Source organism: Pragia fontium DSM 5563 = ATCC 49100 (assembly GCF_900112475.1).
Classification (GTDB): domain Bacteria; phylum Pseudomonadota; class Gammaproteobacteria; order Enterobacterales; family Enterobacteriaceae; genus Pragia; species Pragia fontium.
Map to the genome: position 1 here is coordinate 576,714 of NZ_FOLW01000001.1, position 115,343 is coordinate 692,056.

A 115,343-nucleotide genomic window follows, 5' to 3' on the forward strand; every position below is an offset into this window, starting at 1 on the left:
TCCAGCAGGGATTGAGGGATGGCTGCCCATCGCGGGCTTGATGAATCTGAAATATACGCTGGAAACCTGGCAGATTCCCCCGGTTCATGCCGCTTCCATGCTGTTACTGATTGCTTTTTTAGCCATGAGTTTCTTATTGAAGAAAGCCTTCTGTTCATGGTTATGTCCGATAGGAACGCTGTCTGAAGCGCTGGCTACACTGGGTAAAAAACTATTTGGCCGCCATTTTCTTCTGCCTCGCTGGTTAGATATTCCCTTGCGCGGATTGAAGTATTTGCTGCTGGCATTTTTTCTCTATCTGGTCATCCCGATGCCGGTACAGGCGCTACAGGCTTTTCTGATGTCGCCCTATGGATTGATTGCTGACGTCAAAATGCTGAACTTCTTTCGATTTATCGGAGAAACGACTCTAATTTCAATTATCGTGCTGACCATCGGTAGCCTGTTTATTCAAAACCTCTGGTGTCGTTATTTATGCCCTTATGGCGCTTTGATTGGTATTTTCTCACTATTTTCCCCCTTTAAGATTCGCCGTAATGCCGATAGCTGCATTGACTGCGGTAAGTGCGCCAAGGCTTGCCCATCGCGTATTCCGGTCGATCGCTTAATTCAGGTACGCACCGTTGAGTGTACTGCTTGTATGTCCTGTGTGGAGTCCTGCCCGGCAAAAGACACGCTGGTATTTTCCCTCACCAAACCAAAGGGAGAACCCGGAGCAACCCATAGTCTTGGGTTATCAGGTATGGCCGTAGCCTTAATGTTGACCCTGATTCTGGCTGGAACCATTGGCTATGCCAAATTTACCGGTCATTGGGACACTCAACTACCGGAACAGTTTTACTATCGCTTGATTCCGGCCAGTCAGCAGTTAGGTCATCCCTGATGTATCCTTCTGTCATTCTGGTGAAAACCGCAGGCGTAGCGAATAATCTAGGGTTTTAGCTTAATGACAACGTTTGGTTTAAGGGCGAGATCCCCGCTTTCGCGCTGAGGAATCCCCACAAATTTTTTCTTTAGGGATTCAAAGGATTAAAGTAGGTATTTTGTGAGCGATTTGTTCCATCTTATTAGTGACTCAGTCGGAATATGCTCGCATTCCCCCCTTCGTCATTCCGGTGAAAACCGGAATCTAATGTTTTAGCTTAACGACAACGCTTGGTTTAAGGGCGAGATCCCCGCTTTCGCGGGGATGACGACATAAGTTGGATGACGACATAAGCTAGATGACGACATAAGCTAAATGACGACATAAGCTAGATGACGACATAAGCTAGATGACGACATAAGCTGGATGACGACATAAGCTGGATGACGACATAAGCTGGATGACGACATAAGCTAGATGACGATATAAGCTAGATGACGACATAAGCTAAATGACGACATAAGCTGGATGACGACATAAGCTGGATGACGACATAAGCTAGATGACGACATAAGCAGGTTGAAACATCATCGTCATTCCGGTGCAAACCGGAATCTATTCAGGACGCGAACCCTACTTCTGAGAAAAATAACGCTCAGCGTTACCGTAGCAAATATCCTCAATCATCTGACCGACCAACTGGAAATCTGCTGGAATTTCGCCGTTATGCATCCATCCACCGACCATATCGCAGAGAATGCGGCGGAAATATTCATGTCGGGTATAGGACAGGAAGCTTCTGGAGTCCGTTAACATACCCACAAACTGACTCAACAAACCGAGCTGTGACAGTTGCATCATCTGACGCTGCATGCCGTCTTTCTGATCGTTAAACCACCAGCCGGATCCAAACTGCACTTTCCCAGCAATACCACCACCCTGGAAGTTGCCGCACATGGTCGCTAATACTTCATTATCGGACGGATTCAGACAGTAAAGAATGGTTTTCGGTAAACGATCATCGCAATCCAGTGCATTCAACAAACCGGATAACGCTTCCGCTACCGGACGATCGCCAATAGAGTCAAATCCGGCATCGGCACCAAGGCGAGTAAACATACGCTGATTATTGTTACGTAAAGCACCAATATGCAGTTGCATCACCCATCCGCGCTGATGGTATTGCTGCCCCAACCAAACCTGAACCGCCGTGCTGAACTGGGCAATTTCCAGATCGCTTAACGCCTGACCAGATAATCGCTTAGCCAATATGGCATCCAGCGTCGACTCAGTGGGAATTGGCGCGAAGCGCACAATCTCAACCCCGTGATCGGCGGCCACGCAGCCATGAGCAGCGAAATGATTCAACCGCTTTTCCAGAGCATTCAGCAGGTCACTGAAGCGCCCAATAACGATATCCGCTGCTTTTTCCAGTAGCGGAATATAATCGGTAAACCCGGGTAAATCGATTTTAAAGGCGCGATCCGGACGCCAGCTAGGGCGCACCTGAATATCAAAGCTATCATCGGCGGCAATGCCCTGATGGTAAACTAATGAATCAATCGGATCGTCAGTGGTACCCACCATTTTCACATTCATTTGCTGCATAATACCGCGAGCGGAAAACTGTGGCTGAGCCAATAATTCATTCGCTTGATGCCAGATTTGCTCCGCGGTGCCAGCGTTCAGGCAAACGTTACTGATGCCAAACGGCCGTTTCAGTTCCAAATGGGTCCAGTGATAAATCGGATTGCCCAAGGTTTTAGGCACCACCGATGCCCAAGCCAGATACTTCTCATAGTCGCTGGCATCACCGGTAATCAATCGTTCATCCACACCGGCAGTTCTTAATACCCGCCATTTGTAATGGTCGCCAGCCAACCAGATTTCAGCCAGATTGCCAAACTGCCGATCTTCCATCACGTCTTTCGGCGGTAAATGGCAGTGATAGTCAAAAATAGGCTGTGGCGCAGCATGTTCAAAATAAAGACGCTGTGCGGCATCAGTGGTTAATAAGAAATCGTCGCCTAAAAATGCTTTCATGATGGAATACTCCCATTCGCCATAAGTTGATGTACCGTATTTTTAGCCCCTTGCTTGACCAAGGCCAAATAGCTACGGGTAACGGCATCAACAAAACGGCTGTCTTGCGGTAATGCGGTGCCAAAAATTTCGTGAATAGCTAACAGCCCTTGCACTCGCTCAGCGCCGTCCTGAGTCGACTGACAAACCTGTTGCAAACGCTCAACCATCGGATCGCGAACATCAATGGAAGCACCGCGATCATCGATACCGCCGACATAGCGCATCCATCCAGCAATGCCCAGCGCCAGACAATCAAAACCGCTGCCGTTAGCCAGATGCCAACGCACTGAATCCAACATCCGCTGAGGTAACTTCTGGGTGCCGTCCATAGCAATTTGCCAGGTACGATGCTTAAGGGATGGGTTGCTATAACGTTCAATTAATCGATCGGCATATCCGGCTAAATCCGCCCCTTGCAAACTCAGCGTTGGTGCCTGCTCTTGTAGCATTAAGCGGTGAGCCGCTGTGCGATAAGCCTCATCGGTCATACAATCATTAATATGTTGATAGCCAGCCAGATAGCCTAAGTAAGCCAGAAATGAGTGACTGCCGTTAAGCATTCTCAGTTTCATTTCTTCATAAGGCACGACGTTACTTACCAATTCAGCACCGACCGCTTCCCACTGCGGACGACCGGCAGCGAAATTATCTTCCACCACCCATTGAATAAACGGTTCGCAAGCAATACCGCATGGGTCGCTTACTCCAAGCGCCTGTTCGATCTCTGCCAGCGTTTCATCGGTTATTGCCGGCACAATGCGGTCAACCATGGTACTTGGAAAAGGCACATGCTGTTTTATCCAGTTGGCCAACTGCGGATCGCTTTGCTGTGCCAATCCCAAAACGGCCTGCTTCACGATATGGCCGTTTTCCGGAATGTTATCGCAGGACAAGACGGTAAAAGGCGTCAATCCACGTTCACGGCGACGGCGTAATGCTTCAACAATTACTCCAATAGCCGACTTTGGCTGCTGTGGATGACTCAAATCCGCCTTTATCAAAGAATGATTAAGATCCAGACCACCGCCGCCCGGTAAGACACAATAGCCTTTTTCAGTAATAGTCATGGAAACAATGGCTACCTGTGGCTCGGCTATTTTCTCCAGAATACGTTCTATTCCGTCAAGCGCCGGATGCAAAGACTCCGCCACCGAACCAATAATCAGCGCCTGATTACTTTCCGCCCCTTTCTCCAATACGCTGTACAGATGGTCCTGCTCACGCAGTGAAGCTATCAATGATTCACCGCCAAATAGACTTATTTCGCAAATACCCCAGTCGCCACCAATCTGCTGCAATACCCGGTTGGTTAATAGCGCCTGATGAGCACGGTGAAATGCACCAAACCCCAGATGAACAATGCGGCTTTTTAACTCACTACGCTGATATTGAGGCTGCTCTACCGCCGATGGCAATACCGTGTTATTTATTCTACCCATCACAATCTTGCTAACCTCTTTTATTCATCTCATTGCCATTAAGTTCGGCCAGGCTTATTTCACCAACGGATTGGCCGTTAACAAACAGCGGACGGCTTTCAGTCGCTGGCAAAGATATTTTTATCCGCTGCCAGGCAGGTTGATAATCACCACGTGTACTTAGCGTTAGATCGATACGCTGATTGTCTGAGGTCATTATCCAATCCAGCCAGATTGCATTATTTTGTTGATAACCGAAGCTTTCCCCATCATCATCAAACAGGTAACCCTGCGCTTGACCTTTACCCTGTTGTGGATAAAAACAGAGCTCACGGCTCTCATCTTTAGCCGCATCAACGTAACCAATACGTTCTGACATGGGAATCATACTGCCGGCACGAACCAATAGCGGTAAACGCTCTAATGGTGCCGATACGGTAATCGTCTGCCCGCCGCTATACCACTGACCGCTGTAGAAGCAATACCAGCCATTTTGATTGTCCGGCAGATAAACTTCTCTTTCACGCTGTCCCTGCTCAACCACGCTGGCCACCAATAGATCTTTACCAATCAGGAAGTCATCTGATTCTGCAAAGGTTTTCTCATCATGCTCATGATCCAAGAACATTGGGCGCAGCATCGGCTCATCTTCTTGATGGGCCAACCACAATTGATGATAAAAATAAGGGAGTAAACGGTAACGCAGGCGCATTGATTCACGAATAATCGGCGTAATACTCGGGTACATCCAAGGCTCATTCACCGTCTGGTCGTCATTCCATGAGTGAATAGTGAAACGCGGGTGCATCACACCATTCTGAACCCAGCGAACGAACAGTTCTGCATCAGGCTTATCGCCGGAAAAACCACCCACATCGTGGCCGACGTTATACAGGCCAGACAAACTCATACCCAATCCCATCCGGGTGTTATAGCGCAGCGTTGTCCAATTGGTGCGGTTATCGCCACTCCAGGTTTGGACATAGCGCTGCATACCGGCACAGCCAGAACGAGAAATCAGATAAGGACGCGATTCAGGGGCAAACTTTTGCTGAGCTTCAAGGGAAGCACGCATCATTAACAGTGGCATCACGGGACGAATATGTTTAATCGCAATCTCTTTGCCAAAACCATGGCAGCGCGCTTCGCGATCCCAGATTTCATATTCGTTATTATCATTCCAGGTTGAACCGATGCCCATCTCTAACAATTGAGACGTTACATTATCCTGCCACCAACGAACCGTGGCCGGATTGGTAAAATCAAGATGCGACCCTTCGTCATCCCAGAAAACGGAACGTTCTGGCACATCTTGCTCTGAATCACGTACAAACAGGCCAGCCGCTGCCACTTCTTGATACTTTGGATGATCCTGTAATAAACACGGCTTTATGTTTGCTGCCAGTTTTAATCCTGCATCGTGGAAGGCTTTAGACATCACTTTGGGCTGAGGAACCTTGTCGTAGTTCCAGTTGAAGACGTAACGCTTATTACCAATTGAGGTGTAACCCGAAGAGAGCTGGAATGAGTCGCAGGGAATATCATGCTGTTGACACAGCTTAATAAACTCCAGTAACTGCTCCTGAGCATTAGGCGCATCGGTATAGTGCATGGTTGAGCCGCTATAGCCCAAGCTCCATTTAGGACCAAATAGAGTTTTCCCTGTCAAACGCACAAAGGATTTGGTGACATCCAATGTTTTCGGTCCAACAAAGAAATAGTAATCCAGATCGCCAGACTCAGCCTCATAGCGACGATAAGGTAAATGATAGTTATCGAGCTCATTACCCAAATCCAACCAACAGCAGCTTAAGTTATCGTAGAACAGGCCGAAGCTAGCGCCATTACGGCGCGTTATGGTAAATGGAATATGTTTATATAAAGGATCGGTGGAAGAGGCATCATAGCCCATGGCATCTAAATTACGCATTTCAAAGCGGCGGCCTGCGCGATTCAAATCACCCGCTTTTTCGCCTAAACCGTAATATTGTTCATCTTTGTAGCGGCGCTGATAATGAGCAATACCTTCGCCTTTCGTATCCAGTAAATAGGCACCGGTTGGGCGATCTTCTACTAATAGTGCCCACTCGCCATCACCATTTTTGTATTCCCATTTTAAAGTCAGCGGTTGGCTAATCGTGACCCGCAGCTTTTTGGTTGCAATAATTACTTGGTCATCGTCTGTTATCAGTTGGTAATCGGGTAAAGAGAAACCTTCAGTGCTTAAACGATCTCTGCCCTGCCAAGGCACATCACCTTCAGGAGCAATACACCAAGTGCGATCTAGCGCTAATGCATTATTGCGTTTAATCAGAACGCGAAACATATCCTGTTCTAATACATAGAGACAAAAGACATGTTGCTGGTTGACCGTCAGTTGAATGCAGTTATCCGCGTGTTCTTTAAGGACCCAGTTTTTTAACGTTTTCATTTCAATTATCTCTATTGATTATTTAATGCTGATGCTTTCTTTCTTCTTTCACCAACTAAAGTAATTAAGAAAATAGCGCCAATTAAGTCGAAAAAGCCCATGGCGACAAACAATGGATTAAAGCCAATTGTTTCAGAAAACGCACCGATAATCAGTGAGAACAAGAAGCTCGCGATCCAAGCTGATGAGCCACGCAAGCCGTTCATCGTCGCAACCTGACCTTTATCAAAACAGTCCACAACTAAGGCGCTTAACATGCAGGAAATAACCTGATGACCAAAACCGCCGATTGAAATTAACAGGATAACCACATACGGATCTTTGGTAACCGCAATCAAAGCTAGCGAGAGCATTAAAAATGCACCGGTAACGGAACTGGCAATAACCGAGTTAATACGCGTGAAGCCAAAGAATTTAATATACAGTTTGGTTAAATAGCCGCTGGCAATACTGCCTAAGTCCGCTGCCAAAAAGGGTAACCAGGCAAACAGAGCAATTTGCTTTAGCTCCATCCCCATTTCTCTGGCTAAATAAAGCGGCACCCAAAAGCTAAATACCGCCCATGCGGGTTCTGCAAGAAAGGCCGGAATACAGATACCGTAGAACTTCCGCTCTTTACTTAATATTTTAATCGATTTAAAAAACGAGAGTTTTTCCTGAACGGGTTCCTGGTCTTGCTCAATATACTGATGCTCTTCTACCGATAAGTTAGGATGCTTATCCGGGTTGTGATAGAACTTCCACCACAGCAAAACCCACACTAAGGCTAACGCACCTGAAACGATAAACGCGCCTTTCCAGCCCAGAGCAACGTGGAAGATAACAATAATCGGTGGGGCTAACATTGCACCAATGGAGAAGCCGACACCGGCCCAGCCAGCAGCAACCGGACGTTCCTTTTTAGGGAACCATTCAGCGATCACTTTCGCGTTTGCTGGCGTTGCTCCTGCTTCTGAGCCCCCCATAATAAAACGTAAAATCGCTAACTGAATCCAGTTTCCTGCCCCGGCATGGAGCATACAGGCAACCGACCAAATCACCGCGCAGATAGCAAAACCTATTTTCAGCCCAATAACATCGATAAACCAACCACATAACGGCTGAAATATGGTATAGGCCAATTGAAATGAGGCAACGACATACGAATATTGTTCTGTCGTCATTTTCAGATCGGAAATCAGCTCCGAAGCCAAAATACCGAGTGAATTGCGGGTAATATAGTTAACCGTAACGCCAATAAGAAATAGTATTAAAATGTACCAACGTAAATTTTTAAACTTCCTTGCTGATGATGACACCGCTTTTACTACATCATTGCTCATCGAAGAAGCTCCTTATTTTTGTAAGCGGTAATATTAACCACTTAAATAATTGGTCTACCAGTTAACTGCAAATTACCATTTTTAAACATTAAAAATTGAGATATCAATCACGGTAAAAGTAATTATTATGAAATAGGTCAAACAAAACCAGTCAATTAAATATAATCATTTGAAATAATTAGCTATTTTAATTAACTTAAATTAAATTTTGGTTAACCTGTTAATAAAACAATGAAAAAAATGCTGTAGCACTGATATTTTCCTGATATAAAAAATGATAATAAAAACATCAACGCCATGATATTAAAAGCAAAATATACTTATCATGAGTGAGTAAAAAAAACGCGAAACTGCCAACCTTAAATTGGTAAACCAATTATTGACGAGAAGTTTATTACTACATACAATAAAACTGTCGGATAAAGATCAGGCAGGAAATCAGGATTGGTTATGCTCAATCAGTATTGAGCAAGTCGTGGTTACACGACCAATACCCTTTTATGTGGCAGCATTGAAAACATGTAAAACAAACAGGATGACTCTGCCTGATATTGATCCCCCTAATTTTGATAGTGATGTATTAGATTTCATCCCTTGATTCCTTGCGGAATAAACGGTCGGAATCTGATTAACAGATAAAGCAGCTTGCGCCCGTATTTAAAGTCGTTCGTTATCAATAACGCATAAGTGAATACGCAGGGTTTTCTTAAATCGAAATAAAGTAGACAGCATAAGGATCAATATTATGGAACAAACATGGCGTTGGTATGGTCCGAATGACCCGGTATCTTTAGATGATATCCGTCAGGCTGGAGCCACTGGTGTCGTCACGGCATTGCATCATATTCCTAACGGTGAAGTTTGGTCAGTTGACGAGATTGAAAAACGCAAAAAGGTGATTGAGGCCAAAGGTCTGGTGTGGTCAGTGGTGGAAAGTATTCCCGTTCATGAAGAGATTAAAACGCAAACCGGGAATTATAAGCAGCATATTGCCAACTATCAGCAGTCTATTCGTAATCTGGCTACCTGCGGAATTGATACCGTATGCTATAACTTTATGCCGGTATTAGACTGGACCCGTACCGATCTGGAATATGAATTACCGGATGGCTCCAAAGCACTGCGCTTTGACCAAATCGCCTTCGCCGCATTTGAACTGCATATGCTAAAACGCCCAGGTGCCGAAGCAGACTACACATCGGAAGAAGTCACTCAGGCTAAAGCCTATTATGACGCCATGAGTCAGGCAGATATTGATAAGCTGGTTGGCAATATTATCGCTGGCCTGCCGGGTGCCGAAGAAGGCTATACCCTGGAGCAGTTCCGCAAACATCTGGCCACCTATGACGGCATTGATAAAGCCAAGCTGCGTGAGCATATGGCTTACTTCCTACAGCAGGTTGTTCCGGTAGCTGAAGCTTGCGGCCTGCGTCTGGCGGTTCACCCTGACGATCCACCGCGCCCAATTCTCGGCCTGCCGCGCATTGTCTCAACCATTGAAGATATGCAATGGTTAAAAGAGACCGTTGACAGTATTTATAACGGTTTCACTATGTGTACCGGTTCTTACGGAGTACGGGCAGATAATGATTTAGTGCGAATGATCGAAACCTTTGGCGATCGCATCCACTTCACTCACCTGCGCTCTACCTGCCGGGAAGACAATCCAAAAACCTTCCATGAGGGTGCCCACTTAGAGGGTGATGTGGATATGTATTCGGTGGTGAAAGCGATTCTGACCGAAGAGTCTCGCCGTCAAAAAGCCGGTGATATGCGTAAGATCCCAATGCGCCCTGACCACGGACATCAAATGCTGGATGACCTGAAGAAGAAAACCAATCCGGGTTACTCCGCCATTGGTCGCTTAAAAGGTCTGGCTGAGGTTCGCGGCGTAGAATTAGCCCTAAAACGCACCTTCTTCGCCGATATGAAATAAGTTGTTAATTTATTGGTAAAAAGGGCGGCTTAATAAGGGGGAATACTTATTAAGCCGCCCTTTTTATATCTCAACTAAATAATATGATAAATAACGCCGTTAGTTAGAGATATATCCCAAATTGACAATGAAAATGCATGATATCGCGCAATTCCCCCTATAGTTAATCTATACGTTGTCAATACAGTGACTATCAGGGGATGCCATGAACCTATCTTACTTTCGCGCCAATATTGCGGGATTAACCAACCTTTCCTTGCCTACTCTAACCGTACTGACCGATAAATCAGCTGCGATGCCGTCGTTAAAAGAAACCGCAGCGGACAAGGATAATCAAGCACTTAAACCTAAAGTGAACTAAATACTGTCCCAAAAAACGAGCGAGGAAAGTAGCGCCGGCAAGGGACTGATACACGCTTTAATATCAAGTAGTCGGTGTAACGACCAGCGTATAAGTACCGCTATAGCTTCCCAACGGATAGTTTACCGTTTGCTGGAATGACCTAAAGCGGATATAAGTTCCGCTGGTATCGGAAGGTATATCGGATAACGTCGGATATACCGTTGCATCACGGTCAAATCCCGTATCACCGCCCGACTGTGTTGGGCTTGTATACCAGAGTGTTCCGATTCCCATAACAAAATTATCAGGATCGCCAACTTTCGCTAATCCCCCACCAGTTGGGGCAACCAGTCTGAGCCGAACCTTACTGGCATTACCAATAAAATGGAAAGACTTCGTCATCCCCATCATATAACCGCCAGTATCCTCCAGCTTCACCTGAACGTTACCTTCAGTGACATCCAAATTACGATCGTAGATGACCTGAATACTACTGGCTATTTCTGCGGTGACTTCTATTGAAGTCCTTACGGGTACGGCTGCAGCATATGACTGTTGGGCAGCAAACAACGATAGCATCAGCCCGATCAATACCTTTTTATTGTTCATTATCTCTTCCTGTTACTGGCTTTCACTATTTGCTTAAAGTCCCGGTGTGACCACTGCGGTAAAGGTATCGGAGAAATGCGTTCCTCCTTTTAAACCCACCAGATCTTTTCCTTGAATAACAAAATTAATTTCAAACAGCTCTGATGCACCGTTGGTGCTGCCCAGTGAATAATTAAGCAGCTCGCCATAACCAATAGCGCGTTTATTAAATCTCACGGTATAAGGAATAAACTTGCCCGGTTCCTCGTGGGAGTACATACGGAACTCTGAGTTTGGCGCCCCTTTCTTCGATTCAAACGTTATGGTAAACGGCAGCAACGTAGCTGGCGCATCAGAGATGCGTCTGACGTTTAACATCGCTGTTTTAGTGGTATCTTCATTAATCGCCACTTCGCTGAATCTGGCGGCATCCAGCTTAATAAAAGACGCTTCAATCACCGCTGGGTCGCTACGCAATGTACGAGCAAAAGAGAGGTAAACATTGTTTGACTGAATCTCGCGGTTATCCCCGGTCAGGCGTACATTACCCAGTAAAATGCGCTGGCCCGCGTACTTACTCAGATCGATATTCTCCGCCAACTTAATCTGGGTCGAATCACCGTCAATGGTGGCACCAAGAACAAAACCGACCACATTATCACCGTTAGATGAGGCAAAATTAACCGGACTACCGCACAGATAATTTTTTTCATATCGATAGGGCCGCTGGCTAAACATCGCAATAGGGATGCTAATACCCTGTAGTTCGCCGGTTCCGGTCAAATAACGCCCAGAGCAAACGCCCTGTCCCGCCCCTTGAACTAACCCCACCAGTTTCTCTTTATCTGACAAATTGGTGGTCACATAGGATGCCCCTAAAGATCCCGCACCGCTATTGCGGGTAACGGTGGTGCTATAGCGACCCGGCACATTCTTTTCGATATTAATAATCACATCACCACTTCCCTGTACTGCGGAAGCTCGTAGTCCATAGGACGTCAGCCCCAAAACGCCACACAGCAACGCAAGTATCACATTATGCAGACGGTAACTTGCTTCATCATTCATTGGCTTACTCCTTTAAAGCGCAGGCAACATACCGATAAGGTTTATTTTCAACCTCGAATGTCAGCTCACGCTTGGCTTTAATCTTTCTCATCTGGTTTGGATAAACGTTGGTATCTTCAACTTTATTGCCGTCGGCCATCACTTTACGCATTTCAACCCGACTATTTCCCATCGCCTCCAGCTGATAGTTACCACCGCTACAGCTCACTTTTAGCTCTTGAGTCAAAGAACCATTGGGTAAATAGCGCACCAATACGTCATATCCAATAGCAAAGCGCACCTTGCCCGGATCGATAGCATCTTCAGGATAGGTAGGGCGAACGCGCAGACGATAAATCTGCTCTTTCTCTACCGGTTTCAGCGCCATAATGCGGATCTTTTTGCTGGCGCCGTAAGGAATCACAACTTTGGTCGGCGAAAACAGCAGCGTTGGGCTTGGCTTACTTAATTCTTTTTCGAAATTCTCTTTGGCTTCACCCGGATTCGTCACGTGAAACAAATCCAGAGAAACAAATTCATATTGTTCTTTACCTTCAGAAGCAGGGAATGAAGATTTAATGGTGATATAGTTATCTCTCGGCGTATCCATTTTTATCTGTTTAATAATGGGAATAACCTCTATCGCAGGCAGGGTAAAAGAAGTCATACCCACGATCCCCATACCGATAACCATAAAAAACTGCTTAAAATTAAATCTGCTCACACTCGACTCCATTAAGTTGAATTACACCCTGCAAATTTTTAGTTTTGCTCTGATCAATCTGACAAACGAACTGCTCTTCCCCTTTACGAATCTTCAACTGCTCTAACATGTCATTGGCATCCATAATAAAGTCACCAATAAAGAAGCCAGCTTCGTCAGAAATCCCGTTACTACCTACAATCCGTGCATTAATCAGTGGCTTACCCGCGTAATAAATCCGTCCGGTTACCGTTTGGTTTTTCATCGCATTCAAGGTCACTTTATAAGACTGCCCCGGCATAATATGCGTAGAGGTATTCTTTGCCGTGACGTTATAAAAGCTATTTTCATTACCGGTATAAACCTGCTCAGCTTTAGTATCGATCTGGGTATAAGGTTGGATGCTAATGGTTGTCACTTTACCGCCAGGAACAATTACGGAGCTGCTGTTGCTATTGCGTACTTCGAAATATTGGTCTTCCGGTAGCGTGGTGGCATCAACCACCAGCGCGCTTTGGTTGGTCACTGAACCATAAGCAATGCCGCCATCACCGATAGCAAAACCACTACGTTGAGAGACAAAGGATTGACGATAGCCACTGTCATTAAAAGATTTATTGGTTCCTACCGAGGTATAACCAAAACGGTTATTCACCGTCAGGTTACCGCCAGCATTTTTATTAACGCCGACTTCATCTGATGCGGTCAAATACATGTTATATCGACCACCGCGATCAAATTCCGGGTTATTTACTGTCAGGTTATAGTCGGCGCTATAAGTGCCATCATCACCGCTGCGGTCAGAATTCCGCGCTTTCAGATATAACGACTGATAATGGTTATAGCGACTGTCGGTAAAGCCTAAAGTAAACTGGGTATAGAGCTGATGATCGCGTTCACTGTCCTCATCGTTATAAGCATCTTTCCCGGTGTGATAACCGGCATCAACTCGTAAACTGATGTCATTAGACAGTTGAAAATCGCGGTTCAACAGTACATCAACGGTATTTTGCTTACCCTTGTTTTCACGCCCACCGTTGCTATAGCTAGTACTGCGACTATAATCGACACCAAAACCGAGCCGCCATGGTAAATAGGTACGCATACCCAATTGTAGATATTCATTGTCATAAGCTGGAATAATGCCAAACCGACCATATTCAGGAATATCACCATTAAATACGCTCTTACGATAGGTAACGTTAAAACTGGTGTTATCAAAACTTTTAGACCCAGCAACGCTATAAGCATAAGAGCCAGCATTACCGTAGATGCCATCACTATAAATACGCTCAATAAACATCGAGTTTATTGGCACATCCAGACTAGCGTTACCATAAGTCAGCTCATCATCACGGATAACACCACTACCCAGAGAAATCGCGTTGGCTGTGGTGTAAGAAACGGCAGCACTACCAAAATTATTATTTTTAACTTGGTTGTTGGTCTGCTCATTCAGACAGTCGCCACACTGATTAATAATGTCATTCATCAGTCCATCGTAACGACCTAACTGTAATAAATACTCCAGCCGACCTGACTTAAAGTTACCGTTGCGCTTATAGAAAGGCTGAGTCTTTCGTTCTTCACTGCCATTGGTCAGCTTTGACACAATAGTGATGTCATAACCGCCCGTCGGCCAACGATCGGTATTCAGGGTTTGTAATCCACCGGGCATCTGCTGCATATCAATCAGCTTACCCCGACGATAGATCTCTACAGTACCGCCAGTCGGCATATACAGCGTCACCGGTGAAGCGGCACCATCATTACGATCGCGATAATAATCCGATAAATAACCCAGTGAAACACCATCGAAGTTAACCGGATTCATAAAGCTGTATGACATGGAAGGCGTACTGCTAGTCAGGTTGTTAGTGATATTCTGACGACCAACTTTATAGCGGGTTAGCTCATCTTCCAGATAAAGCGCAGCCTCATCGAAAATAACGTTAGATCCTTGGGAAATACTCCAGGAACCATTAAGATAACTGTTACCGGTTAAACTCAACGTATCGGTCGACATCAGGTTAAAATTAGACCCGTAACTATCATCAAAATAGTTTAGGTTTTGGCTATGAACAAAACCTAAACCATGTTGATAATCGATAAACTGGTTTTCCTTATTACCACTGGCTTGTACTGAAAGATAATTATTAGGTAGCACCAGCACAACCCGCGCATCATTTTCATTGATATAAGCCGTCACCGACGCTTGTGGAAAGCCCAACTTACTGACTCGCGGAATCGGTTTGGATAGCGCATTGGTCAGTTGGTTAAGTGTGACGGATAAATTTGGCACGGCACCGGATAAGATACGACTCGCGGCGGTGGCAGGATCCTGAATACTAACGGTGCCCATATTGTAGCTAACCGCATAAGTACCCACGTTAATATCAGCAACGATAAGATCGAGAATACCGGTTAACTCAGAATTAAAAACTTCATCAAATCCTTCAGGCAATGAAATAGGTGCGGTACTTTCCGTTGCCCATGTTGCCATAGGGAATATAACGAAAATAGTATTAACTAACCGATTTAAATTAAACTTCCTATTCATTTATTATCCATGTCATTATATTTTATGGCTCGGACAAAGCCAGAACCCGGCATGTTTTTATACTTATAATATAGGGGTCAATATCAGCGTAAATTTACCGGAATAAACACCTGCACCATAATTACTCGCTAAATCTTTCGATTCAAAAGTGACTTTTAGCCCATTATTATTATTGCCATCATTCAATCGACGTAATACCGGTACAATACGTTCAGTTTCAGCATTGGTTTGTACAGAGTTCATCGTGAAATAACCATTTAGCGGCATAATCGCCCCACCCGCATTGGCTGAAACCAATTCAAATGGGCTATCTTCCATAATAATTTTTGCCTGAGTAACATTACCCACCAAATAAAAATTATCGGAGGTGTTGGCAAATTTTCGCGTGTCAGAATCAACGGATAGCGGAAAGTTCAACTCTCCTGATGTCACGTCAACCCCTTTGTAATAGATAACAATTTTTGCCAACATCTCGGCATCAACGGACATTTCAATACTGGTACCTCTACCGGCCAATACAGAAAAATGAATGCCCAATAACATAATTAGAGAGTATTTAATTATTTTCATGCCATTTATATCAGGTTGGCTTACGCCAACCTGTTCTCTAAATGATCATAATATAAAATATATTATATTATGGTGTTACGGTTACGTTAGCGTAAACAACACCGCTATAACCACCAGCAGGATATTCGGTATAAGCCTTAGTTGATTCGAAAACAAAAGCGATTTCTTTTTCAGCATGACCAGTATCCCCAGCACCAACGGTAGTCAGGGTATAGTCTTTATTATCACCGGAGTTAACAAAATCATATTTCGCTGCACCTGTTTCAAGCGCTGATACTTTGAAATTCATTTTGTTTAATTGACCACCGGCATTGCTGGTTAAAGCAAATGCAGAACCCGTTGCAACGTCATTATCGTCTAAAGTTAACTTAACTTTAGTATCGGTAATTTTGTTGCTCCATAAACGCAGGGATTGGATGCTCTGAGTATCAGCAGACATGCTCTGAGTGCTACCAGCATGACTTGAACCAGCCGGAGTTAAACGGATATCCAGTTCAGTAATTGGATTACCCTCAGGGTCAGTAATCAGAACACTATCCGGCACTTCTGCAGAAATATTGAAGCGCATATCATAGTTAGCTGGTTTTGTTGCCAACGCCGCGCTAGAAAAAGCCAGTCCTGCGACCACAAGTGCTAAATGTTTAATTTTCATATTAATTTATACCCATAATAAATAGATTGATACTAACGATTCCATTCAAACCAAAGATATTTCACTTTGCTTTAATGCCACACCCTGAAAATAGAGTGAGACATTAAAATTAAGGGATAGATATCTTATATTTAGAACGGACTATTTCGCCCCGTTATCAGGGAAAAATACCGAGCTACTGCAATAATGTAAAAGTTAAATAATCGAATAATGGTGAATTAAATACAGATTGATAGAATTGAATAAAATGGAGAGATTAAAATCCTTTTCAATACTATTCCTGCTTCACGAATATAATAGTAACTTTTACATATTCCCGGTAATCAATTTTCCTTAATTCATCTCAGTCTTTTATTTCAATAGATTCGATAATCAAGAAAAATGAACGTGGTCATCGTTGGCAGGAATAATAAACAATGATATCGCATAGATAGTGGGGATGAACCACACTGTCAGCGATAATATCAACCAGGATAATACAGCTAGCCACGTTAGCAGCCAGCTGTATTATTAGGTTTAATTTAGATTTACTAATAACGCTAAGGATTAAAATAAGATATTAAATATCTTATCCGTTATCAAAATCTCTTAAGAGTATTGTGCCCCACTTCCTCAAACACTGCACGGCGCAAGTCTTCCTCCAACTGAGCAATATTCTGAGAAACGTAGAAATTACTGACGCCTACGCACTTCGTCCAATCGGTGCTCGGTTTGTAACCCACGCCAACAAAAGCAATTTTACCAACGGAATATCGGGTAGCCATCACCTGTTTAATCTTTTCACACATCCCAGCATTGATCAGGTTTGTCGTTAACTTAACATTAGGATCATCTTCTCCATCGGAGACAATCACCAGCACACGCTTGGCTGCGGTACTTTTACTCAATACCTGAGCTGCTCGCAGAATACCGGAGCTAACAAAAGTCCCGCCACCGGCCGTCATTGAGTTAATCGCTGATAATTGCGACTTACTGGATGTTAACTCAACTTCATGAGATACGCTGGTCAACAAACACGCCCAATTAGAACGTGGATGAACGCTAGATAACGGAACATCAATACCATTGATTGGATCGTTAGGAATAGCGTTAACTGTCGCTGCATAATCAACGACTGCGCCCTCTCGACCATCCAAACGTCTTAGATCATACTCATCGATTTTGGTAAGGCGTGGATTCGTCGACAAGGCAATCTTACAACGTCCATCACGACTGGTACCCCAGTTAAAAGGCACGAATCCTACCCTGTTATTCACATTATAATTATACAGTTCATCAGATAACTTAAGCACAATGCGTTTTAACTCAGTAATTTTGCTGTTACCGCCACTACCGGGCATCTGATCGGTCATGGAGCCAGAAAAATCGGTGGCAAATACCACATCAATATTTGAACGATATTTACGCGAGGCACCGTTATCACCGACTTCAACCACTTTATTAAAGCTGGGAAAATAGGTCGATGAAAACCAGGAATCGTGCGTAGTTACTGCATCAACCCGATATTCCACATACTGCACATTACCGTTACTACCAGGCACATTAATGACGCCTGATACCGAAATATTCGGCGAAGATACGCTTTTTTCATTACGCATATAGCGTTTAAAATACTGAGTCGCTAAATATTGATTACGGCTTCGGGCCTCTGCGGTAAGATTACCGTTATCTTCGGCAGATAAAGCCAGCGCAGCCTGCTCCATCGCATCAGAAAGTCGAGCTCTTTCCATCACAAAGCGCGAACCTTCAAAACCAAATGCCACCATCCCTAATAAAAAACCGCCCAGCAGGACGAACATAACGGCAATTGCGCCTCTATGACTATCAGAAAAACGCCTTAGTTCACCGATCAGCGATTTGCGCGATGCAGAGCGTTCCTCATGTTTGTGACTTATCCTTTTGTTACACATTCTCTTATCTCGCTAGCTTGATATAACTCTTGTCTGAAAGTGGTTTTATCTCCACGCAGGCAGATCAAATAGGGCAATTTTCCCGGTCGGTATTTCGCCACCCACTCTCCGCTTTTGTCATAGCTGTAATCCAACGCGCCATTAAATACATGACCATCCGGATTAATATCAATCACCTGTACATGAAGCTGCGACTGTAACGTCGGACTGTAATAAAGCGCTTCATTAATCTCGGTAATTAATGTTTGCTGCTGTATCAGTGCTGAATCAACAAACAATACCGCATTCATGTCGGATGACGACTGGGCATAAGCCACCGGGCCAGCCATAGCAATCATACTGATAGCAATAATTTCACTCACCCAGCTGTCTATCAGATATTTCACGTTATCTCACAACGACAACGGCAAAAGATTTCTGCTGTGACTTGCCATCTCCATCGCCCGTCAGTTTACTGAACCAACTGTTCGAGGGCAGACACAGAGTGACCTGATACATCGGCACCCAGCGCCCATAGCTGCCTCTGGGGGAAAGCTCCTGCATGTTATTTAACGTGGTATAAGGCTGACAGACTTGTCCACCAACCTGATAGCTTTGATAGCGCGTGACTTCTTTTGCATTACCTCCCCCCACCAGCTTTGGTTCTTTAAAATGCAGCTCTTCTACCATCATGGATAATTGAGACAGATCAGCCCCACTATGCATATCTTTCAATACCTTACGGGAGAGTGCAGCAATTTGTTCCACCTGTCCCTGATTCAAATATTCATCAGATTTATACAGTTGGGTTCTTTCCCTTAACGTTCCCGCCATTGAATAGGTCACGCGATCCAACTTACCGACCAGTGCTTGCTGGAGCACTAAATCCACCAGAAAAACCACAAAGAAAATCAGCACCAGTGAAATCAGACCAAACTCAACGGCGACAGACCCGCGTTCATTAGTTAACAAAGGCTGAGCGTTCATATTCCTGAACAAAGATCACCTCCCTATTTAATAATGTATCAGCCCATACTCCCGGAAACGGGAAAAACATCGGATGGTAGTCATACTGAAGCTGGTAACGGGCTAACGGACTATTTTTTGCCGATGCGCTGTAGTTGTTGCTCAGTAAGTCGGAGATACTATTAGCAAAATTCACCTGAATCTTGATGGCGTCCTCCTTACTTAAGAAGCGCCATAAACGCCCCCCTTCGCTCACCAGTCTCGTTTGAAAACGCGCCTGATAAGCTGAAGAATCAGCCTGCTTGGCATTTTTAGCCTCTTTGGCCGCTTCGCTAACCGCCAGATCGACTACCGCTGACATATAAGACAGTCGGGCTATCTCAGCGACAAATAAAATCATGACGAAGAAGCCAAAAAATGCCATAGCAAACTCAATGCTTGCTACCCCCTCCCGGTGACGCCAGAACCGGGTTATTTGCGATAAAATCATCCTTTAACCTTTCCCTGTATTTGCCGTAACGTTATCTACCCGGTTTAACGCTTCAATAATATTGTCAGGATTATCAGAGAGTTTTTCTGCTTCAATGATGTCACGGGCATAACGAACATCCCCAACTTTCACCAATGAAAACACTAGGTTATGTAATAGCTGATCGCCTTTGCGACCGCGTAAATACTGTGGCAGTAGTAGCCGGACGGAATCGTCATAGCGGTTATCAATAATAGAAATCATCGCCAGATTGTTAATCGCCACATCATCGGCAATAAACAGTTCTCTTGAACGCTCAATCGCCGTTTTCGCATCGGTTAAACGTCCGCTTTCTGCATAAGCGACACCTTTCAAATTGTATGCATCGGCACTTTGCGGATTGCGTTGCAACAGCATATCCGTCACTCTGATGGCCTTGTCATACTCTTTTAAAGCAATCAGATTTTTGGTTTGTAGCAGATAAATCGCATCATCCGGCTTTTCCATTAGCGGCTGCAGGTAATACATTGATGATTTACTGTCGCCAACCAGATAATAATAATTAGCCAGCTTATAGCGAATTTTGGGATCATCTTTTTGTTTCAGCCAGCTGCGGTACAGATCGATTAATCCGTTATAGTTTTTGGCACTCAGTAAAATATCTTCTTTGTAGCCTAAAGATGTTTCATCTAAGCGCTGCATACTGCCACAGCCACCAAGCAGCAAAACTATTGCCAAAGTAAACGAAAGAGAAGTTAATTTAGACATTCGATAAAATCCTTAATAATCCTGGAGCAGCAATTAATACAACGATCGGAAACATCACCAACAGAATCAGTGGAACGCTCATCTTGGCTGACAAATTGCCGACTTTTTCTTCCGTGGAAAGCAGTTGCAGATCTCTGATATCTTTAGAGAGATCCATCAATTGTTCATATACCGAAGTACCAAAAAACACGCTCTGCTGTAATGCGGTACAAAACATCTTTATTTCTAGCGTCGGTAGCGTGTAATAGAGTTCTTTCAATGCACTCTCTAACCCTTTCACCTCAGCACGACGAACTACCCGATCCAGCGTTTTGGCCAAGTCTGGGTTAATATTGCCAAAGTGTTCGGCGACATATTTCAGCGCGCTTTCAACCGTCATTCCTGCCTGAACACAAACCGCGACCAGATCGATAAAATAAGGCATATCGTCCATCATAATTTTGGTCTTGGATTTGATCAGCAGCTTGCGGATCATGTCCGGTAAGACGATAACCGCCACCAATATCAGTGTGATAATCAACGCACCGGTATTTAAATCCAGCGATAGAATATTGAGTTCTGACAGCAAAAAGAGTAACAACGCGACACCAATAATAATGGTTAGCTTATAATTGACCTTTTTATCCAGTTCAGAAAAAAAGCCGATAATCTTGTTGTTACTCTCAATCAAACTTTCATATTCACGTGTCGGTGTACGTATCACCTGTAATTCAATATCCTCCCCATCAATTGTCTTTTTAATACGCTGCACATATTGGCGTTCGCGTATTAAGATAAACAGGAAAGCGCCGCCGAGTAACACGAGTACCAGATAAAAGATAATCGTCATGTCGCCCTCTTCACCAGAAACCAAATAACCGACAGTCCTATTCCTTCACTGGCCAGTACGTAGTAAAGAATCAGTTGCCCGGTACTATCATTAATAATGAAATCAAAGTTCTCTGGATTAAGAAATTTCATCCCGATAAAGAACAGCAGTGGAATAGCCGCCACAATTTTGGCTGACATCCGCGCTTCAGAGGTCATCGCCAACTTTTTACGCTCCATCGCCTTGGTACTCGCCACCACCCGCGATAAACGATTCATGAGCACCCGCAGTTGCCCACCCCGCTGAACGCTAACCAGCATGACAATAATGAAGAAGTAGAACTCTTTGTATTTAAAACGCTGGTAAGCATCATCGAACACGACTTCAGCATCCTCTCCCAGATTCAGTCGTCGACTGATCAGGTGAAATTCAGCACCCAGCGGGCCAGCTACATCCTGGCCACAGCGTTCCAGCGCATGATGAATACTGCTGCCAGAAGAAACCGCCGCATTCACTACCGAAAGCACTTCGGGAAAACTGTTATCAAAGAGTTTTTTATTAGTAGCACGCCCAAAATGCATCATTCCCCAGATAAGTATGAGAATGGTGAGTGCAATAATTAAGCCCCAGTTAAAATGAGTCCAGTAAATGTTAACAAACAACATCATGCCAAAAGTCACAAACATCACTGAAGCATTAAGCACCATCTTCTCGTTGTTATAACCCCGGAAATACTGCATCCACTCGCGCCAGAATGATGTCAGCTTCTGGCTGATAATATTTTGGGTTTCCCGAACGGATTTCACCGTATCAAACGTTTTGTTCTGCTTTTTCCACAGACGCACATTGACCACCAGTAAGACGACTCCGAGCAGAATAAAGAGTAGATTAGCGATCATGAGGTCATACCAAACATCTGCTTCAGCTCACTGCCGAGGTTGAACATATAGGCATTCGTCATGATGGCAGAGCGCATTAATAAACCATGATTTTTAAACTCTCCCTCAACAAATCCCTCTTCCGACCGGGTCTGCTTATTATGAAAAGTAAAAATATCCTGTAACACCACGTTATCCCCTTCAATCCCCATGATTTCAGTGATATTCATGATTTTTCGCGATCCATCATTTAAACGCGAGACCTGTACAATCAGGTTAACGGCGGAAGCAATATTGCGGCGAATTGCGGTTAACGGCATGCTCATACCCGACATCATCACCATACTTTCCAGACGGGCAACGGCATCACGCGGTGAGTTGGCATGCAGTGTCGACATCGAACCGTCGTGGCCGGTGTTCATCGCCTGCAACATTTCAAACGTCTCTTCACCCCGACACTCCCCAACAATAATGCGGTCAGGACGCATCCGCAGTGAGTTGATCACTAAGTCGCGCATGGTAATTTGACCGGTATTTTCTACCCCAGCCAATCGGGTTTCGAGCCTCACCACATGGGGCTGCATTAAGCGTAATTCCGCCGCATCCTCCAGCGTCAAAATTCGCTCATTTTCTGAAATATACTGCGACAAGGCGTTTAACAGCGTGGTCTTACCGGAACCGGTACCGCCAGAAATAATAATGTTGACCCGACAGCGTGCAGCGATAATCAAAAAGTTAGCCATCTCGTTACTCATCGCGCCGAATCCCACTAAATCAGCCAGGCTTTTATTATTTTTACTGAATTTACGAATCGAGATGGATGTCCCTTCTAACGCGATAGGTTGAATTACCACGTTAAGTCGGCTACCGTCTGGCAAGCGAGAATCCACCAGTGGACGTCCCTCATCGATACGTCGTCCAACCTGTAATACCAAGCGTTTAGCAATATCCGTCAGTTGAGTATTATCAATAAAACGGCGATTGGTTTTTTCCAACAGGCCACGACGCTCAATAAAGATGGCTTCAGGTCCGTTCACCAAAATATCGCTAACCGTATCATCTTCGATAAATTCACGAAGCGGGCCAAAACCGAGTATTTCATCGGCAATGTTTTCCACCATAATCCGTTGCTGATAAGCATTCACATACAGATTTTTATCGGCAATCACTTTCTCGACATTCTTATCCAGCTCACTGATTAACATGTCGCGTTCCAGCACCAAGTGCTCGATCTTATCCACCTCAATGCTTTTCATGGTCTCTTCGCGGATCAGAGCCTGGAGTGCAATATCAAGTTCCATTTATTTCCCTCCTATCTGGAAAAAAGATGACGTAGCTGGGTAAGCATTGGCGCATTTTGTTTATTGTTTTTCGCTTCTTCCACGCCCAATACATAACGCATTAGCTGATCTAACGGCTGCTTACGCCCAGTTTTCCATAAGCCAGGTGCCATCAATTTTTCACCGGCTTTCTTCACATATGGCAGACTGATAGTGATTGGGTGGCCCAATAGTGTTTGTAAATCCGTTAAAGAAAGGCGGGCATCCAGTGCCGGGCGACTTTCATTCAGACAGATAAACAAGCGACGGGAAGAACGTACATTACTGCGCTGTACTCGCTCATACTCATCAAGAAACTTACGTGCCACGCGTACCGATGACATGCTGTAATCAATCAGCAAAATGGCGCACTGGGTATTTTCTGCTAACTGATTTAACTGCTCTTTTTCACAGTTATGAATATTCTGGTCAAAAACAATAAAGTTGTAGTTGCCATAATCTTCCTGAGAAAAATCAGGGGAAAATACGGATGTTTCCCGCTTTAAATCCAGGTTATCGTTATAGGCGACCACGTCTTGATTCAGCTTTTTACCTAACAGTAGGTCAATGTCATGTGAACCGTTATCGCCCTGTAACAGCAGTAACGGTAAAGATTTAGCATGAGTAATCGAACGGGATAGCTGGTAGCTCAGTAATGTCGTGCCAATGCCACCTTTACAGCCTAATACACTGATATTAATCGCTTTACGACCACCGACTTTGGGTAGACCCGAGGCAATCTGCTCAACCATATCATTCAGCTGGAAGGTCGAATAAAAGTACGCAATGCCACTCTCGCTAAACTTTTGCGCTACCGCGATAGAGTCAATATCGCCAACCACCACACACCAGCAATCCCGAGGGATTTTGCTATAAATAATCGATACAGCTTTGGCCGTATCTTTGTAGTTTTCAATATCAATAATGACGCCGTTTAGAAACTCTGGCAGTTCAATCTTGTCACTGGTGAGAAAATTAGCGTTGATCTCCTCAACCTGAGAAACGCCCCCCATGCGAATTTTCTGGCAGATTTCCTGACGAAGTCCCAAGCGCGATGAAATAACCATCGTGCTTTTTTCACTCAGACTCTTACTCTTGCGGACATCATCTTTCTGTAAAAATAACAACATGACATACGTCCTTAAAACATAAAATCCATTGGGTTCACTAAACTTCTGCGCAGGGTGTTATTCAGCGCGCATCCTAGATCGTCATTCTTTCGGTAGTAATAGTTCTGACGATTGTAATTACAGTGTTGAGCTCTTAAACGGACCGATTCAATACGCACCGTTAAGTTGGCTTGCACCTGTGTATCAAATCCACCTAATGACTGGTGAATCTTGATGGTATAAGGCGCAATACCGTTATTGATAAGTGATTTACGGATCTGTTCTGCCACCGGTTTAAAATCGCTTTTGGACCAGTTAATACTGACCGTGCTATTACTATCTGAGCTGATTCGGTGCAACAGCTTGCCGAGCAAAATCTCTTTATCGACCTCAGACTTACCGTTCAATGCAAATGATTCGGTTTCGACTTCAGGCGAAGCGTAAAATCGGCTGTTATAAGTCTGATCTTTCGCCTGAACTTGAGCGACAGAGACAACGGTAAATAGAGACAAGGCCAACGTAGCTAATAGCTTCATTTAATAAATCCTCCCTTACTCAAAAACTCAACCGCTCTCTTTTTATTACGACTATCGCTAAAACCCGTGAAGTTAAAAAATCGCTCGGTGGTGCTGGTCTGAACAAAATTAGGAAATACAATATCCCTTGAAGACACTGGCTTAACCAGATTGACGGTAGCAACCACGACCAGCTCGGTGCGGTTACGCTCTGTTTTTGCATTACGGAAAAATGCCCCGAGAATAGGAACATCGCCAACGTAAGGTACGCGAGCTAACGCCTCTTTTTCCGAGGTATTGATCAATCCCCCCAGTAAGAAACTTTCACCATCGCCTAATTCAACGGTAGTTCTTGCTCTGCGCGTTTTTAAGGCTGGGAAGGAGTCGCCGGCTGCGGTGTTATAGAGATTGTCCAGGCTACTGACTTCTTCCCCTAACGTCAGACGAATACGCCGGGTATCGCCCACTTTGGCGCCAATATTCAGTTTGATACCGAACTCTTTGTATTGAACGTTAGTGCCGTTTTGTGAGGTCGTTACAATGGGTATTTCCCCGCCCACCAAAAAGTCGGCGGTTTCACCCGACATCACCGAGAGATTCGGTTCAGCCAATACTTTGGCAATAGAGTCGTTTTTGATGGCGTGAACCAGATTGCTTAGCGAATCAGCATCAAACTTAATGAAATTGAAGGTACCGGCATTTTGTCCGATGGTACTCCAGTCAATGCCAACGTTATCGGTAAAGTCTTTCGTCACTTCCACAATGGACAGCTTCACATTGACCTGATTGGTGATCGGCAATCTCAGTTTATTAATCACACCTTTATAGGTCACTTCACTGAGGAATGAAGGGGCTTGTTCATCAGAGCCGCCACCACCATCACTGGTTTCCTTAACTTTTTTCTTTACTTCAATCTTTTCCGCGCCCACCCCTTCACCCACAATTTGGTAAATTCTGTCGCGCGCTTCCTCATTCGGCACCGTGCCACTTAGCAGATAGCTGCTTCCTGATCGTTGAATAGAAACATTACTATCAGAAAATTCAGTCCGAATCATTTTATCGACGTTACCCAGCAGATTATTCACCACCAGAGCAATCTGTATGATCTGCCGACCGCTTTTATCAAATGCGGTGAAATCAGCCCGCCCTTCTTTACGACCATACAATACCAAGCTGTTATCGCTGACCAATTCATAGTCGGCAATATCAGCAGAAGAGATAAATACGGTATCGATATTTTCCTGAGTCTGTACCACCCGAGATTCACCGGGCTCTAAATACACCTCATAAGCCTGTACCCATGACGAAAATAGTGCGCTCATCATTAAGGTCGAAAATATCGTGAGCGCTTTAATTTTTTCCCTAAACACGAAGCTATCCTCTGATTTGTTTTATTGTGCGTAATTGAGGTAGTAATGAATCCAGTCTGATCTTGCCAGCCTCTGTGCCACCATGAACTGGCAACAAAAGTAATTCACCTGCTTTTTCTACCGTATGGATAAATTCCAAATCCCGAGTTCGAGCCCTTAGCTGGATAAAGCCAATAATTTCATCGCTACGTAAACTCGGGGATATTTCCACCTTCGGTGGTATGCTGAGCACCGTTAGTGGGGAAATGAGTCGACTTAAAACATACTGATCGCTTTGTCCTGCTCCACCACCCGAGCTAGACTCCAGCCCAACCTCCGACTTCATCCGGCTGTCTTTTGACACTTCCAGCATGCGCAGATAGAGCGCGACGTCATCACCGACCGCTAAAGAATCCAGTAAATAGCTATTATCAAGACGAACAGGGAAGTTATAGGTCATCTCGTTTTCCCCCAGGCTATCGAGGATATAACCTGGGCTATCAGGCCCCTCGAGCATTCCGGACTCAATATAGCTACCAGCCTTAATCGGGCTTTTGACTAAATATCCACGTAATGTGCCGGTATTAAGTGCAGAGATATCAAGACGAATAAGATCGCTGTTCCCTTCTACGGTAACCTCATTTAATTCATAATCGTTGGCCCCGAGAATGTAACCGCTGGACAACTCAATTTTTGCCTTAGCTAACATAATGGTACGTTGTGAAGATGGCTTTGCTTCCACCGTAGGTTCTTCACTAACCTGAGGTGAATCGCCCCCACTTTGAACAATCATTCCCATTACACCAACAGCAATAACGATTAATGAGATAAAAAACATCACTCTATGATTCACTGATGAATAACTCCTTTTATTTCTGAGGATTACTGATACTTACTATCACTGAATTAATAACCATTGAGACTTATTGATTCAGTTGGGTTAATAAAACGAAAAAAAACCCTCCGGCAATGGCGGGCCCATAAGGGACGCCAGATGAACGAACGGATTTACGAAAAAATAAAAGGCCTATACATGCCAAAAAGCCACCCAGCACCGCAGTTAGCCATAAAAATGGCCAAATTTGCTCGGCGGTTAAACAAAGTGAAAGCACAGAAATGAGTTTTACGTCGCCAGCTCCCATCACGTTAAGATGGAATAAAATAAATCCAATCAATAAAAAACTGAGGGCAGCAAGAAAATTAATACTTTGATGGGAAAAAATCCCCAATAGAAGAGATATAACAAAAATAGCAATAACGGCTTTATTACTAATAATCCTAGTGCGAATATCCGTATAAGATATCCAAATGAGTAATATAAAAATAATCGCAGTTAAGCCATTAACTATAAGTGTCATCACATCCCTTTTTATAATAGTTAAAGTGCTTAGAGAAATCTAAGCACTTTAATGAAATCCAATAACCTATATTCTTCATATAGGTTTTAATTAATAGCAATGGTATATAATAATTACCCCATTGCTATTAAAGTCGTATTATTTAGTGCTACCAACAGTGACAGCTTTAATAGACTGGCTAATTTTCAGGAATGTTTGCTTCAGTTCATACAGGAAACCGCTACCATCGCCAGTGCCTAAAACTACAGCTAACAGAGAAGCCATTGCCACACCGATCAATGCATACTCGATTGCAGTGATACCGCGCTGATTCTTAAGAAAGCTTTCAATACGCAGAGAAGCAGCAACATAACCTTTAGTCATCATATTAAACATATCTAATTCCTTTGTGAGAGAATCTCTTATTATTAAGAGTCAATTTAATTTACTTAGTGATATAAACCCGCCTTTACCAGGCGGTAATTATAGTTACCAACTTATCATCCCAGATTTGTATTAACATTTAATTGTCAGGATAGATTTATCTATTCGATTAAATGTCCCGGTAACCAGTGGATAACGGAGCTAAGTAGAACACATTCGCTTTTTATTATTCCACTCAATAAGCATTAATTAACTTGAGATATCCTTAATAGTTCATATTTGAAATTCGTCAGACCTTAACTAGTTAGTAATATGATTTAATAAGATATAGACGGTCAATACTGACAATATGCTTAACCAGCAAACGGCAACGACCGCCAGCAGCGAAGCGAACTTATTTAAACGAGATTCAGCAAGTATTCCTCTGGGTGCAACATTCACCGTTTCCGCTTTTTCTTTATCACACCAATTTTGGTCCACAACTCTGGGTTGAACTGAATCGACCGTCGTTTGTTGAGGGCTAGTCGTACTAACGGAGACTTCCTCAGTAACTGATGAAGGATTCTCCATCACTACCTTCGTTACCTTACCAACGTATTGAGCCCCTTTTCTGGGAATAGTACGTATTAGCGTCTCTTTTAATCCAACCTGAGAAAATGCCTTTCTTAGCGTATATAGCTGACCATAGTAGCTACTTTCACTAATAGCGCCACTTTGCTCTTTCCAAACCTGATGAATCAGCTTCTCTTTTTCAGTTACACCGTTTAATAACAAAATGAGGAATCTGAGGCTATTTTCAGTGAGTTCGAGAACTGTTCCATCTGGTCCAATTAAACATCGTTCGGAAGGGGAAAATTCGACTCCGTTCTCCAACTTAAATTTAGTGCTCATAGGTTGATATGTCCCTTTGTCTCAAAACCTAAACTATACATACTCATAACCACTACATCTAACAGGGGGTCACTTTATTACTTAATAAGCCTAGTGAACCAAATTATTTAATTCTCAATTTCTATCAATACCCTTGCCACCAATATATTTGATGGTTAATTAAGTGTAGTTTGATGCGTAAAAATCCTAACGATACTAATTATTCAGTATCATTTTTTAAATTTGATCTGCAAAAACCATCAATTAACCCTATCTCAATAGAATTAATTATATCTCAATATCATTATCTAATGATTTAGACCAATCGCCCCATCTCACCTTATAGCAATGGAGCTGTAAATCGTTTCAAACCACAGCTTCACCAGGCTTACAATCATAATACAGACTATAGGAAAATACTTATCTGGTGACGTATATAACCAGTTGCTTAATATTATGTCAAACGATTGATTATCCGAATATCATTAGTCTTAATTAATCTCAATTATTCTCATTAGGCATTGAAAAACACCCATTCCAGCCAGTTAAAAATAGAAAAAGACATTTTGAATAAGGAAATATAATATAATGAACATTCAATAAAACATCAGATTTAAAAAAAATCATTACTTATCATTAAGTTAAATAATAATCACTCAAAATCAAAAAATGTGACCTAGATCAACAAATGAATTGGAAAAGGTCATTATTTTTTTCTTAAAATAAAAAAAATGCTACGACCAGTTAAGAAAAAGTGCTTCCAATGCGTTGTAAAAAAAGAAATACTAACGGAAATTACAGCTAAAGCTTTACTTATTCATACCAGTCATTTCTTACTTAAACCCTCAAGAAAAAAGCGTATGATAATAATAAAGCCATATTAATAAATATTTTCTATAAATCAGCCCGCTAATCTTTTTGTTTAGTCCATATCGCTTGCTGATTGTTATAGACACTCAACAGTACATTTAACACAAATGATACAAAATAAAAATCTTTCCCCATACTCCGTCAATAAATATCATTTAATTAATGAATGAAAGGGAGGGGATAAAACTATTTTATCGTGATCTACGAAAAATGAGGAAGACAATAGTTCCCCCATTGATGAGAGAACTATTGTGTTAAAGAAAAGAATAAAAAAGAAATGAAAGCGTGTCCAGATTAAAGAATTGTCGTTTTTTTCTTCTTATTCAAGGCTCCTTCTTTTCGACGTTGGTTAGATGACGCCTGATTATCAGGCTTATTACCAACAGATTTAGAACGCTTTTCAGGATCACGTTGATGGGTAATGTTAGTATGCTTAGTCAACGCTGGTCGAGTATTGCGTAGATTGCGTTTTGCCAATCTCTGCTCTTCAATTGTCGGAGCAGGAACCAAACAATCGCGGCGACTACCAATAAGATGTTTTAAGCCCATCTCTTCCAAAGCAGTACGAATAAGAGGCCAGTTGGCAGGATCGTGATAACGCAATAATGCTTTTTGTAAGCGTCTCTGACGATCGCCTTTAGGTACCGCCACCTCTTCACTTTTATAATCTATCTTGGATAAAGGATTTTTACCGGTGTAATACATGGTTGTCGCATTAGCCAACGGCGACGGATAAAAATTCTGTACCTGATCTAAACGAAAACGATGCTTCTTCAACCACAACGCCAGATTCACCATATCCTCATCTTCCGTTCCTGGATGAGCTGAGATGAAATAAGGAATCAGATATTGTTCTTTGCCCGCCTGTTTTGAATAACTATCAAAAAGCTCTTTGAAACGGTCATAGCTCCCCATGCCAGGCTTCATCATTTTTGATAATGGGCCTTTTTCGGTATGCTCTGGAGCAATTTTCAGATAGCCACCAACATGGTGGGTCGCCAATTCCTTAATATAGCGGGGATCCTCAACCGCTAAATCATAGCGGACGCCTGAAGCAATTAAGATTTTCTTAATACCCTTTAAATCCCTTGCCCGACGATATAATTTTATCGTTGGTTCATGGTTGGTATCCATAAACTGACAAATTTCAGGATATACGCAGGAAGCGCGACGACAAGTTTGTTCTGCCTTAGGAGACTGGCAACGCAGCATATACATATTGGCAGTCGGGCCGCCAAGATCGGAAATGATACCAGTAAATCCCGGTACGCTATCGCGAATTTCTTCAATTTCACGAATGATTGAATCTTCCGAACGGCTCTGAATAATCCGTCCTTCATGCTCAGTGATGGAACAGAAAGAACATCCGCCATAGCAGCCGCGCATGATATTCACCGAGAAGCGGATCATCTCATAAGCCGGTAATTTCTTTCCTTTATAGATAGGATGAGAAACCCGCTGATAAGGTAGCGCAAATACGCTGTCCATCTCTTCAGTAGATAATGGGATAGCCGGCGGGTTAATCCAAATATAGCGATCGCCATGTTTTTGCAACAGTGCTCTGGCACAGCCGGGATTCGTCTCATGATGCAAAATGCGTGAAGCATGAGCATACATCACTTTATCCGCTTTCACTTTTTCATAAGAAGGTAGTAAAACGTAAGTTTTTTCCCATGGTTTCGGCTTGGCTGGCTGAACAATCACTTCTTTAGCCGCTGGTTTTTTTTCTATGGCAAATTTACTGTTTTCATCCACACAGGGTAAATCGTCCCCGTAAGGATGAGGAATGGGATCAATACGACCGGGCTTATCCAGTCGAGTTGAATCCACACCAGACCAACCGGGAAGCGGCCCTTTACACATTAAAGCGGTATTACGCACATCTTTAATATCGGCAATATTTTCGCCTGCCGCTAAACGATGAGCCACTTCTACCATTGGTCGCTCACCATTGCCATACACCAGCATATCGGCTTTCGAATCGACCAACACCGAACGACGTACGGTATCAGACCAGTAATCATAATGAGCAATTCGTCTCAGACTTGCCTCTATCCCGCCTAAAATAACCGCCACATCTTTATAAGCCTCTTTACAACGCTGGCTGTAAACCAATGTAGCCCGGTCAGGACGCAATCCACCGATGTTATCCGGTGAATAGGCATCATCATGACGCATTCGGCGATCGGCGGTATAGCGGTTAATCATGGAATCCATGTTGCCCGCCGTCACGCCGAAAAATAAGTTAGGCTTTCCAAGACGCATAAAATCATTTTTATTTGTCCAGTCAGGCTGAGCGATGATACCAACACGAAATCCCTGCGCTTCCAGCATCCGGCCAATAATTGCCATGCCAAAACTTGGATGGTCCACATAGGCATCACCGGTCACAATAATAATATCGCAGCTATCCCAGCCCAGAATATCCATCTCTTCACGAGACATGGGTAAAAATGGCGCAGTGCCAAAACATTCCGCCCAGTATGGCGTATAGGAAAACAGATCGCGTTCAGGCTGAATCAGACTAATGCTGGTACTCATAAAGGAAGCTCATTAATACGTTGTTTGGGGTCGGTTATCCGACAGGCCGAGAATTATACAGAATTATAAATATCTATCACCGATAAAATCGCGAAACACGACAGATGAATAACGTATTGGCTAAAATCGGTTGCATCATTCAGCGCTGATGGAAACACATTTTACTTAGCTATTTTAGCGCAAAGAATAAGCAACCTACCAAATCCTTGTTCTTCGTCAATTAAATCGCCTTTCATTTATGAAAGATACAATATATAGTTAATATATCCCTCTCAACATCTATATATAGTAATTATCCACATTTCATCCACAAGATCCCCGTCTAAAACACAGGGTGTTCTTGTGGATAACTACGAATAAAGAAGACTAAACAGTCAGCTAGTGAAGGAGCCAATGGTGAAACCAGTTGTCATTAAACGCGATGGTTGCAAAGTACCTTTCGATGAAGTGCGCATTAAAGAAGCGATTGTACGTGCTGCTACCGCCGCCGATATCTACGACGATGACTATTGTGCCAGCGTAGCAAGAACCGTCTCGCAACAGATGGAAGGTCGAACCGCAGTCGATATTAATGAAATTCAGCAGGCAGTAGAAAACCAGCTGATGAGCGGTAACTACAAAACGCTGGCCCGTACCTATATTGAATATCGCCACGATAGAGATATTTCCCGTGAAAAGCGCGGCCGCCTGAATCAGGAAATCAAGGGACTGGTTGAACAAAGTGATATTGCACTGCTTAACGAAAATGCCAATAAAGACAGTAAAGTCATCCCGACCCAACGGGATCTGCTGGCAGGTATCGTCGCTAAGCACTATGCCAAGCAGCATCTGCTACCGCGAGACATTGTTATGGCTCATGAACGTGGCGAAATTCACTATCATGATTTGGACTATGCGCCATTCTTCCCGATGTTTAACTGTATGCTCATCGATCTCAAAGGCATGTTAACCAACGGATTTAAAATGGGTAATGCGGAAATTGAACCGCCAAAATCCATTTCAACAGCAACTGCAGTTACCGCTCAGATTATTGCTCAAGTCGCCAGCCATATTTATGGTGGTACCACCATCAATCGCATTGATGAAGTTTTAGCGCCGTTTGTCAGCGAAAGTTATAACAAACATAAAAAAATCGCCATTGAATGGAACATTACTAATCCGGAAGAGTATGCCCAATCCAGAACGGAGAAAGAGTGCTACGACGCTTTCCAATCGTTAGAATACGAAGTCAATACACTGCATACCGCTAATGGTCAGACGCCATTTGTTACTTTCGGTTTTGGTCTGGGTACCGATTGGCAGGCTCGCCTGATTCAGCAATCTATTCTGAAAAATCGTATTGCCGGTTTAGGTAAAAATCACAAAACCGCCGTTTTTCCTAAATTAGTCTTTGCCATTCGCGATGGCGTAAACCATAAGTTTGGTGATGCTAACTACGATATTAAACAGTTAGCGCTAGAGTGTGCCTCCAAACGCATGTATCCAGACATTCTTAACTACGATCAAGTGGTTAAAGTAACTGGTTCATTTAAAACACCAATGGGCTGCCGTAGTTTTCTCGGCGTTTATGAAGAGAACGGCGAACAAATCCACGATGGCCGCAATAACCTTGGTGTGATTAGCCTCAATCTGCCACGTATCGCTCTGGAAGCCCGCGGTGATGAATCCCGTTTCTGGCAGATTCTGGAACAGCGCTTATCACTGTCCAAGCGCGCCCTGATGACCCGCATCGCACGCCTGGAAGGCATTAAAGCCCGCGTCGCACCTATCCTTTATATGGAAGGTGCCTGTGGAGTACGTTTAAAAGCTGATGATGATATCGCCGAGATTTTCAAAAATGGCCGGGCGTCTATTTCTTTAGGCTATATCGGTATTCATGAAACCGTTAATGCCCTGTTTGGCAATCAGGTTCACCCTTACGATAGCCAAATGTTGCGCGATAAAGCGGTTGAAATTGTCCAGCGCTTAAAGGTAGCGACGGAAGAGTGGAAGAATGAAACCGGTTATGGTTTCAGCCTGTACAGTACGCCAAGTGAAAACCTGTGTAACCGCTTCTGTCGCATTGATACTGCTGAGTTTGGTGTAATACCGGACGTGACTGATAAAGGTTACTACACCAATAGCTTCCATCTTGACGTAGAGAAGAAAGTAAATCCTTACGACAAACTGGATTTTGAAGCCCCTTATCCACCACTGGCTAACGGCGGTTTCATTTGTTATGGAGAATATCCTAACCTTCAGCACAATCTGAAAGCGTTAGAAGATGTATGGGACTACAGCTACAGCCGCGTCCCTTACTACGGCACCAATACTCCGATTGATGAGTGTTATGAATGCGGTTTTTCCGGTGAATTTGAATGTACCAGTAAAGGCTTTACCTGCCCGAAATGTGGTAACCATGACTCATCCAAAGTCTCGGTTACCCGCCGCGTCTGTGGCTACCTCGGCAGCCCTGACGCCCGTCCATTCAACGCCGGTAAACAGGAAGAAGTTAAACGACGGGTAAAACATCTGGCTAATGGTCAGTTAGGTTAGCAGTCGTTATTGTCTTGGCCTTCAATGAAGCACACCCATGTTGCTCAACAGAAGGTCAAGACATCCTCAAGACAGTTAACATGCCAGGCTTGTCAAAAACAGCACGCGCTAAACAGAAAATAATCCGATGAATATTCACCAATATTATCCCATTGACGTGGTAAACGGCCCCGGTACTCGCTGCACCCTGTTCGTCTCCGGCTGCGTTCACCAATGCGACGGTTGCTACAACAAAAGTACCTGGCGGCTGAACTCCGGCGTCTTATTTACCGAGGAAATGGAAGATCGGATTATTGCCGATTTAAATGACTGCCGTATTCCACGCCAGGGACTCAGTCTGTCCGGCGGCGATCCGCTACACCCACAAAACGTGCCTTCAATATTGAAACTGGTTAAGCGGGTACGGGACGAGTGTAAAGGGAAGGATATCTGGATTTGGACCGGTTATTTACTCTCAGAGCTAACAGCTCAACAAAGGGACGTTGTCGATTTGGTGAACGTATTAATTGACGGTAAGTTCATCAAAGAACTGGCCGATCCATCGTTGTTATGGCGCGGCAGCAGCAATCAAGTGGTGCATAAACTACGTTAAATCCCCCTATTTTTTGATAGCTAAGCTAAAGACATACACTAAATTTCGGCATACTCTGCAATATCTCTCCATTCTGAAGATAAACCTATTCATATATAAAGAATAAAGAGTAACCTTCCTAAAAATACCTTTCCCCATTGATTTGTGGCCACAACGTGAACACAATATGATCATCATTCATAGGGGGAGGTGTTATGAATAGTTCTATCGTTAAAGCGCGAGTTTCACCTGAAATTAAGGCAGCAGCCATGGAAAATGCAAAAGCACTGGGGTTAGATCTATCAACGGTGATTCGTATGGTGATTAAACAATTAGCAGCAACCGGCGAGATCCCGGAGGGGTTACTTAAGCCGAATAAAAAAACGCTGCAGGCGATTAAAGATTTTGAACGAGGTATTGGCGTACACCGCGCTAACTCAATAGACGACCTGAAGAAAGAACTTGAGTGGTAGCTAATGTTAGCGCTTGTTTACCAGAGCCGATTTAAAAAAGATGCCAAGCGCTATGCCAATAATAAAAAAGCACAACAGATTATTTTAGAAACTATCTCATTATTACAGACAGGAAAACCACTGCCGGTTCAGTACCGGGAACATAAATTAGCAGATCACTATATTCATTATCTGGAATGTCATTGTGCTCCCGATATACTGTTAATCTATCAACGAACAGACTCTGAATTAAGGCTCTATCGCGTAGGAAGCCACGCAGATCTATTTTAACCACGTTGCCAAAACAGTTTTTTACCAAATCCAAGTTTGTTATCCGTCATTTTGATTTCATCAAGACTCAGTAACCACAAAGGCGCGGTAGCCACTTTGGCCACCGGGAAACGCGCGACATAAAGTTGCCTCGCCTTGGTTTCTTCTTCACCCAAAAGTAAATTAAGCCGCCCTTTATATTGAATCCCCTGAATCAAGGCAATATTTTTAGTTTGCGCAGCAATCGTTCCGGCAACCTGAGGGTTAGCCAGTGCCATTTCGCTATGCCGAGTATGGGTTTCAGACATCATAATCAGCCCCATGCTCTGCCGATCGAACAGATAAAAACAGCTGGCACACCATAAATCGGTACCGCTTGTGGTACATAGCGTCACAACATGATTTTTAGCCAGATAGCGACTTATCGCCTTGATATCACTACTCATCATCACCACATTGATTTCCCGACTTATATAAGAATAACGTTAACACAAGCATCTCGCTAAAACAGCAGTCATGCCGATAACCATTTAAATTGCTAGAATAGTGCCATGCCGACTACCGATAACGGACCTTTACCGTGACAGACAGTACTCCTTCCCACACAGCCGAAGCCACAAATTGGTATCTCTATATGCTGCGTACCGCCGATAACCGCCTGTATACCGGAATTACTACCTGTGTCGAACGCCGACTCAAGCAACACCAGTCGGGAAAAGGCGCTAAGGCATTAAGAAATGCAGGCCAGCTTACACTGGTTTATCAGGTACTCATCGGGGGGCATTCAACAGCCTTAAAGCTGGAATACCGCATAAAACAGCTGACTAAACCACAAAAAGAAAAGCTGGTCTTTAACCAGCTTTCAATGAATTCGCTAACGGAATGGCTAAAAATTTAACACTGATCGAACAGTTCAGAATACTCCACCAACCCGGAGATGCCGTTCAGCGACTCCTCCGCTAACGGATATATCTGAAATGCTGACTCGGTATCAGGCCACTTACAGCGTAGTTTAAAATCAGCAGCGGTCTTAAAACCTAACGGACCGTAATAGGCGGGATCGCCCAGAACAGCAACCGCCGCATAACCAAATTCATTTAACGCATCCAGTCCCTCATAGACCAACGCCTTACCTAAACCGGCTCCACGATGCTTTTCTGCCACCGCCAGAGGAGCCAGACCAACCCACTGAAGCTCCTCTCCGTTAATCATCACTGGGCTGAAAGCAACATAACCAATTACACCGCCGTAGTCGTCCGTCGCCACGACACCTAAGGTAATTAGCCCATTTTCTCGCAGTTGATGCACCAATTGAGCCTCTGCTTCGCTGGGAAAAGACTTGCGCAGCAGTTTATCAATACCCGCGGCATCAACCGGTATTTCAACGCGAATTAACACGATGCTGGCGCGCGCGAATGTGCTTCGCCGCCCTCTTTTAAACCGGCCTCAACGAAATCTGCCAGTTGGAGTAAACCAATGCGTAATGGCGCCGGCATATTTTCCAGCTCAATGGCATCCATCAGATTTTTCACATACAGCCCAAGCTCGGTATCCCCTTCAATCACCAGACGGCGTTGGAAAAACAGGGTATCGGGATCCTGCTTACGGGCGGCAATTAAAATCAGGTCGTTGGCATCACCACAGAAGCTAACGTCTTCCTGCTGATTATCACTCACCAGCAGTACACCCTCACGCACGGTAACGAACCAGCATAGCGCCAGATCGCGGACTTCAACTTTTAACCAACGGCTTTCCAGAAAATCCAGTTCGCCCTCTGCCAGTGCCTGACGAAATTGCCAGCTCAACAGCTGTTGCAGAACCTGCTTTTGCAGAGCAAAAGGCGTAAATTTTATTGGTAAGCGTAACAGGGAAGGTCCCTGCCGAACCAAACGGGCTCTCAGTTGTTGTAACACGGGCTGACTCCTGCTGAAAAAGAATTACCGTTATTCTGCCACAATGATGTTCAAGATCATCGAGTCAGGTCAAAGAATTATCAATTTATCTGCCATCCTGCATTTCAGACACCATATTAAACGATGAATTCCCCTGCCTGTACTTTTGTACATCGCATTAACCCTACCATTCGATAATAAGCTGCCCCAAATCAAAAATCGTTATCAAAAGGTTAATTACAATCATCGGATGATACATGCAGCAACTTCAATAGGTTATTAATAGCGATGTTTTTAGAGACGACTGACAAAGCTTTTCAAATTGAATCCAATGGCTATTCCGGCTGTAAAAAACCCGCACCAATATCACCTAAGTACTCAGCCGGAAGACCATTAACACTCAGCGACAGAGTGCGTCGGGCCTAGTCGGGCAACGGGTACTTCGTTGGTTTACGCCAAGTCGCCCCCCACGCCCGTCTCTCCCTTCGATTAAGTATATTAGGATCTTGTCATTAATCTGTTTTATAACCTTTACTTTTCAGGAATACGAGATGGAACTGCTTTGCCCTGCTGGTAATTTACCAGCGCTGAAAGCGGCCGTAGATAACGGTGCTGATGCGGTTTATATCGGTTTTAAAGATGATACCAACGCCCGCCATTTTGCCGGACTTAACTTTACCGATAAAAAACTGGAGGAGGCGGTAAGTTATGTTCACCGCCATAAACGCAAATTACACATCGCTATCAATACATTCGCTCACCCTGATGGCTATGTTCGTTGGCAGCGCGCCGTGGATATGGCTGCGGATATTGGCGCCGATGCCTTAATACTGGCGGATATTGCCATGCTGGAATATGCAGCGGAAAGGCATCCACAGCTTGAGCGCCACGTTTCGGTACAGGCTTCGGCCACCAACGAGCAGGCTATTCATTTCTATCAGCGTAATTTTGATGTGGCTCGCGTGGTACTGCCCCGAGTGTTGTCGATGCATCAGGTAAAACAATTGGCCCGTACCAGCCCGGTTCCGCTTGAAGTGTTTGCTTTTGGTAGTCTGTGCATTATGGCGGAGGGTCGATGCTACCTTTCCTCTTATCTGACCGGTGAATCCCCCAATACGGTTGGCGCTTGCTCTCCCGCGCGTTTTGTTCGTTGGCAGCAAACGCCTCAGGGGCTGGAGTCCCGTTTAAATGATGTATTGATTGACCGTTATCAGGACGGAGAAAATGCCGGGTATCCAACATTGTGTAAAGGCCGCTACCGGGTTGATGGCGAGTTGTATCATGCACTGGAAGAACCCACCAGCCTGAATACGTTGGAATTACTGCCGGAATTATTGGGCGCTAATATCGCTTCAGTCAAAATTGAGGGGCGTCAACGCAGTCCCGCCTACGTTAGCCAGGTGGCAAAAGTCTGGCGTCAGGCCATCGATCGCTGTATGGCCGATCCGCAAAACTTTCGCGTTGAACAGTCCTGGATGGAAACGTTGGGTTCAATGTCTGAAGGTACCCAAACCACTCTGGGCGCCTATCACCGTAAATGGCAGTAGCAGGAAAAAATGATGAAATATTCCCTCGGGCCACTACTTTATTATTGGCCCAAAACCGAGACAGAAGCCTTTTATCACGCGGCAATGAAAAGTAGCGTTGATATTATCTATTTAGGTGAAGCCGTTTGCAGTAAGCGGCGCGAAATGAAAGTTAACGATTGGTTGGCACTGGCTAAAACGCTAGCCCAATCAGGCAAACAGGTGGTTATATCGACGCTGGCTCTGCTGGAAGCGCCGTCAGAACTAACAGAACTTAAACGCTATATTGAAAATGGCGAGTTCCTGATAGAAGCAAACGATTTAGGAGCAGTGAATATGGCTGCTGAGCGTGGCCTTCCCTATGTCGCTGGCCCGGCGCTCAACTGCTATAACGCTTATGCTCTGCGTTCTCTATATAAGCAAGGGATGATGCGTTGGTGTATGCCAGTGGAGCTCTCCCGCGATTGGTTGGTTAACCTGCTTAATCAGTGTGAAGAATTAGGTATCCGTCACCAATTTGAAGTAGAAGTGTTTAGCTATGGTCATCTACCACTGGCCTATTCAGCGCGCTGCTTTACGGCTCGTTCGGAAGATCGACCAAAAGATGATTGCCAGACCTGTTGCATTAACTACCCAACCGGCAGAAATGTCATTTCGCAGGAGAACCAGCAGGTTTTTGTGCTCAACGGTATCCAAACGCAAAGTGGCTATTGCTATAACCTCGTGAATAATCTGTCAGAGATGGAAGGATTAGTCGATATCGTGCGCCTGTCCCCTCAGGGCAGAGAAACGCTGGAGATAGTAGACCAGTTTCGCCATAACCAAGACGGTACATCACCTGTTTCTCTGGCAAACCATGTTGATTGCAACGGGTACTGGAAACGTATTGCCGGACTGGAGCTGGTTCAGGAATAGGCCATAGCATATATCATGGCCCCCACAGACATCGAGGTGTGCGGGGGCCGTTTATTTATTGCATCAACGTCAATGATAATTCAGCGCTTTCAGGTAAACGGTAAAGGGGTAATCGTTTAGGTTCTATCTCCACTTTGCCTTTTGCTGTCGTCCCCTTGGTTTTGGTTAGCGCAGCCTTAGCCGGTAAGGTGATTAGGCCATTAGCGATAAAACTGCCCTGAGTTTCCGGTTCTAATGCGGCAATCACCAGATTCGCCAGAGGCTGCTTTAACGGAATATAGTAATAGCCTTCATCCACCGGTAACTCTATATCTTCAACTCGTGTCGTTACCTGAGTCATAGTATTACCGGTTGTTCCAACACTGCCGGTAACGTCTTTTTTACGCGCATCTTTCTGTTCTGTGAGGCTATATTGTTGCGCCTTTATCTGTTGTGCCTGATTAACCCTATAAACTTCAACCCCCAAAGTCTGAAGCTGCTGAGCCGCCTTTTTCTCCGTTGACGCCAGCAAATAAGCATAAGGACGGGAACGGGTAATCACAGGAGTAATATTTAACGAGGAGTTCCAATCAGCCTCAACTTTTACCCCATCGGCGGTTTTCGCATCGATCATCAAGACAGTGTGTTTTTCCGGTGTTGCCTTTCCCTTAACCACAATGGCGCCCTGCCCGGCTTCATTCGATATATCCTTACGAATATCACGTCCCAGTTCAATCAGCTCTTTACTGTTTTTAGCCGCCGTTTTAACGATGGCTTGCATCGCCAGCAGTTGGGTGTACACCCGGCGGGCATAATGAGCTTTACCTAATCCTACCCCACGGTTTTCCAGTAGAAACGAAACCGAGTTACGCAACCCGGCAATATTACGCAGGGTATCGGCACCAATGCCGCCCATCGATAACGTTTTATCCTGCATATTGTTTTTGTCAGTAGTGTAGTACCAGGAGTGGCTTAATCCATTGGTTTCAAAAGTATTCACGATACTTTCCCGGAAAGGCTTCTCCATCGTTTTCGCCAATCGGGTCGGTAAATTGTTGGTGGTCGCCTGTTGTAACATCGCATCATAACGCTGTACCGCACCAAATTTCTCTACCCAACGCCCCGCCACGCTATATTCATGACCATCCAACACCACATCTGGCTGATACTGATTGAACACCTGAGCAATTGCCCGACTTTCCGGCGAACTTAGCAATAAATGATCGCGGTTAAGATTGATACCGTTGGCCAGATCGCGACTAAAGCTTTCAGCGCCATCAGGATTAGCCCGTGGAATAATCAACACGTTAACCCGGGAAAGGACATCCCCTTCTTTCCCTTCGGCTAAACTTTTAGCATAAGCTAAAGCGGCTTCTCCCGGTGCAGGTTCATTACCGTGTTGTAGCGCCAAAATTAGCACGGTTGGCTTGCCATTTTTTAATAGAATTTCCGGCGTTACGCTTTGTGAATCTGAAAACACCAGTAGCGGAATATTATTCCCCTTTTGAGATTGCCCAATGATGCGCACTTTTAATGAGTCAGACGTCTTCGTCAGCTGATTAATAAAATCTTCCATTTCCCGCTGAGAAGTAAAATCTGTTTTGTCCGCAACAAAAGCAGGCGTTCCCATATCAATCTTACTGGGCTCCGGGAACTGTTTCACGATAGCGGGAATTTCCCGATAATCTTTCGCAGGATCGTAATTTGCCAGCGTGTTTGCAGGGAAAATAACCATGCCAAGTACACAAGGAAACAGTGCAGATAGCACAGTACGGGAAAAACGCGTCATTGAATGTCTCCAGAAAAGAAAACGGTATCCATTGTCAGTTTCACTAACTGCCCGATGCTCATAGGGGGTTAATCATAAGTCTATTTATGACTTCCGGTAACCCCAAAAATTGCGCAATCAGTGTCGAAACACGCTGATTTACACAGACAAAATTAACTACTTCATACCTACTTCACATAGCCACCGCAATATTACGCCCAGAACTGTTTTACCCTTAGTTATTTATGCTTGTAGCGGGCATTTTCATCACAGGACGTTTCATTATGCCAACCGTTGTTACCCATGCTGCCGTTCCCCTTTGTCTGGGTTTAGGATTAGGAACAAAAAACATCCCCCCTTCACTGCTGCTGGCCGGCGTTGCCTGCTCTATGGTGCCCGATCTAGATGTTATCGCTTTTAAATTTGGTATTGCCTATGCCAATGCTTTTGGCCATCGGGGCTTTACTCATTCGCTGCTGTTTGCTTTTGCTCTGCCAACGCTGGCTTTACTATTAAAGCGTTGGTTTAAGGTCGGATATTGGCGAATCTGGTGGTTCCTCACCGTTTCTCTACTGTCGCATAGCGTACTGGATTCATTAACCACCGGTGGAATGGGCGTCGGCTGGTTATGGCCGTGGTCACAAGAACGATTTTTTGCACCGGTTCAGGTGATTAAAGTTGCCCCGTTCCAACTGGCTCAATACCTTAAACCGAACGGTATTGCCGTTATCCAATCAGAATTACTGTGGGTATGGCTGCCTGGTATTGTGATGATGATTGGGTTAATTATGTTAAGAAAACAACCGGTACATTCACCGCTCAATCATCAGCATAATCTATCTCAGCAATAGTCTTCCTTAGCCACACTAAAGATAGGGTGATTTCTGGTGAATAATATCGAACTTTTTGCCTCACCCTCTCTTTTAACCTACCACTCGCCAATTCAATTGCCTTTTAGTTTATAAAATAAAAATCAGCAATAAATACCATTAAACGATTTTTGATAGTAAACTAGGGGTTCACTCCCCTTAAAGCAGACATTTACTCCTGATTACCTAAAAAAATCAGAATCATTAGCTCAATTAAACAACAACATCCCCATATCATTTAATGACAATGATTTAATCATATTTACATATTTATAACTTTTCCATAAAATTGCCCCCACAAACTGGGCCCATTGTCTTTTGATGGGTTTTTAATACCACAAAGCGCTTATGTACTTTGTCATGAGGTCGTTCAATGAGACTCAAACAATGCAATAAGTTTTCTAAGGTGTTGTTGCTCGCGATTGCTGGCTTACTGCTCAGCGGCTGCGACATGGCACTGATGAATCCAAAAGGGCAGATCGGGATGGAACAACGATCCCTGATAATAACCGCCATCGTTCTGATGTTAATTGTTGTTATCCCTGCTATTTTTATGACTTTTCTTTTCGCATGGAAATATCGCGAATCCAACAAAAACGCTAAATATACGCCTAACTGGGCCCACTCAAATAAAATTGAGATGGTAGTTTGGGGAATTCCCTGCGTTATCATTCTGGTACTCGGGGCATTAACCTGGAAAAGTACTCAGGAACTCGATCCGCGTCAGCCAATACAAAGTGAAGCGAAAACCATTACCATTGAAGCCGTGTCGATGGATTGGAAGTGGTTATTCATCTATCCTGAACTTGGTATTGCTACCGTTAATGAGCTCTCTTTCCCTGATAACGTGCCGGTAAAATTCAAAATTACCTCAGACACCGTGATGAACTCTTTCTTTATTCCCCGTCTTGGTAGCCAAATCTACGCGATGGCCGGTATGCAAAACATTGTGCATTTAATTGCCAATGAGAAAGGCGTCTATCCGGGTATCTCGGCTAACTATAGCGGTAAAGGATTCTCCGGCATGAAGTTCAACGCCATTGTCACTTCTCAGGAAGATTTCGATAAGTGGGTTGAAAAAGTTAAACAGTCTCCTAATCAGCTACAATGGGTTGATTACAATCAACTTGCCAAGCCAAGCGAAAACAATGCCGTTGAATACTTCTCGACAGTTAAGCCTGGTCTATACCTTGATATTATTAATAAATATATGGGTATGGATATGAGCAAGCACTCACATCATTCAGGAGCCGAGGAATAAACGATGTTAGGAAAATTAACACTTGATGCGATTCCTTATCGTGAACCGATTATCATGGGTGCCGTTGGCTTCATTATCATCGGCGGAATTGCGCTTCTTGCACTGATTACCTATTTTGGTAAATGGAAGTGGCTTTGGAACGAATGGCTGACCAGCGTCGATCATAAAAAAATCGGCGTGATGTATATTCTGGTCGCGATGGTCATGTTACTGCGCGGCTTTGCCGATGCCATTATGATGCGTACTCAGCTGGCGGTGGCAGCAGCGACCAGTGGCGAAGGGTTCCTCCCGCCGCATCACTACGATCAGATCTTTACCGCCCACGGCGTTATTATGATCTTTTTCATGGCGATGCCGTTCGTTATTGGTTTAATGAACATCGTTGTACCGTTACAAATCGGTGCCCGTGACGTTGCCTTCCCATTCCTTAACTCCCTAAGCTTCTGGCTGTTCGTTGCCGGTGTGGTGTTAATTAACATCTCACTTGGGGTGGGTGAATTCGCCCAAACTGGTTGGTTGGCTTATCCGCCGCTTTCAGGCAAGGTTTATAATCCGGGGGTCGGGGTCGATTACTGGATATGGAGCTTACAAATATCCGGGGTTGGTACGCTACTCACCGGGGTAAACTTCTTTGCCACCATTCTGAAAATGCGTGCACCAGGCATGAAGATGATGCAGATGCCAGTCTTTACCTGGACTGCGCTGTGTGCCAACGTACTGATTATCGCCGCGTTCCCTATTCTGACCGCAACGATAGCCATGCTAACCCTCGATCGTTATCTGGACTTCCACTTCTTTACCAACGATCTTGGTGGTAACCAGATGATGTACGTTAACCTGATCTGGGCCTGGGGCCATCCGGAAGTTTACATCCTGATTCTCCCTTGTTTCGGTATTTTCTCCGAAGTTGTTGCCACGTTCAGTAAAAAACGCCTGTTTGGTTATACCTCGTTGGTGTGGGCTACTGTAGCCATTACCATCCTGTCCTTTATCGTTTGGCTGCACCACTTCTTTACTATGGGTGCCGGTGCCAACGTTAATGCCTTCTTTGGTATTGCCACCATGATTATTTCCATACCAACCGGTGTGAAAATATTTAACTGGCTGTTCACCATGTATCAGGGTCGTATTCAGTTCTCTACACCAATTCTGTGGACGCTGGGCTTCTTGGTGACCTTTACCGTGGGTGGTATGACCGGCGTACTGTTAGCAGTACCGGGTGCCAACTATGTCTTGCATAACAGCCTGTTCTTGATTGCTCACTTCCATAACGTCATTATTGGTGGTGTGGTGTTTGGCTGTCTGGCTGGATTCAACTACTGGTTCCCGAAAGCATTCGGCTTCAAGTTGAATGAAACGCTGGGTAAATATGCTTTCTGGTTCTGGATTATCGGTTTCTTCGTGGCCTTTATGCCGCTGTACATTCTGGGCTTTATGGGTATGACCCGTCGCCTGAACTACAGCCTACAACCTGAATGGACAACGCTATTGATGGTTGCTGCATTTGGTGCGGTATTAATTGCTATCGGTATTGCTTTCCAGATCCTGCAGTTACTGGTCAGTATCAGAGATCGTAACAAGAATCGCGACGTTACTGGCGACCCATGGGGCGGCCGTACGCTGGAGTGGGCAACCTCTTCACCAGCGCCATTCTATAACTTCGCTCATACTCCGGTAATCAAAGGTATCGATGCCTTCCAGGATATGAAAGATGACGGTACGGCTTATCAACGCCCTGCATCATATGAACCGATTCATATGCCAAGAAACACTGGCGCAGGCGTGATTATCTCCGCATTTAGCGTGGTATTCGGTTTTGCTATGATCTGGGAAATCTGGTGGATGGCTATCGTTGGTCTGATCGGTATGGCTGTGACTTATATCGTCCATACCTTTAATGATGACACCGATTACTATGTCCCTGTGGAAGAGATTGAGAAAATTGAAAATCAGCATTTTGAACAACTCAGTAAAGCAGGGGTGATAAACCATGGCAACTGATACCTTGATCAATCCAAACGCTCATGCCCAAGGGCATGAGCACCACGATCACGACCATGACAGTGGCGCCAAAACCGTTTTCGGTTTCTGGATCTACCTGATGAGCGACTGTATTCTGTTCGCTGCCGTTTTCGCCACTTACGCTGTATTGGCCACCGGCATTGCCGATGGCCCATCAGGCAAAGACATTTTTGAACTGCCTTATGTTGCGGGTGAAACAGCCTTACTGCTGTTAAGTAGCTTTACCTACGGTATGGCTATTATCTCGATGTATAAAGGTAACAAAAGTCAGGTGGTCGGTTGGTTAGCCATTACTTTCCTGTTTGGCCTCGGCTTTATTGGCATGGAACTTAATGAGTTTCATCTGCTGATCAGTGAAGGCTATGGCCCATCACGCAGTGCCTTTTTATCCGGCTTCTTTACTTTAGTGGGTACTCACGGACTGCACGTGACGCTTGGCCTGATCTGGATGGCCATCATGATGATTCAGGTATCAAAGAAAGGGTTAACGCCAAAGAACAACGCCCGCTTAATGTGCCTGAGTTTGTTCTGGCACTTCCTGGATGTTATCTGGATTTGTGTGTTTACCGTTGTTTATCTGATGGGGAATATCTAAATGAAAAATACCGCTGTAGATGCTTCCGGCGCCAGCCATGGTTCCGTTAAGTCCTATCTTGTCGGATTTGTTCTTTCGGTTATTCTGACGGCTGTGCCTTTCTGGATGGTGATGACCGGTGCTGCGGCACCGGCGACCTTAGTCGTCGCGATTTCGCTGTTTGCCGTAGTACAAATTGTGGTTCATTTGGTTTACTTCCTACATATGAACACAAAATCAGAGGGCGGCTGGAACTTTGTTGCCCTGATATTTACCGGATTGATTATTGCCATTGTCGTTGTAGGTTCTCTATGGATTATGCATAACCTTAACACCAACATGATGGTTCACTAAGAGCTACTCAGATGATCAAGAAATATCTGTTAGTCACAAAACCGGGAATCATCTTTGGCAATATGATTTCAGTTATTGGTGGATTTCTACTCGCCTCCCAAGGCAACGTAGATTTCTCCCTGCTGTTTGCTACTGTCATCGGCGTTTCTTTAGTCGTCGCTTCCGGCTGTGTGTTTAACAACTACATTGACCGAGATATCGATTGTCTGATGGAGAGAACTAAGAACCGAGTTTTGGTTCAAGGTCTGATTTCCCCTTCGGTGACTATCGTCTATGCCTGTTTATTAGGCATAGCCGGCTTTGCCTTACTTTATGTCTATACCAACTTGTTAGCCGTAGAGTTTGCACTGCTGGGATTCGTGGTTTATGTCGGTCTGTATAGCCTGTATCTGAAGCGCAAATCCGTATATGGAACCTTGGTCGGCAGTCTGTCTGGTGCCGCACCTCCGGTTATCGGTTATTGCGCGGTCAGTAATCAGTTTGATATGGGCGCACTATTGCTGCTGGTTATTTTCAGCCTGTGGCAAATGCCTCACTCTTATGCCATTGCCATTTTCCGCTACAAGGATTATCTGGCAGCGTCGATACCGGTTCTGCCGGTTAAACGCGGCATTTCAGTGACCAAAAATCATATTACGCTATATATCATCGGCTTTATCATCGCCACCCTGATGCTGAGCATCAGCGGTTACGCAGGCTACAGCTATCTGTTTGTCTCTGCGGTAGTCGGTATTGGCTGGCTGGTAATGGCACTGGCCGGATACACAACCTCGGATAACCGAATTTGGGCCCGAAAGCTGTTTATCTTCTCCATTATTGCTATCACCACATTAAGCATCATGATGTCCGTTGACTATTCTCAGGCCATGTCATCGGAATCGTTATTGACGCTTATTCGGCCGTAAAATATTGGGAATATCGTTCGTTGTTACTCAACAACTTTCGATATTCCCTATTTTTATACCAACCATTGCGATTTTTCTTAGAAAAACAAAGTATTTTGCCACGCCAGCAACTATTCTATCCACCGTCAAATCCCCATAATAATTAAAACCGCTGATGGGAAAAGTAGAATAATAGATGGCTCTCGTTGTTCAGATCGGGAGTCAAAATAGTGTTATTTGAGGTGATATGAACGATTATAAAATGGCCCCGGAAGAACTTAGAGCTACATGGGGGCTAGGTTTAGTTTTCTCATTGCGCATGCTGGGCATGTTTATGGTTCTGCCGGTATTAACCACCTACGGCATGGCGCTGGCCGGTGCCACCAAACCACTCATCGGCTTAGCTATCGGTATTTACGGCCTGACTCAGGCTATTTTCCAGATCCCCTTTGGTTTGCTCTCCGATCGCGTAGGTCGCAAACCATTAATTGTCGGCGGACTGCTTATTTTTGCTATTGGCAGCATCATTGCCGCACTCAGTGATTCCATTTGGGGCATTATTCTTGGTCGTGCCTTACAAGGTTCCGGTGCCATTGCTGCCGCTGTTATGGCCCTATTATCCGATCTCACTCGAGAACAAAACCGTACCAAAGCCATGGCATTTATTGGCGTTAGTTTCGGTATCACGTTTGCTATTGCCATGGTACTGGGCCCTATTATTACTCATGCTTTTGGTCTGAATGCCCTATTCTGGGGAATTGCCGTGCTGGCGCTAACCGGTATTGTCCTGACCCTCACCCTAATTCCTAATCCTTCCGGGCATGTATTAAACCGCGAATCAGGCATGGTGAAAGGCAGCTTCAGTAAAGTGCTACGCAATAGTCGATTGGTGAAGTTGAATATTGGTATTTTGTGTTTGCATACGCTATTGATGGCCACTTTTCTGGCCTTACCGGTCGCGATGGAAAATGCCGGCTATATGCCTGCCGATCACTGGAAAGTGTATCTGGTGACCATGCTGGTTTCTTTTATCGCCGTGGTGCCCTTCATCATCATTGCGGAAAAAAAACGTAAAATGAAGCAGGTATTTTTAACCTGCGTGGCTCTGCTTCTTATTGCAGAGTCTATACTTTTTGTCAGTGGACAGCACCTGTGGGTAATGTTTGCCGGGGTTCAGCTCTTCTTTGTTGCTTTCAATATCATGGAAGCCATTTTGCCCTCACTGATTAGTAAAGAAGCGCCAGCAGGCTATAAGGGCACCGCAATGGGCGTCTACTCAACCAGTCAGTTCATTGGCGTCGCTATTGGTGGAAGTCTGGGCGGATGGCTATTCGGCTTTAACGGTACCAATGCCGTCTTTTTGGGTAGCGTGGTACTTTGCGTCCTGTGGTTGATGCTTAGTACAACCATGAAGCAGCCGCCTTATGTCAGCAGCCTGCGTATTGAATTACCCCCATTAGCGCTAAAAAATGTCATGTTGGAAAGGGATCTCAAAGTCCTTGATGGCGTTAATGATGTGATCATCGTGCCAGAAGAACGATCAGCCTATATAAAAATAGATTCAGATAAAACCAGTCGTGCTAAGTTAGAACAGTTAATCAGTTCGTATGATACTCAACCGGCATAATCCGGCGGGATAAACTATTAACAACAATAGTGGAGATACCAGTATGTCTAACTCTTCCAGCGTACCACTTTCCGTTCTTGATCTATCGCCCATTATTCAGGGCGGCACTATTCCTCAGGCATTTAGCCGCTCGAAAGAGCTAGCGATTCAGGCTGAACGTCTTGGCTATCACCGCTACTGGATGGCTGAACACCATAATATGGAAGGCATTGCCAGTTCAGCCACCTCAGTGTTGGTTGGTTTTATTGCCGGTGCCACATCCAGCATTCGCGTTGGTGCCGGTGGGGTCATGCTGCCAAACCACTCGCCATTAGTTATCGCTGAACAATTCGGCACGTTGGCATCACTCTACCCCGATCGCATCGATTTGGGGCTGGGACGTGCGCCAGGTACCAATCAACAGACCTCACAGGCTTTGCGTCGGAACGACCACGATACGGTAGAAAACTTTCCCAGTAATGTTGTCGAGCTGCAAGGTTATTTTGCTGATGAGCAACCAAACCAACCGATTAAAGCCATTCCGGGTCAGGGCTTGCAGGTTCCGATTTGGTTATTGGGCTCCAGTCTGTATAGCGCACAGCTGGCGGCAAAAATGGGATTACGCTTTGCCTTTGCCTCCCACTTCGCCCCAGATATGATGTTGCAGGCGATAACGTTATATCGCAAAGAATTCCGCCCATCCGCCAATCTGGCGGCGCCTTATGCCATGGTCTGCGTCAATGCGATTGCCGCAGATACCACGGAACAGGCAGCATTGCTGTTTACCTCTTTACAACAGCACTTCATCAATATGCTGCGCGGTACCCCAGGTCCGTTACCGCCTCCAGTAGCAGATATCAACGACATCGCCGCCAAGCATGAGCTGTACAGCGCCAATCATACGTTAAGCCTATCGATTGTTGGCGATTCAGACAGCGTACGTACCGGTTTACAAAATCTGATTAATGATACCGGTGCCGATGAAATTATGATTAACGGTCAGATTTTTGATCATCAGGCGCGTATCCGCTCTTTTGAGCTTATTGCCCAAATTCGTGCTAACTTAGTTCGAGAATAAATTGATTAATAACAATAACAATTAGCTTTACCTTGAAGTGACTTATTAAACCAATATGGAGAATCTGGTGAACCATGAAAATTATTATATTAGATGGTCATACGCTAAATCCCGGTGACATCTCCTGGCATGACATTGAACAGTTAGGTCAGGTCACCGTTTATGAACGTACCCCAGAGGAATTAATTGTTGAACGTATTGGTGATGCAGAAATCGTACTCACCAATAAAACACCGCTAAATGCACAAACGCTGGCACATTGCCCGAACCTCAAGTTTATTGGTGTTCTGGCAACCGGTTACAATGTGGTTGATATCCAGGCCGCACGCCAGAGAAACATCATTGTCAGTAATGTCCCCAGCTATAGCACCATGTCAGTGGCGCAGCTGAGTACCGCTCTCCTGCTGGAACTGTGTCATCACGTTGGTGAACACAGCAGTGATGTCCGTTCCGGCGGCTGGACCAAGAGTATCGATTTCAGCTATTGGCACTCTCCACTGATTGAATTAATGGGGAAAAAACTGGGGTTAATTGGTTATGGTCGTATTGGTTCAGCCTTTGCTAAGGTTGCGCTGGCGTTAGGCATGGAGATTCTGGTTTATACCCCAAGCCAAAACAAAAGCATTGAACAACCCAATATACGCGTGGTGAGTCTTGACCAGCTATTGGCGGAATCTGACGTTATCAGCCTGCATTGCCCACTGACCGATCAGAATACCGGTATCATCAACCAAAACAGTATCACTAAAATGAAAACCGGCGTGATGTTAATTAATACTTCACGCGGTGGTCTGATTGTCGAACAGGATCTGGCCGATGCTTTGAACAGCGGCAAAGTTGCCGGTGCCGGACTGGATGTTTTGTCCATTGAACCGCCATCCAAAGACAATCCGTTACTCAACGCTCGTCATTGCATTATCACGCCACATATCGCCTGGGCACCGAAGGAGGCTCGTCTGCGTATGATGGATATTACGGTGAATAATCTGAAGTGTTATATCGCTGGTAAGCCACAAAATGTGGTGAATTAAAACCTAATGGTTCAGACCGGGTCGTGATATTCCCAAACGACCCGGTGCTGTTTGACTATTTTCTGATTAAATAGCGAATGGTTGGCCCATCCTGCTGAATATCCAGGACTTCATAGCCGTGATTTTTGGCATCCAAAGGAATGTTGTTAATAGACTGCGGGCAGTCACTAATCACTTCCAACACCTCACCTGATTTTAACTGCGGCATCGCCTCTAGCGTCGCCACTGCCGGATAGGGGCAAGGCTCACCAACCATATCCAAACGATAATCAGGCACGATATTTTTTACGTTAATACTCATAAAGACTCCTTACTGGTCTCAAGGGATAACTGCTGTGCCGTATTTTTTCTGGCGAAGAAGCGCTTTTCCCACCACAGCATGACAGCAAAGGCGAGTCCCAGCAGGAGATAAGTCACCAGTAGGCCGCCATAGGGGCCGAAGGTATCCAACAGGTTAACTTTGTCGTAATTAGTCGCCAACGCCGGAGAAAAATCATCCCAGAAATAGGCCAGAATGGTGGCACCAATAATGTTACCGACACCAACCCACCAGTAGTGAATCTGCCCTTCTACTGCGCGATACATCCAACCGGTTTCACAACCGCCGGCCAGCACAATACCAAAGCCAAACAGTAATCCACCCAGCACGGCGTTAGGGCCAGCCCACATAATTTTAGGTTGAGCGCCCATTTGTACATAGCTAAAGATACCAACTGCACTCACTGCCATACCGATAATTATCGCTTTTGCCATATGGGTACGTCCGGTAATCCACAGATCGCGGAATGCTGAGGTAAAACAGATTTGAGCCCGTTCAATCAGCAAGCCAAAACCCAGCCCAAACAGCATAGCGATACCCAGTTTTGGACTTTGGGTTATTTCGACCATTCCCCAAATAACAATCAGCAGAAATATCACCATTCCCAGACGAAAACGTCGACGCGCCTGCGTCGGATTTTGGGTTAGCGGTGAAGCTGCACTGACTTTCTGCAATTTGACCGGAATGCGAAACATCGGCAGCAGCGTAAAACGAGCGCCAAAATAGGAACCTACCGCGGTTGCCAGAGCAAAAAACCAAGCGTGCAGGGAAAACTGAGGAATACCGGTAAAGAAAGCGGCCAGGTTACATCCCATCGCCAGACGGGCACCAAACCCGGCAATAATTCCCCCCAATACCGCCTGAAAAATACGGATACGGTGTTGAGGTAAACGCAGCTTAATATTATTAGCCCACAAAGCGGCCGCAATACAGCCACCAAACATGCCGATAATCATCATACCGTCGATACGATCCAGTGGCGTCCCTTCAAAGCCAATTACTTTGAAATAGCCCCACTCATGAGGATTCGCGCCAAACAACTGCGCCAAATGCCCCCCCCAGCGAGTCAATTCACCGGTAACTGCCCAGAATGTGCCGGTCAGGCCGAAGTAGTAAGTCGAGAGAATACCTGCCGCAATAACCGCAGGAAGGGGTGCCCAGAACCTTATCAGGTATTGGGTTTTAAAATCTTGCCAACGCATAGATCTCTTATCCTTGAAAAAATTATTTTTGATAAATAATGTTCTCAATAATGATAAGCCAATCTTAATCAGGAACAGTATCAGCACTTGCCAGCCTAAACGGCGACAAACAAGATAAGAATTGACGTATTGCAGTATTAAGTAACGAAATACGCTTTGTTGAACAAAGCCGCGACATTTTACTCAATCAGCAATAAAAATGCTGTTATTTTTAACGGGTATTCCCGCTACCAATAGCTAAATATAAATAAAAAAGCCCCGGTAATAACATTAACCGGGGCCATAACCTGCTTTCAGCAGGATAATTTTTATCGATTACTTAAGCAGTTCAACCACTTTATCGCTGAAGTAGTCTACGTTAAGTACGTAATCCTGCCCCATAATCTGACCGCGACCATACCAGTTAATACCACCTAACTGTAGGCTCAAACCTTGAACATCATAATGGAACAGATATCCGGTTGAGCTGTTAAAGGTAAACTGGTTATTCTGCATTTGTAGCAGATTAAATTGCAGGCCATTTTGATAATGGATCTGAACGCGTTCCAGATAAACCGGTGCCAATACGCCAAATAAGCGGCAGACTTCTGCACGATAGCCTTCAACAGTCAGGCCTTCCGGCAATGAGCCAGCAATCAGCGCAAACAGATCGGAGTTCGCTAATGCGATAGCCAGTTTAGTGGTTAATGAAACCGTTAGTTTTTCCTGATTGATGGAAAACTCAGGGCCAGCATCCTTAGCTTTAGGCTTAGCCTCTTTTACTGGCTCAAGAAACTCTCCCAGGTTTGGGGCAATTAATACGCTACTGGCAATATATGCTGCGCAAGCCGTTGATTGTTCCGCGCGCTTCTCACCTAAAAACAGCGCAAACTCATTGTCTTTGGTGGCTTCAAGTTTATTGTCTTTTAAGTAGCTAGCTAAGTCAGCTTCCGTTTTTTCACCACGGACATATGCACATAATACATTCATATGGCCATCATGACGCCCACCGCCAAAGGTTGGCGCTAATGACATCACTGCGCTTTGAATAATCGGTAACGCAGGGATAGGTAAAATATTTTTTGCTTTCTTCATGTTTGGTAATCCATTAATAGAAGTGATTTATCGGTCTACTTTACAACGAGATCGCTACAGGACATAAATTTTCCATAAAAATGTCCTCAAAGCAGAGAGCTAAGTAAAATACCACACTTATATAAAGTCAAAAAGCACCAGATGAGTTGTTCATCTGGTGCTTTTAACGTTTTATATTAAGATTTTTAGGTGAATCAACCTAAAAATGCTTATTTTAAACTACTCATTACCTGAAGTAGGACGACGACGCGGTGCACTGTTACCACCGTCACGACGTGGGCCGCGGGACTGACCATCACGGCTTGGGCCATTACGATCGCCACGACCTGCTCCGCCACCGAATGAACGACGATCGCCATTCGAAGATGGACGACGATCACCACCACCAGCACCAGCACCGCCGCCATCACGACGACCACCGCCACGGCGTGGTTCACTTGCTGGTGCATCACCAACAAACTGCATATTCAACGGCTTGTTAAGTACACGAGTCTTGGTAAAGTGCTGCAACAGATCGGAAGGCATGCCTTTTGGCAGCTCAATCGTTGAGTGAGTAGCATACAATTTGATGTTACCGATATAACGGCTGCTGATATCACCTTCATTGGCAATAGCACCAACAATATGACGCACTTCAACACCATCATCACGGCCAACTTCAATGCGGTACATATCCATTTCACCCACCTCACGGCGTTCGCGACGAGGTGCTGCATCACGGTCACCGCCGCGCTCATTACGTCCATCACGCTCACGACGACCAAAGCGATCGTTACTACGATCGTCACGGTCACGAGGTTCACGACGCGGACGACGATCGGCTGGTGCATCCGGTGGCAGAATCAATGGACGTTCGCCCTGTGCCATTTTCAGCAGAGCCGCTGCCAATGTTTCGATATCCTGCTCTTCAGCTGGCTGTAGTTTAGCCAGCAGCGCACGATACTGATCCAGATCGCTGCTCTCTAACTGCTGACTCACACGCGTGGCAAACTTCTCTAAACGACGCTTGCTTAACAGATCGCCAGATGGCAGGTCCACTTCAGGAATGGAGATCTTCATCGTGCGTTCGATATTACGCAGTAAGCGACGCTCACGGTTCTCAACGAATAACAGCGCACGTCCTGCACGACCTGCACGGCCAGTACGGCCAATACGGTGCACGTAGGATTCTGAATCCATCGGGATATCGTAGTTAACCACTAAGCTGATGCGCTCAACGTCCAAGCCGCGAGCGGCAACGTCAGTTGCGATCAGGATATCCAGACGACCATTCTTCAGTCGTTCCAGCGTTTGCTCACGCAGCGCTTGGTTCATATCACCATTCAATGCAGCACTGTTATAGCCGCTACGCTCTAAAGCTTCAGCAACTTCTAACGTGGCATTCTTGGTACGCACGAAAATGATCGCAGCGTCAAAATCTTCCGCTTCCAGGAAACGAACCAGCGCCTCATTCTTACGCATACCGTAAACGGTCCAGTAACTCTGACTAATGTCAGGTCTGGTCACCACGTTAGACTGGATACGAACTTCTTGTGGATCGCGCATAAAGCGACGCGTAATACGACGGATCGCTTCAGGCATGGTCGCAGAGAATAGAGCGGTCTGATGTTCAGCCGGAATCTGCGCCATAATCGTTTCAACATCTTCAATGAAGCCCATACGTAACATTTCGTCGGCTTCATCCAGAACCAGACCTTTCAATTTAGACAGGTCTAAGGTTCCACGCTTCAGGTGGTCTAACAGGCGGCCTGGGGTACCCACGACAATTTGTGGTCCTTGACGCAAAGCACGTAATTGAACGTCATAACGCTGGCCACCATAAAGGGCCACGACGCGCACGCCTGACATGTGTTTAGCATATTCGGTGCAGGCTTCTGCTACCTGAACGGCTAATTCACGGGTTGGTGCTAATACTAAAACCTGCGGGCAGGCCATATCAGCTTGAATATTGTTAAGGAACGGCAATGCGAATGCCGCTGTTTTACCGCTACCGGTTTGCGCCATACCTAATACATCGCGACCGCCCAGCAGGTGGGGAATACAAGCCGACTGAATCGGGGATGGTTTTTCATAACCCATATCGGTCAGTGCTTTTAATAAAGGTGCTGATAAGCCTAAATCAGCAAAAGAGGTTTCTATCTCAGACATGTACACGTGCCTCACTAAAAATGGCGGCCAGTCTACATACCTTATTGAGAAAATACTCAGTGATTTTCATTTAAAAGTGTGAACCAGCTCAAATTAGATTAAAAAACGAACAGAAAAACCGCCCTTGTAAGTAGAACCTACTTAGCAAGGTCGTTTAGACGTATTCGTCAGTCTATTTTTTATCCGATTCTGATAGGTCGTCTTGTTCTAGCCCAAACAAGGCTAATTCCAACAGTGCATAGCGGTGCTCAACAAAGTTATGTACATTGTTGGCAACCGTCAGTTTGAACAACGCCACGGCGGTGTTCTTGTCCCCCAGACTCAGGTAATACTTACCTAAATAGAAGTCAGTTTCACTGAGATGCTCAGCGAGCGAAGTGTTATCCGTTGCTTCTTCCTGTAGGCGAGTAATCAGCGTTTTTTCGCTAATCTTGCCAAGGTAGAATTCCACTATATTCCAGCCCCACGTTCCTTTTTCAGCTTTGGCGTAACGCTCTTCAAGCGCTCTTTTTGCCTTGTCTGAATCAATCTCTTTTTCGGCTAAATATAGCCATAGAGATCGGAAAGGATCGTTAGGGTCGTCATGATAAAACGCCTGCAGATCATCCTGCGCTAAAAAGTAGCGACCGCCATAATATAAGGCAATCCCTCGGTTTAAACGCGCATAGTTATAAGTTGGATCAAGCTCTAATACAGAATCAAACGCATCATAAGCAGCATCAAAGTTGCCACCCTGCGTCAGATATATTCCCAAGTAGTTAAATGCTTCTGGAATATCAGGACGAATCATTAACGCCTGCGAAAAGTCGTTTCGCGCCAGTGCCCGTAGTCCAAGACTATCGAACAACACACCGCGTTCGTACAATAGCTGCGCTCGCTCATCACCTGATAATACTTGGCTCGCAAGGATCTGTTCCATACGTGCCAACATCACTTCCTGTTGCAGCGTCGGCTGCAATGGAATTGCCAAAACGCCATATTTACGCCCTTCAAGGCTGCTGCATCCTGTTAACAGGATGGCTGTTGCAACGATGTAGCACCAGCGTAAAATAGGCTTCATTTCAACTCCCGAAGACAAACATGGGATAGGTATCCTACCATCCACTTGTTTTTACACAAGAACTCCCTGTCCCAGTCATACAATCGGTGCTTTATCATCTTCAATAAAGCACCGTGTCATTGCTTACGGCTACAGTAGCGACCGCAATTACTCTTCGGATGCAGCTGGCGCGTCCTGAGCTGGTGCATTCGCTTCTTTAATGCTTAAGCGAATACGGCCCTGACGGTCAACTTCCATCACTTTAACCTGAACTTCCTGACCCATTTGCAGGTAGTCAGATACTTTCTCTACGCGCTTGTCAGCGATTTGAGAAATATGTACTAAACCTTCTTTACCACCAACGATAGAAACGAAGGCACCGAAGTCAACAATACGAGTAACCTTACCAGCATACACGCGATTCACTTCAACATCAGCGGTGATCTCTTCGATACGGCTGATAGCATGTTTCGCTTTGTCGCCGTCAGTCGCTGCAATCTTCACTGTACCGTCATCTTCAATTTCAATGGTAGTGCCAGTTTCTTCAGTCAGTGCACGAATAACCGCACCACCTTTACCGATCACATCCTTGATTTTCTCAGGGTTGATCTTGATGGTGTGAATACGTGGAGCAAACTGGGAAATATCACCGCGCGGTGCAGAAATCGCCTGTTCCATCACGCCAAGAATGTGCAAACGTGCACCCTTAGCCTGACTCAGAGCCGCTTTCATGATCTCGCGAGTAATACCTTCAATTTTGATGTCCATTTGCAGAGCAGAAATACCTTCACGGCTACCGGCTACTTTAAAGTCCATATCGCCCAGATGATCTTCATCACCCAGAATATCAGACAGAACAACAAAGTTTGTCTCGTCTTTAACCAGACCCATTGCGATACCCGCAACGGCAGCTTTAATCGGTACACCTGCATCCATCAGAGCCAGTGATGCGCCACATACGGAAGCCATCGACGATGAACCGTTAGATTCAGTAATTTCTGATACCACACGAACGGTATATGGGAAATCAGCCTGATCTGGCATCACTGCCAGCACGCCGCGCTTCGCTAAACGACCGTGACCAATTTCACGACGCTTAGGTGAACCCACCATACCGGTTTCCCCTACGGAGTACGGAGGGAAGTTGTAGTGGAACAGGAAGCTGTCGGTACGTTCACCGGTCAGTTCATCGATGTTCTGAGCATCGCGAGCCGTACCTAGGGTAGCAACAACCAGCGCCTGAGTTTCACCACGAGTAAACAGAGCAGAACCATGGGTGCGAGGTAATACGCCAGTACGCACATCCAGACCGCGAATCATATCTTTTTCACGACCGTCGATACGTGGCTCACCGCGTAATACGCGACTACGAACAACATTCTTCTCGATGCTGCTCAGCATATCGCCGACTTCGCTTTGGTTTAAATCAGGATTGCCAGCAATCAACGCTTCGATAACGTCAGTTTTGATAACGCCGATTTGTGCATAACGCTCTTGCTTATCGGTGATACGGTAAGCATCACCTAAACGGCCAGCGGCCAGCGCTTCAACCTGTGCATATAGCGCCTGATTGATTTCAGGTGACTGCCATTCCCACTTCGGTTTACCTGCTTCAGCAACCAGCGCATTGATGTTATCAATAACGATCTGCTGTTGTTCATGACCGAACATCACCGCACCGAGCATTTGCTCTTCGCTCAGGAGTTCAGCTTCTGATTCAACCATCAGAACCGCACTTTGAGTACCAGCAACAACCAGATCCAGACGGCTTTCTTTCAGCTCATCCATGGTTGGGTTCAGTACATATTGATCGTTAATGAAACCAACGCGGGCTGCACCAATAGGACCGTTAAATGGAATACCTGACAGCGACAGGGCAGCTGAGGTACCAATCATGGCCACGATATCCGGGCTAACTTGTGGATTCACAGAAACAACGGTAGCGATAACCTGAACTTCATTCAGGAAACCTTCAGGGAACAGTGGACGAACAGGACGGTCAATCAAACGCGCGATCAGCGTTTCACCTTCGCTAGGACGACCTTCACGACGGAAGAAGCCACCAGGGATACGGCCGGCAGCATAAGTACGCTCTTGATAATTTACGGTTAGTGGGAAGAAACTTTGACCTTCTTTGGCTTTTTTCGCCCCAACAACGGTAACAAATACCGCGGTGTCATCAACATTAACCATTACAGCGGCAGTTGCCTGACGCGCCATCATACCGGTTTCTAACGTCACGGTATGTTGACCATATTTGAATTTACGAACGATCGGATTCAGCAAACGATTTTCCTTCATTTTTATGATTAGCCAGCCGGGCATCTTTGCCGGCAGCGGGCTCACTTTAACTTACTCTTCTGACTGCATCCTCGCGACTAATGAAAATATTGTTTAACTAACAAACGACGCCATCACTTTTAATGGCAATTATTGTCAATACTTTCATTAGCCGCGCGAACCTCTGCACCAGAAGCCCCCAAGAACTCATGTTCTATGATACTGCTATTTATCATCTAATCCTAGAAGAAAGGGGCCATAATTGGCCCCTTTCTCCTGAAACTCATCGACTTAGCGACGCAGACCCAGACTGGCAATCAGTTGAGTATAACGTGAGCTGTCTTTACGCTTCAGATAGTCCAGCAACTTACGGCGCTGAGAAACCATGCGCAGTAGACCACGACGGCTGTGGTGATCTTTTTTGTGCTCGGAGAAGTGACCTTGCAGGTGATTGATTTGTGCAGTCAGCAGAGCAACCTGTACTTCAGGTGAACCGCTGTCGTTTGCACCACGACCATACTCAGCAACGATTTTAGCTTTCGCTTCAACGCTTAGAGACATTATAGAACTCCAATTCTTGGGAATAAACAAAACAGGCGCCGATCTCTAATTCAGCCACCCAATACATAAGCCGACGTATACTACTCCGCTCCCCGCCAGATAGCAAGAGAACCGCCTTAGTCCCGGCCAAATAAATTTAGTCAACCGGGTAAGGGAAACGCCCCAAAGGCTTATGTATTCTGGTTAGTATAGTCAATAAATCCATATTAAGAAAAAAGCGTAACAAATAGCCACAAAAAACCATCACTTGCCGCTTTTAATCCAACAGGTTGGCGGGTATTATCTATCGCTCCCTGATATCTGCTATTGGTGGATTTTTGTCAGGGAACCATTGGCCTAAAAAAACTAAAGATAAATTTATTATTAATATGGATTTGGTCAATACTTTGAGTTGACCATAAACTCCTTAAGGAAAGAGAAACATATAATGACTCAACAACAAGACCCACATAATCCCTACACTCCTCCAGAATCCAGCGTTGATGACGTAGCTGTCGCGACCAATAATGAAAACGAAGTCTTTGTACCCGGCGGTCAAGCTGTTCCTGCTGGCGAAGGCGTAAACTGGATCGGCCAGGCATGGAACTTCATGAAACCTAAATTAGGTATGTGGGTTCTGTTAGGCGTGATTCTGTTCGTTATCATGATGATTATCCAGTTCATTCCATTTTTGAATATTCTGGCAACGCTGATCATGCCGGTGTTTATCGGCGGCATTATGGCACTGTGTGAAAAACAGCGTACTACTGGTGAATTCGATCTCGGTCTGCTTTTCTCTGGTTTCCAGAAGAACGCAGGTTCACTGATTGGCGTTGGCGCAGTCATGTTCGGTGTGATGATTTTGTCCCTCATCGTCATGTTCGTGGTGGGTGGTAGCGCATTGTTTGCTTTAGCCATGAGTGCTGAAACTGGAAGCGACCCATCAATGGCATTAACCGGTGCCAGCACAGGTATGATGTTCTTAGCCTTCCTGCTAATGTTTGTTATTTACATGGTAGGTTACGCGTTAACCTGGTTTGCTCCTGCTTTAATCGTTATTCATAACCTGACTCTGGGTCAGGCTATTTCGATGAGCCTGTCTGCGGTTAAGAAAAATATCCTACCTGGTCTGCTGTACTTCATTGTACTGGGTATCGTTATGACGATTTCAGTGTTGCCTTTAGGTTTAGGTCTGTTAATTACTATGCCTCTCATGTTGGCAACCTACTACACCAGCTACCGTAGTCTGTTTATTGCTAACGCCAAGCAATAATTAAGAGATAAAGCCGGGTACGTTGCCCGGCTTTAATATTCTATGCTGGATACCGTTTGTGATATTACTACCCCCGAGTTAATTGAAATCCGCTTACATCCCGCCGGATTTTTACCTCGCGGTTTTGCCTTTCTGATCGATACTGCTCTACGCTGGTGCCTTATCGCTCTGATTGCGATCCCGACACTTATGTTTGATGACGTTGGTCTTGGCCTGTTTTTAATTTGCCTCTTCTTAATTGAGTGGTTTTACCCGGTGTTTTTTGAAGTGTTATTTAACGGAAAAACCCCCGGTAAACGCCTGCTTGGTCTGAAAGTCATACACGATAACGGAACACCTATTGGCCTGAGTGCCTCGATTATCCGTAATTTCCTACGCTTCGCTGACTTTTTCCCGTTGTTCTATCTTTTTGGCCTGATATCGATGTTGGTTAATAAACAATTTCGTCGTCTGGGAGATATTGTCGCCGGCACACTGGTTGTTTATAGCGTTCCTTACACCGCTAAGTTTACCGTTCCTGAAGCTACGCCCATTCCGCCTGATTTCCCACTATCAAGAGAAACCCAAAAAATCGTGGTGACATTTGCGGAACGAACGCCCGGCTTAACCAAACCGCGTCAGGAAGAATTGGCTGCGCTGCTACCTACGCTGTCCCAGACATCCCATACCGAAGAACCTCAGGGAGCAACCCGGTTGATCGGCATCGCCAACTTTTTAATAGGTCGTAAGCCATGAAGCAGGAGCGCTTTGAGGTACTACATCAGGTTGAATGGACGGCTTTTGAGAACTGGCTTAACTATCGTCAAAAGCCGATAAAAAATTATGATGCTCAAACAGCGCAATCCATTTTTGCCAATCATGATATGCCCCACCGCTACCGCAATATTTGCCAACATCTGGCCATTGCCCGTGACCGAGGCTATAGCCTGCTGTTAATCGATCGACTACACAATATGGTGCAGCAGGGTCACGATATTCTTTACAGTGCCAACAGCGGCCTTAGCCAAAGAATGATGAATTATGCCGCTGGGGGATTTGCTGCCGACCTGCGGGCCAATCTACGCTGGGTGATGCTATCCATGTTTCTGATTATGGCACCCTGGATCATTATGATGATTGTCGTGCGATTATGGCCCGACTTTATCTATGTGATTATGTCACCGGATAGCGTGTATCAGATGGATGAAATGTACAGCGGTGATGATGCTTTTGACTATGGTGCCAGCATTCTTCGTGATGCCGGTTCCAACTGGAAAATGTTCGGCTTCTATATTTACAACAATATTAGTATCGCTTTTCAGGCCTTTGCTGGCGGATTGCTGGCCGGATTAGGCACGATTTATACCCTAATATTTAACGGCGTACATATGGGGGCCGTTGAAGCTCGCCTGATCAATATTGGTGCTGGCCGCAACTTCTACTCTTTTGTCAGCGGCCATAGTGCTTTTGAAATTGGCGGTATTATCATTTCTGGCGCAACAGGGCTAAAACTGGGCTGGAGTTTAATCGTTCCCGGTCGTCTAAGCCGTCCCGATTCTCTGAGAATCACCGCCCGTTCAGTATTAGGCCTGCTCTGCGGTAGCGGAGTTATGCTCTTAATCGCAGCGATGATTGAAGCATTCTGGTCACCCCATAACTTCCCACTCGCCATTAAAATTGGCGCAGGCCTATTCAACCTACTGTTGTTGTTAGGCTATTTTATCTTTACAGGGCGTCGCCATGCAGCTTGAACGTTTAGCCATTGTACTGCGCCCCAGACACGCTAATGAAGCCATCGATCTTGGTGTTAGAATGGCCATGCACTGGTTTAAGCCACTGTATGGAGCCTGGTTCTGTTTTACTCTACCGGTTTTGGCTATCCTGTTCAGCCTGACTTACTGGAGTAGCAACAGTTACCTTTTACTCTATCTGCTGGTTTGGTGGATCAAACCAATGTTCGATCGGATAGCGCTGTTTGTCATTAGTCGTGCAGTATTTGGTGACGCACCAACCATTCGCCAGAGTATGCGGGCGATCCCTACACTGCTGTTTAAAACCCGACTATTTCGTGCCTTAACTTGGGCTCGCTTTACCCCCTATCGTTCCCTCACGCTGCCGGTTGATGTACTGGAAGGTGTAAAGGGGCGCAATGCCAGAATCAGACGCCGTTCTATTTCCAGCTATATCGGGATTAACGCCATTATTTTGACCCTCTATGGCATCATTATTGAGCAGATTTTCCCAATTTGTGCGATGGCATTTCTGGCCATGCTCTCCATTGATAGCAATGGTTTCAGTGATGATCTGTTTGATACCTTGACCTTCAACGACTTTAGCTACCTGAGTCAGCTCTCTCTGGGTCTGTACACGCTGGGCATCTTATTGTGGGAACCGATTTATGTTGCCGCTGGCTTTTCTCTCTACTTAAAAAGACGCAGTGATATTGAAGCCTGGGACATTGAGTTACAGTTTCGAAAAACAGAGAAAAAGCGCCACAGCACCACTTCCAGCCTATTTGGTGCCCTGTTTGCCGTTATAACTTTCGGCTTAATGATGCAACCAGCACCATCCCATGCGGGTGAACAATCACTCCGTCAGGAAGCGATTATTCAGGCCCCCGACAGGCTGAATAATATCCTGCAACAGTCGGAGTACGGCGGAAAAACCACCGAAAAAAGCCTGAAATTCTCTGATGAGAAAGAAAAGCCCAAAAAGGAAAAAACCAAGTCGCCCAATAAACCGACGAGCATTAACACTGGCTCAGCCTTTAATGGTGTAGCGAATGTCGGCCAGGGATTCCTTTGGTTTGTACTGGCGTTAGCCATTGCGGTCATTGTTTATCTGATTATTATTCGTTTACCGGTTATTCAGACGAAAAGAAAAACATCGGAGAAACCTCCGGCGCAAATTGCAGGTCTGGATATTCAACCAGAATCCTTACCTGAAAATATCGCCGAAGTTGCTTTAGCCATGATTCGTTCAGGAGATTTGCGTTCTGCCCTCAGCCTCTTGTTTCGCGGTTCCCTCTCGGTACTGGCTCATCGCGATCGCGTGCTGTTTCGCTCATCGGATACCGAGCAGGACTGCATCAGACTGGTTAAACGCGCCAACCTGAGCAGCAGCGCTTTCTTTATCCAGCTCACCCAGCTTTGGCTAGCTCAGGCCTACGCTCACCGTTCACCGGATCTTGCCCGCTTAGAGCAACTGTGTCTTGAATGGCCGACTCACTACGATCATCAATCTCAGTGGGAGGCGAGCTAATCATGGCAAAAGGACATGTCAGAGAAGGCTCCAACGTTGGTGCCGTTATTATTATTTTGGTCGCCCTGTTAGCTATTTTAGCGCTCTATCTCTACAGCAAACTTGAATGGGTAGAGAAAACGGTCACGATTCCGCCGAGCCTGAAAGTAACCAGTAACCGTTACTACACGGCGGAACAGTTGCTGAGTAAATCTGGTTTTCAGGTTAAAACTATCGGTGACACACTGGCCTTGGGTAAACTGCCGCAAAATGCGACCTTAGTGTTGTTTAACGTTGATTTACTGAAAGAGCCCTCTCAAAAACTCAAACTGATGAAATGGGTTCAGGCAGGCGGTCATCTTGTTCTATCACCGCGTTCTGATGAACACAGTATTGAGCTGCAAGAGCTATTTGATATCTATCTTGATGATGAGTGTGATGACGCCGATGACGAATGTCAGCAAGAGCTGTCGGAAACACAGGCTAAAAAAGATCGGCAAGATCAAGACGAGGTTGAACAAAATCGCGCCAATAGTGACAGGTCCAATATTGTCTTTGAAAAAGACAAAATGGTCGCCGCCATGCGCGAAACCAATCGTTTTTATGTTGATGGGCAAACAATAGAATCGGTGATGGCATCCGCTAAAAGCGACTGGGAAATCATAAGTCGTTTTCAGTTTGATAAAGGCTTCGTGACCGTTGTTCCCCTGCATTTATTCACTAACGCCAACATCAAGAAATATGACCACAGCAAATTGTGGATACATATGGCTACACTACCAAACAGGGACGATACCGTTTATCTGGTTCGTTATGTGACTTTTCCTAATCTAATGCGCTGGTTGGTTGAAAACGCCTTTTACTCATTGCTGGCGTTTGGGCTCTGCATTCTATTGGTACTTTGGCGTTATATTCCGCGTTTTGGTGCGCTTATTCCAACACCGCCGCCGATTCGCCCAAGTTTAACCGAGCACTTGAAAGCAGTTTCAGAGTTCCATTTACAAAATCGTGACTACATCAGACTGATTACACCGCTGAGGGAAGAGGTTCTGCGACTGCTGCAACCGCTGAGAATACACCATCCCGGTAGCCGCAGTGACGCCCATCTAATTGAACAAATTACCCATTATGATATGGATTTAATTACTCAGGCACTTGAGGCTGATATACAACAACTTAACCAATTTACTCAGTGCGCCCAAACCTTATGCCTACTGATCGATCGCTTAAACTCACTGCAAAGCAGTACGAGTAGGAGACTAAATTATGGAATTTAACTCAACGGATAACTTTTTTTCTACTACCTCTGCGGTAGCCTCTGTCCCCACTTCAGCACAGGAAGCCTCTGAAGTTATACAGCGTATCCAGAGTCAGATTAGTCAGGTTTTTATCGGCCAGAGCCATGTGGTTGAGCAGATTCTCTGTGCACTGCTGGCCGGTGGTCACGTGCTACTAGAAGGCGTTCCCGGACTGGGCAAAACGCTTCTCGCCAAAGCATTGGCGCAAGCCTGTGCTTGTCACTCATCCAGAATCCAGTTTACGCCTGACCTGATGCCTGCCGACGTTACCGGCCATATGTTTTATGACATGAAAGCTGCTGAGTTTGTGGTACGCCGTGGGCCGGTCTTTACTAACCTGATGCTGGCCGATGAAATTAACCGGGCACCGGCTAAAACACAGGCAGCTCTACTGGAAGTCATGCAGGAAGGGCAAGTCACTATTGAGGGGGAAACCGCTCAGCTAACGCCACCATTCCTGGTGATTGCCACCCAAAACCCGATAGAGCAAGACGGTACCTATGCGTTACCGGAAGCTCAGCTAGACCGATTCCTGCTGCATGTGATGTTCGACTATCCTACTGAAGCAGAAGAGCGTGAGCTGGTCTCTGCCAGTACCTTTGAGCGCGTTGGTGACCGATTAGAAGTTGATAAAATTGAGCCCGTAGCCAGCCCGGAAGTGATTATTGCCTTACAAAAAATTACTGCCAGCATTCAGGTGGATGACAGCGTGCTGGATTACGCCTTGCGTATTGTTAGAGCTACGCGTAACTGGCCGGGTATCAGCACCGGTGCCGGCCCTCGCGGTGGTATTGCGTTAATTCGTACCGCTCGAGCCAGTGCTATCTTAGCCGGACGCGATTTTGTCACGCCAGACGATGTTAAACAGCAAGCCATTCCTACCTTGCGTCATCGTATCGCTCTGTCTCCTGATGCGGAGATTGAAGGTCTGACAGAAGAACATATTCTGAACCGACTGCTGGAACAGATTGAGGCACCACGCAGATGATTCTGCCCGCTCGCAGATTGTTGATCGTCGCTGCCCTTTGGTTTACAGGGTCGATTGCTGCCGCCATCATACCGTCATGGTTATCCATCTGGTTAATTATCGGTGGGGTAGCCCTGTTGCTTCTCACCGTTGATGCAGCTCGACTATACCGCCAGCCGCTACCAGAAGTTCAGCGAGAAGTGGCCAGTAGCCTTCCTCAAACCGTATGGTGTGATGTAAAACTGAATATCACCACTTCGGTTGAACAAGGCCAAAAAATTCAGTTGAAAGACTCGCCGCCGGAAAAATGCGAATACCGCGATCAAACCATCAATGTGACGTTAATCGCCCACAAACTATCGCAGATTGTTTACCGTATAAAACCATTAATGCGTGGCGATCTGTCATTTGGTCAGGTTCATCTACGCCTCAGTTCCCCATGGCAGCTATGGCAGCGTCAGGAGTTGGTCGGTAAAGCACAAAAAATCAGTATTTTTCCTAACTTTGCCCCTATCACTCAAATGGCGTTGCAAACGACTATTACTCAGGCCGGGATGGGATTCCACAAATACCGCAAGCGTGGACAGGGTATGGAGTTTGAGCAACTGCGAGAATATCGTAGTGGTGATGCCATGCGTCAGATCGACTGGAAGGCCACGACCCGCATGAGGAAAATGATCTCACGGGAATATCAGGATGAACGTAACCAGCGAATTCTGATTATGCTGGACTGCGGCCGCCGTATGGGCGCTAGTGAAGGTGAGCTTACTCACTTCGACCATGCGCTGGATGCCGTGCTGCTATTATCCTACGTGGGTCTACGTTACGATGATTCCGTCGGTTTACTGGCCTTCGGCGGTTCGGATCGCTATTTACCGCCAGTTCGTTCAGTTAATGGTATTAACCGGGTATTACATGAAGTCTATGATCTACAACCTTCGCTGCACAGCAGTGACTTTGAAGTTGCAGCCCAATCGTTAATCGCCCGTGAACGTAAACGCTCTCTGGTGGTGCTATTTACTAATTTGCGGGATGAAGATGAACAAAGCCTTCAATCTGCCGTCAAGTTGTTGAGTAAACGTCATCTGGTTTTGGTGGCCAGCCTAAGGGAAGCTGAACTGGATAAAGCCTCATCTATTGCCATTACCAATCAGCAAGATGCCGCCCTTAGAGCAGCCAGCGCCAACTATCAGGCCAAGCGTCAGGCGGTTCTCACTCGTCTACGCAGTGCTGGCATATTATGTCTGGATGTTCAGCCTCAACAGTTAGCGGTAGAAAGCGTCAACCGTTATCTGGCGATTAAAGCGGCAGGTAAGCTTTAGGTTTTTTTGAGATGATTGGCATAAAGACAAAATCCCCGCTTTCGCGGGGATTTCGGGAATAAAGTCGGGATGATAATACCAGTTTCAACAATAACTATTCGGCTGGCTGTTCTACCACTAAACGACGGGGAGCGACTCGGCCATCATCGTCAATTTTTCCGACGCCGATAAACTCTCTTTCATCACCAACGGTGATGCGTACCAGACCACTGCTAGGTGCGCCGGCAACCTGTACCGCCTGCCCTTGTTTAACATACACGCCCATCACCGGCAGTAGGTTAACTTCAGGAAAATCAGCAACCGCACTATCCATCGGTAGTAAGAACGGATCCAACTCAGCCACCGGGGAACGTTCTTCCGCCAGTGCATCACTCTGAATCTGTTGAAGTTGTTCTAACGTTACCATTCTTTCTGTCGGGTAGTCTGCAACGTTCAAACGTCTTAAATAAATAACGTGAGCACCACAACCAAGCAATTCGCCGAGATCGTCAATGATGGTACGAATATACGTCCCTTTAGAGCAGTGAATTTCCAACTCCAGCTCATTGTCTTGCCAACGAATAAACTTCAATTCATAAACGGTAATCTTGCGCGACTCGCGCGGTACTTCGATACCCGCTCTGGCATATTCATACAGGGGTTTACCCTGATATTTTAATGCAGAATACATGGAAGGAACCTGATCGGTTTCACCACGAAACTGAGCTAACGCAGTATCTAAACTGGCCTGCGTAAAGTTGACCGGACGTTCAGCGATCACTTCACCATCAGAGTCCGAAGTATTGGTTCTCTGACCTAAGCGAGCAATCACCCGATAGCGCTTATCCGCATCCAATAAAAACTGGGAGAACTTGGTTGCTTCCCCAAGACAAATCGGCAGCATACCGGTAGCTAAAGGATCTAAAGCTCCGGTATGGCCCGCTTTGTTAGCATTATAAATGCGTTTTACTTTCTGCAGGACATCGTTGGAGCTCATGCCCGTCGGCTTATCCAGTAATAATACGCCGTGAATATCACGGCCGCGACGACGAGGACGACCCATTACGCGTTGTCCTCATCCTCACCTGCCGCAGCGCGACGTTCAGCATCATTTTTGACTACGCTGGTAACCAGGTTAGACATACGCATACCTTCTACCAGAGAGTTGTCATAAGCAAACGTTAACTCAGGAATCACCCGTAAACGCATCGCTTTGCCCAATAATGAGCGCACAAAACCCGCGGCATCTTGCAATGCTTTCAGACCAGCTTTAATCGACTCTTCATCGTTATCATTTAGAAAAGTAACGAATACTTTCGCATACGCTAAATCCCGTGAAACTTCTACGCCGGAAACCGTCGCCATACCAATACGCGGATCTTTGACCTCACGCTGTAAAATAATGGCGATCTCTTTTTGCATTTCCTGCGCAACGCGCTGAGTACGGCTAAATTCTCTTGCCATAATATATTCTCCAATAATGAGGGGGGCATAAAGGCCCCCCGCATAGATACTGCTTTAAGTGACAAGCCTTAAGCGATAGTACGCTTAACCTCGATAACTTCAAACACTTCGATCATGTCACCAACGCGTACGTCGTTATAGTTCTTAACGCCGATACCACATTCCATACCGTTACGCACTTCGCTGGCATCATCTTTAAAGCGACGCAGGGATTCCAGCTCGCCTTCATAGATAACCACGTTGTCGCGCAGTACACGAATTGGGCTGTGACGCTTAACGATACCTTCAGTCACCATACAACCAGCAATTGAACCAAACTTCGGTGAACGGAATACGTCACGTACTTCAGCCAGACCAATAATTTGCTGTTTGTATTCTGGTGCCAACATACCGCTCATGGCCTGTTTAACTTCGTCAATCAGGTCATAGATAACAGAGTAGTAACGTAGATCCAGGCTTTCAGCCTCAACCACTTTACGCGCAGATGCATCGGCACGTACGTTAAAGCCCAGTAGAATCGCGTTAGATGCCGCAGCCAGCGTGGCGTCAGTTTCAGTAATACCACCTACGCCAGAACCAACAATCTTCACTTTCACTTCATCAGTAGAAAGACGCAGTAATGATTCGGTAATCGCTTCGGTAGAACCCTGAACGTCTGCTTTCAGCACGATATTCAGTTCAGAAACATCACCTTCTTCCATGTTAGCAAACATGTTTTCCAGCTTAGATTTCTGCTGACGAGCCAGCTTCACTTCACGGAATTTACCCTGACGATAAAGCGCTACTTCACGTGCTTTCTTCTCATCACGCACCACAGTGGCTTCATCACCCGCAGCCGGTACGGCTGACAGACCCAGAATTTCTACCGGAATAGATGGACCCGCCTCGGTGATTTCCTGACCAACCTGGTCGCGCATCGCACGAACACGGCCGTACTCGAAACCACAAAGAACGATATCGCCTTTATGTAGCGTACCTTCCTGAACCAGAACCGTAGCCACAGGACCACGACCTTTATCCAGGAATGATTCGATAACAACGCCGCTTGCCATACCATCGCGCACCGCTTTCAGTTCCAGAACTTCAGCCTGTAGCAGGATAGCATTCAGCAAATCATCAATACCGGTACCCACTTTAGCGGAAACAGGGATAAACTGAGTATCACCGCCCCACTCTTCTGGCAGTACGTTGTATTGAGACAACTCATTCTTCACGCGATCCATATCCGCTTCCGGCTTATCGATCTTGTTCACCGCAACCACGATCGGTACCTTAGCGGCTTTAGCATGTTGAATAGCTTCAATAGTTTGTGGCATCACGCCATCGTCGGCCGCAACCACCAGAACCACGATATCCGTAGCCTGAGCACCACGAGCACGCATTGACGTAAACGCGGCGTGTCCTGGAGTATCCAGGAAAGTAATCATGCCGTTGTCTGTTTCAACGTGATAAGCACCAATGTGCTGAGTAATACCGCCCGCTTCGCCAGAGGCGACTTTGGTTGAACGGATATAGTCCAGCAGCGAGGTTTTACCGTGGTCAACGTGACCCATGATGGTCACAACCGGTGCACGTGGCTCCAGTGACGCATCGATATCACGATCGCTCATCAGCGCTTCTTCCAGCTCGTTCTCACGGCGTAGAATAACTTTGTGGCCCATTTCTTCAGCAACCAGCTGCGCAGTTTCCTGATCAATAACTTGGTTGATGGTTGCCATGGCACCCAGCCTCATCATGGTTTTAATAACCTGAGAGCCTTTTACTGCCATTTTGTTAGCCAGTTCAGCAACGGTAATGGTTTCACCGATGATAACGTCACGGTTAACTACCTGAGCAGGCTTATTAAAGCTATGCTGCAGTGTACTTGGCTTACGCTTACCTTTACCACCACGGGTAACGGCGCGAGCCTCTTCACGGTCGGCTTTAGACTCAGAAAGTTTATTCCCTTTCTTCGGCTTACCGGACTTACCACCGCGGGCGCGACGTTCACCTTCAACTTTACGGTCGTTCTCATCTTCCGCTTCACGCGCATGATGAGAGGTAGTAACGTGATAATCGGTCACATCTTCTACCGGTTCAGCCGCCCAACGGCCTTCATTTTCTTCTGCCATTTTACGTGCTTCTTCTACTATACGCTTAGCTTCTTCTTCAACCTTACGCTGCATTTCTTCTTCCGCTTTACGCTTCAGTTCTGCTGCTTCGGCTTCACGACGGGCTTTGTCCGTCTGAGCTGGTTTTTCAGTTTTAGCATTCGCGTTAGCAGCAGCTGGCTTAGTATTTGCAGCCGCTTTCGCTTTCTCTTCTGCCGCTTTTTTAGCAGCAGCTTCGCGCTTAGCTTTCTCTTCTGCATCACGCTTAGCCTGCTCTTCAGCAGCGCGTTTGGCTAGTTCTTCAGCCTCGCGTTTTGCCTGCTCTTCGGCTTCACGTGCTGCCTGGGCTTCAGCTTCTTGAGCTTCCTGTGAATCACGATTCACATAAGTACGCTTCTTACGCACTTCAATCTGCACAGATTTGCTTTTGCCACCGGTGCTTGGAATGCTCAGTGTGCTACGAGTCTTACGCTGTAGCGTAAGTTTACTTGGCGCACCACCATGTTCATGGTTTAAGTGGGCCAGTAATGTTTCTTTTTCCTGCTGGGTCACAGAGTCCGACGCAGACTTTTTAATGCCTGCATCAGCAAACTGCTGCAGCAGGCGGTCTACCGGAGTTTGAATCTCTTCGGCCAGCGATTTAATGGTTACTTCTGACATGCTGTTCCTTCCTGCTACAGTGATTACTCTTGATCGCCAAACCAACAGATATTGCGGGCAGCCATAATTAGCTCACCGGCCTTCTCACTCGTCAGGCCATCAATATCTGTTAAATCGTCAACACCTTGCTCAGCAAGGTCTTCTAACGTACAAACGCCTTTTGCAGCAAGTTTATACGCCATAGAACGATCAAGATTAGGCAGATTCAATAAATCCTCTGCCGGCTTGTTGTCGCCAAGGCTCTCTTCCTGCGCTAATGCCAGCGTAGTTAACGCATTCTTAGCACGGGTGCGTAACGCTTCAATAGTGTCTTCATCCAGACCGTCGATTTCCAACAGTTCTTTCACTGGCACATAAGCCAGCTCTTCTAAGGATGAGAAACCTTCTTGAACCAGTACCGTAGCGAAATCTTCATCGATGTCCAGATGTTTGGTAAAGGTATCAATAGCAGCGTACGTTTCTGCCTGATGTTTTGCTTGTAACTCTTCGGTAGTCATCACATTCAGTTCCCAGCCGGTAAGCTGAGCTGCTAAACGAACGTTCTGACCATTACGACCAATCGCCTGTGCCAGATTGCTGGCTTCAACGGCGATATCCATGGTATGTCTATCTTCATCTACGACGATAGAGGCCACGTCAGCGGGAGCCATCGCATTAATAACAAACTGCGCTGGGTTATCGTCCCACAGCACGATATCAATACGCTCACCGCCTAATTCACCGGAAACCGCCTGCACGCGCGCACCGCGCATACCAACACAGGCACCAACCGGGTCAATCCGCTTATCGTTAGTCTTCACGGCAATTTTTGCACGGGAACCTGGATCGCGAGCTGCTGCTTTAATTTCAATCACTTCTTCGCCAATTTCTGGTACTTCGATGCGGAATAATTCAATCAACATCTCAGGACGAGAACGGCTAACAAACAACTGTGCGCCACGCGCTTCAGGACGAACGATATAAAGCACGCCACGTACCCGGTCACCCGGACGGAAATTCTCACGCGGCAGCATATCTTCACGGCCAATAACCGCTTCTGCATTGTTACCCAGGTCGAGAATAATGCTGTCACGGTTAACTTTTTTAACCATACCAGTAACAATTTCGCCTTCATATTCACGGAATTGTTCCACAACCATGGCGCGTTCAGCTTCACGTACTTTCTGTACGATAACCTGTTTTGCAGTCTGCGTGGTGATACGGTCAAACGTTACAGATTCAATCTGATCTTCAACGTAATCGCCAACCTGAATCTCAGGTTCGTCCAGACGCGCTGCGTCCAGCGTAATTTCACGCGTTGGTTGGGTCACGGTATCAACAACCATCCAACGACGGAAAGTATCGAAATCCCCTGAACGGTGATCGATGCTTACGCGTACGTCAATTTCTTGCTCATACTTTTTCTTAGTTGCCGTTGCCAGAGCAGTTTCTAGCGCCTCGAAAATTTTCTCACGAGGAAGCGCCTTTTCATTAGAAACCGCTTCAACAACAGCCAGAATCTCTTTATTCATCTAGTTGTGCCTCATATGAGCTCTAAAAATGGGGAACCAGATTCGCTTTCTGAATATTACTCAGCGCGAATACTTCATCTTTACCTTCAACATCAAGGGTGATCATTTCACCCTCAACGGATTTAATCTTGCCTACCCATCTACGACGGTTTTGTATCCCCATACGCAACGTTAGGCTGGCATCTTCACCGATAAAACGCACATAGTGAGCCGCAGTGAAAAGCGGTCTTTCCATACCTGGGGAAGAAACCTCCAGGTTATAAGCCGTTGTAATCGGATCTTCAACATCCAGTACCGCGCTGACCTGATGACTCACATCGGCACAATCATCAACGTTGATACCTTTATCACTATCAATATAAATGCGTAGTGTTGATTGACGGGCCCGAATGAACTCAATGCCAACCAATTCAAAGCCTAATGCTTCAACTGGCGCACTGATCAATTCCGTCAACTTCTGTTCTAGTGTGGACAACCCCACCCCCAAGACGTAAAAAAAGGGCCTATAGCCCAGTGATTTTGCTGCCTAATAACAAAAAACCCCGATAAGTCGGGGCTTTTGCAACTGGACCCTATTTCTGTAATAAGCGATTGATCTACTTATCCAGTTTAGTATCTTTTCAAATAATCAATAGCAACAAGCGTCGCTACATTATTTGAAAATAAACTAGGGAAAATTGGTTGCGGGGGCCGGATTTGAACCGACGACCTTCGGGTTATGAGCCCGACGAGCTACCAGGCTGCTCCACCCCGCGCCCGAATGATGTGTATAATACGCCAACCACCTACAAAAGGCAAATGCAGAAAAGGAGGGGGATAAAGGCGAAATTCAATAGCTAAGCTATTCTATTTAAGCCCAAAGGCATTCATCAAGGACTGAAATCACAACGCACTCAGTTTAATGGTAACAATGCTCCCGCTAATAGCGAACTCCATTTCATTACTATCCTGAATGACACAAACTCAAAACAGCCACGTTAATCAGGTAATGCTTGTCAGTTAAGCTTAATGACAGCGAAAGTTTCGTCCACTATCAGTGCAGAGCATCAATTAACATTGGTGCACGTGGCCGAGCAGAGGGCGTTAGGCGAACGCCCTCTGCACTCCCACGCCTTCGCCCCCGAATCCAGGCCGCCTACGGCGGCTCCCCTCCGCCTTCGCTCGGGTTAACGCACCGGCGCTGATTCTCTCCTGGAGAAGCAGCGCCTCGCCCATCATCCCTGATGGGCGTGCTCCCTCTCTCAGTTGTCGGCTGAATTCCAGCGCTCAATATAAAGGTCAAAAGAAAGGTCAAAAAATAAAACTTACCGATCGCATTTTCTTAACTGACTGGCATTACCACGTTAATCAGGATGTAAAAAATCGCTATACAACGCCGCCAATATGCCCCCTTCCTGAAATTCATTTTTTATCCATTGGGTGACCTGACCGGTAGCGGAATGTTGCGTTGCCAACAACAGATGGGAGTCCTGTCGTGGATTTTGGATTTTCTTAACCACTAACGAGCCACTATCCAGATGTTCTTTGGCAATATAGTCCGGTAAAAAACCCACGCCTTCGCCAAGGATGTGGCACTGGCATTTAGTGTGAAAATCGGGCACCCGAAGCGCCTCCTGCCCGTGCAACAGCCAACCTACCTTTTTATTCATAGTCTGGGCGGTATCCTCTACCATAATGCTGGGATACAAACGTAACTGACTTTCAGAAATAGGCTCGGTCATCAAAGCTAGCGGATGACTGGACGAGATCACAAACTGCCAACGAATCACGCCAATTTCGCTATAGTCAATACCGCCCCCATCGAGCAACGTCCCTGGAGCGCCGATAGCAACATCAGCAATGTTGTTAATAATGGCATCCCACACGCCGTTATACACTTCAGTGGTTACCGTAATCTGGCAGGTAGGAAAATGCTTTTTTAACATCTGCAAGAGTTTTGCCGTGTGGTAGGGCGTATAGAGCAATTGGTTAATACAGATTCGCACCCGGGCTTCGATCCCTTGATCGATGGTATAAATGCTGCGCTTGATTGCGTAGAAGTTATTCAGCAGTTCTGTCGCCTTACGATAAAAATAGTAACCTGATTCCGTCAGCTCAATATTTCGCGTATTGCGAATAAACAGCATCACGCCCAGATAGGTTTCGATACGTTTAATGGTATGGCTAACCGCAGAGGTAGTAATACCAAGCTCCTCTGCCGCCTTACTAAAGTTGCCGAATTTTGCTGCGGTGGTATAGGTTAATAAATTCTCTTCGGTAAATATTGAGTTCATGCCGTTATTATTCCCTTGTTATACCCGCAATCGACCATGGCTATTTTAGCCGCTTATTCCACAACTGAAGAACAAAAATGCCCGCTTTGTTCCATTCACAAAGCGAGCATTACGTCTTTTCCTGCACCGTTTTATGACGATGATGTCAAAAAGATGCACTTGGTATGTTGTTAACTCACCGCTTTAGCTACGGCTCCACTCGCCATCTGGCCTTGATAAAATGCCGCCTGACGAGGAGAAATACGCGCCACAGCCTCAGCTGAACAAGAGGCATCCACCAGCACAAAACTGGCTTCATCCTGTGCTTTTGGCCATACCCGCTCCCCTTTATCATTCAGCGGTAGAATATTTCCGGTCGCAATAGCCAAAGACCGCGACAGGGCAAACTCATCCGGCCGAGTATAAAGCTGTGCGTAGAGGTTTGCTTTTTCCAGCATATCCCCCAGACCAAACGGCGACCAGTGGTCAATCACACTGTCAGTGCCGGTGATAACCAATACGCCCTCACGTTTTAGCATTTTTAACGGCATATGCAAGGTGCCGATTGGTACGGTTGAAGCGATAGTAATTTGCTGTTCAGCCAGCTTTTTAGCCGTCAACTCAGCTTCCTGTGGGTTTAACATGGCTAAAGCAAACGCGTGACTTATTGTGACCTTGCCTTTCAGCAACGGCGTTTTTTCAACTGTCCCGATGATATAGTTCACCGCCGCTACGCCGGACGGGCTGGTTTCATGCAAATGAATATCGACACCTTTGTCATAATCCAGCGCTATCTGGAACATGGTATCCAACGATTGTTCCATGGCACCGTCGACAGTGGTCGGGTCCAGACCGCCCACATAATGCGCTCCCGCCTGCATAGCTTCACGCATCAAGGGCTCAGATTTGGATAACAGTAAACCATGCTGGGGAAAGGCCACAATTTCACAGCTAAAATCCCCCTTCCTTTGTTCCAGCACTTCCTGCAGTGCCAGCAGATTTTTCAGCCCGGACACCGGATCAATATTGCAGTGACTACGAGCAATAACCGAACCTTTCGACTGTATTAAGTCAATCAGCTTGGTTGCTCGATCTTTAGTATAAGGTTGAAGTTCCGGCAGCAGCTTTTGTTCCAGAGCAATCATATCCATAATCGTTTTCCCTTCCCGGGAAGCTGGCGCACGCCATGGACCACCATAAAAAGTTTTATCCAGATGGATATGCATATCGCGCAAAGCAGGCAGCATTAGCATGCCACCGGCATCATAGGCTGGCAGTTGTGTCTGAGTGTGTTGGCGGTTCGGCAAGATCGCCACTATTTTGCCGTCCTGAATTTCCAGCGTGTTCAGCGACGTTTTGGTACCGATGACGGTTTCATTCTGATAAATGAAACCGTCTTCAAGGCGGATATTGTCCAGATAATAGTGCTTATCAATCAGTTTATTCACGTTGAGAATATCGTCCTTGTTCTCTTTTGATGGTCCGTTAGCATAGGCGATACCCGAAGTAGAACCCAGCAACGCACAGGCTGCCATCGCTTTACCCGTTTGGGTGAGAAACGCTCTACGGTCAGCATTTTTATTTGATTGCATTCGATTCTCCTAACCCTATGATTCGATGAGAGCCGCAGCCCACATTTTTGATGAAGCGTTTATCGGGATTAACCGGATAAATACGTTCACGTTCTCCCTCAGCCAGCATGGTTATCAGCCGATGGATAATTTCTCTCTATTTCTGATTTAGCGTATTTCTCAGCATCACATTTTTACTGTCGTCATTAAATGACGACAGTAAAAATGCTCAAATAGAACCATAGAAATCATTATTACTTTGAATCACTAAAGCGAATGCTCTTCTTTGATTATCGATTCATGAATGATATTAGCTGACGTCATTAAACTTTCTTGATAGTGGGTTAAATAAAGCCGCTCATCATTAATCAATATTATTTTCTGCTACCAGCGTCCGTAAAAGAAACTATGCGCCTGCCGCTATCAGCAACTCTGCAATTTCATGAAATTCTTTCTCACGCGCTAACTCCAGCGGAGTTTTTCCGTATTTATCCGTCATATGCGGGTTAGCGCCGTTATCCAGCAGCATTTTGACAATGTCCTGCTGCTTTTTGCCGCCGTCATTTAACACAATGGCTTCTAACAACGGTGTCCAACCTAAAAAATTGGTGTGGTTAACGTTAATATTGGTTTTTTCCAGCAACTCGCGAACAATGTCCACGTGCCCTTTTTCACTGGCGGGAGTAATACCTACGCCACCAAAACGAGTTAATACCGTTAAGTCAGGGTTAGCGGGTAATATGATACGCAACAATTGAAGGTCATTATTAAGGCAGCTTAATAAGAAAGGATTAAAGCAGGTTTGGTCCTGAATATTAATATCGGCCCCGGCATGAAGTAAAAAAGAGACGCATTCATACTGTTTATGCAAACTAGCGATAATAATAGCCGTTCTTCCCTGCCTATTTGTGACGTTAATGTCTAAACCTGTTTGTAAACAAGATTCTAGAACATTTAACTGCCCTTTTTCAGCCGCAAGTAAAAACTCCTGCACGAGATCGCCAGATGACATCATGTTTCCTCTACAATAAACGCACTGAATAATCTCGGATAATGGCGATGATTATAAAGATCGTTTTGTTTGCCATTTCATACGGAATGCAGCATATCAATAGTTTTCAGCAAAGAGAATGCGTTTAAAATCTGTTCATCAATGCAACGGATAATTATTGAATACTATTCAACAATAGTGGGATTACGTCTCTGATCGTCAATTTTAAGCTCACTTTTGTGGCAAGAAATTAACTCTTTTCTTAGAGTTCTCCCCATAAAAATAGTAGCCGGAAAAATATTTATTCCGTTTTGTGATAGCCATCAATAAATGATGAGATTAAAACTCACAGATTAGTAGACATTGCATAAATGTATAAAACGAGTTAATAATATATTCCCCTTGCAGTACCGCTTTCTTCAAAGAATAACCACTTACCACCTGATTTTAACCGCTTAACCATCCGATTAAACCGCTGACTGAAATTGAGATGTCATCCTCTTATTTGAGCCACGATAATGAGCCGCTGCCATTTTATCCCTCCCTTTCGGAGGGGAATAATATTGGTTCGGATCAGGCAGCCATTTACTTAAAACCATATATAACCGAATCAATCACTTAATTTTTACTGATAAGAATAAAAAGGATACCTCATGAACAAAGCGGGGATATTAAAACACATCCCATGGATATTGTTGGCGATTCTCGGCGCATCTTGCCTCGGCGTGGTAGCACTACGTCGTGGTGAGCACATCAGTGCCCTGTGGATTATCGTTGCTTCCATATCCGTCTATCTAGTGGCATATCGCTACTACAGCCTCTATATCGCCACTAAGGTGATGAAGCTGGACGCGACTCGTGCAACACCAGCCGTCGTTAATAATGATGGTTTAAACTATGTACCAACCAATAAGAACGTCTTGTTTGGTCACCACTTTGCCGCGATTGCCGGTGCCGGTCCTTTAGTTGGTCCAGTATTAGCAGCACAGGTTGGCTATCTGCCAGGTACTTTATGGCTGCTGGCGGGCGTAGTGTTGGCAGGGGCAGTACAAGACTTTATGGTACTGTTTATCTCCACACGCCGTAACGGTGGCTCTTTAGGTGAGATCATCAAAAAGGAAATGGGTCCGGTTCCGGGTACCATTGCGCTGTTTGGCTGCTTTATGATTATGATCATTATCCTGGCTGTTCTGGCTCTGATCGTAGTTAAAGCACTAGCCGAAAGCCCGTGGGGCGTATTTACCGTTTGTTCTACTGTACCGATCGCGCTGTTTATGGGTATCTACATGCGCTATCTACGTCCTGGCCGCGTAGGTGAAGTTTCGGTTATTGGTATTATCTTATTAGTGGCATCCATCTGGTTCGGCGGCGTTATCGCCCATGACCCATACTGGGGCCCAGCACTGACCTTTAAAGACACCACCATTACTTATACTCTGATCGGCTATGCCTTTATCTCTGCCTTACTACCAGTATGGTTGATTCTGGCTCCGCGCGATTATCTGGCGACCTTCCTGAAAATCGGCGTTATCGTCGGATTAGCTATTGGTATCGTTATTCTTAACCCAGATTTAAAAATGCCTGCGGTTACTCAGTTTATTGACGGTACTGGCCCGGTTTGGAAAGGTTCTCTGTTCCCATTCCTGTTTATTACCATTGCCTGTGGTGCGGTTTCTGGCTTCCACGCCTTAATCGCTTCCGGTACAACACCAAAACTGCTGGCTTGCGAAACCGATTCTCGCTTTATCGGTTACGGTGCAATGTTAATGGAATCTTTCGTGGCGATTATGGCACTGGTTGCGGCTTCTATTATCGAGCCAGGCCTGTACTTTGCCATGAACACCCCGCCAGCAGCGTTAGGCATCACCATGCCAGACCTGCATAGACTGGGCACTGAAGATGCACCAATGATCATGGCTTCACTGCGCGACGTAACCACCCATGCGGCGGCAACCGTTAGCTCTTGGGGCTTTGTTATCACGCCGGAGCAGATCCTACAAACCGCCAAAGACATTGGTGAGCCGTCAGTTCTGAACCGCGCAGGTGGTGCACCAACGCTGGCCGTTGGTATTGCTCACGTGTTCCACCAGATCATTCCAGCTGCGGATATGGGTTTCTGGTACCACTTTGGTATTCTGTTTGAAGCCCTGTTCATCCTGACCGCATTGGATGCAGGTACCCGTTCTGGCCGCTTTATGCTGCAAGACTTGCTGGGTAACTTCGTTCCATTCCTGAAGAAAACTGACTCACTGGTTGCCGGTATTGTTGGTACCGCTGGCTGCGTTGGTCTGTGGGGCTACCTGCTGTATCAAGGCGTAGTGGATCCTCTGGGCGGCGTGAAGAGCCTGTGGCCTCTGTTCGGTATCTCTAACCAGATGCTGGCAGCGGTTGCGTTAGTGTTGAGTACTGTGGTTCTGATTAAGATGAAGCGCACTAAGTACATTTGGGTTACCGTGGTTCCAGCCGTTTGGTTGTTGATCTGTACCACTTATGCACTTGGCCTGAAACTGTTCAGCAACAATCCTCAGCTGGAAGGCTTCTTCTATCTGGCTAACGATTATAAGCAAAAAATCGCTGAAGGCGGCGCTGAGCTGACTGCACAACAGATTGCTAATATGAACCATATTGTCGTTAACAACTACACTAACGCTGGTTTAAGCATCATGTTCCTGTTAGTCGTTTACAGCATCATTTTCTACGGTATTAAAACTGCGATGGCTGCGCGTAAAAACCCAGAGCGTACCGATCAGGAAACCCCTTATGTTCCGGTTCCTGAAGGTGGCGTCCAGGTTTCATCGCACCATTAATGATGATTTAATGAATACACTGCATAATGTGAATTAAGCCGTATTCAACATCATGACAATCTGATATACAGGGGCGCGGCATATGCTGCGCCCGTTATCAATCAGATTCCCTCTAAATTATGCAGCGTATTTTCCTGGAGAAAAAAGATGTTCGGAAATCTCGGGCAAGCGGGTAAGTATCTTGGGCAAGCGGCCCGTATGTTGGTCGGTGTGCCCGACTATGATACTTATGTGCAGCATATGAAAGACAACCATCCGGATAAACCGATGATGACCTATAAAGAGTTTTTCCGTGAACGCCAACAGGCTCGCTACGGCGGAGACGGCAAAGGCGGTATGCGCTGCTGCTGATCAACCGCAGTTAATCAATTAAGGACACAACAATGAAACCCATTGCAGTCACCATCCTGACAGGCTTTTTGGGTGCAGGTAAAACCACGCTCTTACGCCATATCCTGAATGAAAATCACGGTTACAAGATTGCCGTTATCGAAAACGAATTCGGTGAAGTTCCAATAGATAACACCATCATTGGCGACCGCGCCAGCCGCATTACCACCCTCAGTAATGGTTGCATTTGTTGCAGTAAATCGAACGAACTGGAAGATGCGCTGCTGGACCTGTTAGACGGTGTGGATAAAGGACAGCTGGAATTCGATCGATTGATCATTGAGTGTACCGGCATGGCCGATCCTGGCCCTATCACCCAGACCTTTTTCTCCCATGAGCTTATCTGCCAGCGTTTTCTGTTAGATGGTATTCTCACCTTAGTAGATGCAGTACATGCCGACCAGCAGCTGAATAAGTTTACCATTTCGCAGGCGCAAATCGGTTATGCCGACCGCATCCTGCTCACCAAAACCGATATTGCATCGGATAATGAAGCGCTAATTCAACGTTTACAACTGATGAACGCCCGTGCACCGATTCATACCGTCACCCATGGCGATATCGACCTCAGCATTCTGTTCGATATTGAAGGGTTTGTACTGAACGATAAACTCAGCGTTACCCCATCAGCGCCGGTATTTCGTCGCATTCCACAGCCGCAGAATAATATTCAGTCGATTGTGATTTATCATGACAAGCCGCTGGAGCTAAAGCAGATTTCGCAGGTAATGGAAAACCTACTGTTAACCTTCGCCGACAACCTGCTGCGCTATAAAGGAATTCTGTCGATCAAAGATGATTCCCGTCGTCTGCTGTTTCAGGGTGTACAACGCCTGTATAACGCCGACTGGGACACAGAATGGCAACAGGACGAAGAACGCAAAAGTACCATGGTGTTTATTGGTATTGATTTGCCTGAGGAAGAAATTCGGGCTAAGTTTGCGGAGTTATAGGGTTAAGTGTCCCCTATTGGCGGTAGTACCGTTCAGCTAAGCATTTCACTCTGCATGTAAGAACGAATAAATCCTGTCATCCCGGTGAAAACCGGGATCTCGGTTTTATCTGTTCAATCAACATATTGTCTAAAGACCCGTATCCCAACATGATTTAGACGGCTTGAATTAGGTTACTTTTGCGAGCATGATCGCAATAACCTCAAGCTGTTAGACAGGATGTTTAGATGATCTCTGGCAAGGCACTACAAACTGCCATTTCCAACCTGACCATTTGGCGTAAAGGCGATCAACGTGCACCGCATAAGCCGCTATTGTTACTGTATGTGCTTTCTGAGTATCAAAAAGGCCACGAACGCCTATTTAACTATGGTGAGGAAATCCACCCACAATTACTGGAACTGCTAAACAGTTTCGGTCCCCAAAGGCGGGGTCACTATCCAGCTATGCCATTCTGGCGATTACGTAGTGATGGATTTTGGGATTTGCAGAATACTGAGCTGTGTACGCCACAGAAAGGCAACAAAGAGCCGCCAAAGCGAGAACTGATTGAATATGGGGTCATGGGAGGCTTCGATCAGGAAGCCTATCAGCTGATACATAGCAAGCCATCACTTATCAATAAACTAGCAGAGCAAATTCTGAGTGAACATTTTCCTGAAAGTATTCAGGAATTGATTGCTAACCGCTTGGATTTCTTGCTTCATGACATACGTAAAACCCGCGATCCTCATTTCCGCCAAAGTATACTTCGAGCCTATAACTATCAATGTGCAATATGCGGCTACAACCTACGGCATGACAGTACTCCCGTTGGGCTGGAAGCGGCACATATTAAATGGAAGCAATACGGTGGCCCATGCTCGGTAAATAATGGACTGGCGCTGTGTTCACTGCATCATTCCGCATTTGATATGGGAGTTATCGGTATCGATGATGGAATGAAACTGCTGATTTCAGAAGGCGTAAACGGCAGCCAAATCGTTGAACGACTGTTTTGGGATTTTGCCGGGCAATCAATATTGTTGCCTAAGAATGCCGAATATTATCCACATGATAAGTTTGTGGAATGGCATCGGGGACAGGTGTTTAAGAGTTAGTGTCTATTTTGGTTCGAACGTCTATCTCTCATTTTATAGAATGAATATCAAAACAAGAATTATCACTCAAATTTAAGACAAAAAAATAGACGCTCTAAGCGTCTATTTCTTCAATATTGGTACCGAGGACGGGACTTGAACCCGTAAGCCCAATCGGGCACTACCACCTCAAGGTAGCGTGTCTACCAATTCCACCACCTCGGCACTGCTTGGCAAGCCTATCGCCTGCCAGAACTCTTGCTATCCCTTATCGTGGGATATCGCTGCTTGGTGTGTTCTGAGGCACAGGTTTAACCTGCTCAGTTTTCACCGGGGTGCTGAGGTCATCCCACTCACCGACTTTTTTGTCCTGATGAGTGCTGAGGTTACCCAGCGCTAAGCTAATAATGAAAAATAGCGTAGCTAAAATCGCTGTCGTGCGGGTCATGAAGTTACCTGAGCCGCCAGAACCGAATAAAGTTGCAGATGCACCGGCACCGAAAGAGGCACCCATATCAGCACCTTTGCCTTGCTGCAGCATGATCAGACCAACCAGTCCGATAGCTACCAGCAGGAAAATAATAAGAAGCGCTTCGTACATATTCTTGCCTGTAATCCTTGCGGGATAATCCCGTGCTAAAGCTTTTGCCAGTTACCAGAGATAAAGTGAATAATCCCTCTATCCCGACTGGAGCGGGTGTGAATACTAACGAAAGCCACAAAGAGGTGCAAGCGCATTTTAGCAACCGACGCGCATTTGCGGAAAAAATCAGCAGTTTACCGTCTGACTGTGGCTAGTTGAGCGCTATTATAAAAGAATCCGCACTCATTTATCTATGGCTGAATGATAATTCTTGCAGCCAAACATAAGGAATATATATAAAAACAATAAGTTAATCCAAAACCAACCCTAATAAAAGTAACAAAAAAGGTTTAGTAATAGTCTATCTCTCTGTTTTGAGTAAATTTGTTCTCTTCAGTACCCCATTCCGCCTGTAACCAGTTATGCTTTTGGTCATAATAGGAATAGACCTTCTCTCCACGTTTTTTCTGGGCTGAATGTGCAATGGCTTCAGCAGTAATGCGCTCCAGCGTATTTTTTTCGTTATAATCGAAATATAACGTGGAAACAAAATGATTACGGCCGGTCCAAAAATCTCTACGGGCGACAAAACCTCTGGCATTATAATAATATTTCTTAACCGTATATTGGACGCCAATTCCGTTATTAACTTGTTGCTTCTCAACAATTTCGGTTAACTGTTCGTCATCATTATAAATATATTCCCGCATCCATTCACTATTCATCAATTCACTGCGAATAATACGGCCATTCTGATCGTGTTGATAACGAACAATCATTTTTCCAACGTCGGATTCTTTGCCCTTGATTAACCATTTAATACTTTTAATCCATTGACCACTTTCATCTTGATAAATTTTGGTAACGGATTCACCGCGGCGGTTTTTTTCTCTGCGATCCAGCCGAGTAATGTGACCTAGCGGGTTATATTCAATCAGGCTCGAGCTCATCCACTCACCATTTTGACGGGTGATTTCCTCTAACTTTTTCATACGATAAGTGGGGGGAAATATAGAATGACCGGCATTTTCGGTTAATACCAAATTAAGAGAAAAAATAGCATTCTCAGCTTTAGTTAAGCTGCGTTCTGGAGTTAACCCATAGGAGGTAGAAATAGGAAGAATAACTAATACAAAAAACAACTTAAAGAAATGAGTAATAAAAAACCTCATTAGCGCCATTGATCCTACTCCCTTTCATTATTATTTAATTCCGTTTTAAATAATAATACCACCATGAAATAGTCACGTAAAATAGTTATCTGTAAATATGATTAATATAAATAGCCCTATTTTAAAAGTGTGAATAATTCTGTTTCTGAACCATTAAAAGCGTTGAGGTCGACAAAGGTTTCGATCCCATCTAAACGCCCTCGGTTAGCATATTGCCAAAATAGCCACTTGCGGTTGTTATCATTCAATGAAGGGTGGCGATAGATATCCCTGATCCAGATAGGTAACTCTTTAAATTCATTAACTAAAAAGTCATCAAAAAACTCTCTGGTAGCATAAAGAATGGGCTTTTTGCCATAAGCGCTTTCCAGTTGCTTAACCATCTCCTCTATTTCAGCCCGAATCCGTTCTTTACTGGTAGTAAGCTGACAATTGCCACCATATTCCAGATCGAGAACCGGAGGCAATGTACCTGATTTTTTAGGTACCGTTTCAATAAAGTTTTGCGCCTGCTCAGCACCAGTTTTACAAAAAACAAAAAAGTGATAGGCCCCAACAATAAATCCCTGTTCACGCGCCGCATGCCAGTTGGTCATGAAGCTTTTATCCTTAAAGTCCCCTCCTTCCGTGGCCTTGATAAAAACAAAGCGAACCTTTTTCTTATCTAATCGGTTCCAGTCAATGTTCTTTTGATGATGAGAGACATCAATGCCCTGAATAGGGTATTGCGTCAGCGAAGGATAATTAAATCGGATAAAGCCGTTATAGAGAGAATAGACCAGAAGAAATACAATGATAATTAAGGAAAAAATAATACGCAGTAGAAAATTGATTCGCATACCTAAAAATTCCTTTTTTATTATTTTAATTTATCAATTAAAACAGGGGGAAATATCCCCCCCTATTTTATAACGATCTGGCAAACAAAAAATTAACCGGCAGCTTTCACTGCATCGGCAATACGGTTAGCCAGTTCCAGTACTTCCTTATCATCATCGCCTTCTACCATCACGCGAATCAATGGCTCAGTCCCTGATTTACGTAGTAATACTCGGCCACGACCAACCAGCTCTTTTTCAACTTCGGCTAATACCTGCTTAACATTATCAGCAGCCAGGGGATCGTGCTGACCGGCAAAACGAACGTTTACCAGCACCTGTGGTAGCAATTTCATGCCGCTACACAAATCGTGTAACGTCATATGGTTGCGAGCCATAGCGGCTAAAACCTGTAGCGCAGCGACAATACCGTCACCGGTGGTGGTTTTATCTAATAAGATAACGTGCCCTGAATTCTCCGCGCCGATCATCCAGCCCAGTTCATTCATTTTTTCCAGCACATAGCGGTCGCCTACTTTTGCTCTGGCAAATGGAATTCCTAACTGCTTAAGCGCCAGTTCCAGACCCATATTACTCATCAGCGTGCCAACAGCACCACCTTTCAATTGTCCCTGACGTAGTGCTTCACGGGCAATGATGTACATAATCTGGTCGCCATCGACTTTATTACCCTGATGGTCAACCATAATGACCCTGTCGCCATCGCCGTCCAAAGCAATACCAATATGCGCCTGTTCAGCCAATACGCGCTGTTGCAGCATAGTAACGTCGGTAGCACCGCATTTTTCATTAATATTCATACCATCAGGATCACAGCCGATGGTAATCACATTAGCGCCTAATTCACGCAATACGCTCGGTGCAATGTGGTAGGTGGCACCATTGGCACAATCCACCACAATTTTTAGCTCGCTCAGGCTAAGCTCACTGGGGAAACCGCCCTTACAGAACTCGATATAGCGACCAGCGGCATCATTAATCCGACTGGCTTTACCCAGTTCAGCAGATTCAACGCAGGTTAACGGCTTTTCCATTTCTGCTTCAATCGCTTCTTCTACTTCGTCAGGCAGCTTAGTGCCATCAATGGAAAAGAATTTTATGCCGTTATCATCATAAGGGTTATGGGAGGCAGAGATAACAATTCCAGCTTCGGCACGGAAAGTACGCGTCAGATAAGCAACCGCCGGCGTGGGCATCGGTCCGGTAAAAGAAGCGGATAAACCGGCAGCGGCCAAACCGGCCTCCAATGCGGATTCCAACATATAGCCGGAAATGCGGGTATCTTTACCAATAATGATTTTACGCGAACCATGGCGCGCTAATACTTTACCTGCAGCCCAACCTAACTTAAGTACAAACTCAGGTGTGATAGGATGTTCACCCACTTTGCCCCGAATACCATCTGTACCAAAATACTTACGATTACCGCTCATGTCATTTTATCCTTTAGCAGAAAGTGTTGCTTCTACAATTCTCATTGCTTCCGCCGTTTCTTTTACGTCATGCACACGAATGATTTGTGCCCCCTGCATAGCTGCAATAATGGCACAAGCAACGCTGCCAATCACTCGCTGATCGGGAGAAACATTCAACAGCTGCCCTATCATCGCTTTTCTCGACATGCCAACCAATAGCGGCAGTCCAAAATGGTGAAACTCTGACAAATGGGCCAATAGTTGATAATTATGCTTCAGATCCTTACCAAAACCGAAGCCAGGATCGAGTAATATTTTATTTTTATCCATCCCCGCATTAACGCAGCGGGCAATATGTTCGCTAAAAAAGGCATCTACCTCGGCCACAACATCATGATACTTTGGCTCATGCTGCATGGTTCTTGGCATACCCTGCATATGCATCAGGCATACCGGCAAACCGGTTTCTATAGCAGCATCCAAAGCACCAGGCTCCTGCAACGCGCGAATGTCATTAATTAAATGCACGCCAACCCGATGAGATTCTCTCATAACCTCGGGTTTATATGTATCAATTGACACCCAGACTTCAAAATTTTTTGCTATTGCTTCCGCAACCGGTATCACCCGTTCCAGTTCTTCATCAAGCGGTACTTCCGCTGCCCCCGGACGCGTCGATTCGCCACCGATATCGATGATCGTTGCGCCAGCCTGAATCATCTCGTTCGCATGCCGCAGCGCATTATCTATCTGGCGGAAGCGCCCCCCGTCAGAAAAAGAATCAGGCGTTACGTTTAGGATCCCCATCACCTGTGGGTAAGCCAAATCTAACGTTAACCCCTTACTCTCTAACTTCATGATGAATTCCTTAATCCTTAAATAACAACGGGGCTACAGGCCCCTATCTGTCGATGAATATCAAAACACCGATTGACCTCTGTCGGTAACGAACCTATCCCGAATAAGGCAAAAGACAATAACACAATCGGCTGACTCACCAAAACCACACCACCTTTTGACAGTGCAAAAATAGCATAAAAAAAGCTCCCCATCAGGAGAGCTTTTTATCAAATCAATATTGGCAACCCATCACCAACCTTTAAACCGCGACTTATACCGCAGGTTTATCGCTTGGCTCATCGGTTTGATTGAACTCTGGCGCCTTTGGTTCTTCAGGCTTAGCCGGAGACTGAGCATTACCCGCCGGTGGCTTGGTTCCACCACTTTGCGCTTCATCCCAACCCGCAGGAGGACGAACTTCGCGGCGAGCCATCAGATCATCGATTTGCGGTGCATCAATGGTTTCATACTTCATCAATGCATCTTTCATCGAATGCAAGATATCCATATTATCTTCCAGAATCTGTCTTGCACGCTGATAGTTGTGCTCAATCAGAAACTTCACTTCCTGGTCAATAATACGCGCAGTTTCATCAGACATATGTTTGGTTTTCGAAACCGAACGGCCCAAGAAGACTTCACCCTCTTCTTCAGCGTACAGTAACGGACCTAACTTCTCTGAAAAGCCCCACTGAGTCACCATGTTGCGAGCAATAGAGGTCGCAACTTTAATATCGTTAGATGCGCCGGTAGACACTTTAGCCGGACCATAAATCAGCTCTTCCGCTAAACGGCCGCCATACAGCGTTGAAATACGGCTTTCCAGCTTCTGACGGTTTTCACTAATCGCATCACCTTCAGGTAAGAAGAAGGTCACGCCTAGCGCACGGCCGCGTGGAATAATCGTGACTTTATGAACCGGGTCATGTTCAGGTACCAAACGACCAATGATCGCATGTCCTGCTTCGTGATAGGCGGTAGACTCTTTCTGTTCTTCCGTCATCACCAGAGAACGACGCTCTGCACCCATCATAATCTTGTCTTTGGCCTTTTCGAACTCAACCATTGACACCACACGCTTATTGGTACGCGCAGCAAATAAAGCGGCTTCGTTCACCAAGTTGGCTAAATCAGCACCGGAGAACCCTGGGGTACCACGAGCAATCACTGATTCATCAACATCTGGCGATACCGGTACACGACGCATATGCACTTTCAGGATCTGTGCACGGCCGCGAACGTCTGGTAAACCAACCACCACCTGACGGTCAAAACGACCCGGACGAAGTAATGCAGGGTCCAGAACGTCTGGACGGTTAGTTGCAGCAATAACGATAACGCCTTCATTGCCTTCAAAACCATCCATCTCAACCAGCATTTGGTTTAGCGTTTGTTCACGTTCATCATGACCACCGCCTAAACCAGCGCCACGCTGACGGCCTACCGCATCGATTTCATCGATAAAGATGATGCACGGTGCAGCTTTCTTGGCCTGTTCAAACATATCTCGGACACGGGATGCACCCACACCGACAAACATTTCAACGAAATCAGAACCAGAAATAGTGAAGAATGGCACTTTGGCTTCGCCAGCAATCGCTTTTGCCAGCAACGTTTTACCAGTACCAGGTGGCCCCACCATCAGAATGCCTTTTGGAATCTTACCGCCCAATTTCTGGAAACGGCTCGGATCACGTAGGAATTCAACCAATTCGCTAACGTCTTCTTTTGCTTCATCACAACCAGCAACATCAGCAAACGTGGTTTTAATCTGTTCTTCGGTCAACATGCGCGCTTTGCTTTTACCAAACGACATCGCACCTTTACCGCCGCCGCCTTGCATCTGACGCATGAAGAAAATCCAAACGCCAATCAGCAACAACATTGGGAACCAGGAGATAAACACCTGCTGCAAGAAGCCAGGCTGCTCTGGTGGTTCACCAACGGTTTTCACGTTATTTTTCAACAGCAGGCTCAGCAGTAGCGGATCCTCTGTTGGCATATAGGTAGTATGAGCCGCATTATCCGGCTGCGTTTTATACTGAATTTCGCGTCCACTAATCCGAGCTTCACTGACCTGATTATTACTAACCTGCGTCATGAACGTCGAATAATCTATTCGACGGCCGCCTGAATCGCTAGGCCCGAAACTCTGAAATACAGTCATTAGCACAACAGCAATGACTAACCAGAGAATTAGGTTCTTCGCCATATCACTCAAGGAATTAACCTCATATTACAATGGTGTTAACAATACGCGTTAGGGTACTATAGTTTGCGCCCAGTCGCTACAATGTATACTTCACGTGAACGAGCTCGTGAAGCATCAGGTTTACGAATCTTTACTTTATTAAACATGGAGCGAATTTCGCGTAAATACTCATCGAACCCCTCCCCTTGAAAGACCTTAACCAAAAAACTCCCGCCTGGCGCTAAAACATCTCGAGACATTTCTAACGCCAATTCAACCAGATACATCGCCTTAGGAATATCAACGGCAGGAGTACCACTCATATTCGGCGCCATATCAGACATCACAACCTGAACTTTACTATCACCTACGCGTTCCAATAAAGTCTTCAGTACCATCTCATCACGAAAATCGCCTTGAAGGAAATCAACTCCAGCGATTGGATCCATAGGTAAAATATCACATGCAATTACTCTACCTTTGTTACCAATTTGTGTCACAACATATTGTGACCACCCGCCAGGAGCAGCCCCTAAGTCAACAATCGTCATGCCCGGTTTAAACAGTTTGTCTGTCTGCTGTATTTCATCTAGTTTAAACCATGCGCGGGAACGTAGCCCTTTTTTCTGCGCTTGTTGCACATATTTGTCGTTAAAGTGTTCTTGTAACCAGCGCGTCGAACTGGCCGAACGCTTTTTATTACCCATGCGGTATTCCAACCATATACTTATATTCGCTGCACACCAAATTTGGTGATAACTCACAGATGGCGGTAGAATACACCGTTTTCAACCCCCAACCCCAAACTGACGTAAAGAAAATGAATTTATCTAACAAGCAAAAACAGCACCTTAAAGGCCTGGCACACCCATTAAAACCGGTTGTGATGGTCGGTGCAAGCGGTCTCACCGAAGGCGTTCTCGCTGAAATTGAACATGCCATAGCACATCATGAGCTGATCAAAGTGAAGATATCAACGGAAGATCGTGAAACCAAACAACTGATTGCTGACGCGATCGTTCGTGAAACTGGCGCTAATAACGTGCAGATGATCGGTAGTATTTTAGTTCTTTATCGAGCAAGTAAAGATAAAAAAATTAGCCTGCCACGCTAAGTTTGATGAAAAAAGGTGATAATTGTCGCCTTTTTTCATTTCTTTACACTCGATTAAATAACCAGCACATCCATAACCGATAACTGATTAAAGATATTCGACGTTCAGAATTTCGAATTCGATATCACCGCCCGGTGCTTTGATCACTACGACATCATCCGCTTCTTTACCAATTAGGCCACGAGCCATCGGTGAATTCACCGAGATCAGATTCTGTTTAAAATCAGCTTCATCATCGCCAACAATACGGTAAGTAACTTCTTCTTCAGTATCCAGATTCATCACTTTAACCGTTGCGCCAAAAATAACCCGACCAGTATAGGGCATCTTCGTCACATCAATAACCTGAGCGTTAGACAGCTTTGCTTCTATCTCCTGAATTCGGCCTTCACAAAACCCCTGCTGCTCACGAGCGGCATGATATTCTGCGTTCTCTTTCAGATCGCCATGGGCACGGGCCTCAGCGATATCAGCAATAATCTTCGGCCGACGAACGCCTTTTAAGTGGTCAAGCTCTTCACGTAATCGTTCAGCACCCAGTAACGTCATTGGAATTTGTCGCATAACTCTCTTCCCTCTCAAATCGCTTATTATTTTGAAATCATTGGCGATTGATAAAATAATTAACGGCAGCTGTAACCATCGCCACCGCTTTACAAGCAAAAAACGCCCGACCCGATATAACTTCATCAGGTCAAACTAGATGTTATAGATAATGGCTATTTTACCTTAGACTTCCATCGGGGTCATCGTTTAGTTTTATGGCATAACTATACCAAGATTATCATATGCTAATCTTGGTATAAATTAGCCGCTTAAATAGTGGTACACTTTTGCACAACTAAACCTTTACCCCTTCGTGCGCAAGGCTGCATAACGCCTATACCGCAATGGTGTCGGGTAATCATTATTTCTTTTATGCAGGTAGGCAGGTAACCAATCATTATGCGTTTATTGAAAGTTTTCAGCGGCATCGCAGGCACTTTGATCGTCAGTGCACATGCAGCACCTGTTGAGCAATACACTCAGTTACTCCCTGAAGGCGCAAACCTCTCATTAATGGTACAAAAAGTCGGGTCACCAACACCGTCAATTGATTACCATGGGAAACAATTAACCCTGCCAGCCAGTACTCAAAAGGTGGTCACCGCCCTGGCCGCGCTGTTACAGCTTGGCCCAGATTATCGTTTCACTACCACCCTTGAAAGCCATGCTCCCGTCAGTAATGGGGTGCTCAACGGCGATCTGATTATCCGTTTTACGGGCGATCCAACCTTAAAACGCCAACAGATACGCTCAATGGTTCAATCCCTGAAACAACAAAATATCCGTAAAGTGTCAGGCAGTCTGGTTATTGATACTTCAGCATTTGCCAGTCACGATAAAGCGCCAGGCTGGTCATGGAACGATATGACCCAATGCTTTAGCGCCCCACCATCCGCTGCCATTATTGATAAAAACTGTTTTACCGTTGCCTTACAAACGTCAAAAAGTGAAGGTGATACGGCGACAGTACAAGTTGCCTCTTATTATCCGGTACAGGTTATCAGTCAGGTTCGCTCTTACCCCAGAAACTCGCCTAATGCTCGCTTCTGTGAGTTTGATGTCGTCGCTGAGGAAAACCAGCGCTACACGCTAACGGGCTGTTTAACCCAGCAAGATAAGCCCATTACACTGGCTTTTGCCATTCAGGATGGTGCCGATTACGCCAGCAAAATAGTGAAGAGTGAACTCCAACAGGCGGGTATTCAAACTGGCGCAATTCGTTATCAAACCAATAAAAATAACCCGGCTAAAGTGCTGGCGCAGACTCAGTCAGCACCACTCCATGACCTGTTAACGGTGATGCTAAAAAGCTCGGACAATATGATTGCAGATACCGTGTTTCGCACACTTGGTAGTAAGCAATATAACGTACCGGGTACATGGCGTTCAGGATCGACGGCAGTCCGCCAAATTCTTCGCCAACAGGCGGGAATTGATATTGGCAATACAGTTATTGCCGATGGCTCAGGCTTATCGCGCCACAATCTGATTGCGGCGGATACTATGATGCAAGTCCTGCAATATATCGCTCAACATGATAGCCAGTTGGATTTTATCTCGATGCTGCCTACCGCAGGTCAGGATGGTACGTTACGTTCCCGCAGCGGCTTTAAAGAAGCTAACCTGAGCGGCAAAGTATCAGCCAAAACCGGAGCTCTACAGGGCGTTTATAATCTTGCCGGTTTTATGACTACCGCCAGCGGTGAAAAAGTAGCCTTTGTCCAATTCCTGTCCAGCTACGCGATGTCACCAAACGAACGCTCAAGCCGTAAAACCACGTTAGCTAACTTTGAAAGCCAGCTTTATCGCGATCTGTATAACAATAACTAAATCGAATTAACGTCATAACGAAAAAGGCTGCCCAACAGGCAGCCTTTTTTTCATCAAGCAATGACTCAATCAACGACGTTCATATACCGTTTCAACGCCATCTTCATCATCTTCGTCCCAGTCGTCATCATCAACTTCATCCGGAGGACTTTCCAATTGAGTACGATGGTAGTCATCCCACATAAACTCAACTTTTTCAGGAGCCGTTTCTTCAAGCTCCTTAATTTTCGGATTTGCATTAAGGAATGCCATCACATCCCAGCAAAGCGCCGTAACGCCTTCACGGTTGGCGGCAGAGATCAGATAGTATTTATCTTCCCAGCCCAGTGCTTCAGCAATAGTTTTAGCTCTGGCTTGTGCCTCTTCCTCATCAACTAAATCCACTTTATTGAAGACTAACCAACGCGGTTTTTCGGCCAGTTTCTCACTGTATTGATGCAGCTCATTAATAATGACATGAGCATTCTCTACCGGATCGGACTCATCAATTGGCGCAATATCGATAAGGTGCAACAGTACCCGACAACGCTCAAGATGTTTAAGGAAACGAATACCCAAGCCCGCGCCATCAGAAGCCCCTTCGATCAGGCCAGGAATATCCGCCACCACAAAACTCTGTTCACTATCCATACGTACCACACCAAGGCTAGGTACTAAGGTCGTAAACGGATAGTCAGCCACTTTTGGCTTTGCAGCAGACACCGCGCGGATAAACGTTGATTTACCGGCATTCGGTAACCCCAGCATCCCAACATCGGCTAACAACAGCAACTCCAGCAATAGCTCACGCTTATCGCCCGGCGTACCATTAGTTTTCTGACGTGGCGTACGGTTGATTGATGATTTAAAGCGTAGGTTACCCAATCCGTGGAAACCACCTTTCCCGACCATCAACTTCTGACCGTGCTTGGTCAAGTCACCCAGCACTTCCCCGGTTCCCTGATCCATAATACGGGTACCAACCGGAACTTTAATGGTGATATCCTGCCCTCTGCGACCGGTACAAGCCTTACTTTGGCCATTCTGACCGCGTTCTGCACGAAACGATTTCTCAAAACGGTAATCAATTAACGTGTTGAGGTTTTCATCAGCGATCATGAACACGTCACCGCCGTCACCACCATCGCCGCCGTCAGGACCACCTTTAGGTATATATTTCTCGCGGCGGAAGCTTACACAACCATTACCGCCGTCGCCTGCTTCAACGCGAATGACTGCTTCATCGACGAATTTCATTCACTGTCTCCGTAATTTTATCTGTCCGGTTACCCATATGACTTAACATCAATTTATCCCATCATCTATAGTCCATTACCGGCTCTGACCTACAATGTCATATTGCGTCAGGGATATTGATAAAATGTTATTTAAGGGGTAAGCCGGGTGTTTTCTCTGCCCGCCGGGGAAATAATCTATGTCCCGCTGCGGAAAACATGGCGCCAATCACTACGATAAATGCGCCGCTATATCCAAGTATATTCAGCACTGTCATGGAGAATACATCCGGCCATATCAATGCTAATAAGTCAGAAAATAATAAAGTAAATAGTGGCGTTAAAGTAATCAACGCGCTGACCTGAGCCACCTGCCAACGCGCCATTGCCTCGCCTAAGGCACCGTATGCCACCAAGGTATTTAAGCCACAGAATGCCAGGCAAGCCAACTGCCAGGTATTCAGTTTAAATATTTCACCGGGGGTAGCCATTGGCGTGACGAAGATTGTACTTAATACATAGAGTAAAAATAAAATCTGAGAGGCTGATAATCTACGCTGTAACACTTTTTGCGCCACCCCGTAGCATACCCATACTAAAGAAGCACAAACCCCCAACAGCACGCCTAAAGTATAATCAGTCAAGCGAGTGAAAATCTCGACCAGATTAGTATTAAAGAAGAATACCAACCCCAATATCAGCATAACTGCGCCAATAATTTGGGTAATACGCATGCTTTCTTTAAGAATAATCACACTGGCAAACAACATGCCCATTGGGGAAAGTTGCCCAATAACCTGAGAAGCCGTCGGCGACAAATACTGTAATGCCGAACTGAAAAGAACAAAGTTCGCTGCTAATCCAAGTGCTGCAATAATCAATATCAGAAACCAGCGAGGACGCCTGAACAGCGTTAACCGTGGTAGCTTTCCCTGAAGAGCCAAAACAATGCCTAGCCCAATCGCTGAGATACTAAAACGGTACCACACCAAAGTATAAGGCGTCATAACCGGAAGCAGCTGTTTCATAGCAATAGGTACCGCCCCCCACAACACGGCGGTTATCAGGGCAAACGTAACGCCTAATGCCATACTTTGCTTAACTTGCGACATTTATTCCCAGCGGCTCCGAAACAGCTTAATAATAACTCACTTTCACCATCATCATTCGCGTCAGTAAGTCCAATATCAGCCAATAAAGTAGCATACTTTGAAAACAAAAAGCCCCGCAATGATCATTGCGGGGCCTTAACATCTATTGAGGCTCGAAAAATTATTCAGCTACGATGCTAATAAATTTACGATTTTTCGGACCTTTTACTTCAAATTTGACTTTACCGTCAACTAAAGCAAACAGAGTGTGATCGCGACCGCAACCTACGTTGGTGCCCGCATGGAATTTAGTTCCACGTTGACGAACCAGAATGTTGCCAGCCAGAATTGATTCACCGCCAAAACGTTTTACGCCCAGACGTTTACTCTCAGAATCGCGGCCATTTCGTGTGGAACCGCCAGCCTTTTTATGTGCCATTTATCCGCTCTCCTATACCTTAAGCGCTGATACCAGTGATTTTAACATCAGTAAACCACTGACGGTGGCCCTGCTGCTTACGGTAATGTTTACGACGACGGAACTTAACGATTTTAACTTTATCGCCACGACCGTGCGCCACAACTTCTGCTTTGATTTTGCTGCCGTCTACAAATGGAACGCCGATTTTAACGTCATCACCATTAGCAACCATCATCACCTGATCAAACTCAATAGTCTCACCAGTTGCGATGTCCAGCTTTTCCAAGCGAACAGTTTGACCTTCGCTTACTCGGTGTTGTTTACCACCACTTTGGAAAACCGCGTACATATTAACTCCGCATTTCCGCACACTCACTTCCAGCCAATTTAATGTGTATTAGAGTGCGCTATAAAATATTCATAATAGGGCGCGAATTCTACGCAAAAATCTTACCGTTGACAAGCTCAGAATATGATAAGAATGAGAAGAAAATAATTAAGCACATTTTATGGCGTTCATCTATGCTCATTTTCAAGTACAATCATCCGGCCCCAGCGTTCATTTTACTGCGCTAGAGGATGGCTCCCAATATCAAAATGATAATATTATAATTGACGCTATGAACATTGAAAAAATCACGCAGTTAGCAGAAAAGGACATGGCTGCGGTTAACGCCGCAATACTGGCCCAGTTAGATTCCGATGTAGTGCTTATCAATCAGTTAGGACACTACATTATTAGTGGTGGAGGTAAACGTATACGCCCCATGATTGCGGTACTTGCTGCCCGAGCGCTGAATTATCAGGGCGAGGGGCATATTACCTCCGCAGCGCTGATCGAATTTATTCATACCGCAACCCTATTACATGATGACGTTGTGGATGAGTCCGATCTGCGCAGAGGAAAAGCCACCGCCAATGCGACATTTGGCAATGCCGCCAGCGTACTGGTCGGTGATTTTATCTATACCCGATCTTTCCAAATGATGACCAGTCTGGGATCCCTTGAGATTCTGAAGTTGATGTCTTCAGCAACCAATGTGATTGCTGAGGGAGAGGTTATGCAGTTAATGAACTGTAACGATCCGGATATCACTGAAGAAAACTACATGCAGGTCATCTACAGCAAAACTGCCCGCCTTTTTGAAGCCGCCGCCCAAACGTCTGCCATACTGGCCGATGCGACTCCTGAACAAGAGAAAGCGTTGCAGGACTATGGCCGCTATATTGGTACCGCCTTCCAGCTTATTGATGATTTGTTGGATTACAGCGCGGACGGAGCCAAATTAGGTAAAAATTTAGGCGATGACTTAAACGAAGGTAAACCGACATTGCCACTGCTGCACGCCATGCACAATGGAACGCCAGAACGTTCTGCGCAAATTCGTCAGGCTATTGAGCAAGGTAATGGACGCCATCTGTTAGAAAGCGTGTTAGATACCATGAATCAGTGTGGTTCTCTGGTTTATACCCAGCAGCGGGCGGAAGAAGAAGCAGGCAAGGCCATCTCTGCCTTATCTTGTTTGCCTGACACGCCTTATAGGACGGCGCTAGAATCATTAGCGCGTCTTTCAGTACACCGCAATACCTAGGTCATACCAAATCGGGCCAACTATTGGCCCGTTTTTGTAGGCAGATCAAAACGACTTTTCAATCGCTACTCTCTTCACTATCGTCAGACGACCCGTTTACTTTGGCCATTAACCCAGCCACACCATGCCTCAGTAGCAAGGAAATCAGCTGTTCACGCTCTTTCTGAGTCAATTGATTATAAGCACTCATCCAGATAGTTAGGGGTTCATTAACCTGAGCACTATACTTAGCGCCCTCTTCCTGTAGCCGTAAAGCTAACTGCACCTTTTCAGGAATACTCTCGATATGGTATTCCACCGCTTTGCCTTGGACACCAACGCGTTTACGGTATTGCCAGCTTTCACGTTTAGCTCTTTGACTGATACCCTGAACGGTTGTCGGTAGCCCAGCAACGCCCACTAACTCTTTTGTTGCAAACCATTCTTTTTTCATAAGCCTATCCGTTATAAGCATGCGGACATTTAGCAAACATCTGCAGGCTCAGGCGATTTGGCAAGCATATCGACTTTTTCCATTAGCCCTGAAATACCATGGCGGACAATGAGGGAAACAATGCGCTCACGCTCTCCCGGCGTTAATTGATTATATGCAGTAACCCAGATAGAAAAAGGATCGTTCACCATGGCGCTATATTTCGCCCCTTCTTCATGGGTGCGCAATACCAACCTAACTTTGTCCGGAATGCTATCGATATGATATTCAAGCGCCTTTCCCTGAACGCCTGTGCGCTTACGACTTTTCCACTGCTCTCGTCGTGCTTTTTGATTGATTCCCTGAATGGTTGAAGGCAATCCGGCAATTCCCGTTAATTCATTTGTTGAAAACCATTCTTTTTTCATAAAACACCATCCCTTTCGCTCACGATTCCTGCCGGTTTCCGCCACTCAAAGTGTTTCTTAAAAAACAGATTAGATATTTCAATCAGAGTCGCATACCCAGTTTATAATGAATAAAGTAAATATGTTCAGTAACCAGTTTATGTTAGTTGATTGAATAAAAAAATACCTAACTAAATCACTTACCCTGTCTGAAAAGACAGGGTAAGTGATTGTATACATGCATCTTATGCGTTGGGATATTAAGGAGAATCGCCATGTATATGGCTATAAATAGCAATATATCCACCTGAAAGGCAATACTTTGGATACAAAAAACAAGCCGATTTTATATAAAAAGAACCTATCTTTTATTGAAATAAAAAATGGAATATCAAATAAAAAGAAATTGAAAAGTAAAAAGCAATATAAATAAAAAAATAAAAACCTTTCAAATCAAATCAATAAAAACATTAATTGCCATCAATAGAAATAAATCATTTGAAATTTATTTGGAAATTTGTTGATATAAAGTTTACAAAAAACAGAAAATAACTTTATCAAATAAAAATATTTTGCAAATTTCTATTCATAAATTGCCTTCTGACCCATCGACACCAATAGGAGATCGTTAATGATTCCAAGGAAAGAAAATTGGCATTCCGCTGATATTATTGCCGCCCTGCGTAAACGAGGTACAACCTTGGCAGCCCTGTCGCGCCAGTCAGGTTTAAGTTCATCTACCTTAGCAAATGCGCTCGTTCGTCCATGGCCAAAAGGAGAATGGTTAATCGCTGATGCACTGGAAAAACACCCTTCTGAAATATGGCCCAGTCGGTACTATGACCCTATTACTCATCAATTGCGAGCCAACCGCCAAAGAAAAGAAAGATAGACTTTCCCACAACAAAAACCGCTATCGGAAATGCCTCCGATAGCGGTCAGTTAACGCGTTATTAAGAAATTAACCCTGAATAAACTTCTCACCCAGTTCAATGTCTTTATGTAGTACATCGAGCATAGAATCTAACGCATTTTGTTCAAATGCACTCAAATTGCCAATATCTTTTCTGGCTTCAATACCATTCTTACCCAGCAAGAGTGGTTGAGCAAAGAAACGGGCATATTTACCATCACCTTCAACATAGGCGCATTCCACAACATCTTTTTCGCCCTGTAGAGCGCGTACCAGCGATAAACCAAAGCGTGCAGCCGCCTGTCCCATTGAAAGCGTTGCAGATCCACCACCCGCTTTTGCTTCAACAACTTCAGTACCTGCATTTTGGATACGTTTGGTTAATGATTCAATTTCACTCTCGGTAAAGCTCACGCCTGGAATTTGCGACAGCAAAGGTAAAATGGTTACCCCTGAGTGTCCGCCAATAACGGCAACGTTCATATCCTGAGGCTGCTTACCTTTTAAAGCCGCCACAAAAGTATTGGAGCGAATAATATCCAGCGTCGTGACCCCGAAGAGCTTATTCTTATCGTATACACCCGCTTTTTTCAGCACTTCAGCAGCGATAGCAACCGTGGTATTGACCGGATTGGTAATAATACCGATACAGGCTTTTGGACATACTGCAGCAACCTGCTCAATCAGATTACGAACAATCCCAGCATTGATATTAAATAAGTCGGAACGATCCATACCTGGTTTACGAGCAACCCCGGCAGAAATAAGAACGATATCGGCTCCCTGCAGTGCTGGTTTGGCGTTCTCACCGCTGAAACCCGTTACTTTAACCGCGGTAGGGATATGACTTAAATCAACCGCAACCCCCGGAGTAACCGGTGCAATATCATAGAGAGCGAGTTCGGAATTTGCTGGCAATTGCGTTTTCAGCAATAAGGCTAGAGCCTGACCAATGCCACCGGCTGCGCCTAGAACTGTAATCTTCATTCATTACTCCTTTATTGTTGATGCCTTTCTTGATGCGTAATTAAAAAATCACCTGAAGCTTAGAGTATCGTGACTATAATCACCAATTGTTAAATTTAAGATTGAGATATGCTGCAAAGAATAAACAATTAAAAACTTTTTGGTCATAAAAACCGTAATTAAAAACTTTTTGGTCGTGCAAACTACAAACTTGAAACAATTTGTTCACAAAACTCAAAGTTAAATAAAGAATTTTGAGTCCTAGCGAATTTTTATTCATAATAAGGATATTGTTATCCAACTATCAGCGGTGAAAGATGCGACATCCAACAAAACAAGATGATTTGGTTAAGGCGTTCAAAGCGCTGTTAAAAGAAGAAAAACTCAGTTCTCAGGGAGAAATTGTTCAAGCCCTGCAGGATGAAGGCTTTGAAAATATCAATCAATCAAAAATATCTCGAATGCTGACTAAGTTTGGTGCTGTGCGTATCCGCAATGCCAAAATGGAGATGGTATATTGCCTGCCAACCGAATTAGGCGTTCCGACAGCAACCAGTCCACTGAAAAACCTGATTCTGGATGTAGATTATAACGATGCATTAGTCGTTATCCATACCAGTCCCGGTGCAGCGCAATTATTAGCCCGTCTGCTTGACTCTATGGGTAAATCTGAAGGCATTCTCGGCACTATTGCGGGCGACGATACCATATTTACCACACCGGCCAGAGGCTTCAGCGTAGAGCAGCTTTATCACGCCATTCTCGATCTGTTCGAGCAAGAATTGTAGTCGGATGAAAAGGCCCTGAGTCTGCCAAAGGCCTTGAAGCAAAGCCGTTTCATAATGAAACGGCTGACAAGCCTCGTTAAATCAGTCGCAAGTGTTACCGCGACTTTTATCACAGAAACTGTTTTTGCTTTAGCCCTGCCAGTAATTTCTCGTGAATACCGCCGAAACCACCGTTACTCATCACCAGAATGTTGTCACCTGGCTGAGCGCTATTCACAATCATATTCACCAGCGCATCCAAATCTCCAGACCAGTGCGCCGGTTGGATACAGGCGTCAGTGATATCTGAAACTTGCCATGGCAAGTTGGCAGGCTGCAAGATAAACACTTCATCGGCGCGACCAAATGCCGGAGCCAATTCATCTTTGCTAATACCCATTTTCATGGTGTTCGAGCGAGGCTCCAACACCGCAAGAATGCGAGCGGTGCCGCCAACTTTACTTCTCAGCGCGGTTAACGTGGCTAAAATAGCCGTCGGATGGTGAGCAAAATCATCATAAACAGTGACGCCATTCACCTCACCACGTAATTCCAGACGACGGCGAGCATTGATAAATTCATCCAATGCTCCGCAAGCATCCTGTGGTTGAACACCAACGTGACGGGCAGCGGCAACGGCCATCAAACCGTTATGCATGTTATGCTCGCCGATCAGTGACCAGTTCACTTCACCGACCACTTCACCATTCAATAACACCTGATAATGGCTGGCATCCGGCGTGAGCTTATTGGTTGACCATTGTTGACCTTCGCCGCTCATTTCAAGCTCGCTCCAGCATCCCATTCCGATAACGTGTCTTAAATTCAGATCGTTCTCCGGCAGAATAATCTTGCCCTGCCCCGGAACTAAGCGCACTAAATGATGGAACTGCTTTTGAATCGCTCGCAGATCTTCAAAAATATCCGCATGATCAAATTCCAGATTATTCAACACCAGCGTTCGAGGACAGTAATGGACAAATTTAGAACGCTTATCAAAGAACGCACTATCATATTCATCAGCCTCAATCACAAAGAATGGGCTATCTCCTAAGCGAGCAGACACATCAAAATTACCGGGTACGCCACCAATCACGAAGCCCGGCTTATAGCCACAATGTTCGAGGATCCAGACCGTCATGCCTGCGGTCGTCGTTTTACCATGCGTACCCGCAATGGCAATCACCCAGCGATCGCGCAATACATTGTCATGCAGCCACTGAGGACCAGAAATATAAGGAATACCATCTTCCAGCACCGCTTCAACACAAGGATTACCGCGCCCCATGGCATTACCAATGATCACTAAATCAGGACGTGGATTCAGCTGTGATGGCTCATAGCCCTGAATCAGGTCAATCCCTTGTTGTTCTAATAGGGTACTCATCGGCGGATAAACATTGGCGTCTGAGCCAGTAACCTGATGTCCTAGAGCACGGGCCAGCATCGCAATACCGCCCATAAACGTGCCGCAAATACCAAGAATATGAATATGCATTATATTTCCAGTTTATTGGTGTATCGAGTTAGCTCTCATTCTAACGCCTTAGACAAGCTATAAGAAGGGGAATAACCTATCAATTTGCTTAACCTTTAGTTAAAATTTACTACAATAAAATATCGATGGCATATGACTGCCATTTTTTCTTCAGCCGACTAGGAATTGTTCATGAAAACGTTAGGCGAATTTATCGTCGAGAAGCAACAAGACTTCCCCCATGCTACTGGTGAACTGACTTCACTGCTCTCTGCGATTAAACTAGGCGCTAAAATCATCCACCGCGATATTAACAAAGCGGGTTTGGTTGATATTCTTGGAACAAATGGCGTTTCAAACATACAGGGCGAAGTTCAAATGAAGCTCGATCTGTATGCGAATGAAAAGCTTAAAGCCGCGTTGAAAGCCCGTGGAGAAGTCGCCGGAATTGCCTCAGAAGAGGAAGATGACATTGTTATCTTTGAAGGCGAACGTTCAACAAACGCAAAATACGTTGTATTAATGGATCCGCTGGATGGTTCCTCTAACATTGATGTAAACGTTTCTGTAGGAACTATTTTCTCCATTTATCATCGTATTACACCGATTGGTCAGCCAATCACCGAAGCAGATTTCCTGCAACCGGGGAATCGTCAGGTTGCCGCAGGTTATGTCGTTTATGGTTCTTCAACCATGTTAGTGTATACCACCGGTGCTGGCGTACATGCCTTTACTTATGATTCATCTATCGGCGTTTTCTGCCTGTCTCATGAGAAAGTTCGCTTCCCGGCAACGGGGAATATGTATTCCATTAACGAAGGTAATTACATCAAATTCCCACAGGGCGTTAAGAAATACCTGAAATATTGTCAGGAGCAGGATGAAGCCACCAGCCGCCCTTATACTTCAAGATATATCGGTTCTCTGGTCGCGGACTTCCACCGTAACCTGCTAAAAGGCGGCATTTACCTTTATCCAAGCACTGCATCACATCCAAAAGGCAAACTGCGCTTATTGTATGAGTGCAATCCAATGGCCTTCCTGGCAGAACAAGCAGGCGGTCGCGCCAGTGATGGATTCCGACGGATCCTTGATATCATTCCTGAAGAACTCCACCAGCGGATGCCGCTGTTTATCGGTACCGAATCAATGGTAAAAGATGCCGAACGCTTTATGCATAACTATCCGGATGCGTAACATCTCCCGGGGTTAGTCTCAAAATCATAAATTAAGGGCAGATATTTTCTGCCTTTTTTATTGCCTAAACTACAGCGAACATGCGTAAGCTAACAAAATAAAAACATTAGCAACCAAATTATTTTACATTCAAGATGAAGTAAAATATCGTGACGCTATAAAGATAAGATCGGTAGATAAGAGGGCTTATATGCCAGAACATCTTCAGCTGTTAGATTTGGCTATCATCGGTGTTGGTCTGACGTTTGCCTATATTATCTTCGGTATTACTGGATTTGGTACCGCACTGATTGCCAGCCCGCTTTTAGCATTTTTCATTCCCGTCGATAAAATCGTTCCGCTGCTGGCGCTGCTTGACTGTTCTGCTGCCATCACTAATGTTTTAAGAGATCGAAAGAATGCGGTAATCAGTGAAGTAAAACGGCTGGTACCGTTAATGATACTTGGTAGTTTGTTAGGTGCTGCCGTTTTGCTGTATACCAATCCGGATAGCTTGCTTATCTATCTGGCTATATTTGTTATTGCTTATGCGATTTATTCGCTCAGCGGTTTCAAACCAACCGCCCAATACACGACCAAAGCCTCTGTGCCCTTTGGATTTATTGGTGGTATTTTCAGCGCACTCTTTGGCAGCGGTGGTTTTATTTATGCCATTTATTTGTCTGGCCGAATTCCGGATAAAAACAGTATTCGCGTTACCCAAAGTACCTTAATCGGACTTAGCACGTTTACTCGTATCGTTATCTTCTTTGTCGCCGGTGTTTATAGCGACTGGTCATTCCTAACCATGGCGCTGGCTTTATTCCCGGCAATGATTCTCGGTGTATTTATTGGCCGTCGGATTACGATTAAGCTGTCCCGAGAAAACTTCCTGAAAATCATCAACGTTGTTATTCTACTCTCAGGTATAGCCTTGCTTATTCGGGCACTGGTTTAACCATTACGCCTATCCATCGGTAAATTGATTATTGTTTACATTTTTAAAACATTTATAATGGATTCAATTTACAATTATCAGAGATATTGGCCATGAACAATATTATCCACAAAAGCGTTGTGGCATTCATTTTCATATGTGCCTTATCCGGTATCGGTGGCGTGATTTTAGCCGGTTTGATTATCTATACTCGCTCCGTTTCCTGAGTTCATTTCCCCACTATCGGTAAAACTTTCCGCTGGTTAGCTTTGCCGTATCAGCAATAATCTGCGAATTACGTCAAAAATTGAAGATTCATGCCCAGAGTCGGCTATAATAGGCGACAATTCTAACCCAACTTTATTTGATCAAAAGGAAATAGAGATGAGCCTTAATTTAGTACCGGCAGGTAAAGACCTACCAGAAGATATCTACGTTGTTATTGAAATTCCAGCCAATGCCGACCCAATCAAATACGAAGTAGACAAAGAGACCGGTGCTATTTTCGTTGACCGTTTTATGTCAACCGCTATGTTCTATCCATGTAACTATGGCTATATCAACCACACCCTGTCTTTAGATGGCGACCCGGTTGACGTTTTAGTCCCAACCCCTTATCCGTTAGTACCAGGTTCCGTCATTCGCTGCCGTCCGGTTGGCGTATTAAAAATGACCGACGAATCTGGTGAAGATGCGAAGCTGGTGGCGGTTCCTCATACTAAACTAAGTAAAGAATACGACCATATCAAAGACGTCAATGACTTGCCTGAACTGCTACGTGCACAAATCACTCACTTCTTTGAACACTACAAAGATTTAGAGAAAGGCAAATGGGTTAAAGTTGACGGTTGGGATAATGCTGCTGCCGCTAAAGCCGAAATTCTGTCTTCTTTCGAGCGCGCTAAACAAGCAAAATAATTTTGTGGTTCCACAAAAAAGAGCACGTAAATACGTGCTCTTTTCTTTTTGGGGTGATCATAGGTCAGATATCTGACCTATCCCTCATTTTTTCGATGAACCCAATCGCCGCTGTCAATACGCTTTAAACCTTCAACAGAGTGCAAATAAAGATACATCCATGCACTGCCATAAGGCGTTTGTACCAGCTCGCGTCGGTAGTCTCGCGTATCGTTCTTCAATTCATCCAATTCTGCCAGAATAGAAGAATCAATCCGATAAACTTCACAATCGATTTCACCCTCGCCTTTAATCACCGCTGGATAATGCCCTAAATCATAAAGCTCATAGCCTGAGATACGATACTCCCCAAGCCATTGGGCATTAGTCATCCAGTGACTGTTTCCCTGCCCCCGACGTAAACTACCATAAACAATAATTCGCATAATCAAAACTCAAACTGATAGAGCACATCCAGTGCCTGATCGATGCCAGACACAGCCTCCAGATACAGCCTTGGCATCAGTCTATAACGTAGCGTTAATGTCGCCAGTGAATCAAATATTCCAACGCCATACTTGACCTGTAAACCCGGCATAATATAACCACTCACAACTACGGAAGAACTGTCACCAACTCCTTGTGTATCCAATGATAAATTTTTGACGCCAAACGCTTCGCCAATCTGACCAACCAGCTTACCACTTTTCGCTACGCCTAGCCCTACCAACATTGAGGTCATCATATCACTATCACCGCCGCTACTGTCTAGCCCCTGCCCTCTAAGCAGATAGGAGAGAGCCTGTTGCTGTGACATCGCAGGGTCAGAGAAAATTTCCACCTTAGGCTCACTAGCCAACCCGGTGACCCGAACACCTGCGGTAACGCTATCTTCTGTCGCATCAGGATTACGAATAGCTTCAAGATTCAACATCGGCTGATCTGGCGGCCCTGCAAATTGAATCATGCCTTTCTTAATGACCAGATCTTGTCCATAAGCCCTAAACTGGCCACTTGGAATATTCACCTGACCGTTTAACCCTAAACCTTTCTTATCCTGAACAACTTTGAGATCGCCCTGTAAACGCGCTTTCAGACCAAATGCCTTAATAGATACATTGTTACCAATGCTCACCACCAAGTTACTATTAATGGCAATAGGTGTGGATTTGGTTTCAACCGGGCGCAGATTACGATCCAGCATGACTTCATCAGAAGAAATACCGGTAGCGCTTTCCGGCACCTCTTCAACAGAAATTCTGGCCCACGGAATACCCACCGAACCATTTAACGTCAATAATTGCGGCGTAGCATCAAAAACAATATCAGGAGAAACATCCAGCATCACTGTCGGAGGCATAGAAATGCGAATTCGGTCGCCTTTTGCGGTAATTTTGGCCCGCCAGGCATCAATGTGACGCCAGTCAGCATTGCCTCCCAAGGTCAAAGAACCTTTTTCTGTCTGAATTAAACCGTTAAGTTCGGAGCTAGTCCCGTTAAAGTTAAGCGCCAGACGGCTGTCTTTCACAACTAGCGGCACCCACTGCGTATTCAGCTGCAATTTTTCCAGCGCCAGCGATCCGGTTATTCTTGGGCTTTGTGCATTACCACCCAAGCGTAGGTTAGCATTCAGCATACCATCCGCTTTCTCATTCCCCTCCAGAGCAGGCTTCAGCAGCGCCAACGATATGGCATCAATCTGCACATTGCCGGACAGGTTACGACTCCCCTGCGGATCGCTGACTTGAACATTACCGTTAAAACTACCGTTATTAGCTATTTTCATCAGCCAATTAAGCTGCGCCCGATTACCATTCATATTGGCATCCAGCGTGAGTTTGTCTAACGCAATAGGTAGTGCTCGGCCATCAATCATCTGTGTAACAGCGACGCCATTACCATTAAGAGCCACCTTAGCCTGAGGCAAACCGCCTCCAGCCTTCCAACTGACATCAGCCTTACCAGTGAAGATGCCCTGAGCCTTGGTTTCCTTACCTAGCATTGGTGCCAACATGGCCAGATCAAACCGATTAAGAACCAGACTCGCCTGACCGCTTGGACCTACTTCAATCGTTTTTGGTACGCAAAGTTCCGCATTCGGATTACGCCAGCAGTGTGACCCAATACTGATAGTTTGTTGGGCATTGCGATAGTCTAATGCAATATCCCGAGAAATCTGCCACTCGCCAACTGGGGTATTGAATCGAGTATTGGTGAGTGCCCCTTTCCAACGCTCATGGGTTCGGTCAAAGCTACCGTTTAATGCCAGCTGTCCCGAAACCGGTTTACCATTGATATTCAAATTGAGGTGATGCTTACCTTCATTTCCTTCTGCTTCCAGACTCAGCAGGCTGATGTTTAAATCCCCTTGCGTTAAATCACTCACTTTTAGTGCCAGCGAGCCTTTCACCTGATTGGCAGAAGTGATATCGCTGTTAAGCACTACTTTCGCGATCTTTAAGTCTTGCCATCCCAAACCATTGGCATTTAGGTCAGCTAATAACTGTGGTGACTTGGCGTCGCCCCTCAGTTTAATGGTGCCTTTCGCTACGCCGCTTAACCCCGGCAACATACCGGTTAACTTAGGCGCATCAATATTGGCATCCAATATCCATTTATTGGCTAAATTACCCTTAACATCAATCGTATTCGGACCCAAGGCCAGATTCACCCCAGGAATAACCCATTGTCCAGAATCATTACCCTTGAGCGCCCCGGTAGCCGATAGCCGATTTTGCTTAACCTGGCCGTTGAGATCGATCTCTGGAACGTTCAACTGCCAGCTTCCACCGTTTAAGCTTCCTTTGGTGGTCACTTTACCGTTCAACTTAGCGGGCCATTCAGGCCACTGTTTGGCGGTATTAATGCCATCAATAGTTAACAGCGAACGCCAACTAATGGCATGGCTCCAATCAACCACACCACTGAGTTCCGCTTTCCCTTGCAAAGCACTGAGGCGTAATCGGGAAAGATTGAACTGTTGTACGTTGCCTTTCCCATCGACCAATAAGCTGGCAGGAGGAATATCGGTTCCTTCAACCGCAGAACGTAACGACAATGAATAGTCGGTCGCACGACCATCCAATTTCAGGCGAGTATCATTCACTCGATAATCACTTTTGCCCGTAAAAGGCCACTGTACCCGCTTGCTCTCCAGCGTCAGCGATAACGGTAATCCTGCGCTAGCCAAATTAGTTTCAGCCTTTAGCTGAGCGCCAACCGGCCCTGAAGCATTCACATCCAGCGTCAAACGGCCGACCACATCACCAGCCACTAATAATTTAACCTTCTCCCCTTTCAAAGAGGGATCGTTTACCGTCGCGTTCAAGGTTAAATTAACCGGCCAGTTCCCGCTTAATGAGGCGTCGCCCGTTAACGCGGCAATACCTTCTGGCGCATTAACCTTTAGTGACTGAATCTGAATATGAGAATCTTTGGTGGCTGCCTGTAGCTCCAAACGATTTATCTGGATCGGCGCCGCGCCAGTTAAACGCAGATCTTCACCAATCAGACTGGGTAAATTGAAATCCATGGGTAAATGGACTTCCGGTAGTGATGCCAACAGCGGTTTATCAAACAACGCTGCTAACATTTCCCCGGTCGTTTCTTGTTGGGATGGCTTAGCAACCGGTGGTTGCTGTACCTCGGTGGATTGCGGTAACACCACCAATAGCTGGCGAATATTGGTCGGCTGTATATTGATTTCACGCTGCTGCCAACTGGCCGCGGTACGGAATTCATTTAGCGTAATGGCGATATCATCAACGGTGACGTTAACATTATTCAGGCGCAGCAGACTCAGCTCAATCGGGTACGGTGTACGAATATCGGTAACCGGCTCAGAAGGTGGCTCTTCTACCACCGCAGACGCAGGAATCTGGGCGGTATCAATCTTGACATCGACATCCTTAGCCGTCACCGCATTAACGCAAATTTTACCCTCGGGAATACAGGTAAAATTAATCGAAAGATGAAACTCTTCCACCCCAACATCAATACCTGGCATAGCATAATTTACTTTCGATAGCGTTAAATCACGCCATCCACCTTCAACACGACCAATCTGTAGGCCTGATACTACGCGAGGGAGGTTATTAAGCACTAAATGCAGGCCGGTTTGAGTCCCCAACAGCAGCGCCAGTGCGCCCGTTAGCAAAACAATCAGCAGCAGCAGGCCAATGATAACGCGCTTTATCCATTTTTTTATCTTCATAGCTCTGGCCCTAATCCGATATAAAACTGCATACCGTGCTCATCTTTATCACCAATTGGTGCCGCAATATCAAACTTGATCGGTCCAATGGGTGAAGCCCAGCGTACACCAACCCCAGCACCTTTTTTAAAGGTATAATCATCCAGTTTATTAACTGCATCTCCCCCATCAGCAAATGCCGCAGCCCACCAATTACCGCTCACATTATATTGATACTCCAGTGAGCCAGTAGCCAGTTTGGATGCCCCTGTCAGTTTGTCATCGCTGTCTTTGGGTGAAATCGATTTATATTTGTAACCTCGAATGCTACGGTCGCCACCGGCAAAGAAACGCAGTGATGGAGGCACCTTCGTAAATTCGCCGGTCTCAATCCAGCCAAGGTTTCCTCTGGCAATAAAGCGATGCTTATCCCCCAGAGAGCGAATCCAAACGTTCTGAGCTTGAACAACGGCAAAGTTAACGTCTGAGCCCCAGGTTGTATCAGAAACATCCAGAGAGTAACTTTGACTATCGCCCCACATTGGCATTAGTCCTCCCCTTTGGCGGGTCCGATTTAGGTTAACGCCAGGATAGAGCAACATGGTGGTATTGGTGACAGAACCTTGGGTAAAGTTATCCAAACTCCAGCGCAAATTCACTGAACGCTGCCAGCCGCTAGCGGTGTCCCAATAACGGGCAACGTTAAACGTTCCTGAGCTGGATTGAGTATCGTTGTGGTCTTCGTGTTTATAACCGGATTGTAATAAATAATATTGTTCCAGCGGGCTTTTTAGCAACGGGATTTTATAGCTGAAATCAAGGCTTTGTTCCGGTGCCGACAGGTTAATACTGGATTCAAAGCTGTGGCCTCGATCGTTTATCCATGGCTTCTTCCAGTTCGCTTTTACCCGAGGACCAATATCGGTGGAATAACCACCACCAAGTTCAATGGCATTCTGACTTCTTGGCGACAAAACACCTTCCAACGGCAGTAGTTTATCGCCATAAACACCGTTAAAATCTGGCGAGACAACCACGCTGTTAAACCAGTTGGTTGAGGAAAGTCGACGGTTTAATTCAGACAGTTGAGCTGAGGTGTAATATTCACCTTCTTTAAAAGGCACCAGATTCTGTAAGTAGTCATCACGAATTTGAGAATGCGCAAACGTCACTTTGCCAAAGCGATAGCGTTCGCCACTGTCAAAATCGATATCCCAGAACGCCTGATGTAAATCCGCCGCCACGCCTAACTGACTTTTTTCAAGATTGGCATCAAAATAACCCCGACGAATAGCCAGCCCGGTCAATGCGCTTTTAAAATTATCATAAGCTCCATGATCGAGAATGGTGCCTTTTGCCGGCACATCGGTTTTTAATAGACTAATATATCTTTCATCGTCTTTGCCCTGCCCGGTAATACTGATATGAGTTTCCTCAATACGCACCGGTTCCCCTTTGATAACGGTTGCGGTCAATACCGGCTTTAAAGCAAAGGCTGGCTGGCTAACATCGAATTGAATCTCTGGATTATAATATCCTTTGGCTCGCAATCCTTTACGGATAGTTTCATCAACCTGTTTGGTAAAACGGGGAGTATTAGCAATTTCATTTTCTGGTATTGTTGAGAGCAATGCATGAACATTTTGTTCTAAATCACCACTTAGTCCTTTCACCTCCAGGCTCAAATCAGCCGTCCGGGCTGATGAAACTACTAACATAAACGGTAGTAGCAAAGGGAACATTCTATATCGTGATCGTGGCACGCAGGCTCCTAAAATAATTAGTCCGATTTACTTCAATAACTAAGGGTAGATAAAGTTCGGCAATGCTTCATTCTATACCCTATTAACATTTAATTAGCGGTATATTGTCGATAAAGATGCTCATAGTTACAACATCCTTAACCTTATCTTGACAAAAACATGCGGAGTTCGTTTATGTTGCCCTTTAATATATTAGAGTTTATCTCGCCAGAAAAAACGCTTCCAGGTCGAGATGAAGCCATGAAAGTCGCCCCGGAACATCTGGTTTTACACTCATCGATGACAAGTATCCCGCCAAATATGGCCACCGCCATTTTTGCAATGGGTTGTTTTTGGGGCGTTGAGCGTCTCTTTTGGCAGCAGTCCGGTATTTTTAGCACGGCGGTCGGCTATAGCGGAGGTTTTACCCCAAACCCAACCTATCGGGAAGTGTGTAGTGGACAAACCGGTCATGCGGAAGCAGTCAAAGTGGTATTTGATCCAACCCTCATCAGCTATCCGTCATTGCTAAAACTCTTTTGGGAAAATCATGACCCGGCTCAGGGCATGCGTCAGGGGAATGACATCGGTAGCCAATATCGCTCAGCAATTTATGCTACCACTCCAGAACAGTTGCAGCAGGCTCTGGACAGCAAAGCCGCCTTTGAAATCGCCATGACCGATGCTCATGATAAACGCCCGGTAACCACGGAAATCGCCATGGCAAAACCGTTCTACTTTGCGGAAGATGAGCATCAGCAATATCTGGCAAAACACCCTAACGGCTACTGTAATCTTGGTGGAATTGGAATTTGTCTGCCGCCAAAAAACTAAAGACAGATGACAAGATTTAACCAACTGTTATACTAAATCAGTGGTAACGGACTAAAGTACACCGGTTCTTATAGCCCGTTACGCTGTTTTATTCATTCAAAGTATTCAACTTCAGATCCTATTTCCGGTATAACCGCGGATAAATTATGTTAAACAGTGCATTACTGATTATTTTGTTGATCGCGATAAGTGCGTTCTTCTCTATTGCCGAGATCTCTCTCGCCGCCTCACGAAAAATGAGGCTGAAAATGATGGTGGATGAAGGTAACGTCAATGCGGCTCGCGTATTAGAGTTACAAGCAACCCCCGGTATTTTCTTTACCGTTGTGCAAATTGGCGTTAACGCCGTTGCCATTCTTGGCGGTATCGTTGGCGATTCTATTTTCTCCCCTTATCTTGCGGCTCTTCTTAGTCGTTTTATGGAGCCAGCCTTAGCCGAACAACTTGGTTTTATTATCTCTTTCTCTATTGTCACCAGCCTGTTTATCCTGTTGGCAGATCTCACTCCAAAACGCATTGGCATGACATCACCGGAAGCAGTTGCCATCCGGATTATCAATCCAATGCGTTTCTGCATTATTTTGTTCCGGCCGCTGGTATGGTTCTTTAATGGAATGGCCACCTTGATTTGCCGGATATTTAATATCCCAATGGTGCGTAATGACAACATCACTTCTGATGATGTTTATGCCGTTTTTGAGGCCGGTGCGCTGGCTGGCGTGCTACGCAAACAGGAACATGAGTTAATTGAAAATGTATTCGAACTGGAATCAAGAACCGTTCCTTCTTCGATGACCGCCCGTGAACATGTAGTGTATTTTGAACTGGATGAACAAGAAGAGCAGATTAAAGACAAAATTGCTAACTATCCCCACTCAAAATTCCTGGTATGTAACGGCTCCATTGACCAAATAATTGGTTATGTTGATTCCAAAGATTTGCTGATTCGCGTATTGAGCAATCAAAGTTTAACCCTGAAAGGCGGAGTGCAAATTCACACCCCACTGATCGTTCCAGACACCCTGACCCTGTCAGAGACGCTGGAGAGCTTTAAAGTGGCTGGTGAAGACTTTGCCGTTATTCTTAATGAATATGCGCTGGTAGTGGGCATTATCACCCTGAAAGATGTCATGACCACGCTGATGGGCGATCTCCTTGGTCCAGGGGA

Annotated in this window: 107 protein-coding genes and 2 tRNA genes (2 of these 109 cut by a window edge); 42 read left to right on the forward strand and 67 right to left on the reverse strand. The window is 45.4% G+C overall.

Annotated elements, in window-relative coordinates:
• On the forward strand, positions 1-883 hold the 3' portion of the coding sequence (locus tag BMZ28_RS02295; protein WP_083399616.1) for a 4Fe-4S binding protein. 266 nt of this gene lie to the left of the window's left edge; 883 of the gene's 1,149 nt are visible here — the last part of the coding sequence; its start codon lies off the left edge, out of view; the stop codon is at positions 881-883.
• A 615-nt stretch (positions 884-1,498) separates the two neighbouring features.
• Here the strand turns inward: BMZ28_RS02295 and uxaC are convergent.
• Genes uxaC through BMZ28_RS02315 form a run of 4 tightly spaced genes read right to left on the reverse strand, consistent with a single transcriptional unit; the run spans position 1,499 to position 8,121 of the window.
• The gene (gene uxaC, locus BMZ28_RS02300) at positions 1,499-2,908 is read right to left on the reverse strand and encodes a glucuronate isomerase (protein WP_074820409.1); all 1,410 of its coding nucleotides are present in this window, start codon (positions 2,906-2,908) and stop codon (positions 1,499-1,501) included.
• On the reverse strand, positions 2,905-4,389 hold the full coding sequence (locus BMZ28_RS02305; protein ID WP_074820412.1) for a mannitol dehydrogenase family protein: 1,485 nt from the start codon (positions 4,387-4,389) through the stop codon (positions 2,905-2,907). Before BMZ28_RS02305 ends, uxaC begins: the two co-directional genes overlap by 4 nt.
• A 10-nt stretch (positions 4,390-4,399) precedes the next feature.
• Complete coding sequence (locus BMZ28_RS02310) at positions 4,400-6,799, reverse strand: glycoside hydrolase family 31 protein (RefSeq protein WP_074820415.1); 2,400 nt, start codon at positions 6,797-6,799, stop codon at positions 4,400-4,402.
• Positions 6,800-6,810: 11 nt separating this feature from the next.
• Positions 6,811-8,121, reverse strand: a complete 1,311-nt coding sequence (locus tag BMZ28_RS02315) for an MFS transporter (protein WP_074820417.1) — start codon at positions 8,119-8,121, stop codon at positions 6,811-6,813.
• 745 nt (positions 8,122-8,866) lie between these two features.
• On the opposite strand from BMZ28_RS02315, the gene uxuA reads away from it, so the two are divergent.
• Positions 8,867-10,057 (forward strand): mannonate dehydratase, encoded by a 1,191-nt coding sequence (gene uxuA / locus BMZ28_RS02320; RefSeq protein WP_074820419.1) that lies wholly within the window; start codon positions 8,867-8,869, stop codon positions 10,055-10,057.
• A gap of 205 nt (positions 10,058-10,262) precedes the next feature.
• A complete protein-coding gene (locus tag BMZ28_RS17425; RefSeq protein WP_169052204.1) occupies positions 10,263-10,418 on the forward strand; it encodes a hypothetical protein in 156 nt (51 codons plus the stop codon).
• A gap of 63 nt (positions 10,419-10,481) precedes the next feature.
• On the opposite strand, the gene BMZ28_RS02325 is transcribed toward BMZ28_RS17425, so the two are convergent.
• The 22 genes from BMZ28_RS02325 to BMZ28_RS02430 all read right to left on the reverse strand — a co-directional run bounded on the left by BMZ28_RS02325 (position 10,482) and on the right by BMZ28_RS02430 (position 32,592).
• Positions 10,482-11,009, reverse strand: a complete 528-nt coding sequence (locus BMZ28_RS02325) for a hypothetical protein (RefSeq protein ID WP_074820421.1) — start codon at positions 11,007-11,009, stop codon at positions 10,482-10,484.
• Between the two features lie 33 nt (positions 11,010-11,042).
• Entirely contained in the window at positions 11,043-12,056 is a 1,014-nt protein-coding gene (locus BMZ28_RS02330; protein ID WP_074820423.1) for a hypothetical protein, read from the reverse strand.
• 4 nt (positions 12,057-12,060) lie between these two features.
• The gene (locus tag BMZ28_RS02335) at positions 12,061-12,759 is read right to left on the reverse strand and encodes a hypothetical protein (RefSeq protein WP_248296085.1); all 699 of its coding nucleotides are present in this window, start codon (positions 12,757-12,759) and stop codon (positions 12,061-12,063) included.
• A complete protein-coding gene (locus BMZ28_RS02340) occupies positions 12,746-15,298 on the reverse strand; it encodes a TcfC E-set like domain-containing protein (RefSeq protein ID WP_083399617.1) in 2,553 nt (850 codons plus the stop codon). Before BMZ28_RS02340 ends, BMZ28_RS02335 begins: the two co-directional genes overlap by 14 nt.
• A gap of 63 nt (positions 15,299-15,361) precedes the next feature.
• Entirely contained in the window at positions 15,362-15,868 is a 507-nt protein-coding gene (locus tag BMZ28_RS02345; RefSeq protein ID WP_114986160.1) for a hypothetical protein, read from the reverse strand.
• A gap of 67 nt (positions 15,869-15,935) precedes the next feature.
• Positions 15,936-16,520 (reverse strand): hypothetical protein, encoded by a 585-nt coding sequence (locus tag BMZ28_RS02350; protein ID WP_074820428.1) that lies wholly within the window; start codon positions 16,518-16,520, stop codon positions 15,936-15,938.
• 578 nt (positions 16,521-17,098) lie between these two features.
• Positions 17,099-18,430, reverse strand: a complete 1,332-nt coding sequence (locus BMZ28_RS02355) for a TadE/TadG family type IV pilus assembly protein (RefSeq protein ID WP_074820431.1) — start codon at positions 18,428-18,430, stop codon at positions 17,099-17,101.
• On the reverse strand, positions 18,412-18,816 hold the full coding sequence (locus tag BMZ28_RS02360) for a hypothetical protein (RefSeq protein WP_074820432.1): 405 nt from the start codon (positions 18,814-18,816) through the stop codon (positions 18,412-18,414). The genes BMZ28_RS02355 and BMZ28_RS02360 overlap by 19 nt, the downstream gene beginning before the upstream one ends.
• Before the next feature lies 1 nt (position 18,817).
• Positions 18,818-19,408 (reverse strand): tight adherence pilus pseudopilin TadF, encoded by a 591-nt coding sequence (gene tadF / locus BMZ28_RS02365; protein ID WP_083399618.1) that lies wholly within the window; start codon positions 19,406-19,408, stop codon positions 18,818-18,820.
• Entirely contained in the window at positions 19,371-19,865 is a 495-nt protein-coding gene (locus BMZ28_RS02370) for a TadE/TadG family type IV pilus assembly protein (protein WP_074820437.1), read from the reverse strand. Before BMZ28_RS02370 ends, tadF begins: the two co-directional genes overlap by 38 nt.
• 3 nt (positions 19,866-19,868) lie before the next feature.
• Positions 19,869-20,612, reverse strand: a complete 744-nt coding sequence (locus tag BMZ28_RS02375) for a tetratricopeptide repeat protein (RefSeq protein WP_047779869.1) — start codon at positions 20,610-20,612, stop codon at positions 19,869-19,871.
• Positions 20,605-21,441: a type II secretion system F family protein gene (locus BMZ28_RS02380; protein WP_074820440.1), complete on the reverse strand. Its 837-nt coding sequence runs from the start codon at positions 21,439-21,441 to the stop codon at positions 20,605-20,607. Before BMZ28_RS02380 ends, BMZ28_RS02375 begins: the two co-directional genes overlap by 8 nt.
• Entirely contained in the window at positions 21,438-22,319 is an 882-nt protein-coding gene (locus BMZ28_RS02385; protein ID WP_074820442.1) for a type II secretion system F family protein, read from the reverse strand. The genes BMZ28_RS02380 and BMZ28_RS02385 overlap by 4 nt, the downstream gene beginning before the upstream one ends.
• Positions 22,316-23,599, reverse strand: a complete 1,284-nt coding sequence (locus BMZ28_RS02390; protein ID WP_047779866.1) for a TadA family conjugal transfer-associated ATPase — start codon at positions 23,597-23,599, stop codon at positions 22,316-22,318. Before BMZ28_RS02390 ends, BMZ28_RS02385 begins: the two co-directional genes overlap by 4 nt.
• 11 nt (positions 23,600-23,610) lie before the next feature.
• Positions 23,611-24,747 (reverse strand): CpaE/TadZ family protein, encoded by a 1,137-nt coding sequence (locus BMZ28_RS02395; protein ID WP_074820444.1) that lies wholly within the window; start codon positions 24,745-24,747, stop codon positions 23,611-23,613.
• A gap of 11 nt (positions 24,748-24,758) precedes the next feature.
• The gene (locus BMZ28_RS02400) at positions 24,759-25,262 is read right to left on the reverse strand and encodes a hypothetical protein (RefSeq protein ID WP_074820447.1); all 504 of its coding nucleotides are present in this window, start codon (positions 25,260-25,262) and stop codon (positions 24,759-24,761) included.
• A complete protein-coding gene (locus BMZ28_RS02405) occupies positions 25,259-26,566 on the reverse strand; it encodes a type II and III secretion system protein family protein (RefSeq protein WP_083399619.1) in 1,308 nt (435 codons plus the stop codon). The genes BMZ28_RS02400 and BMZ28_RS02405 overlap by 4 nt, the downstream gene beginning before the upstream one ends.
• Before the next feature lie 49 nt (positions 26,567-26,615).
• The gene (locus BMZ28_RS02410) at positions 26,616-27,443 is read right to left on the reverse strand and encodes a hypothetical protein (protein WP_136655866.1); all 828 of its coding nucleotides are present in this window, start codon (positions 27,441-27,443) and stop codon (positions 26,616-26,618) included.
• Positions 27,444-27,513: 70 nt separating this feature from the next.
• Positions 27,514-27,948, reverse strand: a complete 435-nt coding sequence (locus BMZ28_RS02415) for an A24 family peptidase (protein WP_074820452.1) — start codon at positions 27,946-27,948, stop codon at positions 27,514-27,516.
• A gap of 138 nt (positions 27,949-28,086) precedes the next feature.
• The gene (locus tag BMZ28_RS02420; RefSeq protein ID WP_083399620.1) at positions 28,087-28,323 is read right to left on the reverse strand and encodes a Flp family type IVb pilin; all 237 of its coding nucleotides are present in this window, start codon (positions 28,321-28,323) and stop codon (positions 28,087-28,089) included.
• Positions 28,324-28,611: 288 nt separating this feature from the next.
• Positions 28,612-29,202 (reverse strand): winged helix-turn-helix domain-containing protein, encoded by a 591-nt coding sequence (locus tag BMZ28_RS02425; protein WP_074820454.1) that lies wholly within the window; start codon positions 29,200-29,202, stop codon positions 28,612-28,614.
• A 1,143-nt stretch (positions 29,203-30,345) separates the two neighbouring features.
• Complete coding sequence (locus tag BMZ28_RS02430; protein ID WP_074820456.1) at positions 30,346-32,592, reverse strand: YgiQ family radical SAM protein; 2,247 nt, start codon at positions 32,590-32,592, stop codon at positions 30,346-30,348.
• Positions 32,593-32,988: 396 nt separating this feature from the next.
• On the opposite strand from BMZ28_RS02430, the gene nrdD reads away from it, so the two are divergent.
• From nrdD to BMZ28_RS02450, 4 genes are all read left to right on the forward strand, one after another.
• A complete protein-coding gene (gene nrdD / locus BMZ28_RS02435; RefSeq protein WP_074820632.1) occupies positions 32,989-35,127 on the forward strand; it encodes an anaerobic ribonucleoside-triphosphate reductase in 2,139 nt (712 codons plus the stop codon).
• Positions 35,128-35,254: 127 nt separating this feature from the next.
• A complete protein-coding gene (nrdG, locus tag BMZ28_RS02440; RefSeq protein ID WP_047779858.1) occupies positions 35,255-35,719 on the forward strand; it encodes an anaerobic ribonucleoside-triphosphate reductase-activating protein in 465 nt (154 codons plus the stop codon).
• A gap of 194 nt (positions 35,720-35,913) precedes the next feature.
• A complete protein-coding gene (locus BMZ28_RS02445) occupies positions 35,914-36,171 on the forward strand; it encodes a type II toxin-antitoxin system RelB/DinJ family antitoxin (protein ID WP_047779857.1) in 258 nt (85 codons plus the stop codon).
• A 3-nt stretch (positions 36,172-36,174) separates the two neighbouring features.
• Positions 36,175-36,441: a type II toxin-antitoxin system RelE/ParE family toxin gene (locus BMZ28_RS02450; RefSeq protein WP_074820459.1), complete on the forward strand. Its 267-nt coding sequence runs from the start codon at positions 36,175-36,177 to the stop codon at positions 36,439-36,441.
• On the opposite strand, the gene BMZ28_RS02455 is transcribed toward BMZ28_RS02450, so the two are convergent.
• The gene (locus BMZ28_RS02455; protein WP_074820635.1) at positions 36,438-36,866 is read right to left on the reverse strand and encodes a YhbP family protein; all 429 of its coding nucleotides are present in this window, start codon (positions 36,864-36,866) and stop codon (positions 36,438-36,440) included. The two genes, BMZ28_RS02450 and BMZ28_RS02455, sit on opposite strands and share 4 nt — an antisense overlap.
• Positions 36,867-37,000: 134 nt before the next feature.
• Between BMZ28_RS02455 and BMZ28_RS02460 the strand changes: the two genes are divergently transcribed.
• Positions 37,001-37,318, forward strand: coding sequence for a GIY-YIG nuclease family protein (locus tag BMZ28_RS02460; RefSeq protein ID WP_261821934.1), 318 nt, complete (start codon positions 37,001-37,003; stop codon positions 37,316-37,318).
• Here the strand turns inward: BMZ28_RS02460 and BMZ28_RS02465 are convergent.
• Positions 37,315-37,818, reverse strand: a complete 504-nt coding sequence (locus BMZ28_RS02465; protein WP_074820463.1) for a GNAT family N-acetyltransferase — start codon at positions 37,816-37,818, stop codon at positions 37,315-37,317. The genes BMZ28_RS02460 and BMZ28_RS02465 overlap by 4 nt on opposite strands.
• Complete coding sequence (gene ubiT, locus BMZ28_RS02470; protein WP_047779853.1) at positions 37,812-38,333, reverse strand: ubiquinone anaerobic biosynthesis accessory factor UbiT; 522 nt, start codon at positions 38,331-38,333, stop codon at positions 37,812-37,814. Before ubiT ends, BMZ28_RS02465 begins: the two co-directional genes overlap by 7 nt.
• 530 nt (positions 38,334-38,863) lie before the next feature.
• Between ubiT and ubiU the strand changes: the two genes are divergently transcribed.
• The gene (gene ubiU / locus BMZ28_RS02475) at positions 38,864-39,859 is read left to right on the forward strand and encodes a ubiquinone anaerobic biosynthesis protein UbiU (RefSeq protein WP_047779852.1); all 996 of its coding nucleotides are present in this window, start codon (positions 38,864-38,866) and stop codon (positions 39,857-39,859) included.
• 12 nt (positions 39,860-39,871) lie between these two features.
• The gene (locus tag BMZ28_RS02480) at positions 39,872-40,753 is read left to right on the forward strand and encodes a U32 family peptidase (RefSeq protein WP_074820466.1); all 882 of its coding nucleotides are present in this window, start codon (positions 39,872-39,874) and stop codon (positions 40,751-40,753) included.
• 55 nt (positions 40,754-40,808) lie between these two features.
• Here BMZ28_RS02480 and BMZ28_RS02485 read toward each other — a convergent pair whose 3' ends face one another.
• Positions 40,809-42,521, reverse strand: coding sequence for a M14 family metallopeptidase (locus BMZ28_RS02485; protein WP_074820468.1), 1,713 nt, complete (start codon positions 42,519-42,521; stop codon positions 40,809-40,811).
• Positions 42,522-42,784: 263 nt separating this feature from the next.
• On the opposite strand from BMZ28_RS02485, the gene BMZ28_RS02490 reads away from it, so the two are divergent.
• The 9 genes from BMZ28_RS02490 (at position 42,785) to BMZ28_RS02530 (ending at position 52,179) form a co-directional block, all read left to right on the forward strand.
• Positions 42,785-43,351, forward strand: a complete 567-nt coding sequence (locus tag BMZ28_RS02490) for a metal-dependent hydrolase (RefSeq protein WP_074820470.1) — start codon at positions 42,785-42,787, stop codon at positions 43,349-43,351.
• Between the two features lie 391 nt (positions 43,352-43,742).
• A complete protein-coding gene (gene cyoA, locus BMZ28_RS02495; RefSeq protein WP_047779849.1) occupies positions 43,743-44,630 on the forward strand; it encodes a ubiquinol oxidase subunit II in 888 nt (295 codons plus the stop codon).
• A 3-nt stretch (positions 44,631-44,633) separates the two neighbouring features.
• Positions 44,634-46,631: a cytochrome o ubiquinol oxidase subunit I gene (gene cyoB, locus BMZ28_RS02500; protein WP_047779848.1), complete on the forward strand. Its 1,998-nt coding sequence runs from the start codon at positions 44,634-44,636 to the stop codon at positions 46,629-46,631.
• Positions 46,621-47,247 carry a cytochrome o ubiquinol oxidase subunit III gene (locus tag BMZ28_RS02505; protein ID WP_047779847.1) on the forward strand — a complete coding sequence of 209 codons (627 nt, stop codon included), beginning with the start codon at positions 46,621-46,623 and terminating at the stop codon, positions 47,245-47,247. The genes cyoB and BMZ28_RS02505 overlap by 11 nt, the downstream gene beginning before the upstream one ends.
• Entirely contained in the window at positions 47,248-47,580 is a 333-nt protein-coding gene (locus BMZ28_RS02510) for a cytochrome o ubiquinol oxidase subunit IV (RefSeq protein WP_074820472.1), read from the forward strand.
• Between the two features lie 11 nt (positions 47,581-47,591).
• Positions 47,592-48,485, forward strand: a complete 894-nt coding sequence (cyoE, locus tag BMZ28_RS02515; protein ID WP_074820474.1) for a heme o synthase — start codon at positions 47,592-47,594, stop codon at positions 48,483-48,485.
• A gap of 226 nt (positions 48,486-48,711) precedes the next feature.
• Entirely contained in the window at positions 48,712-50,091 is a 1,380-nt protein-coding gene (locus BMZ28_RS02520; RefSeq protein ID WP_074820476.1) for an MFS transporter, read from the forward strand.
• A gap of 43 nt (positions 50,092-50,134) precedes the next feature.
• A complete protein-coding gene (locus BMZ28_RS02525) occupies positions 50,135-51,148 on the forward strand; it encodes an LLM class flavin-dependent oxidoreductase (RefSeq protein WP_074820478.1) in 1,014 nt (337 codons plus the stop codon).
• A gap of 74 nt (positions 51,149-51,222) precedes the next feature.
• Positions 51,223-52,179 carry a D-2-hydroxyacid dehydrogenase gene (locus tag BMZ28_RS02530; RefSeq protein WP_074820480.1) on the forward strand — a complete coding sequence of 319 codons (957 nt, stop codon included), beginning with the start codon at positions 51,223-51,225 and terminating at the stop codon, positions 52,177-52,179.
• Between the two features lie 55 nt (positions 52,180-52,234).
• On the opposite strand, the gene yedF is transcribed toward BMZ28_RS02530, so the two are convergent.
• The 8 genes from yedF to rpsO form a co-directional block, all read right to left on the reverse strand.
• Positions 52,235-52,480 (reverse strand): sulfurtransferase-like selenium metabolism protein YedF, encoded by a 246-nt coding sequence (yedF, locus tag BMZ28_RS02535; RefSeq protein ID WP_047779841.1) that lies wholly within the window; start codon positions 52,478-52,480, stop codon positions 52,235-52,237.
• Positions 52,477-53,787 (reverse strand): selenium metabolism membrane protein YedE/FdhT, encoded by a 1,311-nt coding sequence (gene yedE, locus BMZ28_RS02540; protein ID WP_345889632.1) that lies wholly within the window; start codon positions 53,785-53,787, stop codon positions 52,477-52,479. The genes yedF and yedE overlap by 4 nt, the downstream gene beginning before the upstream one ends.
• Positions 53,788-54,015: 228 nt before the next feature.
• The gene (locus BMZ28_RS02545) at positions 54,016-54,774 is read right to left on the reverse strand and encodes a hypothetical protein (RefSeq protein WP_047779839.1); all 759 of its coding nucleotides are present in this window, start codon (positions 54,772-54,774) and stop codon (positions 54,016-54,018) included.
• 219 nt (positions 54,775-54,993) lie between these two features.
• Positions 54,994-56,922, reverse strand: a complete 1,929-nt coding sequence (locus BMZ28_RS02550) for a DEAD/DEAH family ATP-dependent RNA helicase (protein ID WP_074820484.1) — start codon at positions 56,920-56,922, stop codon at positions 54,994-54,996.
• Complete coding sequence (gene yrbN / locus BMZ28_RS17650) at positions 56,915-56,992, reverse strand: protein YrbN (protein WP_114987452.1); 78 nt, start codon at positions 56,990-56,992, stop codon at positions 56,915-56,917. The genes BMZ28_RS02550 and yrbN overlap by 8 nt, the downstream gene beginning before the upstream one ends.
• A 102-nt stretch (positions 56,993-57,094) precedes the next feature.
• Positions 57,095-57,982 (reverse strand): lipoprotein NlpI, encoded by an 888-nt coding sequence (nlpI, locus tag BMZ28_RS02555; RefSeq protein ID WP_047779837.1) that lies wholly within the window; start codon positions 57,980-57,982, stop codon positions 57,095-57,097.
• A gap of 147 nt (positions 57,983-58,129) precedes the next feature.
• Entirely contained in the window at positions 58,130-60,247 is a 2,118-nt protein-coding gene (pnp, locus tag BMZ28_RS02560) for a polyribonucleotide nucleotidyltransferase (RefSeq protein WP_047782455.1), read from the reverse strand.
• Between the two features lie 285 nt (positions 60,248-60,532).
• Entirely contained in the window at positions 60,533-60,802 is a 270-nt protein-coding gene (gene rpsO, locus BMZ28_RS02565) for a 30S ribosomal protein S15 (protein ID WP_047779836.1), read from the reverse strand.
• A gap of 427 nt (positions 60,803-61,229) precedes the next feature.
• On the opposite strand from rpsO, the gene BMZ28_RS02570 reads away from it, so the two are divergent.
• The 7 genes from BMZ28_RS02570 to BMZ28_RS02600 are packed head-to-tail and all read left to right on the forward strand — an operon-like array spanning position 61,230 to position 68,860.
• A complete protein-coding gene (locus BMZ28_RS02570; protein WP_175474928.1) occupies positions 61,230-62,054 on the forward strand; it encodes a BPSS1780 family membrane protein in 825 nt (274 codons plus the stop codon).
• A gap of 42 nt (positions 62,055-62,096) precedes the next feature.
• The gene (locus BMZ28_RS02575; protein WP_074820485.1) at positions 62,097-62,789 is read left to right on the forward strand and encodes an RDD family protein; all 693 of its coding nucleotides are present in this window, start codon (positions 62,097-62,099) and stop codon (positions 62,787-62,789) included.
• Positions 62,786-63,784 (forward strand): stage II sporulation protein M, encoded by a 999-nt coding sequence (locus BMZ28_RS02580; RefSeq protein WP_047779834.1) that lies wholly within the window; start codon positions 62,786-62,788, stop codon positions 63,782-63,784. Before BMZ28_RS02575 ends, BMZ28_RS02580 begins: the two co-directional genes overlap by 4 nt.
• Positions 63,774-65,294 (forward strand): DUF4129 domain-containing protein, encoded by a 1,521-nt coding sequence (locus BMZ28_RS02585; RefSeq protein WP_074820487.1) that lies wholly within the window; start codon positions 63,774-63,776, stop codon positions 65,292-65,294. Before BMZ28_RS02580 ends, BMZ28_RS02585 begins: the two co-directional genes overlap by 11 nt.
• Positions 65,295-65,296: 2 nt before the next feature.
• Positions 65,297-66,550 carry a DUF4350 domain-containing protein gene (locus BMZ28_RS02590; RefSeq protein ID WP_074820488.1) on the forward strand — a complete coding sequence of 418 codons (1,254 nt, stop codon included), beginning with the start codon at positions 65,297-65,299 and terminating at the stop codon, positions 66,548-66,550.
• Positions 66,540-67,559, forward strand: a complete 1,020-nt coding sequence (locus BMZ28_RS02595) for an AAA family ATPase (protein WP_074820490.1) — start codon at positions 66,540-66,542, stop codon at positions 67,557-67,559. Before BMZ28_RS02590 ends, BMZ28_RS02595 begins: the two co-directional genes overlap by 11 nt.
• Positions 67,556-68,860, forward strand: coding sequence for a DUF58 domain-containing protein (locus BMZ28_RS02600; protein ID WP_083399621.1), 1,305 nt, complete (start codon positions 67,556-67,558; stop codon positions 68,858-68,860). Before BMZ28_RS02595 ends, BMZ28_RS02600 begins: the two co-directional genes overlap by 4 nt.
• A 94-nt stretch (positions 68,861-68,954) precedes the next feature.
• Here the strand turns inward: BMZ28_RS02600 and truB are convergent, their stop codons facing one another.
• From truB to BMZ28_RS02645, 9 genes are all read right to left on the reverse strand, one after another.
• Positions 68,955-69,902 (reverse strand): tRNA pseudouridine(55) synthase TruB, encoded by a 948-nt coding sequence (gene truB, locus BMZ28_RS02605; protein WP_047779830.1) that lies wholly within the window; start codon positions 69,900-69,902, stop codon positions 68,955-68,957.
• Entirely contained in the window at positions 69,902-70,303 is a 402-nt protein-coding gene (gene rbfA, locus BMZ28_RS02610) for a 30S ribosome-binding factor RbfA (RefSeq protein WP_047779829.1), read from the reverse strand. Before rbfA ends, truB begins: the two co-directional genes overlap by 1 nt.
• Positions 70,304-70,371: 68 nt before the next feature.
• Positions 70,372-73,053 carry a translation initiation factor IF-2 gene (gene infB, locus BMZ28_RS02615; RefSeq protein ID WP_074820492.1) on the reverse strand — a complete coding sequence of 894 codons (2,682 nt, stop codon included), beginning with the start codon at positions 73,051-73,053 and terminating at the stop codon, positions 70,372-70,374.
• A gap of 23 nt (positions 73,054-73,076) precedes the next feature.
• Complete coding sequence (gene nusA, locus BMZ28_RS02620; RefSeq protein ID WP_047779827.1) at positions 73,077-74,564, reverse strand: transcription termination factor NusA; 1,488 nt, start codon at positions 74,562-74,564, stop codon at positions 73,077-73,079.
• 22 nt (positions 74,565-74,586) lie between these two features.
• Positions 74,587-75,039 (reverse strand): ribosome maturation factor RimP, encoded by a 453-nt coding sequence (rimP, locus tag BMZ28_RS02625; protein WP_047779826.1) that lies wholly within the window; start codon positions 75,037-75,039, stop codon positions 74,587-74,589.
• Between the two features lie 203 nt (positions 75,040-75,242).
• Positions 75,243-75,319, reverse strand: a tRNA-Met gene (locus BMZ28_RS02630).
• 588 nt (positions 75,320-75,907) lie between these two features.
• Entirely contained in the window at positions 75,908-76,837 is a 930-nt protein-coding gene (locus BMZ28_RS02635) for a LysR substrate-binding domain-containing protein (RefSeq protein ID WP_074820496.1), read from the reverse strand.
• Positions 76,838-77,007: 170 nt separating this feature from the next.
• On the reverse strand, positions 77,008-78,408 hold the full coding sequence (locus BMZ28_RS02640) for an amidohydrolase family protein (RefSeq protein ID WP_074820498.1): 1,401 nt from the start codon (positions 78,406-78,408) through the stop codon (positions 77,008-77,010).
• A gap of 385 nt (positions 78,409-78,793) precedes the next feature.
• Positions 78,794-79,399, reverse strand: coding sequence for an ankyrin repeat domain-containing protein (locus tag BMZ28_RS02645; protein WP_047779823.1), 606 nt, complete (start codon positions 79,397-79,399; stop codon positions 78,794-78,796).
• A 632-nt stretch (positions 79,400-80,031) separates the two neighbouring features.
• Here BMZ28_RS02645 and BMZ28_RS02650 point away from each other — a divergent pair.
• The 4 genes from BMZ28_RS02650 to BMZ28_RS02665 all read left to right on the forward strand — a co-directional run bounded on the left by BMZ28_RS02650 (position 80,032) and on the right by BMZ28_RS02665 (position 84,628).
• Positions 80,032-82,185 carry a carbon starvation CstA family protein gene (locus BMZ28_RS02650; RefSeq protein ID WP_047779822.1) on the forward strand — a complete coding sequence of 718 codons (2,154 nt, stop codon included), beginning with the start codon at positions 80,032-80,034 and terminating at the stop codon, positions 82,183-82,185.
• A gap of 147 nt (positions 82,186-82,332) precedes the next feature.
• Positions 82,333-82,536, forward strand: a complete 204-nt coding sequence (locus BMZ28_RS02655; RefSeq protein ID WP_047779821.1) for a YbdD/YjiX family protein — start codon at positions 82,333-82,335, stop codon at positions 82,534-82,536.
• A 32-nt stretch (positions 82,537-82,568) separates the two neighbouring features.
• Complete coding sequence (gene yjiA, locus BMZ28_RS02660) at positions 82,569-83,528, forward strand: GTPase (protein WP_074820500.1); 960 nt, start codon at positions 82,569-82,571, stop codon at positions 83,526-83,528.
• 227 nt (positions 83,529-83,755) lie between these two features.
• The gene (locus tag BMZ28_RS02665; RefSeq protein ID WP_074820501.1) at positions 83,756-84,628 is read left to right on the forward strand and encodes a phosphorothioated DNA-binding restriction endonuclease; all 873 of its coding nucleotides are present in this window, start codon (positions 83,756-83,758) and stop codon (positions 84,626-84,628) included.
• A 117-nt stretch (positions 84,629-84,745) separates the two neighbouring features.
• Here BMZ28_RS02665 and BMZ28_RS02670 read toward each other — a convergent pair.
• A tRNA-Leu gene (locus BMZ28_RS02670) sits at positions 84,746-84,832 on the reverse strand.
• Between the two features lie 43 nt (positions 84,833-84,875).
• A complete protein-coding gene (secG, locus tag BMZ28_RS02675; protein WP_047779818.1) occupies positions 84,876-85,208 on the reverse strand; it encodes a preprotein translocase subunit SecG in 333 nt (110 codons plus the stop codon).
• A 32-nt stretch (positions 85,209-85,240) separates the two neighbouring features.
• Here secG and BMZ28_RS17430 point away from each other — a divergent pair, with 32 nt between their 5' ends.
• On the forward strand, positions 85,241-85,405 hold the full coding sequence (locus BMZ28_RS17430) for a hypothetical protein (RefSeq protein WP_158487408.1): 165 nt from the start codon (positions 85,241-85,243) through the stop codon (positions 85,403-85,405).
• 135 nt (positions 85,406-85,540) lie between these two features.
• Here the strand turns inward: BMZ28_RS17430 and BMZ28_RS02680 are convergent, their stop codons facing one another.
• The 6 genes from BMZ28_RS02680 to rlmE form a co-directional block, all read right to left on the reverse strand.
• The gene (locus tag BMZ28_RS02680) at positions 85,541-86,371 is read right to left on the reverse strand and encodes a hypothetical protein (protein WP_074820502.1); all 831 of its coding nucleotides are present in this window, start codon (positions 86,369-86,371) and stop codon (positions 85,541-85,543) included.
• A 107-nt stretch (positions 86,372-86,478) separates the two neighbouring features.
• Positions 86,479-87,201 (reverse strand): glycoside hydrolase family 25 protein, encoded by a 723-nt coding sequence (locus tag BMZ28_RS02685; RefSeq protein ID WP_047779816.1) that lies wholly within the window; start codon positions 87,199-87,201, stop codon positions 86,479-86,481.
• 92 nt (positions 87,202-87,293) lie between these two features.
• A complete protein-coding gene (gene glmM, locus BMZ28_RS17435; protein ID WP_047779815.1) occupies positions 87,294-88,634 on the reverse strand; it encodes a phosphoglucosamine mutase in 1,341 nt (446 codons plus the stop codon).
• Positions 88,635-88,640: 6 nt separating this feature from the next.
• Positions 88,641-89,474, reverse strand: coding sequence for a dihydropteroate synthase (folP, locus tag BMZ28_RS17440; protein ID WP_074820505.1), 834 nt, complete (start codon positions 89,472-89,474; stop codon positions 88,641-88,643).
• Between the two features lie 253 nt (positions 89,475-89,727).
• The gene (gene ftsH / locus BMZ28_RS02700; RefSeq protein ID WP_114987450.1) at positions 89,728-91,668 is read right to left on the reverse strand and encodes an ATP-dependent zinc metalloprotease FtsH; all 1,941 of its coding nucleotides are present in this window, start codon (positions 91,666-91,668) and stop codon (positions 89,728-89,730) included.
• A 56-nt stretch (positions 91,669-91,724) separates the two neighbouring features.
• Positions 91,725-92,354, reverse strand: coding sequence for a 23S rRNA (uridine(2552)-2'-O)-methyltransferase RlmE (gene rlmE, locus BMZ28_RS02705; protein ID WP_047779812.1), 630 nt, complete (start codon positions 92,352-92,354; stop codon positions 91,725-91,727).
• 113 nt (positions 92,355-92,467) lie between these two features.
• Here rlmE and yhbY point away from each other — a divergent pair, with 113 nt between their 5' ends.
• Positions 92,468-92,761, forward strand: a complete 294-nt coding sequence (yhbY, locus tag BMZ28_RS02710; RefSeq protein ID WP_047779811.1) for a ribosome assembly RNA-binding protein YhbY — start codon at positions 92,468-92,470, stop codon at positions 92,759-92,761.
• An 87-nt stretch (positions 92,762-92,848) separates the two neighbouring features.
• Here yhbY and greA read toward each other — a convergent pair whose 3' ends face one another.
• Positions 92,849-93,325: a transcription elongation factor GreA gene (gene greA, locus BMZ28_RS02715; RefSeq protein ID WP_047779810.1), complete on the reverse strand. Its 477-nt coding sequence runs from the start codon at positions 93,323-93,325 to the stop codon at positions 92,849-92,851.
• A gap of 381 nt (positions 93,326-93,706) precedes the next feature.
• On the opposite strand from greA, the gene dacB reads away from it, so the two are divergent.
• Positions 93,707-95,137 carry a serine-type D-Ala-D-Ala carboxypeptidase gene (gene dacB / locus BMZ28_RS02720; RefSeq protein ID WP_074820507.1) on the forward strand — a complete coding sequence of 477 codons (1,431 nt, stop codon included), beginning with the start codon at positions 93,707-93,709 and terminating at the stop codon, positions 95,135-95,137.
• Between the two features lie 69 nt (positions 95,138-95,206).
• Here the strand turns inward: dacB and cgtA are convergent, their stop codons facing one another.
• The 4 genes from cgtA to rplU form a co-directional block, all read right to left on the reverse strand.
• The gene (cgtA, locus tag BMZ28_RS02725; protein ID WP_074820508.1) at positions 95,207-96,373 is read right to left on the reverse strand and encodes an Obg family GTPase CgtA; all 1,167 of its coding nucleotides are present in this window, start codon (positions 96,371-96,373) and stop codon (positions 95,207-95,209) included.
• A gap of 127 nt (positions 96,374-96,500) precedes the next feature.
• The gene (locus BMZ28_RS02730; protein ID WP_047779807.1) at positions 96,501-97,463 is read right to left on the reverse strand and encodes a DMT family transporter; all 963 of its coding nucleotides are present in this window, start codon (positions 97,461-97,463) and stop codon (positions 96,501-96,503) included.
• A 160-nt stretch (positions 97,464-97,623) separates the two neighbouring features.
• Positions 97,624-97,881, reverse strand: a complete 258-nt coding sequence (rpmA, locus tag BMZ28_RS02735; protein WP_047779806.1) for a 50S ribosomal protein L27 — start codon at positions 97,879-97,881, stop codon at positions 97,624-97,626.
• Positions 97,882-97,900: 19 nt separating this feature from the next.
• Entirely contained in the window at positions 97,901-98,212 is a 312-nt protein-coding gene (gene rplU, locus BMZ28_RS02740) for a 50S ribosomal protein L21 (RefSeq protein ID WP_047779805.1), read from the reverse strand.
• Between the two features lie 271 nt (positions 98,213-98,483).
• Here rplU and ispB point away from each other — a divergent pair, with 271 nt between their 5' ends.
• Positions 98,484-99,455, forward strand: coding sequence for an octaprenyl diphosphate synthase (gene ispB, locus BMZ28_RS02745; RefSeq protein WP_074820641.1), 972 nt, complete (start codon positions 98,484-98,486; stop codon positions 99,453-99,455).
• A 58-nt stretch (positions 99,456-99,513) separates the two neighbouring features.
• Here ispB and BMZ28_RS02750 read toward each other — a convergent pair whose 3' ends face one another.
• Positions 99,514-99,888 carry a DNA-binding protein gene (locus tag BMZ28_RS02750; RefSeq protein WP_047779804.1) on the reverse strand — a complete coding sequence of 125 codons (375 nt, stop codon included), beginning with the start codon at positions 99,886-99,888 and terminating at the stop codon, positions 99,514-99,516.
• A gap of 29 nt (positions 99,889-99,917) precedes the next feature.
• The gene (locus BMZ28_RS02755; RefSeq protein WP_047779803.1) at positions 99,918-100,295 is read right to left on the reverse strand and encodes a DNA-binding protein; all 378 of its coding nucleotides are present in this window, start codon (positions 100,293-100,295) and stop codon (positions 99,918-99,920) included.
• Between the two features lie 610 nt (positions 100,296-100,905).
• Between BMZ28_RS02755 and BMZ28_RS02760 the strand changes: the two genes are divergently transcribed.
• Positions 100,906-101,166 (forward strand): helix-turn-helix domain-containing protein, encoded by a 261-nt coding sequence (locus tag BMZ28_RS02760; protein ID WP_047779802.1) that lies wholly within the window; start codon positions 100,906-100,908, stop codon positions 101,164-101,166.
• Positions 101,167-101,235: 69 nt separating this feature from the next.
• On the opposite strand, the gene mdh is transcribed toward BMZ28_RS02760, so the two are convergent.
• Complete coding sequence (gene mdh / locus BMZ28_RS02765; protein WP_074820510.1) at positions 101,236-102,174, reverse strand: malate dehydrogenase; 939 nt, start codon at positions 102,172-102,174, stop codon at positions 101,236-101,238.
• A 296-nt stretch (positions 102,175-102,470) separates the two neighbouring features.
• On the opposite strand from mdh, the gene argR reads away from it, so the two are divergent.
• Positions 102,471-102,941, forward strand: a complete 471-nt coding sequence (gene argR, locus BMZ28_RS02770) for a transcriptional regulator ArgR (RefSeq protein ID WP_047779800.1) — start codon at positions 102,471-102,473, stop codon at positions 102,939-102,941.
• A 109-nt stretch (positions 102,942-103,050) separates the two neighbouring features.
• On the opposite strand, the gene mpl is transcribed toward argR, so the two are convergent.
• Positions 103,051-104,418: a UDP-N-acetylmuramate:L-alanyl-gamma-D-glutamyl-meso-diaminopimelate ligase gene (gene mpl / locus BMZ28_RS02775; RefSeq protein WP_074820511.1), complete on the reverse strand. Its 1,368-nt coding sequence runs from the start codon at positions 104,416-104,418 to the stop codon at positions 103,051-103,053.
• Positions 104,419-104,589: 171 nt separating this feature from the next.
• Here mpl and fbp point away from each other — a divergent pair, with 171 nt between their 5' ends.
• The 4 genes from fbp to ppa all read left to right on the forward strand — a co-directional run bounded on the left by fbp (position 104,590) and on the right by ppa (position 107,428).
• Positions 104,590-105,594 carry a class 1 fructose-bisphosphatase gene (gene fbp, locus BMZ28_RS02780; RefSeq protein ID WP_047779798.1) on the forward strand — a complete coding sequence of 335 codons (1,005 nt, stop codon included), beginning with the start codon at positions 104,590-104,592 and terminating at the stop codon, positions 105,592-105,594.
• Positions 105,595-105,784: 190 nt separating this feature from the next.
• Positions 105,785-106,531, forward strand: a complete 747-nt coding sequence (locus BMZ28_RS02785) for a sulfite exporter TauE/SafE family protein (RefSeq protein ID WP_047779797.1) — start codon at positions 105,785-105,787, stop codon at positions 106,529-106,531.
• A 92-nt stretch (positions 106,532-106,623) separates the two neighbouring features.
• The gene (locus tag BMZ28_RS17750) at positions 106,624-106,737 is read left to right on the forward strand and encodes a YohO family small membrane protein (protein ID WP_496559459.1); all 114 of its coding nucleotides are present in this window, start codon (positions 106,624-106,626) and stop codon (positions 106,735-106,737) included.
• Positions 106,738-106,894: 157 nt separating this feature from the next.
• Positions 106,895-107,428, forward strand: coding sequence for an inorganic diphosphatase (ppa, locus tag BMZ28_RS02790; protein ID WP_047779796.1), 534 nt, complete (start codon positions 106,895-106,897; stop codon positions 107,426-107,428).
• A gap of 77 nt (positions 107,429-107,505) precedes the next feature.
• Here ppa and BMZ28_RS02795 read toward each other — a convergent pair whose 3' ends face one another.
• Genes BMZ28_RS02795 through tamA form a run of 3 tightly spaced genes read right to left on the reverse strand, consistent with a single transcriptional unit; the run spans position 107,506 to position 113,341 of the window.
• Positions 107,506-107,853 (reverse strand): gamma-glutamylcyclotransferase family protein, encoded by a 348-nt coding sequence (locus tag BMZ28_RS02795; protein WP_047779795.1) that lies wholly within the window; start codon positions 107,851-107,853, stop codon positions 107,506-107,508.
• 2 nt (positions 107,854-107,855) lie between these two features.
• Positions 107,856-111,620 carry an autotransporter assembly complex protein TamB gene (gene tamB / locus BMZ28_RS02800; RefSeq protein WP_074820514.1) on the reverse strand — a complete coding sequence of 1,255 codons (3,765 nt, stop codon included), beginning with the start codon at positions 111,618-111,620 and terminating at the stop codon, positions 107,856-107,858.
• Positions 111,617-113,341 (reverse strand): autotransporter assembly complex protein TamA, encoded by a 1,725-nt coding sequence (gene tamA / locus BMZ28_RS02805; protein ID WP_047779793.1) that lies wholly within the window; start codon positions 113,339-113,341, stop codon positions 111,617-111,619. Before tamA ends, tamB begins: the two co-directional genes overlap by 4 nt.
• Before the next feature lie 195 nt (positions 113,342-113,536).
• On the opposite strand from tamA, the gene msrA reads away from it, so the two are divergent.
• Both msrA and paeA read left to right on the forward strand, forming a co-directional pair.
• Positions 113,537-114,175 carry a peptide-methionine (S)-S-oxide reductase MsrA gene (gene msrA, locus BMZ28_RS02810; protein WP_074820516.1) on the forward strand — a complete coding sequence of 213 codons (639 nt, stop codon included), beginning with the start codon at positions 113,537-113,539 and terminating at the stop codon, positions 114,173-114,175.
• 146 nt (positions 114,176-114,321) lie between these two features.
• On the forward strand, positions 114,322-115,343 hold the 5' portion of the coding sequence (gene paeA / locus BMZ28_RS02815) for a polyamine export protein PaeA (RefSeq protein WP_047779791.1). The gene runs 343 nt beyond the window's last position; only the first 1,022 of its 1,365 coding nucleotides appear in the window; the start codon lies at positions 114,322-114,324; its stop codon lies beyond the right edge, outside the window.

Excerpts from the sequence above, each read along its gene's own strand:
- uxaC (WP_074820409.1), bottom strand. The coding sequence starts at position 2,908 with ATGAAAGCATTTTTAGGCGACGATTTCTTATTAACCACTGATGCCGCA.
- BMZ28_RS02305 (WP_074820412.1), bottom strand. The coding sequence starts at position 4,389 with ATGGGTAGAATAAATAACACGGTATTGCCATCGGCGGTAGAGCAGCCT.
- BMZ28_RS02310 (WP_074820415.1), bottom strand. The coding sequence starts at position 6,799 with ATGAAAACGTTAAAAAACTGGGTCCTTAAAGAACACGCGGATAACTGC.
- BMZ28_RS02315 (WP_074820417.1), bottom strand. The coding sequence starts at position 8,121 with ATGAGCAATGATGTAGTAAAAGCGGTGTCATCATCAGCAAGGAAGTTT.
- uxuA (WP_074820419.1), top strand. The coding sequence starts at position 8,867 with ATGGAACAAACATGGCGTTGGTATGGTCCGAATGACCCGGTATCTTTA.
- BMZ28_RS17425 (WP_169052204.1), top strand. The coding sequence starts at position 10,263 with ATGAACCTATCTTACTTTCGCGCCAATATTGCGGGATTAACCAACCTT.
- BMZ28_RS02325 (WP_074820421.1), bottom strand. The coding sequence starts at position 11,009 with ATGAACAATAAAAAGGTATTGATCGGGCTGATGCTATCGTTGTTTGCT.
- BMZ28_RS02330 (WP_074820423.1), bottom strand. The coding sequence starts at position 12,056 with ATGAATGATGAAGCAAGTTACCGTCTGCATAATGTGATACTTGCGTTG.
- BMZ28_RS02340 (WP_083399617.1), bottom strand. The coding sequence starts at position 15,298 with ATGAATAGGAAGTTTAATTTAAATCGGTTAGTTAATACTATTTTCGTT.
- BMZ28_RS02345 (WP_114986160.1), bottom strand. The coding sequence starts at position 15,868 with ATGAAAATAATTAAATACTCTCTAATTATGTTATTGGGCATTCATTTT.
- BMZ28_RS02350 (WP_074820428.1), bottom strand. The coding sequence starts at position 16,520 with ATGAAAATTAAACATTTAGCACTTGTGGTCGCAGGACTGGCTTTTTCT.
- BMZ28_RS02355 (WP_074820431.1), bottom strand. The coding sequence starts at position 18,430 with ATGTGTAACAAAAGGATAAGTCACAAACATGAGGAACGCTCTGCATCG.
- BMZ28_RS02370 (WP_074820437.1), bottom strand. The coding sequence starts at position 19,865 with ATGATTTTATCGCAAATAACCCGGTTCTGGCGTCACCGGGAGGGGGTA.
- BMZ28_RS02375 (WP_047779869.1), bottom strand. The coding sequence starts at position 20,612 with ATGTCTAAATTAACTTCTCTTTCGTTTACTTTGGCAATAGTTTTGCTG.
- BMZ28_RS02380 (WP_074820440.1), bottom strand. The coding sequence starts at position 21,441 with ATGACGATTATCTTTTATCTGGTACTCGTGTTACTCGGCGGCGCTTTC.
- BMZ28_RS02385 (WP_074820442.1), bottom strand. The coding sequence starts at position 22,319 with ATGATCGCTAATCTACTCTTTATTCTGCTCGGAGTCGTCTTACTGGTG.
- BMZ28_RS02390 (WP_047779866.1), bottom strand. The coding sequence starts at position 23,599 with ATGGAACTTGATATTGCACTCCAGGCTCTGATCCGCGAAGAGACCATG.
- BMZ28_RS02395 (WP_074820444.1), bottom strand. The coding sequence starts at position 24,747 with ATGTTGTTATTTTTACAGAAAGATGATGTCCGCAAGAGTAAGAGTCTG.
- BMZ28_RS02400 (WP_074820447.1), bottom strand. The coding sequence starts at position 25,262 with ATGAAGCTATTAGCTACGTTGGCCTTGTCTCTATTTACCGTTGTCTCT.
- BMZ28_RS02405 (WP_083399619.1), bottom strand. The coding sequence starts at position 26,566 with ATGATGAGCGCACTATTTTCGTCATGGGTACAGGCTTATGAGGTGTAT.
- BMZ28_RS02415 (WP_074820452.1), bottom strand. The coding sequence starts at position 27,948 with ATGACACTTATAGTTAATGGCTTAACTGCGATTATTTTTATATTACTC.
- BMZ28_RS02420 (WP_083399620.1), bottom strand. The coding sequence starts at position 28,323 with ATGTTTAATATGATGACTAAAGGTTATGTTGCTGCTTCTCTGCGTATT.
- BMZ28_RS02425 (WP_074820454.1), bottom strand. The coding sequence starts at position 29,202 with ATGAGCACTAAATTTAAGTTGGAGAACGGAGTCGAATTTTCCCCTTCC.
- BMZ28_RS02430 (WP_074820456.1), bottom strand. The coding sequence starts at position 32,592 with ATGAGTACCAGCATTAGTCTGATTCAGCCTGAACGCGATCTGTTTTCC.
- nrdG (WP_047779858.1), top strand. The coding sequence starts at position 35,255 with ATGAATATTCACCAATATTATCCCATTGACGTGGTAAACGGCCCCGGT.
- BMZ28_RS02445 (WP_047779857.1), top strand. The coding sequence starts at position 35,914 with ATGAATAGTTCTATCGTTAAAGCGCGAGTTTCACCTGAAATTAAGGCA.
- BMZ28_RS02450 (WP_074820459.1), top strand. The coding sequence starts at position 36,175 with ATGTTAGCGCTTGTTTACCAGAGCCGATTTAAAAAAGATGCCAAGCGC.
- BMZ28_RS02455 (WP_074820635.1), bottom strand. The coding sequence starts at position 36,866 with ATGAGTAGTGATATCAAGGCGATAAGTCGCTATCTGGCTAAAAATCAT.
- ubiU (WP_047779852.1), top strand. The coding sequence starts at position 38,864 with ATGGAACTGCTTTGCCCTGCTGGTAATTTACCAGCGCTGAAAGCGGCC.
- BMZ28_RS02480 (WP_074820466.1), top strand. The coding sequence starts at position 39,872 with ATGAAATATTCCCTCGGGCCACTACTTTATTATTGGCCCAAAACCGAG.
- BMZ28_RS02485 (WP_074820468.1), bottom strand. The coding sequence starts at position 42,521 with ATGACGCGTTTTTCCCGTACTGTGCTATCTGCACTGTTTCCTTGTGTA.
- BMZ28_RS02490 (WP_074820470.1), top strand. The coding sequence starts at position 42,785 with ATGCCAACCGTTGTTACCCATGCTGCCGTTCCCCTTTGTCTGGGTTTA.
- cyoA (WP_047779849.1), top strand. The coding sequence starts at position 43,743 with ATGAGACTCAAACAATGCAATAAGTTTTCTAAGGTGTTGTTGCTCGCG.
- cyoB (WP_047779848.1), top strand. The coding sequence starts at position 44,634 with ATGTTAGGAAAATTAACACTTGATGCGATTCCTTATCGTGAACCGATT.
- BMZ28_RS02505 (WP_047779847.1), top strand. The coding sequence starts at position 46,621 with ATGGCAACTGATACCTTGATCAATCCAAACGCTCATGCCCAAGGGCAT.
- BMZ28_RS02510 (WP_074820472.1), top strand. The coding sequence starts at position 47,248 with ATGAAAAATACCGCTGTAGATGCTTCCGGCGCCAGCCATGGTTCCGTT.
- cyoE (WP_074820474.1), top strand. The coding sequence starts at position 47,592 with ATGATCAAGAAATATCTGTTAGTCACAAAACCGGGAATCATCTTTGGC.
- BMZ28_RS02520 (WP_074820476.1), top strand. The coding sequence starts at position 48,712 with ATGAACGATTATAAAATGGCCCCGGAAGAACTTAGAGCTACATGGGGG.
- BMZ28_RS02525 (WP_074820478.1), top strand. The coding sequence starts at position 50,135 with ATGTCTAACTCTTCCAGCGTACCACTTTCCGTTCTTGATCTATCGCCC.
- BMZ28_RS02530 (WP_074820480.1), top strand. The coding sequence starts at position 51,223 with ATGAAAATTATTATATTAGATGGTCATACGCTAAATCCCGGTGACATC.
- yedF (WP_047779841.1), bottom strand. The coding sequence starts at position 52,480 with ATGAGTATTAACGTAAAAAATATCGTGCCTGATTATCGTTTGGATATG.
- BMZ28_RS02545 (WP_047779839.1), bottom strand. The coding sequence starts at position 54,774 with ATGAAGAAAGCAAAAAATATTTTACCTATCCCTGCGTTACCGATTATT.
- BMZ28_RS02550 (WP_074820484.1), bottom strand. The coding sequence starts at position 56,922 with ATGTCTGAGATAGAAACCTCTTTTGCTGATTTAGGCTTATCAGCACCT.
- yrbN (WP_114987452.1), bottom strand. The coding sequence starts at position 56,992 with ATGAAAATCACTGAGTATTTTCTCAATAAGGTATGTAGACTGGCCGCC.
- nlpI (WP_047779837.1), bottom strand. The coding sequence starts at position 57,982 with ATGAAGCCTATTTTACGCTGGTGCTACATCGTTGCAACAGCCATCCTG.
- rpsO (WP_047779836.1), bottom strand. The coding sequence starts at position 60,802 with ATGTCTCTAAGCGTTGAAGCGAAAGCTAAAATCGTTGCTGAGTATGGT.
- BMZ28_RS02570 (WP_175474928.1), top strand. The coding sequence starts at position 61,230 with ATGACTCAACAACAAGACCCACATAATCCCTACACTCCTCCAGAATCC.
- BMZ28_RS02575 (WP_074820485.1), top strand. The coding sequence starts at position 62,097 with ATGCTGGATACCGTTTGTGATATTACTACCCCCGAGTTAATTGAAATC.
- BMZ28_RS02580 (WP_047779834.1), top strand. The coding sequence starts at position 62,786 with ATGAAGCAGGAGCGCTTTGAGGTACTACATCAGGTTGAATGGACGGCT.
- BMZ28_RS02585 (WP_074820487.1), top strand. The coding sequence starts at position 63,774 with ATGCAGCTTGAACGTTTAGCCATTGTACTGCGCCCCAGACACGCTAAT.
- BMZ28_RS02590 (WP_074820488.1), top strand. The coding sequence starts at position 65,297 with ATGGCAAAAGGACATGTCAGAGAAGGCTCCAACGTTGGTGCCGTTATT.
- BMZ28_RS02595 (WP_074820490.1), top strand. The coding sequence starts at position 66,540 with ATGGAATTTAACTCAACGGATAACTTTTTTTCTACTACCTCTGCGGTA.
- BMZ28_RS02600 (WP_083399621.1), top strand. The coding sequence starts at position 67,556 with ATGATTCTGCCCGCTCGCAGATTGTTGATCGTCGCTGCCCTTTGGTTT.
- truB (WP_047779830.1), bottom strand. The coding sequence starts at position 69,902 with ATGGGTCGTCCTCGTCGTCGCGGCCGTGATATTCACGGCGTATTATTA.
- rbfA (WP_047779829.1), bottom strand. The coding sequence starts at position 70,303 with ATGGCAAGAGAATTTAGCCGTACTCAGCGCGTTGCGCAGGAAATGCAA.
- infB (WP_074820492.1), bottom strand. The coding sequence starts at position 73,053 with ATGTCAGAAGTAACCATTAAATCGCTGGCCGAAGAGATTCAAACTCCG.
- nusA (WP_047779827.1), bottom strand. The coding sequence starts at position 74,564 with ATGAATAAAGAGATTCTGGCTGTTGTTGAAGCGGTTTCTAATGAAAAG.
- BMZ28_RS02635 (WP_074820496.1), bottom strand. The coding sequence starts at position 76,837 with ATGAACTCAATATTTACCGAAGAGAATTTATTAACCTATACCACCGCA.
- BMZ28_RS02640 (WP_074820498.1), bottom strand. The coding sequence starts at position 78,408 with ATGCAATCAAATAAAAATGCTGACCGTAGAGCGTTTCTCACCCAAACG.
- BMZ28_RS02645 (WP_047779823.1), bottom strand. The coding sequence starts at position 79,399 with ATGTCATCTGGCGATCTCGTGCAGGAGTTTTTACTTGCGGCTGAAAAA.
- BMZ28_RS02650 (WP_047779822.1), top strand. The coding sequence starts at position 80,032 with ATGAACAAAGCGGGGATATTAAAACACATCCCATGGATATTGTTGGCG.
- BMZ28_RS02655 (WP_047779821.1), top strand. The coding sequence starts at position 82,333 with ATGTTCGGAAATCTCGGGCAAGCGGGTAAGTATCTTGGGCAAGCGGCC.
- yjiA (WP_074820500.1), top strand. The coding sequence starts at position 82,569 with ATGAAACCCATTGCAGTCACCATCCTGACAGGCTTTTTGGGTGCAGGT.
- BMZ28_RS02665 (WP_074820501.1), top strand. The coding sequence starts at position 83,756 with ATGATCTCTGGCAAGGCACTACAAACTGCCATTTCCAACCTGACCATT.
- secG (WP_047779818.1), bottom strand. The coding sequence starts at position 85,208 with ATGTACGAAGCGCTTCTTATTATTTTCCTGCTGGTAGCTATCGGACTG.
- BMZ28_RS02680 (WP_074820502.1), bottom strand. The coding sequence starts at position 86,371 with ATGGCGCTAATGAGGTTTTTTATTACTCATTTCTTTAAGTTGTTTTTT.
- BMZ28_RS02685 (WP_047779816.1), bottom strand. The coding sequence starts at position 87,201 with ATGCGAATCAATTTTCTACTGCGTATTATTTTTTCCTTAATTATCATT.
- glmM (WP_047779815.1), bottom strand. The coding sequence starts at position 88,634 with ATGAGCGGTAATCGTAAGTATTTTGGTACAGATGGTATTCGGGGCAAA.
- folP (WP_074820505.1), bottom strand. The coding sequence starts at position 89,474 with ATGAAGTTAGAGAGTAAGGGGTTAACGTTAGATTTGGCTTACCCACAG.
- ftsH (WP_114987450.1), bottom strand. The coding sequence starts at position 91,668 with ATGGCGAAGAACCTAATTCTCTGGTTAGTCATTGCTGTTGTGCTAATG.
- rlmE (WP_047779812.1), bottom strand. The coding sequence starts at position 92,354 with ATGGGTAATAAAAAGCGTTCGGCCAGTTCGACGCGCTGGTTACAAGAA.
- yhbY (WP_047779811.1), top strand. The coding sequence starts at position 92,468 with ATGAATTTATCTAACAAGCAAAAACAGCACCTTAAAGGCCTGGCACAC.
- greA (WP_047779810.1), bottom strand. The coding sequence starts at position 93,325 with ATGCGACAAATTCCAATGACGTTACTGGGTGCTGAACGATTACGTGAA.
- dacB (WP_074820507.1), top strand. The coding sequence starts at position 93,707 with ATGCGTTTATTGAAAGTTTTCAGCGGCATCGCAGGCACTTTGATCGTC.
- cgtA (WP_074820508.1), bottom strand. The coding sequence starts at position 96,373 with ATGAAATTCGTCGATGAAGCAGTCATTCGCGTTGAAGCAGGCGACGGC.
- BMZ28_RS02730 (WP_047779807.1), bottom strand. The coding sequence starts at position 97,463 with ATGTCGCAAGTTAAGCAAAGTATGGCATTAGGCGTTACGTTTGCCCTG.
- rpmA (WP_047779806.1), bottom strand. The coding sequence starts at position 97,881 with ATGGCACATAAAAAGGCTGGCGGTTCCACACGAAATGGCCGCGATTCT.
- rplU (WP_047779805.1), bottom strand. The coding sequence starts at position 98,212 with ATGTACGCGGTTTTCCAAAGTGGTGGTAAACAACACCGAGTAAGCGAA.
- ispB (WP_074820641.1), top strand. The coding sequence starts at position 98,484 with ATGAACATTGAAAAAATCACGCAGTTAGCAGAAAAGGACATGGCTGCG.
- BMZ28_RS02750 (WP_047779804.1), bottom strand. The coding sequence starts at position 99,888 with ATGAAAAAAGAATGGTTTGCAACAAAAGAGTTAGTGGGCGTTGCTGGG.
- BMZ28_RS02755 (WP_047779803.1), bottom strand. The coding sequence starts at position 100,295 with ATGAAAAAAGAATGGTTTTCAACAAATGAATTAACGGGAATTGCCGGA.
- BMZ28_RS02760 (WP_047779802.1), top strand. The coding sequence starts at position 100,906 with ATGATTCCAAGGAAAGAAAATTGGCATTCCGCTGATATTATTGCCGCC.
- mdh (WP_074820510.1), bottom strand. The coding sequence starts at position 102,174 with ATGAAGATTACAGTTCTAGGCGCAGCCGGTGGCATTGGTCAGGCTCTA.
- argR (WP_047779800.1), top strand. The coding sequence starts at position 102,471 with ATGCGACATCCAACAAAACAAGATGATTTGGTTAAGGCGTTCAAAGCG.
- mpl (WP_074820511.1), bottom strand. The coding sequence starts at position 104,418 with ATGCATATTCATATTCTTGGTATTTGCGGCACGTTTATGGGCGGTATT.
- fbp (WP_047779798.1), top strand. The coding sequence starts at position 104,590 with ATGAAAACGTTAGGCGAATTTATCGTCGAGAAGCAACAAGACTTCCCC.
- BMZ28_RS02785 (WP_047779797.1), top strand. The coding sequence starts at position 105,785 with ATGCCAGAACATCTTCAGCTGTTAGATTTGGCTATCATCGGTGTTGGT.
- BMZ28_RS17750 (WP_496559459.1), top strand. The coding sequence starts at position 106,624 with ATGAACAATATTATCCACAAAAGCGTTGTGGCATTCATTTTCATATGT.
- ppa (WP_047779796.1), top strand. The coding sequence starts at position 106,895 with ATGAGCCTTAATTTAGTACCGGCAGGTAAAGACCTACCAGAAGATATC.
- BMZ28_RS02795 (WP_047779795.1), bottom strand. The coding sequence starts at position 107,853 with ATGCGAATTATTGTTTATGGTAGTTTACGTCGGGGGCAGGGAAACAGT.
- tamB (WP_074820514.1), bottom strand. The coding sequence starts at position 111,620 with ATGAAGATAAAAAAATGGATAAAGCGCGTTATCATTGGCCTGCTGCTG.
- tamA (WP_047779793.1), bottom strand. The coding sequence starts at position 113,341 with ATGTTCCCTTTGCTACTACCGTTTATGTTAGTAGTTTCATCAGCCCGG.
- msrA (WP_074820516.1), top strand. The coding sequence starts at position 113,537 with ATGTTGCCCTTTAATATATTAGAGTTTATCTCGCCAGAAAAAACGCTT.